This window comes from Acinetobacter sp. ANC 4216, from assembly GCF_004331195.1.
Lineage (GTDB): Bacteria > Pseudomonadota > Gammaproteobacteria > Pseudomonadales > Moraxellaceae > Acinetobacter > Acinetobacter kookii.
The window spans coordinates 57,672-167,410 of record NZ_SJOC01000010.1 but is presented as its reverse complement, the minus strand read 5'-3'; the positions used below and the strand labels follow the sequence as shown (position 1 = coordinate 167,410).

Sequence of the window (109,739 nt, the reverse complement as noted above, 5' to 3'; positions counted from 1 at the left end):
CCTGTTGAGCTCTATATCCACGTTGCCCAGTATTTCTTTTTAATTCACGGTAGATGGTTGATCGTGAACGCCCTAACTCCCGAGCAAGGGTAGCGATTGAACTTTTACTTTTCAAAGTAGCATAAATTTCGTATCTTTCATCTTGAGAAAGTTGGGTGTATTTCTTCATTGTGTGCTTTCCAATTGCGAGTTGAAAAAGTCCAATGATTCTACGAATACACCTAACTTTTTCAACTAACTACAAATGTGTCGCACTTGGGATTTGAATCTGCGATTTATTATCGAGCCTGTAAATTATTTTAATTAATTTTCTAAACCATCTATGCAATAGCAAACCATCTTGTGTGTTTTATTATTAGGTGGTTTAAGTGGAACTATCATTATGGGTTTGGCGTATATTCAGCTTAAAATTTAATGAGATTCATAGATAAAAAAAAGCCCAGATCAATTGATCTGGGCTTTTCGTATTCTGGAGCGGGAAAGGAGACTCGAACTCCCGACCCCAACCTTGGCAAGGTTATGCTCTACCAACTGAGCTATTCCCGCAATATGGAAGTGAATTATAGAGAGTTTCTTTTAACTGTCAACTCTTTATGCTTCCAAATGATTAATTAATCAGCACGACGCCAAATGGTGCCTTGACGTGTATCTTCCAGAACCACGCCTTGGTCCAGTAAAGACTGGCGAATTTCATCAGCCTTGGCAAATTCTTTGGCCTTTTTCGCATCTTTACGCTGCTGAATCAAATCTTCAATCTGTTCTTCAGATAAACCTAATGCTTCCTGACCAATATCAGACTTCAAGAAGTCATCAACATTGTGCTGAACCAGACCCAGAATATTGGTAAGGTGACGTAAAGTTGAATAATAAACCGCTGCCTGCTCCTGGTTTTCGTCTTTCACTGCACGGTTGAGTTCTTTGTTGATTTCAAACAGTACAGCAATGGCTTCTGCTGTATTGAAGTCATCACGCATAGCAGTATTAAAACGTTCAACCAATGCTTCATCCAGAGTTTCTACGGTTTTTTCACAGTAGACCTGCTGATAAGCCTTAAATGAATGGTAGAAACGAGAAAGGGCTGTTTTGGCTTCTTTTAATGCCACATCCGAGAAGTTCACCGGACTACGGTAATGTGAAGACACAATAAAGTAACGGATCACTTCAGGGTGGAATTTTTCCATCACATCACGGATGGTAAAGAAATTGCCTAAAGACTTCGACATTTTCTCGCCATCAACATTAATGAAACCGACATGCATCCAGTAATTTACATACTGTTCATCCGTAGATGCTTCAGACTGTGCAATTTCATTTTCATGGTGCGGGAACATCAGGTCTGAACCGCCACCGTGAATGTCAAAATGATTGCCTAGGCAGCAAGTTGACATTGCCGAACATTCGATATGCCAGCCTGGACGGCCATTGCCCCAAGGTGAAGCCCAAGACGGTTCATTTTCTTTGGCATGTTTCCACAGCACAAAGTCAAATGGATGTTTTTTCTCTACTTCAACATCAACGCGTTCAGAAGCACCGGCCTGCATATCTTCCAGTTTACGGCCTGAAAGACGGCCATATTTGGCAAATTTTTCCACTTCAAAATAGACATCGCCATTTGATGATGGATAAGCAGTACCTTTATTGACCAGGTTACCAATCATGCTTTGCATCTGGTCAATGTAATCTGTCGCACGTGGAGCTTCATCTGGATGTAGGCAACCCAAGTTTTCAGCATCTTCATTCATCGCTTTGATAAAACGATCCGTTAAAGCTGTAATGCTTTCCCCATTTTCATTGGCACGTTTAATAATTTTGTCGTCAATATCGGTAATGTTACGTACGTATTTTACATTCCAGCCCTGACTGCGCAGGAAACGGATAATGTAGTCAAATGCAACCATCACTCGAGCATGCCCAATATGACAGTAGTCATATACGGTCATACCGCAGACATACATGTCGATATGACCTTCTTTACGAGGTAAGAATTCTACTTTTTTACGTTGCTCTGAGTTATATAGAACAAATGGCTGCATAGGTCTTCTAAGATGCTTTTACAAAAGATGGCTCATCTTAACCTAAGCATTTTTTTTCATAAAGTTAAAACGAAAAAATGCAGAAGTTTTTTAGGGAATATAAAACTCGATATGAAAATTTAATGTCATTACTTATGGCTTAAGAAAGCTCACTGCTCATGAAAATAATCAGTGATACCTGAGAAATAACAATTGAGCAAGCAAAACGGTTGTATAGCGGGAATGTGAGTTCATACGGACCGATCTGTCCCGTTCCTCTAGAGCATTTAAGAAGAGCATTGAATAGATAGATGTAACATCCAGATTTTATAGCTCAAGTGAGCTCTCTATCTCATCAATATTTAACAGATCACGAGAAGTCTATATTCACCCGCTTCAGCAGGCGCTCTATGCACACAAGGCAAAACGGGCTGCGTTGGATGATCGACAGCCAAACGCCAAAGATGTCCCTGGCCTAAATTGATCGGTGTTGCATCCGCTTTGGGTGCATAATGCAAATCAAAGAAATATTCTTCCAGGAAATTTTCGAACTCGGCTTCTGGACCATCATGTAAGTCTTTCAGCTTTGCTCTTATTTCGGGAATCAAAATCTTTTGCTCAACCTGATCATTTGGCAAAATATCACTGGCACAACCAGCATAAGTACATAAAAAAGTATCGGTTTCTATGGGTGAGCGGTCCACGTGATAGGAATACACATCTGTTGCAATGAAATCCAGCTCTTCATCCCGTTCATAACTTTTAAGTAAGTTAAGAGATGGGGAGGCTCCGAAATCGGTTAATAGCTGGATATCTTTTAAGATCACTTCCCGAGCCAGATGACCTTGTTCTGAAAGTTGCAGCGCTAAAAGATCTTCCACAGAAACTTCTGTAATATTCTCTTTTAATTCAAGTTTACTCACGATCTCTTTAAAATCACCAGCCAGATTTCTATACCAGCACATGGCATTTATATTTCCTTGAAACTTGGAATTGACCAGTTCAGGAAAAGTGGCAACCACACCAATTTGTTTGTGATCAGAAAGCGTATTTTTCATATGAGAATTAAATAATCAACCAAGTCTAATAATATACACTCAGCTTTACATAAATGCAGAATGATTCATGACACATGACCTGAAGAAAGTAAGGATGAAGTTCGCGATAAACCTAGGTTCACTCACCATAATTTCTGCACAATTATTGAAATCTTGTAATTTAGAAACGTGACATTTGCATAGATATGATAAAATTGCGAAAATTATTTTTTGCTTGATTGAATCAACTCTGTATAGAGTAAAGGTAAACCTATTTTGAACCCACCAAATATGCCAAATCAAATAGACTTTCAAAAAGTTGCATTAGAAACTTTGCGTATAGAAGAACAAGCACTGGAAATATTGGCAACACAAATTGATGATCGTTTTAGTCGTGCCTGTGAAATCATCTTGAAGTGTCGAGGGCGTTTAGTCATTACCGGTATGGGTAAGTCAGGGCATATCGGCCGTAAAATGGCAGCAACCTTTGCTTCTACAGGTACACCGTCATTCTTTATGCATCCAGGTGAAGCGGGACATGGCGATTTAGGCATGCTGGTTCCTGGCGATGTGCTGATTGCCATTTCTAACTCGGGCAAGAGTGATGAAATCATGATGCTTATGCCATTAATCAAGCGTCTGGAAATTCCTCTAATTACCATTAGTGGCGACAACAAAGGCCCTATGCCGCAAAATGCCGATGTGGCCTTAACTTTGGGGAATATTCAGGAAGCCTGTCCACTGGGTCTGGCACCGACATCAAGCACCACGGCAACTCTGGCTTTAGGCGATGCCTTGGCAGTTGCCTTGCTGGATGCACGTGGCTTTACTGCCGATGATTTTGCGCTGTCTCATCCTGCCGGCGCCTTGGGTAAACGCTTGTTGTTGCATGTCGAACACCTCATGCACACAGGTACAGAATTGCCAAAAGTTTCTCCAGATACACCAATGAACCAGGTTTTATACGAAATTTCAAACAAACGCCTAGGTTTAACCACAATTGTCGACCAAAATGACGTTCTATTGGGTATTTTTACTGATGGTGATTTACGTCGTTTAATTGATAAACAACAAGGCTTTGATGTGAACTTGCCGGTTTCTGAGGTCATGACTAAAAGTCCATTGACCATTTCGCAAGAGGCACGTGCCGTTGAAGCCCTAGAGCGCATGCACGAAAAGAAAATCAATCAATTTGTTGTAGTAGATAGTGCAAACAAGGTTATTGGCGTGATTAGCATGCATGACCTGATTCAAGCCGGGGTAAATTAATAAATGGCATCTTATATTTTATTGGAACAGGCGCGCCATGTTGAAGCTTTGGTTCTTGATGTCGATGGAATTCTGAGTGATGGTTTTGTCACCCTGACCAATACCGGGGATGAAATCAAGTCCTTTGATATCCGTGATGGTTTAGGTATGAAACTCGTACAGAAAGCCGGTGTAAAAGTCATTATTATTACTGGACGTAAAAGCAATATTGTGGAAAAGCGCATGTCTGACTTGGGCGTAGACCTGGTTTTTCAGGGTCGTGAAGATAAAGGCACTGCATTACGCGAAGCCTGTGCCCAATTGAATGTTGCTCCAGAAGACTGTTTATATATGGGCGATGACTGGCCTGATCTTTCGGCATTTGCCATTGCCGGTATGAAAGTGACTGTTCCGAATGGTCATGTCGAAGTTCGACGCCGTGCTGACCTTGTCACTCAGGCTATGGGTGGCCGTGGTGCAGTGCGTGAAATCTGCGACATGATTCTGACGGCCAAAGGGGCTTATGAACAGCTGCTTGAAACCTATACCGCTGCCCCACATTAATTGTTAAACAATTCATTGAATTTGAGTTAAGTGCCACACTTATGGATACAAAAGTTTTATACCTGACTGCTATAGCAATTGCAGCTATAAGTGGTGGTTACTACTATTACAGTGGTAAGGGCAACAAGCTTGAGGTTGATTCAGCCAGAAGCATGACCTATTCCGCTGAAAAAATTAATCTGACTCAAACCGATGACAACGGTAATTTGTATGCCCGTGCTCAGGTCGACCGTATGGAACAGGACATGCAAAAGGAAACGGCCAAACTGGAAAACCTGAATGCCTCGCTGTATAAAAATGGCGCAGTTGATGCCACTTTTTATGCCAAAGTGGCGAACAGTTATGATGACAATCAACGGGTGGTTCTGTCGGGAAATGTCGTGGCGACCAAGTTGATGCCACAGGGCAAAATGCAGTTTCAGACCCAGGAATTAACCGGATATCCCGAAACCCGGGAAATTGAGACAGATAAACAGGTCAATGTGCAATCTCCGCAAGCTGAATTTGTAAGCCAGGGTCTGAAAGCCAATCTAAATGACGGTCAATACGAATTTTTTAATATTCGAGGAAAATATGAACCACAATCTTAAGCTTACATTGTCTAAAACTTTGCTTAAACAGGCAGCTTTAGCCGGTTTGGTTGTATTCTCGTCGGCAGCGGCGTTTGCCATTCCATCTGACCGAAATCAGCCTATTTCACTGGTTGCTGACCGTGCTACCTATAATGAAAAATCCGGGGTGACGACCTATAGCGGAAATGTCATCATCGAACAGGGCACCATGAGATTGCAAGCCAACTCTATTGTTGCCAATCTGAACAGTCAAAAACAGATCAGTAGCATTACGGCGACAGGCGGTCCGGCACGTTTTCAACAACAAACCGAGGTGAATAAGGGTTTGGCAAAAGGTCAGGCGCAGAAAATTGTTTATAATGCCCAAACTGGCATTATCACCTTGTCTGGCAATGCATTTTTACAGCAGGATGGGGCAAGTATCCGCGGTAATACTTTGAAATACAGCATGAATAAGGGTGATGTTGAGGCAACGGGCACACCAAACAGTACCGGTTCATCTTCAGGTCGCGTACAAATCGTTATTCCGCCATCTAGTTCAAAATCATTCCCGGGAGCACGTGATTAATGGATCAATCGCTAAATCAACCCCAAACCTTGTGTATTAAACATCTGGCAAAAAACTATAGTAAAAGATGGGTGGTCAAGGATGTTTCTTTCCAGATGCAGAGTGGGCAGATTGTAGGCCTACTTGGTCCAAATGGTGCAGGTAAAACCACAAGTTTCTATATGGTGGTGGGTTTGGTTCGAATGGACAAGGGCGAGATTCACTTGGATGATCTTGATTTGTCCGACTTGGCCATGCATGAGCGTGCGCGTAAGGGCATTGGTTACTTGCCGCAAGAAGCTTCCATTTTTAGAAAACTGACGATTTCTGAAAATATTATGGCGATTCTTGAAACCCGTAAGGATTTGAACAAACAGCAGCGTCAACAGCGTTTAAATGAATTGCTGGCTGACTTTAAAATCAGTCATATCAAGGATTCACTGGGGATGAGTGTGTCTGGTGGTGAACGCCGCCGTGCAGAAATTGCCCGTGCTTTGGCTGCCGATCCTAAGTTTATGCTGCTGGATGAACCTTTCGCCGGGGTCGATCCTATTTCTGTCGGGGACATCAAAGATATTATTCGTAATCTTAAAGACCGTGGAATTGGGGTGCTGATTACCGATCATAACGTCCGTGAAACTTTGGCGATTTGTGAGCATGCCTATATTGTTAGTGAAGGTGCGGTAATTGCAGAGGGTACACCGCAAGAAGTGCTTGCAAATGATACTGTGCGTAAAGTCTATTTGGGTGAAGACTTTACCGTTTAATTAAAGTTTAATCAGAATGATCTAATCTTATAAATTACAGTATCATTTAACTTACAATACTTTTTTAATTTAAAAACCTTCTTTTATAGAAGGTTTTTTTGTATCTGCAAGCCATTCAAAACAGGCTATACTGCCGTTGTGTTGTTATTTATTCCAGATTTATGCCATTTACCATTGCCTCATCCGTTACTTTTGAAGAAGACATTAAGAAAAGTCGCTTTCAGGCGATTGCTGCTCCTGTAGAAAATGAACAGGCAGTAAAAGATTTTTTAGAACTGCATAAAGATATCACCACCACACATCAGTGCTGGGCATGGAAAATTGGCCACAATGTCCGTTTTAATGATGCTGGAGAGCCGTCCGGCACAGCAGGCCGACCGATTCTGGCCACGATTGAAGGCAATGAATTGACCAATGTCATTGTTCTGGTCAACCGCTGGTATGGTGGTATTAAACTGGGAACTGGCGGTCTGGTTCGCGCCTATGGCGGTTGTGCCGGGCAGTGCCTGTTACTGGCGGAAAAAATTGAGCTGATTGAAAAGAAAAAAATCAGTTTTGCCTGCCAGTTTAATGAGTGGGCTATTTTTCAATATGAGCTGAACCAGCAACACATCGAATTTCAGGAACAATATACCGCCACAGGCGTACAGGTCGAAGCCCTATTACAAGTCCACCAGATTCAGCCTTTGGCACTGAAAATACAGGATGTGACCCGCGGGCGCGAACAACTCAAAATTATAGAAGAGCCTGAACATGACTGAGCAAGACCCGCTTTTAAAATATCGTGAACAGCATAAGCACCGTTTGAATTACATGCCTTGGCTGTACTGGTCATTAAAACCGAAAAATCGCGGCTGGGCAGAACAGTGGCAAAAAGAATATCAAGCTTATTTGATGGAAATGGAAACTGTCGAAATTGGTGAAAATTGTTTTATTTCACCGCTGGCCCATATTTTTGCCGAGCCGGGCCGGAAAATAACGATTGGCGATAATACCTTTATTGCCGCAGACTGTACCTTGCATGGCCCTTTAGAAATTGGCAATGAAGTGGCCATCAACCATCACTGCATTCTGGATGGTGGACGTATGGGCATCAAGCTGCATGACCAGGTGCGTATGGCGGCATACTGTCATTTATATGCCTTTGACCACGGCATGGAGCTTGCACAGCCCATTTACCAGCAACCGGTACGTTCTCAGGGTATCGAGATTGGGCAGGATGTGTGGCTGGGCGCGCATGTCGGTGTCAAAGATGGAGTAAAAATTGATGCTCATGCCATTGTGGGCATGAATAGCATGGTCACAAAAAATGTTGAAAAGGCGACTATTGTTGCCGGGAATCCGGCGAAGTTTATTCGTCATCGGGATTAAAAAATCCAATAAAATGAATATGAATCAGCCAGTAAGTTTAATTACATAAAAGCATGCACAGTGGTGAAGAGTTATGCTAAGTTAAAAATAACAATTAGACTTAAAGCCTGTATAGGCGAAAAGCGAGGCGAAAATGAAACGTGTAATCGCTTGTATTGATTCTTCTCCATGCGTAAATGCAGTTGCCGAAGCTGCAGCATGGGTCGCAAAGCAGACACAACGTGAATTGGTATTATTACAGGTTTTAGACTATTACCCAGCAAGTTATCATTTGGGTGAAATCAGTGGGGTGATTGGTTTTGAAAGTAATGCAATGTTACTGAAAGAACTGGCAGAACTTGAACAGAAACAAAGTGAACTGGCACTGGATTACAGCAACAATCTTTTAAATCATATTTCTGACATGATTCAGCAGAAGTATCAGATTAACGCCTCGCATCTTCAGGAAAAAGGCGATTTCCTGGAGCAAAGTTTTCATGTGCTTAAAGAAGATGACATTGCCATTATTGGCCGGGTCGGAGAGCGTTCTGCGGAACGCAACAAACCAATAGGCAGTAATGTGGAAAATTTTATCCGTGGCGCAAAATGTACCATCATGACTGTGGGGGAACAGTTTAAGCCACCCACACGATTCATTTTTGCCTATGAATATTCACCGACCTGCGTTAATCTGATGAAACGTGTCGCGCAAAGTGATTTACTCAGATTATTGCAATGTCACCTGTTATATGTAGGTGATCATCCGGAAATACTGAATGAGCCTTCACAGTATTTACGTGATGCCGGAATGGATGTGGTGACGGAATACCGTTATGGCGATGTCTCGGAAAATATACTGGAATACCAAAGCGAACACGGCATACAACTGATATTGCTCGGTGCATTTAGTCACAGTAAAATTCGCCAGTTCTTTTTGGGAAGCGTGGCAACCAGTATCTTCCGAAATTCAACCGTACCCTTACTGGTGGTGAAATAAGTTCATCCGCACCTGATCGGTATGATGAATAATTGTACATAGTTATCCGCATAACTTGTGGATAACTATATGGACAGTATTTGTAAGTTATTAATAAAAAAATAGAAAAACAAAAAGACTGTTTTTTAACCTTTGTGTCATATTATTTCACTATGGCCAGGGCAAATCCATCATGGCCTTTGCTGCCAACTGTTTGTAATGCGGTACAAGAGAGAATTCGAGGATGGTCTTGCAAGGCTGCAAACATATCGCGAATGCCCTCAATACTTGGTTTGTGATTGTCAGGATTAATGATCTCACCAGCGCGAATCACATTATCCAGCACAATAATGGTCCCTGAATGGGACAGGTTTAAGCTGAGTTCTAGATACTCTGCATAGCTTTGTTTGTCGGCATCAATAAACACAAAGTCAAAGGGCTCAAAATCGGCAGGTAATGCCTTTAATACGTCTGCAGCACGACCGACTTTAAGATCAATGGTCTGCGGAAGTTTGGCACGATCAATGTTTTCCTGACCCAAAGCCGCATGGGTATCACGACCTTCAATGGTCAGGATGTAGCCATCTTCTGGCAGGGCACGAGCCAGCCACATGGTGCTGTAGGCAGCAAAAGTACCCAGTTCAAGCACGCGCTTGCATTTGTTCATCTGAATCAGCATTTGCAGCAGCATGCCCTGATTGGGCGCGACGGCGAGGTGATCTGGAAAACCTTTATCTTCAGTGTTTTTTAATGTCTGTAGCAGAATGGGGTCTTCTGGAATTAAATGTGCATCGATGTAAGCATCAATCTCTGTCCACATTTGTTGCATAGTCTGGTCACCTGTGTTGCGATGCATGCATTTTAAACCTTTCCATTCAGAGTGCAATTTATCGTTTTGATTTATTGAAAAGAGGACAATAAAAAAGAGATCAGCAAGATCTCTTTTTTACTGCAATACACGGTTTTAAAAATTACACATCGAGCTGTGGCGTGACAGGTCTGGCCCCCAGGTACGGTAACCTTGGGTATCAATATGGATTTGACCAGAAGCATACAAGCCCAACCCCATATTCAGGCTTTGTCCGTACTGGGCCCAAAACTGGCACAATTTAAATTTGGTGTTTTCAATAAAAGCAAAATCTTCAGCTTGGGGAACTGCAGGTCCAATGCGAAAATCGATTGCCGAATTGAATAAGTGACGTGATGAATTTGCACCACCGGCACACTGGTTAAGCGGCAAATCCCGATAAACGGAGGTCACTTCAAAGTCGGTAAGCACTTTGGCGGCAACCAGATATTTAAAGACGCGTAAGGTTGCAATTTGATTGCTCCACAATTCACGATTTGGAATCATGTATTGGGCACGGCCACATTTTTGCCAGTCACGAGCAGAACGCAACAATTCGAAACTCGGAATAATATTGCCGACCCCATTGCGTTCCAGAAAACTTTCATATTCACGGACACGATGTAAATTATCGCCGATGGCAATCCATGAATTATAAACATAAGGTACTGTTTTAGGTGGAATTGGGCGCTCAAGGCTAATACGTTCTTGAGGAATGAAGATCCGTTTTCCATCGGGTATTTGCCCTTGTTTATGAGGAGATGTGCTACATCCAATCATGACAAGTGGGACTAGGCTTATGCCCAGTAAGCCCTTTAAAACATGCTTCATTATAGAAATCAAATATTTATAAATACGAGCTATTTTAATCCAATTTGAAGGATAAAATTTGAAAATATTGCAATCAAATGTTTTTTTAAGTATAAAAAAAGATCAGCATTTGCTGATCTTTTTTGCAAGTCCAAGAACAGTCTTATTTTTCCAGATACTGTAACTTGTCTGTTTTACCGTTCCATTCTTCACGATCGGCAGGCTGATCACCAATTTGAGTGATATTTGGCCATTTTTGCGACAGTTCAGCATTCAGTTCAATAAAGACTTCCTGACCTTCAGGTAACTCATCTTCCGAGAAAATAGCATTTGCCGGGCATTCAGGTTCGCATAATGCACAGTCAATACATTCATCTGGATTAATCACGAGGAAATTTGGACCTTCGTAGAAACAATCTACCGGACAAACTTCTACGCAGTCTTGGTATTTACATTTAATACAATTTTCAGTGACAACAAAGGTCATGGCGACAGCTACCTAAAAAATATGGTTCTAGTTACTCTTGCTGTATTTTAGGCAAAAATGCTGCTAACTAACAATTGCTTTTATTGATATTTATTATATATAAGGCTGTTAATTTTAATAAAAATTGAATATTTATTTAAATATATGTAGTAAATGAAAAAGACTTCTATTTAGAAGTCTTTTTCTGGCGCAGATTTAAACTAGCTTTCCAGGGCATCTTTTAAGGCATAAATCTGTTGCAAGGCTTCCCGCGGAGAAAGATTGTCCACATCCAGCGATCTTAACAGATTCAGTGCAGGCACATCTTTTTCAATTTCCACTACACGTTCTATAACTTCTACAGCCGGTTCATCGATTGCGCTAAACAGATCATTTTGTACTACCTTATTGACCTGTTGATGCTGCTGCTTTTCCAGAATCTTCAAGCGGTTTTGCGCCTCTTTGATCACGCTGGCAGGAATGCCGGCCAGTTTTGCCACCTGTAAGCCATGGCTTTGACTGGCAGGGCCATGCTGAACCTTGTGCAGCAGTATTAGATTACCGTTCAGTTCCTTGGCCGTGACATGATAGTTATCAATTCCCGATTCCTTGCCCAGTTCAGTGAGTTCAAAATAATGGGTGGCAAACAGGCACAGGCATTTAATCCGTTTGCTCAGGTCGATCACACAGGCCCAAGCCAAAGACAGGCCATCGTAAGTACTGGTTCCGCGTCCGACTTCATCCATCAGCACCAAAGACTGGTTGGTGGCATGATGCAGAATTTGTGAGGTTTCGGTCATCTCCACCATAAAGGTCGATTTACCGGTGGATAAGTCATCTGCTGAACCGATACGGGTAAACACCCGATCAATAGGCCCTAATACTGCGGACTGGGCAGGCACATAGGAACCGCAATAGGCCAGTAAACTGATCAGCGCGGTTTGGCGCATAAAGGTCGATTTACCACCCATATTCGGCCCGGTTACAATGGCCATACGGTGATTGTAATCTAAGCTGGTGTCATTCGGAGTAAAGGCGGTTTTGCTTAAGGCTTCCACCACCGGGTGCCGGCCTGCCACAATTTTGACCCCAATTTCAGGGCTGAATTCTGGACGGGACCAGTTGCGTAAACGCGCCTGATGGGCAAAATTGGCCAGCATGTCTATCTGTGCAATCGCGCTGCTCATCATTTGTAAATTGCCGATGTCCTGACGTAATTCATCCAGCAGCATTTCAAACAGCATTTTTTCACGCGCAAGGGCACGTGATTCACTCGACAAGACTTTATCTTCAAAAGATTTCAGTTCGGGCGTGATATAGCGTTCGGCATTTTTCAAGGTCTGACGACGGATGTAATGATCCGGTGCCTGCTCGGCTTGGGCGCGGGTCAGTTCAATATAGTAGCCACTGACCCGGTTATAGCCAATTTTCAGGGTTGAAATGCCGGTGTTGGCACGCTCTTGAGCTTCCAGATCAATCAGGAACTGGCCCGCATGATCGCGGATTTTACGCAGCTCATCCAGTTCACTGTCAAAGTCTTCTGCAATGACATTGCCATCACGGAGTAATACTGGTGGATTTTCGACAATCGCAGACATCAGGCGTTGATGCAGGCCATGAAAATCTCCCAGCTCATCTGTCAGTTGCTGAATCAGAACGGATTGCTTGGCTTGTACCATTGGCTGAAGGGCATGACGCAAGAAAGGAATTTGCGCACAGGCCTGACGTAGCTGTACCAGATCACGTGGACGTGCACTGCCTAAAGCGACACGACTCAGTACACGTTCAATATCACTGATCTCTTTAAGGACTAGACGAATCGGTGCTTCATGATAACCACCCAACATGGCGGCAATAGCATCCAGACGGGCATCAAGTATTTTGGTATCACGCAAGGGCTGCATCAGGGTACGGCTCAGCAGTCGAGCGCCCATGGCAGTCTGGCAGTCATTAATGAGCTGGAACAGGGAGGTTCCATGTTCGAATAAGGGTTCCACCAGTTCCAGATTACGTCGTGTGACCGGATCTAAAGCAATAAAGTCACTGCTTTGTTCCAGCTGAATGGAGCGGATATGCGGTAAAGCGGTTTTCTGGGTTTCTTTGGCATAATGGATCAGTGCCGCTGCCGCAGCCTTGGCCAGCGGTAAATGATCAATTCCAAAACCGGAAAGGGTAGCGACTGCAAACTGGTCACATAAGGTTTTTTGCGCATTATTTAAGTTGAAGTCGACATTGGGACGACGGGTCACAGGGCAGTCGAGCTGCTTTTTTATCTGCTCGATAATATTCGGATCGACAATATCTTCATCTACCACAATTTCACTTGGCATTAAGCGTGAAAGTTCAATTGCCAGTTGCTCTTGTTGAAATTCCTGTTGCTGCACCTTGAAAATACCGGCACTCAAATCCAGCAGTGCGATACCAATCTGCCCCTGATGTAAGCAAAGTGCAACCAGATTGGAAGACTGATGACTGTTCAATAACGCATCATCGGTCAGGGTGCCAGGCGTAATGATACGTACCACACCGCGTTCAACCGGACCTTTACCAGTCACTTCGCCCAGCTGCTCGCAAATGACCACGGTTTCGCCTTTTTTCACCAGGCGGGCCAAATAGCCTTCAGCGGCATGATAGGGAACGCCTGCCATGGGAATCGGTTCACCATTGGCCTTTCCGCGGTGGGTTAAGGTAATCCCCAATAATTTGGCGGCTTTATGGGCATCGTCAAAAAACAGTTCATAAAAGTCACCCATACGATAGAACATCAGGGAGTGCGGATGCTGCATTTTGACGCTCATGTACTGCTGCATCATCGGGGTTAAAGTGGAAAGATCAGCCATGATTTCCGGGTAACTCATTGAGGTAAAATCCTTAAATATTTAAATACATCGAATCTTTAAAAAACTTGGCTGTCTCACCAATTTCAAATTTATGCATGAAACGCTCATCGTAAAATCCTAGACGCTGGCTTGAGCATTATTGTTATTTTCAAGCCAAACCGAGCTATGAAAAAACGGCGTTTCAGTCGCTCAGACATCTTACCAAATTTGCATGAATTGCGAAAAATGCTTTGCAGTAAATGGATAAAAATTAGAAGAACAGTGTTATGCGGGCATAGCAGGGGCATCGGACCGGCAATGAACATGACGCTGCCGGTCGATGTGGCTGGAAAACTCAAGCGGACATTAGGGCTGATGCAGGCCCAGCCTGGTCAGATGCAGACGCAAGATACGGCGCAATTCTAAAACGGCTTCCGGTGTTTCCTGAATGGAATGCCCCCCCTTAATAATTTTTTCCGAAACGGCACCCTCCAGATGGGCACTCTTATAACGCACCACGTCATCCGTGATCACATTGATATCGCGACTATCGGTGATATTGCCAATAATGGAATGAAAGGCCAATCCTTTACGCGGGCTAATGTCTTTGCTCAGTTCAATAAACTTGGACTGATAACTTAAATCACTCGGCCCATTTTGAATCAGGCCATGATCGATCTGCTGTAACAGTTCTTTGAGGTCCAGGTCCTGAGTTTGTATGCTATCGCTAATCGCAGAGAGGAAGGCACCGGGAATACGGATGATTTTACGTGCTGCCTTGGTAAACCAGCGATCGGCATAATCGGTTCCCCGATGCGGAGTGGCCAGAAAAATCGCACGGGAGAAATTAGGAATGTCCTTGATGACCAGACGCTGCGAAATAATCGGTAATTTCTGAAACTTGTTTAACTGACGATTATTCATCATCGATAACGCTTTTTTGGTCACGTCTGCATCACTGACCAAAAGCCGGGCAATAATGCCGCCCATGCTATGTCCAACCAGCACTGCATCTTTTTTGGCCGGGGCATTGGCATCGACCTGCGCAAAGGCTTGGGTCAATAGGGCATAAATCTGGAAGCGGCTTTCCATAATCGGCATATTGGTTGAATAGAACACCTGCCAGACCTGAAAATTTTCCCGCAGTACCGTGTCACCCATAATGTCGTTCGTCAGACGAATCCATGCTTCGGGACTACTGGCCAGACCGTGGATTAAGACAATCACTTTTTTATTCGGATTATACGGTTCCAGCATATATAAATGCGGCATGGTGAGATGGTCATCTCGGTCAATCAGGGTTAAATAGGCTGCCCGGCCGAGATTGTTCTGTGCCAGCCATAAGCCATAAGGCGTAGAAAAGTTTCCAGCCAGCGGATAGGTCTTGCCTGCCATATTGACCTGATCATATTTGTACGGATCAAAGGCTTTTATTTCAAATTCTGCATTGTTTAAAATGTCTTCTACATTGCTGGCCGCTTTGGGCTGTGCGGTCAGGGTTGCAGCCAAATAGCGGGCCTGATGAATATTCGGATTGACGCCGTTTTTGTAGCTGAAATTCATCGGGTCGATAATATATTTATTTTTCCCTTCGCCGATATCATCCTTGACCTGCGGTAGAACCAGGACAAATTCTGAACCAAAACCATCACGACGGTTAATGGAGCGTAAACCTGAAAAATTCAGGTTATAACTGGAAAGCAGCTGCTCGATTTTCTGATTTTTGAGCTGTGGATAGTAATCAAAGTTGATCTGATAAATACTTTTGCCGACCTTGACCTGCGGCTCAACTACAGTAGGTTTATGCCGCAAGGCATAAGCAGTTACCAGTTTGGCCAGTGCCAGATTATAAAAATCACGTATTTGCACCTGCCGGTTGTCAAAAATCCGGTCTTTGGGCTGACGTTTGGTTTTAAACATGTAGGCATAGCTGTAGCGGATGCTTTTATCCAGCATATACAGTTGCTGATCCAGACATTTATCATAGGTCAGTTGTTGCTGTTTCTGTTTTTCTTCGGATCGGGTACTGGTTAAGGTACTGGTTTTACACTCAGAAGAATTTTCAAATTCCAAGGCTTTGGCCAGGTAGATTTCGCTGGAGGTAGAGAGCAGCTGTTCGTCCTGAATTTGCGGAATCTGTTGCAGTTCCTGAATACACTGGTCGGGTTGGTCGGAACAGATTTTAGCTTCACGACCGGTCATGGACAGTACATTTAAACTGGCTTCACTCAATTTATTGCGGGTAAGAATACTTTCACGTTCATTGGCAATCGTGACATTAATGCCTTGGCTTTTGACGCTCACAATTTGGCACCCGGTGAGCAGGTAACTACTCAGCAGCGAGGCAAATAAAACTTTATATATTTGTTTTGGCATAAAGATGGTCTACGTGAGTATTTGTTTGAGTTTTTCTTCATCATACGATATTTGTTTTAATTTTCAATTCGTGCATAAAAAATAGACCGTTTTGAACGGTCTATTTAAAAGGCTCATTAAAAAAGCAAAAATTAAGGTGCCTTGGCTGGATTAAGCACCTGCCATACATTCCAGCGACCTTGCTTTTCAATTTCGGCAATTAAACGGTCAGCAACTTCAGCTTCCTGCGGATATTTCACCTTGTAATTTTTCAAGACCTGAATCGCATTTTTCTTCTGCTCCATGGCAATGTAATTGTTTGCCGCAGATAAATACGCTTCCTGCACACCTGCCTTCATGGCTTTGTCCAAATAAGGAATGGCTTCACGTTGACCACCGCCTTCAGACAGGCCAAAACCGAACCAGAAGTTTGCCTCGGCATCTTCTTTGTTAATTTTTAAAATGCGCTGTGCGTAAGTTAAAGACTTGGTGGTATAGACTGAACCCAGGTCCAGGTTACGCGCCATAACACTGGCTTTAAATGCGCGAATCAATACATCAAAAGAAGCATTGTCTCTAGCAGCCAGGGTATCAAGCTGCTGAGTCACTTGTTTGAGCTTGGCTTCAAAGCCTTTACGTTCCTGACGTTCAGTAAAACGAGGCGGGTAATGGCGTGCCTTGCCTTCGACCAACTGCAAGAAATCATCAATTTCGGTGACATCAAATTCATTTTCACCCGCCATGACTGCATATTTTACATTACGCTGCTTGCTGTTGACGGTAGGAATAATCAGCTTGTTGACATCCAGGGTCACTTTTTTACTCGGGTCACCTGGAAGTGTAACTTCCATTTTGGTTACAGGCTGTGCAGCAGCTTTTTGTAAGGCAATTTCAAATGGAGGCGGTGCATCATAGTTAAATGGATTTAGCGCATAAAATGGAGCAGTCAATTCAGGTTCAGTGAAAACGATCGGTGCATTCGATTTTTTATCTTTTGTCGGTGTCGAGCTACACGCTGAGAGTAAAGCAACAGCAATTAATGTACATGCCAAAGGCTTAAGGGTCATAGAGATCATCCGTTCATTTAATTTTAAAATTGGGAAATAGGTATGTTCCTCAGTCTAAAAAAACTCTCAGGAACATACAAGTAAGGGCTTGTTAATATTCAGAACAGCCAATTAGGCTTTGGATTGACTGCTTTGCGCTTCGCATTCACGGCGCACATCTTCAATAATTTTAAGTTCTTCAACACTATAAGGCTGTTCTTTTTGCTGCTGTTTTTTAAAGGTCGGGTCGAGCAGGGATAAACGCTGACATAAGGTGTTCATGCGTTTTTCATTGAGCTGAATCCGGTCAAGCAGCACACGCATGCCATCCAGAATCGGGTCTGACTGGTCCTGTGTGGCTGCATACGGCTGGAAGCCAATACTTTCTGCATAATCACGACGGCGGGCTTCTTCTGCATCTTTCGGCTGGTCTTTGGTAATGAAGCGGGCCGGGTTTCCTACAGCAGTTGTATTTGGAGGCACTGCTTTGGTGACAACGGCATTGGAACCGACTTTGGCATTTTTACCGACAGTAAATGGTCCCAGAATTTTGGCACCTGCACCAACCACCACGCCATCTTCCAGGGTAGGATGACGTTTACCCTTGTTCCAGGTGGTACCGCCCAGGGTGACGCCGTGATAAAGCGTAACATCGTCTCCGATTTCAGCCGTTTCGCCAATCACCACACCCATGCCATGATCGATAAAGAAACGGCGACCGATTTTGGCACCCGGATGGATTTCAATGCCGGTTGCAAAACGGCTAAAAGAAGACAGCAGGCGGGCAGAGCCTTTACACTCTTTTTGCCAAAGTTCATGGGCAATACGGTGCATGATCAGCGCATGAATGCCGGGATAGGTGGTGAGAACTTCTAAAGTGTTTCGTGCTGCAGGATCGCGCGCGAATACAGCTTGGATGTCTTCTTTGAGCTGTTTAAGCATTAGATTGATCCTCTGAGGAACCGGTTGTTTTGTCTGTAGATTTTTTCCATGTACCATTGTTCAATGCCTGTACACGGCTAAAGATGCCACGCAGTAAATGATATTCCATACGATCTAATTGTATACGTCCAAATAAACGACGCAAGCGTAAAGGCAATAATCGTGGGTTTTTCGGGTCCATAAACTCAATTTCGGCCAGCATTTTTTCAATATGCGGGTAAAACTGTTCCATCTGTTCATGGGTGACCAAAGGCTCATCCCACTGCATGTCAATTTCATCGGTGACATGCATGGCGGCTTCCGGATCTTTCTTCTGTTCAGTCAATGCCATGGCAGCCATGCGCATTTCATAGCAAATCACCTGAATGGCTTGGGCGACATTCAGTACGCCATAATCGCTATTGACCGGAATGGTCACATGATAGTTGGCCATTGCCAGTTCTTCATTGGTCAGGCCACGATCCTCACGGCCAAAAATCACCGCAACTTCCTGCTGGTTTTGTACTACAGCCTGCAATGATTTTTCCGCAGCCGGACGGGCATCCAGTAAAGGCCAGGGAATGGTGCGGCTACGTGCACTGGTGCCAAACACCAGATGGCAATCCTTAATCGCTTCTTGCAACGTCGGTACAATTTCAATCTGTTCAATCAGATCGGTTGCACCTGCAGCCAGGGCATCAATATCCGGATGCGGATAGGTTTTAGGCTGCACCAGTACCAGCCTGGATAGGCCCATGGTTTTCATGGCGCGTAATGCACTGCCGATATTGGCAGGCAAGGTAGTATTGACCATGACAATACGCACATGAGAGAGATGTGCGGAAACCACAGCATTGTCAACTTGACTCATAAGGTGTCCGATTTGAATTTAAATATTTAAAAAATTAGGAATATTGGGTGGCTTCAGCCTGATACATGTCCATTGCTTCATCCATGCTCACATTGGCTGGCGGCGGCGGGACATTTGCAGGCATGGCCTGCTCGTAACTGACGGCCTTGGCTGCTTTGGATTTGACCTGATATTCAATGTGAATCACGTCTTTACCAAAATAGTCACGTAGTTTCGCCAGCAATTCATCCAGTGGAGCCACGTTCCAGTTTAAGCCCAGGTTGATATCGGCAGAGGCATAAGGATAATCGATGTGTAATTGCATCGGGATATGATTGCACATATCGACATTGCAGAATGGCGTTAAGATTTTGCGTAAATCCTGACTGAGTGAAGCATTCAGGTGTTCCGCGTTCAGCTTGATTTGAATGCTGTTGGCACGTTTCTGACGTATTTCATTCAGGCTAAAGGCTTTGGTCAGTCGTCCCATAGGGCGGTCAAAACCTTCACGTTCGTAAATTTCCCCTTCAATCACCACCACTTTTTCATTTTGAATGATGTCTTTAAAACGCTGGAAACGCTCGTGATTGGCTGATACTTCTATACGTGCGGTGCCGTCATCCAGAGTCACCATCATGCGGTTCGGGAAGTTGGCGACATCCACCACCAGACCGGCGAATACGGTAGTCACGCCACGGCGTGTAGGCGTGAGTTCATTAATCCGTGCAGGAATAAAAGACTTGAGTTCCGGGCGATACACATCAATCGGATGTCCGGTTAAATACAGTCCCAAGGTGTCTTTTTCACCTTTGAGGCGAACTTCATCTGACCACGGTTTGACCGGTTTGGCGGGTTTGCGCTGAACTTCCTCAACTTCACCAAACAGGTCCATCATGCCGGTTTCACGGTTAGAACGGGCCTGTTCTGCGGCTTGAACCGCTTCAGGCAGTTGTGCCATTAGGCTGGCACGTTCAATGCCCAAACAGTCCATCGCACCTGCACGGATGAGTGCTTCAAGGGTGCGTTTATTGATTTTTTTCAAATCTACACGGTGGCAGAAATCAAACAAGTCTTTATAAGGACCATCCTGTATGCGTGAATCAATTACCGACTGCATTGCAGCTTCACCTACGCCTTTAATTGCGCCTAAACCATAGACAATAGTATTTGGACTGCTGGCATGGAAGTTATATAAGGACATATTGATGGATGGGGGAAGAACTTCCAGACCATTGATACGGCAGTCATCAATCAGGAACACGATGTTGTCGGTGTTCTGCATTTCCGAGGTCATCACCGCGGACATAAACTCTGCAGGATAATGCGCTTTTAGCCATGCGGTCTGATAAGCCACCAGGGCATAGGCGGCAGCATGCGATTTGTTGAAACCATAACCGGCAAATTTTTCCATATAGTCGAAGATATGGTTGGCGGTCGCTTCATCAATATCTTTTTCAGCAGCACCTTTAATAAAGATCTGGCGCTGCTTGACCATTTCCTCAGGTTTTTTCTTACCCATGGCACGGCGCAGCAAATCCGCACCGCCCAGACTATAACCGGCACAGAACTGTGCAGCCTGCATCACCTGCTCCTGGTACACCATAATGCCGTAGGTCGGTTCCAGAACTTTTTCCAGTAAGGGATGCAGGTATTCAAATTCACCGCCATGCATACGATGAATAAAGTCAGGAATCAGGTCCATTGGACCCGGACGGTACAGGGACACGAAAGCAATAATTTCTTCAAACTTGCTTGGACGTGCCTCTTTCAGCATCTTTTTCATGCCGACGGATTCAAACTGGAATACCGCAGTGGTGTTGGCGTTGGCAAAGATTTCGTAGGCCGGTTTATCGTCCAGCGGAATATAGGAAATATTGACCGGTTCAGTGACATCCGCACGTGCGTTGATATGCTTAATCGCATCTTCAATTACGGTCAGGTTACGCAGACCCAGGAAGTCGAACTTGACCAGACCGGCCGCTTCGACATCGTCCTTATCGAACTGGGCAACACGGTTGGTCCCATCGGCATCACACATCACGGCTGAGTAGTCGGTCAGCTTGGTCGGTGCAATCACCACACCACCGGCATGCTTTCCGGTATTTCGGGTAATGCCTTCAAGTTTGAGTGCCATTTCCCAGATTTCAGCGGCATCGTCATTGTCCGGGTTGGACGGATTGGTGACAATATCCTTGAGCTGCGGCTCAGCTTCCAGCGATTCTTCCAGGCTCAAACCCAAGGGCTTGGTTGGAATCATTTTGGAAATACGGTCCGCCAGACCATAGGATTTACCTAAAACACGTGCCACGTCCCGAATTGCACCTTTGGCCGCCATGGTCCCGAAAGTGGCAATCTGCGATACCGCGTCCCGGCCATAAGTCCGTGCCACATAGTCAATTACGCGGTCACGGCCGGCAATACAGAAATCGACGTCAAAGTCGGGCATCGACACACGTTCCGGGTTCAAGAAACGTTCGAACAGCAGGTCGTAACGCAGGGGATCCAGATCGGTAATCTTCAAGCTATATGCCACCAGTGAGCCGGCACCTGAACCACGGCCTGGACCGACAGGGACGCCGTTGCCTTTGGACCACTGAATAAAGTCCATCACGATCAGGAAGTAACCCGGGAAACCCATGTCGAGAATAATCTTCACTTCGAAGGCTAAACGCTCGTCATAGGGTTTACGGATTTCCGGCCAGTCTTCACCGCGCTTTTCAGGTGGATACAGGAAGTTGAGTCGTTCTTCCAGACCTTGTTCGGATAAATGCGCAAAGTAGGTATCAATGGTATGACCTTCCGGAATCGGATAGTCCGGCAAGTCATTAAAGCCTAAACGCAGGCTGACGTTGCAGCGTTTGGCAATATGGTAGGTATTTTCAATGGCGGTCGGAATGTCTGAAAATAGTTCCGTCATTTCCACCGCAGTTTTAAAGTACTGTTCAGGACTGTAATTTTTCGGGCGACGGTCATCGCCTAGTACATAACCATCGGCAATACAGACCCGGGCTTCATGCGCTTCAAAATCATCCCGTGTAATGAAGTGCACGTCGTTATGCGCCACCACGCCTATATTGTATTTTTTCGCAAGTTTGACCGCTTCCTGAATGAAGTCTTCTTCACCTGGGCGGTTGGTACGGGTTAAGGCCAAATAAACACGGTTGCCGAATTTCTCAATCCACTCCTGCAATAGCGGTTCTGCTTTTTGCGGGTTGGAAGTCAGCAGCATTTTGCCGACATCACTGTGCTGGCCGAGTAGAACGATTAAATCTTCCTGCTGATTTAAAATCCATTCTTTTTGCACACAGGGAATATCCAGCTGTTGCCCGCTGATATAGCCTTCAGAAACCAGTTCGGTTAAGCTGCGCCATCCCTTTTTGCTCATGGCAAGCAAAGTAACTTTGTGCTCTGCATCATTCAGACGCAGGGTAGAACCAAAAATCGGTTTAATGCCTTTATCCAGACATTTTTTATAGAATTTTACCGCAGCATGCAGGTTGGACAAGTCGGTAATGGCCAATGCTGGCATTTCGTCATTTGCAGCAGCTTTAATAAGATCAGATACACGTACGATAGATTCTGTAATTGAAAATTCTGTATGTATACCAAGATGAACAAAGTGCATAAATGAGTCCCTGCAAAAACCACTGGATAGTTTAGCACGGGATTTATTGTTTCAGTTTGAAATTGAGGGGAAATGGCTAACTTTTAGGTCAAGTCTGGATTTGATTTTTTGGACTGATCATTTGGCTATAAGTGAGGAGACAGGGTCTTTTACTTTTAAAAGATGAGCCGTACTGCTGTGCAAGGCAACAAAAATCTTTTATTGGCTTGATGATAGATCCTGAAAAAACTTTAGGCACAGCGTTACAGCTGAAGGCAAGACAAGCCAACGGATGACATCCAGATGTCATTCTGTATAGCGCATGACAAGATGGATTCTATGGGAAGCTTTCTGGAAAAATCCGTAAATTTCGAATCTTTTCTTTATTCACTAAAATAAAACCCTCCGAAGAGGGTTTAAGTGTATTTTTATCTTAATCGTGACAGCCATTCGCCAAAGGTCTGAACAAATTGCACCAGCAATAACAGCACAATCACGGTCAAAATGACTACACTGGTGTCAAAACGCTGATAACCATAAGAAATGGCGAGGTCACCAATACCGCCTGCACCCACAGCACCTGCCATCGCCGTTGCACCAATCAGGCTAATGGTGGCAGTGGTCAGGTTTAAAATGAGAGAACTGCGTGCTTCAGGCAAAATAAACCTGAAAATGATTTGCATGGGCGAAGCACCCATCGCTTGTGCTGATTCAATAATGCCTTCATTCACTTCAAGCAATGAAGTCTCAATCAATCGGCCCATATACGGACCAATATAAATGGTTAGTGGCACAATTGCCGCCCATGTCCCAATCGATGTCCCTACAAGCAATTTTGTCAGGGGAATAAAGGCAATCAGCAAGATAATAAACGGCAATGAACGCAGCGCATTTACAATCGGGTTTAAGCCATGATAAATCACCCGGTTTGGCAGAATGCCCTCAGGACGGGTCACCAATAAAATGATGGCCTGGATAAAGCCCCAGATACAACCGAACAGCAGGGCAAAAAACACCATGTGGAAGGTTTCTTGCAGCGCGGTAACAAACTGGTCAATCGACAGGGAGCTTTTCCAGTAAGGTGCGGTGATTTCTGTTAGCCACTGAACAATTAAATCTCTCATGCACTGACTCCAGACTGTTCAACTTTGACGCCGTTTTGCTTGAAAAACGCAACGGTTTGCTCAATCACTGCAGGGTCACCGAGAAGCTGGACAAACATTTGTCCAATCACAGAGCCATTAATTTCAGTCATATTGGCAAACAGAATATTCAGGCTGATATCGAACTGCTTAATGGCCGCCTGTACCACAGTCTCTTGTGCAGAAGTACCCAGGAATTGCAGACTATAAATGCTGTTATGATTTTTGTTTTCCAGGCTATTTAAAATATTCACCGGTAACTGTTGTTGCAGCACGGTTTGAATAAAGCTTTTGGTGGTAGGATGCTGGGGCTGACTGAAAATTTCCAGCGTCGAACCGGTTTCGATCACTTTACCCTGTTCCATTACCGCAACATAATCACACACAGATTCAATCACGTCCATTTCATGGGTCACCATGACAATGGTAATGCCTTGTTCTTTATTAATCTTTTTAAGCAAATCTAACACAGACTTGGTGGTTTGCGGATCCAGTGCCGAGGTCGCTTCATCACAGAGTAAAATTTTAGGATGATTGGCGAGGGCACGGGCAATCCCCACACGCTGTTTTTGCCCACCAGACAGTTCATCCGGAAAAGCGTCTTTTTTATGCTTAAGATCAATAAACTCGAGCAATTCCCTCAAACGTTTTTCACGCTCGGCTTTGCTCCAGCCCAATAATTTCATTGGCATTTCGATATTGGCTGCGACAGTTTTGCTCTGCAACAAATTAAAATGCTGAAAGATCATCCCGATGTTGGCACGTTCCTGACGTAACGAGCGTGCATCCAATGCAGTAAAATCTTTTTGATGAATGATGACTTGACCATCATTTGGCCGTTCGAGCAGATTAATCAGGCGGATTAAGGTACTTTTACCTGCACCACTATAGCCAATAATGCCAAAAATACTGCCATCCGGAATCTGTAAATTAATCTGATCCAGGGCACGAATTGTTTGACCTTTAAGCTGATAGTGTTTTGAAATATTTTTAAATTCAATCATATGGTCAAAAACTATCTATAAAAAGAAAAACAGGCAAAGAGACTTTGCCTGTTTAGATGAACCAATTATATTACTATTTTGCTTCAGTGAGATAGCTAATCGGTTTATTTACGTCAACTTTAGTACCGCCAAATTTTTCCTGAACAAATTTGTTCACGGCTTCAGTGTGGTACAACGCGCCGACTTTTTTCAACACTGGGTCATTTTGGCGACCCTCGGCAACTGCAAGAATGTTGACATTCATTTTGGTGCTTTGGTCGATTGGCTCATAATAAATAGAATCTTTAAGCACATTCAAGCCGCCTTCCATTGCCAGGGTATTGCCTAGGACAATCGCATCAACTTCGTCTTTAACACGTACAGCAGTGGCCATCTGAATCGGTTTGATTACAATTTTTTTGTTGTTTTCAACAACATCGGCAGGGGTGCCTTTTACGTTGTCAAAATTAGGTTTTAATTTGAGCAGACCGGCAGATTGAAGCAGCAATAACGCACGTGATTCATTTGCGCCATCATTAGGAATGGCAATGGTCGCACCGGTTTTGAACTCATCCAGTTTCTTCACTTTACTTGAGTAAATGCCCATGGGTTCCAGGTAAGTGGTAGAAAGCGGAGCAATCTTATCTTTATTGGATTCATTGAAAGCAACCAGATAGGCATAAGACTGGAATGCATTCACATCAATTTCTTTATTCGCTACCGCTGTGTTCATGGACACATAATCGGTGAAGTTTTTCACTTCAAGTTTAATGCCGGCAGCTTTGGTTTCTGGAAGCGTGGCAATATAACGCCAGACTTCGGCATCCGAACCTGTTGAGGCCATAGTGACAGTCTGAAGACCGTTTGCGTCTTTCGTTTGAGCTGCATCATTTGCAGGCGCTTCTTGTTTACCACAGCCAGACAAGCCAACTGAAAGACCTAAAACAAGACCAAGGAGCTTTTTCATGTATATGTCCTAGTAAATCTAATTTGGCGATAAATTTACGAATATGTCATTGGAGAGATTAAATCAAGTGTGAATCAGATCAACTGATTGATGCAGATGACTTTAAAATGTCCCGCTCATCAATGCAATTAGAGATCGGTAGCATCATGAAGATGTTTTATGTTTGAATAAGGCAAATTACTGTAATCAAACAATTTTCATGATGACTTATTCCTAAAAATTGGACACATCATAACAATTTTTTTTTATACATAATAGTGATTATAAATCTGATATTTAGCTTAATTTTGCATAAGAAAGTGAGCTGTTTTTATAAATTAACTCATAAAACAATAGATTAAATTTATTGAAATGAATAAAACGGATAATTAAAAGAATTTTGTTTCTATATAAATTTTTTTAAAATACAAAGCTGAAAAAGGGATATTGATAAAAATACTCATTGTTTGGTATTGATTCATTCTCTAAAAGATAAGGTTCATTAATTAGCATAAATTCGCGTATTTGCATTTTATGGTGTTTATTGATTTCTCCGTGGGCGCGTTCGTTTATTTCTATATGCTGTAAAAATGTTGGTAAACAAGCATCCTATAGCAAGCAAAAAAACCGCACTCGGCGTAATGCTGATCAGTTAAGGAGTTTAGAAATAAACTCCTTAATTTTTTAGTGATTCATGGCGGAGGCTTACCGTTTTAAATCAAACTCTTGTAGCTCATTTGTTACTTTGGTTTCGCCCAAAGTAACCAAAGGCATTTGTCATCCGCAAAACTCGTCAGCCACTATCAACTAGCAAATTTATCGCAGAAACAATCATTTTTTAATGGAGTCCGGCCTCAAACAGTTGCGGATGACTTTCCCACATATCAAATACAGGCATGAATTTAAAAAAGAAAATGCCAGTCAATTTCTTAACTGACTGGCATTACGCACTCGTCGGGTTTTTTGCTGAATTAAATCAATCAAGCATTTTCGCGTGCAATCGCGCGGTAACCAATATCCTTACGGTATTGAACGCCGTCGAATGTCACTTTCTGGCAAAGTTCCAAAGCTTTGGTTTGTGCTTCACCAATGGTATTGCCGAGTGCAGTCACACAAAGTACACGACCGCCAGCAGTCACAATCTCGCCATTTTCATTGGCTTTTGTGCCTGCATGGAATACTTTGGTATCTGTCATTTCAGTGTCTAGGCCAGAAATTACATCACCATTGCTAGACGTTTCAGGGTAACCACGTGAAGCAAGCACGATGCCTACAGTCTTACGCTCATCCCATTCAGCTTCCGCAGGCAAGTTACCCGCAATACCCGCTTCAACTAAATCAACCAGTGATGATTTTAAACGCATCATGATCGGCTGGGTTTCAGGGTCACCAAAACGGCAGTTGAATTCGATCACTTTCGGTTGATCTTGTTCATCAATCATCAGGCCAGCATACAAGAAACCTGTATAGACATGACCATCCGCTTTCATGCCATCAACGGTAGGACGCATCACTTCTTTCATGACTTTGTCGAACACGTCAGGGGTTACCACCGGAGCAGGAGAGTAAGCACCCATACCGCCAGTGTTTGGACCTTGGTCACCTTCAAAGATACGTTTGTGATCTTGTGAAGTTGCCATTGGCAGAATGTTGTCGCCATCAATCATGCAAATGAACGATGCTTCTTCACCAGCAAGGAATTCTTCAATCACCACGCGAGAACCGGCATCACCAAATTTGTTGCCTGCAAGCATGTCATCAATGGCATCGAAAGCTTCCTGATTGGTCATCGCAACAATAACACCTTTGCCCGCAGCAAGACCGTCGGCCTTGATCACGATTGGTGCGCCATTTTTCTCAACAAAAGCTTTGGCTGCATCGACTTCAGTAAATACGTCATAGAAAGCTGTTGGAATGTTATGGCGTTTCAAGAAGTGCTTTGCAAATGCTTTAGAGCCTTCAAGCTGTGCAGCAAATTGGGTTGGACCCCAGATTTTAAGATCAGCCGCGCGACAAGCATCAACCACACCATTAACCAGTGGTGCTTCAGGACCCACCACGATCAAGTCAACTGCATTGTTTTTTGCAAACTCGATAATTGCCGCATTGTCTAAAATATTTAAGGCAACATTTTCGCATTTATTTTCTGTTGCAGTACCTGCATTACCCGGTGCTACAAATACTTTTGCGACTTTGTCATCTTGTGCGATTTTCCATGCAAGTGCATGTTCACGACCGCCATTACCCAAAACTAAAATATTCATCGGTTCATACTCCATGAATCGAAAATGACATAAAGTCCTCAGCCTAAAAATAGGAGAGGACTTTATGCAAGATTAGAAATCTATTTGTCTAAATGTAGATGACTTTGTCATTACATTAATATCCAATCACTTAGTGACGGAAGTGACGCATGCCAGTGAACACCATTGCAATACCGGCTTCATCAGCAGCAGCAATGGTTTCTTCATCGCGCATAGAACCGCCCGGCTGGATAATGCACTTGATACCCGCTTTCGCAGCGTTATCAATACCGTCACGGAATGGGAAGAATGCATCAGATGCCATGACTGCACCTTCAACCACTAAACCTGCATGTTCAGCTTTGATCGCAGCAATACGAGCAGAGTTCACGCGGCTCATTTGACCTGCACCGACACCAATGGTTTGACGGTTTTTCGCATAAACAATCGCGTTAGACTTCACATATTTCGCAACTTTCCAGGCAAAGATCATGTCGTCGATTTCCTGTTCAGTTGGAGCACGTTTAGTCACAACTTTAAGGTCATCTTTAGTGATCATGCCCAAGTCTTGATCTTGAACCAGTAAACCACCGTTTACACGTTTGTAGTCAAGCTGTGCTTTACGCTCATCAATTGCTGGCAATTCGCCACATACAAGAACACGAACGTTTTTCTTCGCGCCAGTCACTTCAAGCACGCCTTCAGCAACGCTTGGTGCAATGATTACTTCAACGAACTGACGGTCAACAATCGCTTGTGCAGTTGCAACGTCCAATTCACGGTTGAATGCAATGATGCCACCGAACGCAGATTCAGGGTCAGTTGCATAAGCAAGGTCATAAGCAGCTTTAATGCCGTCTAAAGATACTGCAACGCCACAAGGGTTGGCATGTTTTACGATGACACAAGCAGACTTCGCAAATGATTTCACACATTCAAGTGCTGCATCAGTATCTGCGATATTGTTATAAGAAAGCTCTTTACCTTGAAGCTGTTTAGCAGTTGAAACAGATGCTTCGGTTGCATCAGCTTCTACATAGAATGCAGCAGATTGATGCGGATTTTCACCGTAACGAAGGTCTTGCGCTTTGTTCAATTGCGTATTGAAGGTACGTGCAAATTTGTCTGCTTGGCCTTCTTCCTTACCTACGCGAGCGCCTAAATAAGATGCGATCATGCCGTCGTATTGTGCAGTGTGTTCAAATGCTTTAACCGCCAGGTCAAAACGTGTTGCATAAGACAAGCCGCCTTCAGCTTTAAGCTCGGCAATTACAGTGGCATAATCAGAAGCATTCACAACGATACCTACAGACGCATGGTTTTTCGCCGCAGCACGAACCATTGTCGGACCACCAATGTCAATATTTTCAATTGCATCAGCAAGTGAACAGTTCGGTTTTGCAACAGTAGCAGCAAATGGGTAAAGGTTAACCACAACCAGATCGATTGCATCGATGTTGTGTTCAGCCATGACAGCTTCGTCTAGACCACGACGAGCCAGGATACCACCATGGATTTTCGGGTGAAGTGTTTTTACACGTCCGTCCATCATCTCTGGGAAACCGGTGTGCTCTGAAACTTCAACTACAGCGATATTGTTGTCTTTTAACAACTTGTAAGTACCACCAGTAGATAAAATTTCTACCCCAAGAGCAGCAAGGTCTTTTGCAAATTCGACAATGCCAGTTTTGTCAGAAACAGAGATTAAAGCGCGTTTAATAGTCATGATGTCGTCACAGTTATCAAGAATTAAATCAAAAAGCTAAATAGCAGGCCAAAAAAAATGCCTGCGGAAACCGCAAGCATTTTATCACTTATTCACTCATTAAACCGTGAGCTTTTAACTTTTTGCGCAAAGTACCGCGGTTAAGGCCTAGAATTTCAGCAGCGCGGGTCTGGTTGCCACGAGTGTATTCTAAAACAACAGATAAAAGAGGTTTCTCCATTTCTGCCAGCACCATGTCATACACCTGAGAGGGTTGCTCGCCTTGCAATTGTGCAAAGTAGTGGCGAACTGCGCGATCTACGTGAATACGAAGAGCGACATCAGATTGTGCAGTAAAAATAGGAGACTTGCTATTCATGCGAATTAATCCGAAAAATCAAATATCACTTGGGTAAAGAGATATATAAAAGTGGTCTATAGAAATTCAATGAACCCCGTTTTAGATCCTAAAACGGAAGTTCTAAAACTTGATCATTTAGCTTGCCACAACTCGACGTTTCTGATCGAAATTTAAGCGTAACAATAGATTAATATTTGTTACCACCCAAAATCAAAACAAAAAAATCTACTCTATACGCTATATTTAATAAAGCGCATTTCAATTAGACGATTTTGTTGTAAAAATTTTCGAGGAGTTTGCAGCACTAAGCTTTTGTGGCGCGTATCATAGCATTGTCTAAGAAAAAGTGAGCAAGAAAACTGCATTTTTTTTACATTTTTTTGTATTTTTTAATAGTTTTTTTCAATATTACGGACGAATTATTTCTAAACTATAAGTGTCAAAGCTTTTGCGTGGCATAGGAATGCTAAATTTGAATTTAAAAGGACTATTCTGAGGGATTCGTTGAATTCCTTGGAGACTGGTAATCAAATATTCAGAAGGTTTAAATAAATAAGTTGATACGGTTTCCCCATTTGCTTTCAGATTTACCTTGATCATTGGAAGAGCCAGGCTTTCGGTATGATAGTTAATCAGTTCTCCAGTAAACTGGGTTTCTTGTCTGGAAATCTGTTTAACCTTTAACTTGTTGGTGGAGATCAGGCGATAATTTTCTTCCATCACCGAACAATTAAAGGCCTGACATGCCGTATTAAATAAAGCACTGAATACCGGACTGTTATTTAAAATTTTCGGGTTAAACCAAAAAAATTGCAAAATCAGCAAGCTGGCCAGACATAAGTTAATGGTTCCCCATAAAACATAATGCCGCGTACCATATGTTTTCTCTTGTTCAGCTTTTTCTGACCAGTTCAGTGCAGGGTAGTTGCCAATGGGTTCTGTACTAAAATAATTCAGGTTATTGAGATAGGTCTTTAAATCGATATTCGAGTTTTCAACTTTACGATCGAAAATCTCCAATAAATGTTGTACCGGTTTCTGTTCCGTAATCAACTGCTCTTTAACGAGTGCATTGGATACAAAAGTTTGCTGGGATGGAACTGAAGAAGAAGCCGTTTGAGCGGGAGAGAAAGTTTCTTCTTTCTCTACGACCAGATGGGTCAATGCATTAAAATTGGTTGAGCATTTTGCACAACAAACCATACCGCGAGCAACTGTAAGTTGAGCCACAGAGACTTTGTACTTGGTCAAACAGTTAGGGCAGTAGGTTTGTTTTTCGCTCATAGTCTATTCAAGATTTTTAGGGGGTAGTTTGGCGTTTACCCGAAATTCGACACCAATGTTCGTCACGTTTTTCGATTTGCAGTATATCAAAAAATTCAGAATAAACACTAGAAACATCAGCAACTTGCTCTTCTAAAATACCAGCAAGTGCGAACTTACCCTCAGATTTGACCAAAGTTGCGAATTCTGGCGCAAGTGCCATTAAAGGGCCTGCCAGAATGTTTGCGACAAATACATCGGCTTTCTGGTTTTTCAGCTCTTTATTGAACTCATCTGGTAGACCTACGTACAGATTTTCAAGCACACCATTCAGTTCAGCATTTTGTTGGGTCGCCAACACAGCTTGCGGATCAATATCCGTGGCATAAACTTTTTTTGCACCCAGCAATAAAGCGGCAACCCCTAAAATGCCTGAACCACAACCGTAGTCGATCACAATTTTATCTTTAAGATCGGTTTTGCCGAGCCATTGCAGGCAAAGGAAAGTTGAAGCATGGTTACCGGTACCAAAAGCCAGACCTGGATCAAGCTTAATATTGACCGCATCGGCTTCTGGAGCATCCATCCATTCAGGGACAATCCAATATTTATCAGCAATTTGAATAGGCTCGTAAGCATCCATCCAGGTGCGTTCCCATTCCTGGTCTTCAAGAAATTCATAACGTAATGGTGCTTCAGGCATCTGTGCAGTAATAAAGGTAATTAACGCATCTACATCAATTTCTTCTTCATCTTCCTGCGCATAGATACCGGTTACAATGACTTTATTCCACAGCGGAGTTTCACCTGGAAGCGGTTCAAGCAGATCCTGATTTTCAGCATCATCTAAAGTTACGCTTACTGCACCTAATGAATTTAAGAGTGTTTCAGTAAAATCGACTTGAGCCTGCTCGACAGTAATATGAATTTGTAACCACTTCACGGAGATAACCTAAATTTGTTTTATAAAAACGCCATTGTAACGGAACTCAGGTGGAAACCACTACATATTGATAAAAACTATCTTGAAAAAGGACGTGCAGCCCCGTCCTCTATTTATTTAAGCTGTATCAGGTGGCTATGGCTGCTGGGTGAGCGGCGAATTTATTTAAAAGCATGCCAAATAGCGCGGCAAAGATATACATAAAAATAGAATATACCGCAGCTGGCATGGCGATGGTGGAGTTAGCCATAACGGTAAGTGCAATGGTCATGGCCAAGGTGCTGTTGTGGATGCTAATTTCAAAAGCACAGGCACGCGCCTGGGCACTAGGAATACCGAGTAGCCGAGGCACGAAATAGCCGATACACAGGCTAAACATACAGAACAGTGCTGTAGCTGCTCCCACTTGAGTCAAGTACTCGGCAATATTCTGACGTTCACTCACAATTGCGCCAATAATAATCAGTATTAAAAATATAACCGCGAATATATGTAGCGGTTTATTTAACTTTTCTGTGAACTGTGGGGCATAGTGTCGAATCAGCATGCCTATGCAGACCGGGATAATAATAATGGCAAAGACTTGTAATATCTTACTGAACTGTAAGCTAATCTGTTGTCCGTCATTGATAAAATGCTGGATGGCAAAGTTGGCAATTAAAGGTAGCGTAAAAGCAGCAATGACAGAATTAATTGCGGTTAGGGTGATATTCAGTGCAATATCACCCTTGAACAGATAGCTAAACAAGTTGGCTGTGCTGCCACCAGGTGAAGCTGCAAGCAGCATTAATCCTACCGCAAGTAATGGTGGAAGCGCCAAAACCTTACAGATAACAAATGCAATACTGACCAAAACAACCAGTTGACAAAATAGCGCAATTAAAACGGCTTTAGGGTGTTTGGTGAGTCTGGCAAAGTCTTTGGGGGTTAACTCCAGACCCAGGCCCACCATAATAATAGCAAGTGCCGAAGGTAGTAAAATGGTAATGATTCCTGAATCCATTTCAAGTCTCCTACATTTATTCTTGTTGAGCTGAGTTTTTAGTGTTTTTTATCATGCAACTTTACTGGCAATATAGATGTATGAATAGACTTTTTTCAGCAGTCATTTTTTAAACAGTGAATCAATCGTGAAAATCCCTTTATCCTTTTCTTCTTTCAAAGAGAGAAGGAGCTTTTAATCCCAAGTTTATTGACACTTAATGATCACTTTGTGACTTATGCATGAGATTTTTTTTGTATAACTGCTTTTTATATAACTATTTTTGTATAAGTATGTTCTCAACAGGGCAGTTGTATCTTAGCCATTTAGCGTGCGTACCTTGTCTTTATTGAGCAGTTGTGGATTTCTGCTCAGGATATAACCAAATGCAAAGGCAAAAATATACATAAAAATAGTATAAATTCCTGCGGGAATGGCAATTGTGGTATTCGATAACACGGAAAGCGCAATAGTCAGTGCAATGCTTGTATTGTGAATGCCGACTTCAAATGTGCATGCACGAGCCTGCCGATCGGAAATTCCAGATAAATGTGGAACCAGATAACCCACTAAAAAACTGATGAAGCAAAACAGCGCGATGGCAACGCCAATCTCGGCAAAGTATTCAGTGACATTAAATCGTTCTCTATAGAGTGCGTACGAGAAAAGCGCAACTAAAAAAATCACAGAAAATAACCGCATAGGTCTGTTCAGTTGCAATGCTATTTGCGGGACAATCGAACGAATCAGCATACCTAAACCAACCGGAACCAAAATAATTAAAAACACCTGAATGATTTTTTCAACAGGCATGGTAATGCTTTGCGACTCGCCTAAAAAATAATGCATGGATAAATTGACAATAAAAGGCAGGGTAAAAGTGCAAATAATAGAATTAAGGGCTGTAAGGGTAAGGTTTAAGACCACATCTCCCTTAAAAATATAGCTAATCAAATTTGCTGTAGGGCCACCAGGAGAAGCGGCAAGCAACATTAAGCCAACCGCTAAAAGTGGAGAAGGCTTAAATAAAATGCAAATAAAAAATGCGACACCCACCAAAATGACTTGTTGTGAAAATAAAGCTAAAAAAATGGCTTTAGGATGATGACGGATACGAAGAAAATCTTTAACTGTAAGTTCAAGCCCTAAACCAATCATCATAAAAGCAAGTATAAGAGGTAAAAAAAGGGTAAAGAGTCCTGAATCCATGGAATATCCTTTATTGTTTTTATCCTTTGATATTCTTAGAGTTTAAACAAGATTTTTAAATAAGCAATATATGAAACGGGTAAAAACCAAGTATTTTACCCGTTAATTATTTGAATAAAATTAACTTTTTATGGAGATTGTTGTGGCTGCATCTCAGGTTGTGGCTGCATTTGAGGCTGAGTTTGCATTTCCGGTTGAGGCTGCTGCATGTGCATTTGATGTTGTGGCTGCATTTGATTTTGTGGTTGCATTTGTGGTTGGGATTGTTGCATTTGCATTTGTGATTGAGAAGGACGAGGAGCCATAAAACCTAAAGCACATTTACCTTTAACTTCAGTCCCGTTGATGCTTACAGATGTCGCGCCAGTATCTCCACTACATGCGCTGGTTAACTCGGGTTCATCTCCGGCAATGGATGAATTTTTTGCTGAAGGAAAGAATTGAGGTTCGCAGGTACCATTCCAGATAATGCCTCGATATGCAAAACTGACCGGTGCACCCTGACTTTTACCTTTACACACCTTTTGGTATCTTTGAGAATCATATACTTTTTCGACTTTATCATTTGCGGAAGCTGCAAATGGTGCGAAACATAAACCGCAGAGCATGGATGAGAGGAAAATATTCTTATTCATCTTTTATACCTTTGTTCGTAATGTACTCAACCTATAGCTTAAAAAGTAATCAAATTTAAACAATGCTAATCAAGTAAAAAAATTTACTTAAATGTTTAATTTCTATAGCGAGTCTGAAAAGCCGGATTACATTGCAACATTAAAACGCTGAAAATCGTTTCAATCTTCCTCATGAAATTCGACTCATTTTGTCAACTTATTTTGCTTAGTTTTGATATAATGCTCCGTCATCATTTTTTATCTCTCAAACCATTATGCATTATCCTAAAGTTTACGATGTCATTGTTATCGGTGGCGGTCACGCAGGTACCGAAGCAGCCCTTGCTGCAGCGCGTATGGGTCGACAGACTCTGCTCTTGACTCACAACATTGAGACTTTAGGGCAGATGAGCTGTAACCCGGCTATTGGTGGTATTGGGAAATCACATCTGGTCCGTGAAATTGATGCCCTGGGTGGTGCAATGGCATTGGCTGCCGATAAGGGCGGTATCCAGTTCCGTATCCTGAATTCACGTAAAGGTGCAGCAGTACGTGCAACACGTGCCCAGGCTGACCGTGTACGCTTTAAGGCAGCAATTCGTCATACCCTGGAAAACCAGGCAAATCTGGATATTTTCCAGCAGGCGGCAGACGACCTGATTGTTGAAGGTGATACCGTTAAAGGTGTAGTCACCCAGATGGGCATCCGCTTTGATGCGAAAACTGTCGTGTTGACGACCGGTACCTTCTTGGGCGGGGTGATTCACATCGGCTTGAATAATGCCTCTGGTGGTCGTGCCGGTGATCCACCTTCAATTTCACTGGCTGCGCGCCTTCGTGAACTGAAACTTCCTGTAGGTCGTTTAAAAACAGGTACACCACCGCGTATTGATGCGCGTTCAGTAGATTTTTCTGTCATGACTCCGCAGCCCGGTGATTTCCCGTCTCCGACCATGTCATTCATGGGTGATGCATCCATGCATCCGGAACAGATCAACTGCTATATCACGCATACCAATGAAAAAACTCACGACATTATCCGTGGCGGACTCGACCGTTCACCAATGTATACTGGTGTGATTGAAGGTGTGGGTCCACGTTACTGCCCGTCAATTGAAGATAAAATTCACAAATTTGCCGATAAAGATTCGCACCAGGTATTCCTTGAGCCAGAAGGTCTGGATACGCATGAGCTTTATCCAAACGGTATTTCGACTTCATTGCCTTTCGATGTGCAGTTTGAGCTGGTTCGCTCAATCCGTGGTATGGAGAATGCACACATTCTTCGTCCGGGTTATGCCATTGAATACGACTATTTCAACCCACAGGCGTTGAAATTCTCTTTAGAAACCAAGGCTATTAATAACCTGTACTTTGCAGGTCAGATTAACGGTACAACCGGTTATGAAGAAGCAGGTGCACAAGGTTTATTGGCGGGCTTGAATGCTGCCCGCCGTGCATGGGATCAGGAGCAATGGACACCGAAACGCGATGAAGCGTACATGGGTGTATTGGTGGATGACCTGATTACCCTGGGAACCAAAGAACCGTACCGCATGTTTACTTCACGTGCCGAATACCGCTTGATGCTGCGTGAAGACAATGCGGATCAGCGTTTAACTCCAATTGGCCGTGAAATGGGTCTGGTGGATGATGCGCGCTGGGCATCTTACTGTGAAAAAATGGAAGCGGTAGAAACTGAGAAAGGCCGCTTGCAACACCTCTGGGCTGCGCCAAACAATCCAATGGGCAAAAAATTCGTTGAAATGACCGGTGCAGATCTGTCTAAAGAATGTTCTGCTATTGATTTGCTCAAACGTCCTAACATCAGCTTCGCGCAAATTGCTGAACTTACGGGTTCAGAAGTTTCTGCATTTGTTGGTGAACAAATTGAAATTGCGGTGAAATACGAAGGTTATATCAACCGTCAGCAAGAAGACGTGGCGCAAATGAAGCGTCTGGAAGAAACCCGTATTCCTGCAGACTTTGATTATGATGTAGTTTCTGGTTTATCGCGTGAAATTACACTTAAACTGAAAGATGTTCGTCCTGAAACCCTTGCTCAGGCAAGCCGTATTCCGGGTGTGACACCAGCGGCAGTTCAACTGGTGATGATTACCATTCGTAAGAATAATCAGGCGAAAAAATCTGCTTAATACAATGTGAGTTAAGTTGGTAAAAAGCCCGCTAAATGCGGGCTTTTTATCGTTTAATTTTAAACCATTGCTTTTGACTATGGTTTAATCATAAATAACTACCGAAAATATAAGTTTTTGAAAATATTATTGAATTTATATTTGTAAGATTTAAAAAGTCTATTTATGTAATCTTTTACGTCTAATTCAATCGCTGTTTACTAGGCGGATGCTCAATAAACCCGACCATTGTAGTGGTATTTATTTCAACAGATTGATCTGAAAATAGTGAAGCAAATTGCTGCAGGCTAATTTGCTTACTATGGACGGAGTTCAATCATGGCACAAATACAAACAGGTAAAATGCAAAAATTCTTAACAGTGTTCTTGTGTTTTTGGGTCGCATTTTTTGAGGGTTTTGATCTCCAAGCCCCGGGTATTGCAGCAAAAGGAATTGCTGAAACATTTGCTCTCGACCAGGTGCAAATGGGCTATGTATTTAGTTTGGGTGTTTTTGGGATGTTGTTTGGTGCGTTCTTTGGGGGACGTGTTGCCGACTATTTGGGACAGAAGAAAGTTTTAATGCTTTCAATTGCAATTTTCGGCCTATTTATGTCGCTTACCGCAATCGCACCGAGCGTTGAAATTTTATACGCAGCACGTTTCTTTACCGGCTTAGGTCTGGGTGCGGCAATGCCAACTATGATTTCCGTGGTGGGAGATGAGGCGACAGAAGCCAACCGCGGCAAGCTGAACAGCTTGATGTATTGCGGATTACCGGTAGGGGCTATCTTTGTTGCAGGCTTGGCCATCTTATTTAAAGATATTTCTTGGCATACCTTGTTTTTAATTGGTGGTTTAACCCCTTTGGTTCTGTTGCCATTTATGGCGATTATTCTTAAAGACAAGCCTAAGAAAATCGCTGTTGAGCAAGTTGCAACTGAAGCTGTTCCATCTATGGTGCAGGTATTATTTAAGCATCAGCAATATAAATATACGATGCCGCTTTGGGTGGGTTTCTTCTTTACCCTGATGATCAATTATATTCTGATTAGCTGGTTACCTAATCTGCTGATGGAACAAGGCTTGGAAAAGCCACAGGCTTTCATGGTGATGCTGGTATTCCAGGTAGGCGCTGTCATTGGTACGCTGGCTTTGGGTTATTTGCTGGACCGTTTAAAATTGTGGCAGATGGCGGCAATTATCTATACTGGTTTATTTATTGCCCTTGTATTGTTATTTACCTCTACCTCTATTCCAGTACTTATTCTGGCAGGGTTTATGGGCGGGATTTTCTCGACAGGCGGACAATCAATTCTATATGGCATTTCCCCAATTTTCTATTCGGGTACAGGTAAAGTCACAGGCGTAGGCAGTGCGATTTCTTTGGGCCGATTAGGTGCAATGACAGGACCATTATTGACAGGAAAAATCTTGGCCATCGGTTTGGGAACCACGGGGATTTTAATGGCAAGTTTACCTGCCGTGGCTATCTCGGCAGTAGCAGTAACTGCACTCTCGCGTTATAAAGCCGCACATAAATAAAAGCATAACGCTTTAAAAAAGGGGGAATCTTGAGGATTCCCTTTTTTGTTGATTATTTTTAAGGATTCACTTTTGAGTTTGTTAATATAGTCGGATAGAAGACTGAATTTATAATGTTATGAGCTATCAACTGATCGAACTCGATATTCAAGCCACAGATAATATCCAATGTCCACATTGTCAGCAGCACGTGATCAATTGGGCAGAAGAACAATATATACAACCCTGCGAGCATGTATTGTTTATTGCTATGGATATTGGCTTTGAATATATGACTGATGAATTTGAGCAGACTATGCCGCGTTCTGTGGATGATCTGCATGCCCATGATGATCAGGTGAATATGTTTGCCGAAATTGTCAAATCAACTTATCCCGATTATTTGATTTTTAAATCTGATCTGGGGATTGAGGGATATTTCCGCTATGTAGGTTTTACCGCATAAGTATATTGACCCCTTGAAAACCCAATAATGAAAAAGCGCCCTGAGGCGCTTTTTTATGGACAGAAAAGTTTAGCTTTCTATTTCTTCTTCTACATCATCATCGGCAGTATCCATGCCTAGTTCTTTCAGTTTGCGCGTCAGGGTGTTGCGTCCCCAGCCGAGCAATTCCGCAGCATGGCGTTTACGCCCGCGGGTTTGCTGTAAAGCTGCGGTAATTAAAGTGCGTTCGAACATTGGTGTGGCAATGTCCAAAATCTTCATCTCACCATTTTTCAGTTTCTGGATGGCCCATTGACCCAATAACTCATCCCAGTGATGCAGTGAAATGCGGTCAAAGGTATTGTGTGACTGTGCATCTTCACCTGAACGCTGAATTGGAATCTGTTTTAGTTCCGAAGGCAGGTCTTCTGGATAAACTTCACGGCCGGTAATCATCACCGTAAGCCAGCGGCAGGTATTTTCGAGCTGACGCACGTTGCCTTGCCACGGTAGCTGTTGCATGTATTCCTGGGTTTCTGGACGCAAGATTTTAGGATTTACGCCCAGTTCTTTACCCGCACGGGCCAAGAAGTGCTGCGCCAGCATAGGGATGTCTTCACTGCGATGGGCTAGTTTGGGAATATGGATACGGATCACATTCAGGCGATGATACAAGTCTTCGCGGAAGCGTCCGTCATGTACCAGTTTTTCCAGATCCTGATGCGTTGCCGCGACAATACGCACATCGACCTTAACTGGGATATGTCCACCAACACGATAAAACTCGCCATCTGCCAGAACACGCAGTAAACGGGTCTGGGTTTCAAAGGGCATGTCACCAATTTCATCTAGAAATAACGTGCCGCCATTGGCCTGTTCAAAACGGCCTTGACGCTGCGAGTTGGCACCGGTGAATGCACCTTTTTCATGACCGAAAAGTTCGGTTTCAATCAGGTCTTTCGGAATGGCTGCCATATTCAGGGCAATAAAAGGTTTGCTGCTGCGTGGCGAATGACGGTGCAGCGCATGTGCCACCAGCTCTTTACCTGTGCCCGATTCACCGTTGATCAGGACCGTAATGTGCGACTGCGATAAACGGCCAATGGCACGGAATACTTCCTGCATGGCAGGCGATTCGCCAATAATTTCAGTCGACTGAATGGCCGGGGTGACTTTGGCAGATTCCTGCTGCTGCAATTTGGCAATATGCAGGATGGCGCGGTTGACCAGTGCCAGGGCTTCATCAATATCAAACGGTTTAGGTAAATATTCAAAAGCACCGGTTTGATAGCTGGAAACAGCAGATTCCAGATCTGAATGCGCAGTCATGATAATGACCGGTAAATCAGGATGCGTGCCTTTGACTTTGCCCAGGAAAGTCAGACCATCGATGCCTGGCATGCGAATGTCGGTGAGAATCACATCGGGGGCATCTATGCTGAGCTGATCCAGTGCAGACTGTGCCTCTTCAAAGCTGGTTACGTCAAAGCCTTCTTCTTTGAAGGTTTTTTCCAAAACCCAGCGCATGGCACGATCATCATCAATGACCCATATTTTATTTCGCGACATGGTTAGACTCCCAAGGTAAATATAAGCTAAATACTGTTTTTCCCGGAACGGATTGGCATTCAATCATTCCGCTATGTTGATGCATGATGTTTTGTGCAATGCTCAAACCGAGCCCGGTGCCTTTAGCACGTCCTGTGACTAATGGATAAAATACCGATTCCAGGATTTCTTCAGGCACACCCGGACCATTGTCTTCAATATCAATACGAACTGCCGAACGCTTTAACACCCCATTAATGGTGACAAGGCGCTGAATCCGGGTTCTTAAAATCAGTTCCGGCTGATGATCAACAAAGAATTCCTTATTTTCCATCATGGCTTGTACGGCATTGACACTGATATTGAGCATGACTTGAATGAGCTGGTCACGATCCGCTAAGACTTCGGGCAAGGACAGATCATAATCCCGGGTAATTTTGATTTTCTTTTTGGTCTGATTGGTAATCAGTGAACGCACACGTTCTAAAGGTTCATGCACATTGACCAGTTCATAACTTGGTAGCTGGCGGGAACCCAGCATGGTGTCGGCCAGATTACGTAAACGGTCTACTTCACTGATAATAATGTCGGTAAATTCTTCATATTGCGGATCATTCAGGCTGCGTGCCAAGAGCTGGGTGGCGCCGCGGATGCCGCCTAAAGGGTTTTTAATTTCATGGGCGACGCCACGAATCAGCTGCCTGGCGACCTGATGCTGCTGAATCAGGTTTTCTTCTTTGGATATTTTCAGCATCCGGTCAATCTGGTTCAATTCAATCAAGAGCAGCGGATGATAGGGTTTCTGTGAATTAATCAGAGATACGGTGTAATCGACATGAATATCTTTAAAGTTGACGCTAATGGCTGCTTCACGACGCGTATAAGGTTGTCCGGTTTTAAAGGTATTGAGTAAGGCTTCTTCTGTATTAAACTCATCATCTGGCATATGCAGCAAATTTAACACCGGCTGCCCCGCCGCACGCAGTAAACTGATGTCGAACAAAGATTCACAAGAAGAATTCAAATAAAAAATGTTCAGATGACTGTCGACCAATAAAATCGCAGTGGTTAAATTATCCACTAAAAGGCGGTAGTCGATAGCGACGGGTTGATCCATTTGCGAAAGCATCCTGTGTTAAAATAGCGCAATGGCATCTGCACTTCTTGTCATTTCTCCCTGTTATGGGACATTCAACGAGTTAAACGTTGTCGAAATAAAGCAAAATGCACGCCAACTTTGAGCATGGGTAAAAATATAAATTCTGTCGCTATAAAAGTGTGCTTTTTTGTTTTTGATAACAGAATTTCAATTCCATAGTAATAGAAATGGAATTATTAGTGAACCAAAATGGTGCGTTTGAATTATTTGCTAAAAATATAGCCGTATTTTGGTGCGCAATGTAAAGAGTCCGGATTCCACCTGTTTTTATGATTCGAAAAGACATACAATACGCGCATTATAGTGGAGCGCAGATTCATGAAATCCCCCAAAGTCGGTTTTGTTTCTTTAGGTTGTCCTAAGGCATTGGTAGATTCCGAACGAATTTTAACTCAGTTAAAGACTGAAGGTTATGATGTGGCATCGGATTATGACGGTGCCGATTTAGTTGTTGTGAATACCTGTGGTTTTATTGAATCTGCAGTACAAGAATCTTTAGATGCGATTGGCGAAGCCATGAGCGCAAACGGTCGTGTGATTGTGACTGGCTGTTTGGGTAAAGATGAAGACAAAATTCGCCAGATGCACCCGAATGTCCTCAAAGTGACGGGTGCTGCAGCATATCAGGAAGTGATGGAAGCTGTACACCAGTACGTGCCTGAACCACCAAAGCATAATCCGTTTATTGATCTTGTGCCTGAACAGGGTATCCGCTTAACCCCAAAACATTATGCCTATTTAAAGATATCCGAAGGCTGCAACCATCGTTGTACTTTCTGTATTATTCCAAGCATGCGGGGTGACCTGGTTTCGCGTCCTGTGGGTTCGGTGTTGAATGAAGCCCAAGCGCTGAAAAAAGCCGGGGTAAAAGAAGTACTGGTTATTTCACAAGATACCTCTGCTTATGGTGTAGATACCAAATACAAGCTGGATTTCTGGAACGGCCAACCGGTAAAAACCAAATTCTATGACATGTGTGAAGCATTGGGTCAGTTAGGCATTTGGGTGCGTCTGCACTATGTTTATCCTTATCCGCATGTGGATGCCGTAATTGATTTGATGGCACAAGGTAAAATCCTGCCTTACCTGGATATTCCATTCCAGCATGCCAGCCCTAAAATTTTGAAACTGATGAAACGTCCGGCGCACAGTGAAAATACACTGGAACGCCTTAAACTTTGGCGTGAAAAATGTCCGGATCTGGTGATTCGTTCAACCTTCGTGGTGGGTTTCCCGGGGGAAACCGAAGAAGATTTCCAAATTTTGTTGGAGTGGCTCAAAGAAGCCCAGCTTGATCGCGTCGGCTGCTTTACTTATTCACCAGTTGAGGGCGCGACAGCAAATGACTTGCCGGATCATGTGCCGGAAGAAATCAAGCAAGACCGCTATGAACGTTTCATGCAGGTTCAGCAGGAAATTTCTGCAGCCAAACTGCAAAAACGCATTGGCCAAACCATGACTGTACTGGTGGATGATCTGGAAGAAGAATTCCCGGTAGCCGTTGCACGTTCTTATGCCGATGCGCCTGAAATTGATGGCAATGTCTTTGTTGAAGATATTGATAAAAGTCAGATTAAAGCAGGTGATTTGCTTGAAGTCGAAATTACCGATGCAGATGAATATGATTTATATGCAAAGTTAATTCGGATTAAATCAGCCTGATTTTTAATTTAACGACACGAATAAAATTTTAGATATTGAAAGATTCGGAGATTTCCTGATGTTGGACTCAAAAAAGCCCCGTTATGCACGTATTTTATTGAAACTTTCTGGTGAAGCATTGGCTGGAAATAAAGATATGGGCATTGACGCAACCGTGCTTGATCAAATGTCCCTGGCGATTGCGCACTTGGTCGGTTTGGGTGTGCAGGTGGGTATTGTGGTAGGTGGCGGTAACTTGTACCGCGGTAGCCAATTGCAAAAAGATGGTCTGGTTGGCCGTGTAACCGGTGACCAGATGGGTATGCTGGCTACAGTAATGAATGGTCTGGCATTACGCGATGCTTTGGTGCGCCGTAACATTAAAACCCGTTTAATGTCAGCATTACCGATTGGTGCTGTGGTTGAGTCTTATTCTAGCCGTGATGCGATTCGTCATCTGACTCAAGGTGAAGTCTGCGTATTCGTTGCGGGTACAGGTAATCCGTTCTTTACCACAGATACGGCAGCCTGCTTGCGTGGTATTGAAATTGAAGCCAACCTGATCTTGAAAGCAACCAAAGTGGACGGTGTTTATAATAAAGACCCAAGCAAATACGATGATGCAGTGAAATATGAAACCCTGACTTTCGATCAGGTGCTTGATGAAAAATTAGGTGTGATGGACTTGACTGCAATCTGTCTGTGCCGTGACCATAATGTGCCACTTCAAGTTTTCGACATGAACAAAGCAGGTTCATTGCTTTCAGTCGTGATGGGTGAAAAAGAAGGGACTCACGTTACGAATTAATGTACGTGAGCCTGAAAGCTCTTTATACTACACGCTATTTAGTTATTACATCTCTTAGAATTAAGTAAGGAAGATCACATGATTAACGATCTTAAAAAAGACGCTGAAGACCGTATGAACAAGACGCTTGAGTCTTTGGAGCATGGTTTTGCCAAGGTTCGTACAGGACGCGCGCATCCATCAATCTTAAACGGTGTTATGGTTCCTTACTATGGCTCGGATGTGCCATTAAACCAGGTGGCGAACGTGGGTGTTGAAGATTCACGTACCTTGTTGGTTCAACCTTTTGAACGTAACATGGTCTCTGCAATTGATAAAGCGATCCGTGAATCGGACTTGGGTCTTAACCCGATTACCGCTGACGCGATTCGTGTACCGATGGCGGCACTGACTGAAGAAACACGTCGTGACATGCAGAAAGTGGCACGTAATGAAGCGGAAAATGCCAAAGTCGCCATTCGTAACATTCGTCGTGATGTATTGGGTGACATCAAGGCATTGTTGAAAGAAAAAGAAATTTCTGAAGATGATGAGCGCCGTGCAGGTGATGACATCCAAAAAATCACGGATAAATTTGTTGCTGAAGTTGAAAAGCGCCTGGCTGCTAAAGAAGCTGAATTGATGAAGGTCTAAGATTTAATGACCGTATCAGAAGACAGTATGCTTCTTCCAAAACATGTTGCCATCATCATGGATGGCAACAATCGTTTTGCAAAAAAAAAGCAAATGCAAAAAGGTGCAGGGCATCGTGAAGGGAAGAATGTCCTGGATCCGATTGTTGAGCACTGTAGAAAAAATCACATTCAAGCATTAACCGTTTTTGCATTTTCCAGTGAAAACTGGAATCGTCCTCAGTTTGAGGTCGATTTACTCATGGCATTGTTGGAAGAAACCATACATGAGCAATTGCCACGGATGGAAAAATTCAATATCGCCTTGCGTTTTATTGGCGACCGTTCACGTTTGTCTGACCGTTTACGCGAGTTAATGTTGCAAGCTGAACAAAGGACTGCTAAGTTCGACAGCATGACTTTAACCATTGCCATCAGTTATGGTGGTATGTGGGATATGGCTCAGGCTGCAAAACAGATTGCGGCAGACGTGCTGGCGAAAAAAGTTGCGCTTGAAGATATTGATGCTGAACTGTTTGGGCAGCATGTCTGCATGGCCGATTTACCTGCTGTGGATTTACTGATCCGTACAGGGGGTGATTATCGCTTGTCGAATTTCTTGCTGTGGCAAGCGGCATATGCTGAACTATATTTTACCCCAACCTTGTGGCCTGAATTTACCGTAGAAGAATTAGATGATGCATTCGCGGTCTTTGCTGGGCGTGAACGTCGTTTTGGTAAAACTTCAGAGCAAATCCAACAAGAGAAACTTGAGAATTAATAAATGTTAGAGCGGATTATAACCGCATTGGTATTGGTAGCAGTCGTACTGAGTTGTATGTTTGCTACACAGTCTCAGTATCCAATGTTTATGCTGATGATTGTTGCAGCAGGGGTTGCAGGGTATGAGTGGTTTAAGCTTATGCCAAGAAAAAATAAAAATCTTGTTAAACCGCTAGCGTGGGTTTATGGACTTGCCACTGCTGCTTTAGCAACTTTAGCATTGTATTTTAATGATATCGCTCTGCTGCTTTGGGCTGCTTCCATTCTTTGCTGGATCTGCAGTATCTTTTGGGTTAAATCATATCCAGACTATGATGGGTGGTACAATCCTAGCTTAAAGATTATTGGATTTATTCTGGTTTCTGCTGCAGTCACTGCAATTTTCTCTGTATGGCATAGCTCGCCATGGTGGCTCATGTACCTGTTTTTACTGGTATGGGGGGCAGACAGCGGTGCCTATTTTGTTGGGCGTAAACTGGGCAGGAAAAAACTTGCTCCGGATGTCAGTCCCAATAAATCGGTAGAAGGTTTGTACGGGGGTATTTTTACCGCCATGCTGATTGTTGTGGCAGTAGAAATCCTATATTTGGATTTAACCCTGGCACAACATATTTTATTTTTAATTTTATCTGTGATTACGGTATTCAGTTCGGTTCTGGGCGACCTGTTCGAATCCATGATCAAACGTCGTGCTGGAATTAAAGATTCAGGTCGCATTCTGCCAGGGCATGGTGGGGTGCTTGACCGTATTGATTCATTGCTTGCTGCTGCTCCAATTTTTGCCGCAGGCATGTATATTTTAAAATTTATTGGTGTAGATCTATAGATGTCACAATCTGTTTGTATATTAGGTGTAACGGGTTCAATTGGTCAAAGTACCTTAAAAGTTCTGCAACAGCATCCTGAAAAGTATTCTGTTTTTGCAGTCACGGCGCATAGCCGAATTTTAGAGCTTGTTGAAATATGCAAACAGTACCGACCAAAAGTCGTGGTTGTTCCTTCCAGTCGGGTTAAGGAATTACAGCAATATTTTCATGATCAGTGCTTAACTGATATTGAAATTTTAACCGATGAAGCTGGCTTGATTGCTGTTGCCGAACATGCAGATGTGGATGTGGTGATGGCGGCAATCGTCGGTGCTGCGGGCTTATTGCCGACCTTGGCTGCGGTTAAAGCCGGTAAGCGTGTCTTGCTGGCCAATAAAGAAGCCCTGGTAATGTCGGGTGACATCATGATGCAGGCAGCACATGATTATCAGGCTGAATTGTTACCTGTTGACTCTGAACACAATGCTATTTTCCAGTGCTTGCCTGCGGGTTATTTTCAGGCAGAGCGCAATGGACAGCCGAAACAGGGTGTGTCGCGCATTCTGCTGACTGCATCTGGCGGACCATTTTTAAACCATAGTCTGGAGCAACTGCAAAGCGTGACGCCTGCACAGGCCTGCAAGCATCCGAACTGGTCTATGGGGCAGAAAATTTCTGTTGATTCAGCAACTTTAATGAATAAAGGCTTGGAGCTGATTGAAGCCTGTCATCTTTTTGCAATTTCAGAACAGTTTGTAACAGTGGTGGTACATCCACAGAGTATTATTCATTCTATGGTTCAATATGTGGATGGGTCGACTTTGGCACAAATGGGCAATCCTGATATGTGTACGCCAATTGCGCATGCACTTGCATGGCCAGAGCGTATTCAAACCCAAGTGCCCGCACTCAACCTGTTTGCCAATCAGCAACTGGATTTTCAGGAACCTGATACACTGCGTTTTCCGGCATTAAAGCTTGCGCGTCAAGCCATGCAAACGGGTGGCTTGGCTCCTGCAATTCTAAATGCTGCCAATGAGATTGCTGTAGCTGCCTTTTTGAAAAATGACATTGGCTTTACAGAAATTTCTCAAGTGGTGGAACAGACTCTAAATCAGGTTGAAGGTGGCGCTGCAGAATCGATTGAACGTATTTTACAGGTCGATCAAATGGCCCGTTCTGCTGCCCAGCAAATTGTCATCAATAAAGGAAGCTAAAATATGAGTGCCTTGTTTATTATTGTGGCAGCAATTTTACTTCTTGGACCGCTCATTGCGATTCATGAGTTTGGACATTATATTGTTGCCCGTAAACTGGGTGTTAAAGTTTTAGTTTATTCCATTGGCTTTGGTCCTACATTACTCAAGTGGACCTCAAAAAAATCGGGCATTCAATATCAGCTTTCAGCCTTGCCATTAGGTGGCTATGTAAAAATGCTGGATGAACGGGAAGGTCAGGTTGCCGAGGAAGATTTACCTAAAGCATTTAACCGTCAGCATCCCTGGAAACGGATTGCGATTGTTGCTGCAGGGCCGTTAATCAATCTGGTTTTTGCAGTGTTATTGTTCTGGGTTTTGTTTATTCCATCGCAAGAACAATTGAATACCCGTGTAGGTAAAGTGTTACCAGATACACCGGCTGCGACAGTTCAAATGCAGGTTGGTGACAAAATTACAACAGTTGACGGAACGCCAGTCACAACCTGGGAAAAGTTAAATTTTGCCTTGGTGGACCGTGTTGGTGAAACCGGTTCGATTGAGATTCAGGCAGACCGTCATGGTCAGTTGCAAACCTTTCACTTGCCTATCCAGAACTTCCTCAAAAATCAGAACCAGTCTGCATTAGATAGTTTAGGCTTCTTGCCATACCGTCCATATATTGCTCCCGTGGTCAGCCAGCTGAGTGAAGATGGCGCGGCCATTCGTCAAGGAATGAAAGAAGGCGATAAAATTGTGGCCATTGATGGCGTGAAAATGAATGACTGGTTCGATGTGGTGAATGTTGTCCAGGCTTCTCCAGAAAAATTATTAAAAATAGATGTATTACGTCAAAATCAACTGGTACATTTAGAGGTGATGCCACAAGCCAAACGTGACAGCATGGGTAATGTTTCAGGCATGTTAGGTGTACAAAATACCCCTGGAAAAATAACCATTCCGGAAGAATATAAGCAAACCATTCAATACAGCCCGACTGAAGCACTGGTGATGGCTGTTGATAAAACGGGTCAAATTTCAGGTATGATCTTGAATTCGATCGTCAAAATGGTACGTGGTTTAATTGGGCTGGACAATTTATCTGGACCAATCACTATTGCTAAAGTCGCAGGGCAAAGTGCAGAAATGGGTTGGCAAACCTTTATCTCATTTATGGCTTTAATGAGCGTAAGTTTGGGTATCTTAAATTTATTGCCTATACCAATGCTGGATGGTGGACATTTAGTTTACTATGTAATTGAGTTAATTCGTGGTAAACCTGTTTCTGAACAAATACAATTGGTTGGTTTAAAAATTGGTATGGTACTGCTCGGTAGCATGATGCTCCTTGCATTATTCAATGACTTCATGCGTTTATAACAACGTAGATATGTAATAAATTAACATCGGAAAAGACTGGCATGCAGCACACACATTTATTTATGCCTTTGGCACTCGTTAGTGCAATGGCAGCAGTACAACAAGTATATGCAGCAGATGAATTCATTGTCCGCGATATCAAAATTGACGGACTTGTTCGCTTAACGCCAGAAAATGTTTATGGGATGTTGCCTGTCAATGCTGGCGATCGTGTCAATGATGCGACCATTGCAAATGCCATTCGTGCTTTGTATGCCACAGGCCTGTTTGATGATATCAAGGCATCACAACAAGCAGATACGCTTGTTTTTACCGTGGTAGAACGTCCGGTTATTTCCAAGGTCGAGTTTAAGGGAAATAAACTTATTCCTAAAGAAGCCCTGGAAGAAGGGCTTAAAAAGATGGGGATTGCAGAAGGGGAGGTTTTGAAAAAATCTGCTTTGCAAACCATCGAAACTGAACTTGAACAGCAGTATATGCAGCAAGGTCGTTACGATGCCGATGTTAAGGTAATCACGACTGCCAGACCGAATAATCGTGTTGTTTTAACCATTGATTTTGTTGAAGGTAAGGCAGCCAAAGTTGTTGATATCAACATTATTGGCAATACTGTTTTTAAAGAAAGCGAAATCAAGCAGGCTTTTGCGGTTAAAGAAAGCGGCTGGAGTTCAATTGTTACCCGAAATGACCGTTATGCGCGTGAAAAGATGGCGGCCAGCCTTGAAGCTTTGCGTGCCTTATATTTAAACAAGGGTTATATCAATTTCAATATCACCAACTCAAGTTTGAACTTGAGTGAAGATAAAAAGAATATCTTTGTTGAAGTGTCTGTAGATGAAGGCGAGCAATTCAAATTTGGCCAAAGCAAGTTCCTGGGTGATGCACTTTACCAGCCTGAAGAATTAAAAACGCTGCAAATTTATAAAGATGGCGAGATTTATTCGCAAGAAAAAGTCAATGCAGTCAAACAACTATTACTGCGCAAGTATGGTAATGCCGGTTATTACTATGCTGAAGTCAATATTGTTCCTGAAATTAATAAAGAAACTAAACTGGTTGATTTGAATTATTATATTAATCCGGGTCAACAAGTTACGGTGCGTCGTATCAATTTTACCGGTAATACCAAAACTGCCGATGAAGTATTGCGTCGTGAAATGCGCCAGATGGAAGGTGCATTGGCCAGCAACGAAAAAATTGATTTGTCTAAAGTCCGTCTGGAGCGTACAGGTTTCTTTAAAACGGTTGATATTAAACCGGCACGTATTCCGAATGTCCCTGATCAGGTAGATCTCAACGTCAATGTTGAAGAGCAGCATTCAGGTACCAGTACACTGGCAGTCGGTTTCTCGCAAAGTGGTGGTGTAACCTTCCAGGCGGGCTTAAGTCAAACCAACTTCCTGGGTACGGGTAATAGCGTTTCGATTGATTTATCCCGTTCAGAAACACAAGACTATTATAATTTAAGTGTAACCGATCCGTACTTCACCATCGATGGTGTGCGTCGCGGTTACAACATGTATTACCGTAAAACCAAACTGGATGACGACTATAACGTTAACAACTACGTGACGGACAGTTTTGGTGGCGGTATTAACTTTGGTTACCCAATTGATGAAAACCAGAGTGTGAGTGCAGGTTTAAATATCGATCAGACAGAAGTGACGACTGGTCCATACGTTTCGACTTACGTCCGCGATTATTTGTTAGCGAATGGCGGTAAAGCGACTGGTACAGGTACTGGATGTAGTGTTGCTCTAGTTCAAGATCCGGCAACAGGGCTATTTTCTTGTCCTGCAGGATCAGAACTTCCATTTGATAACAAGTTCAATGGTGATTTCTTAACCTATAATCTCAATTTAGGTTGGTCTTACAATACTTTAAACCGACCTGTCTTCCCGACATCAGGTATGTCACATCGTGTGAATGGTGAAATTGCATTGCCAGGCAGTGATGTGGAATATCAAAAAATAACTTATGATGCCCAAGCCTTCCAGCCTTTAGGCAAGGGCTTTGTACTCCGCGGTTATGGTAAGCTGGGCTATGGTAATGACCTGCCATTCTATAAAAACTTCTATGCCGGCGGTTTTGGCTCGGTTCGTGGTTATGACAACAGTACATTAGGTCCTAAATATCCTGGCGTGACCTTTAATGAAACTCAAACCCAAGATTATGATCCTGAAGAAGTGGGCGGTAATGCTCTAGTTCAATTTGGTGCCGAGCTTGCACTCCCTTTACCATTTAAAGGGGATTGGACACGTCAGGTTCGTCCAGTGCTGTTTGCTGAAGGTGCACAGGTATTTGATACTCAGTGTGATATTCCAAAAGGAAACTTATACCTGAATTCGAGTAATACTCAAGTCAATGCGAAACAGTATTGTGAAGATAACTTCGGCTTTGATGCAGGCAATATGCGTTATAGCGTAGGTGCAGGTTTTACCTGGATTACCATGATTGGGCCATTATCTCTCAGCTATGCTTATCCGTTAAATGAAAAAGACGGCGATAATACTAAAAATATCCAGTTTGAGATTGGTCGTACTTTCTAAGTGCGACCTTCAATGGGTTTAAAAAAGGATATTTGCATGAAAAAAATATTAATGAGCCTGGTTTTTGCTGGTTTGGCAAGTACCTCAGTGGTACATGCCGCTGGTTATGGTGTGGTTGATCTGGAAAGAGTGGTCGAAAACAGCACCTATTTAAAACAGCAGAACGTTTCTTTGCAGCAAAAGGTCAAGCCGCAAACCACCAAGCTGGAACAGTTGGCAAAAGAACTGGAAGCTCTACAGCAACGTGCTCAGCAAACGCCTAATTTATCCGATGCTGAAAAGCAAAAAATGTCTGCACAATTTCAGACGCAGCTAAAAGAGTTTAATACGCTGCAGCAAAGTGTACAGACAACCGTTCAATCAACAATTCAGCTGATGAACAAGACTTTGGGAGCTCGAGTCAAGCAGGTGGCAGAACAATTGCGTAAAGAAAACAACTTGGATATTGTTTTGAATAAAAATTCCGCGCTTGCGTATGACCCTAAATATGATTTAACTGATAAAATGATTCAAAAGGTTAACGTTATTAAGTAATCAATGAATCCTAAACAATTTCGCTTAGAAGATCTCGCCCGTTTAGTACAAGGCGAGCACGTAGGTCAATCTGATTTAATTTTGGAAGGATTGGCCAGCTTAGATGCGGCTCAAGCGAAACATATTGCATTTGTAAACGCTGATAAATATCTGGATCAGGCACGTGCTTCAAAAGCGGGTGCCTTGATTGTTACTCCAACTCTAAAAAATCAGTTAGATACGCACAATAATTTTATTGTAGTGGATAATCCTTATCTTGCTTTTGCCATCCTGACCCATGTATTTGAAAAGAAAAATCAGCATCAGGGAATAGAAAGCACAGCGCAAATTCATCCTTCAGCCATAATCGCCGATAGTGCCTATATCGGGCATTATGTTGTTATTGGTGAGCATTGCGTAGTGGGTGATCACACCATTATTCAGTCACACGTTAAAATTGATGATGTTGTTGAAATAGGTCAGCACTGCTTTATTGATTCACATGTCACTGTAACCGGTGATACAAAAATCGGTGACCGTGTCCGTATTCATGCCAATACCGTGATTGGCGGAGAAGGCTTTGGTTTTGCGCCTTACCAAGGTAAATGGCATCGTATTGCACAATTGGGTTCAGTTAAAATCGGTAATGATGTCCGAATTGGGTCAAATTGCAGCATAGACCGCGGTGCACTCGATGACACCATTCTGGAAGATGGGGTTATTATTGATAATCTTGTGCAAATTGCCCACAACGTAAAAATTGGTGCAAATACAGCGCTGGCTGCAAAATGTGGTATTGCTGGAAGTACCACAATTGGCAAAAACTGTGTATTGGCTGGAGCCGTTGGGGTAGTAGGCCATATTAATATCGCTGATAACGTGACGATTACCGGGATGTCAATGGTCACAAAAAGTATTTCTGAGGCGGGAAGCTATTCTTCAGGTACACCAATGCTGGAAAGTTTGCACTGGAAACGGGCTGCGGTACGCTTTAAACAATTAGCAGATGTGCCATTGACCCAATTACTCAAACGGCTTGATCATATACAGGCTCAAATCGAGTCCCTTGAATCAACTTTTAAGCGTAAATAGATTATGATGACTGAGTCGAATACTGCTGCATTTACGAAGCCTGAATTGCCAATGTACATTCAACAAATTCGTGAATATTTACCTCACCGCTATCCTTTCTTATTGGTCGACCGTATTGTTGAAGTGACTGATAATGGCATTGTGGGCTATAAGAATGTTTCAATCAACGAAGAGTTTTTACAGGGACATTTTCCGGATTATCCGATTATGCCAGGTGTTTTGATTGTTGAAGCATTAGCTCAAGTCTCTGGTATACTTGGCTTTATCATGAATAATGAAAAACCGGGTCCAGGTTCATTGTTTCTTTTTGCGGGCGCAGAAAAAGTCCGTTTTAAAAAACAGGTCGTTGCTGGTGACCAATTGGTATTAAAAGCAGAATTGGTTATGCACAAACGTGGCATTTACAAATATAATTGTATAGCCACAGTGGATGGCGTTGTAGCAACAACCGCGGAAATTATGGTTTCGCATCAGAAAATAGAGCAGGCATGAGTAATAACGATTTAATTCACCCAACCGCCATTATTGACTCATCTGCAGTCATTGCTGCAGATGTACAAATTGGTCCTTATTGTATTATTGGGCCACAAGTCACCATTGGTGAGGGCACCAAGCTGCATTCACATGTAGTGGTTGGTGGCTATACTCGTATTGGGAAGAACAACGAAATATTCCAGTTTGCGAGTGTGGGTGAAGTTTGTCAGGATTTAAAATATGCTGGCGAAGAAACCTGGCTTGAAATCGGCGATCATAACTCAATTCGCGAGCATAGCAGCTTGCATCGTGGTACTGTTCAAGATCAAGGACTTACCAAAATTGGTAGCCATAATTTATTGATGGTCAATACTCACATTGCACATGACTGTATGGTGGGCGATCATAATATTTTTGCCAATAATGTCGGTATTGCTGGACATGTACATATCGGCGATTATGTGGTGGTTGGTGGAAACTCGGGTATTCATCAATTCTGCAAAATCGATTCTTATAGCATGATTGGTGGTGCTTCGTTAATTTTAAAAGATGTGCCTGCTTATGTCATGGTATCTGGTAATCCAGCGCATGCTTTTGCAATGAATGTTGAAGGCATGCGTCGTAAAGGCTGGTCAAAAAATGTGATCCAGGCATTACGTCAAGCCTTTAAATTGATTTATAAAGAAGGGTTAACCACTGAACAGGCAATTCAGCAGATTCGTGAAGATATTTTGCCAGAAGCGCCAGAAGCACAGCTGTTGATTGATTCTTTAGAACAATCCAAACGCGGTATTGTTCGTTAATCGAATCTATTGCTATAAAAAGACACCTGTTAAGGTGTCTTTTTTTATTGTTTTAAATATCCCACCTCTTCAGATTTGGGATAATTTTTTTGCAGTTTGGTTTTAAGCTGGTTGGCAAGTATTTTATTGTGATCGACATCTTTGGCTATATTGTAGAGTTGATATAAAGAGCGTGATGCCTTTGCAGAATTGGGATATTGATTGACCACAATATTGTAGTTCTTTTTCGCTTCTGCATAATTGGTCGGTTCAATGGCCAGATTAAATTCAGCGAGCCAGAAATAGGCATTACTAATGTAGATACTATTGGGATTGTTCTTGATAAAGTTTTGCATTGGAGCAATGGCTTTTTTGGCACCACCTTGTTTATAAGCATCCAGCGCTACAGTATAGGCGGCTTTATCCAGTTCAGCTGAAGAGGGTTGAGCACTGGTAGGAGCGGCCTGTTTTGCGGGGACAGAAGCCGCTTGCTTGACGGTTGTATTAGAGGCTACTGGGGCTGGGCTGTTTGTGCTGCTGGGAGAAGTATCCTGTTGGTTATCCTCCTCTGGAGCTGCACTTTCCGGATCCACTTTCTGTTGCAGCAGTTCGAGTCGCTGATCCAGATCGGTATAGCGATTGGTCAGCTCGTGTTTCAGCTGTTCAATTTCGTTGTCCTGTTCTTCAATTTTTCCTCGCAATGTGCGAAGGTCATTTTCTAATTGCTGGTTTTTCTGCATGAGTTGCCAATTCAGATTGGTGGGTACATTGGCAACTGCTGCACCTGAATTGATGGCGACATTATTGGCGCTGAGGTCAATGCTGTTGTTTTGACTCAAGCCGCGTGATTCAATCGGGACATTGGCATAAAGTGAAGCGGAACCCAACAGGGTGAGTACACATAAAGCATGCTGTTTGAGCATCATAAAAACATCCATTTTGTATTTTTCGGTACTTTCTAAACGCAAGATTTTAGAGTGTGACCATTTAAAAGACATGACGACATTAAAAACGTCCGGCCCATGAAATGCAATATGTGTTTACAATCTTGTCATAGTTTTAAAGTAATTGATTGTGCAGATAAAAAACATCCAAAAATGCTGTTTTTAATCAAGATTGTTTTTTTAATAATCAAATAAAAGCAATGTTGCTGGAAAACAGCTTGGGGTACTTGCAAGTTAACTAAAAATCTCTATACTCTGTTCTTGCAATGGTAGCCCTGCCGGTTACTTCGCAATTGTACTCTACGAACCCCGCCAGGACCGGAAGGTAGCAACGGTAGTAGAACTATGATGTGCCGAAGCTTTGCTGGTAGGGTTGCCACCATATTTATAATTAAAAAAATAATTTAACCTGCCTTCCTTTTGTCTAATCTATCATTCTATATATTTTAAAATTACACATCGAATTTTCTATGTGATGACTTTGCTTGTCTCTATCTTAATAAGATTGTTATTTATTAAATTTCAATTACTTAAGATTGAAATCTTCATTGTATTACTGTGCAGTGTAATTTGCCGTCTATCTTCCGTTTATATCATTCATTTATGGCGTTATAGAATTCTTTGAGATGATCAACATTTAACGGTTCGTGGCTTAAAAACAATAATCATTGACTTGGCGAAAATTGACGCAATTGATGAACGCATGGTGAATGGATTTAGTCACATCAATCTTTATTTAAAAAGACAGAACAGTCCTAAAATCAGACTTTATGAATATTTGGCGCAATATGATGAGCTTCGTTGTTATTTTCTAGCGAACTATTCATCTCGTGAGCGGGATTGACCAAAATTTCGAATTTTACGAATGCAGAGGATTAATCCTCAGCTTTGCGGCTAATCGCTTGCATAATTGCATCCATTTCAAACCCGCGATACATCAAAAAGCGTATTTGTTTGGCTTTCAGTTTTGGCTCTTTTTCAACCTCCAGACCAAACTTTTTCACTTTCAGTTGATAGGCTTGTTCATTCCAGTCAGTTTCTTTCAATTCGTCCTGAATCAGACTACTATCAATTTTTTTTGATTTTAATGCCATCTTGATGCGGTTTGGACCTTTGCCTTTACGTTTCTGGCTCGACAGCAGCGTTTCAGCGACACGCTGGTCACTCTGATAATTTTCTTTTGCCAGTTCATCCACCAGTTTTATCACTTCATCGCGATCTAGGGCATAAAGTGCAAGTTTTTCGATCAAATCTGCCTTCGAGTATTCCTTACGGGTCAATACGGCAAAAGCGTAGGAGCGTAAGCGCGTGCCAGTCAGGCCTTGGAGTTTGGGCTGGGTTTCAGTTTCAAAGTGCAAAGCATCTGAGTCTTGAGATGGATTCGAACAGACGGGCAATTCGCCAGGCGACTCATCAAATTGTTGCTTGAGTGCTACGTAATCCAGCATGTTGGGGAATTTGGAATTGCTCATAAGGTGGTCTATCGCATCAAATGTAAAACGCCCCGTAGGGCGTTTTACAGTTTAACTTTAATTATGCTGGAAATTAAGCATCTAAAAAGTCTGGTTCAGCTTCGTCATGGTCTTCTGCCAGTGCTGTACCGGTAGTGAGGAGCTGTTCACGGATCAGTTTTTCAACTTCCATTGCAATTTGTGGATTTTCTTCCAGATGGCGAATGACGTTGTTTTTACCTTGGCCGATTTTATCGCCCTGATAAGAATACCATGCACCCGCTTTCTGGATGATCTCTTGCTGTACTGCCAGGTCGATCAATTCGCCTAAATGGTTCACGCCTTTACCATACAAAATCTGGAACACGGCTTCTTTAAATGGAGGAGCCATCTTGTTCTTCACGACTTTTACGCGGGTTTCGGAACCGATGATTTCATCACCTTCTTTCACCTGGCCAATACGGCGAATATCCAGACGTACAGAAGCATAGAATTTAAGTGCATTACCACCCGTTGTGGTTTCAGGGCTACCAAACATCACACCAATCTTCATACGGATCTGGTTAATGAAGATCACCATGCAGTTAGAACGTTTTGCATTACCGGTGATTTTACGCAGTGCCTGGCTCATTAAACGGGCTTGCAGACCCATGTGAGAGTCGCCCATTTCACCTTCAATTTCTGCGCGTGGGGTTAGGGCTGCAACGGAGTCGACTACGATCAGGTCAATCGCGCCAGAGCGTACCAGCATGTCGGCAATTTCCAGGGCCTGTTCACCATTGTCAGGCTGTGATACCAACAGATTGTCGATATCTACCCCTAACTTGCGGGCATATTGCGGATCAAGCGCATGTTCGGCATCGATGAAGGCACATGTACCGCCCGCTTTTTGACATTCTGCAATCGCCTGTAACGTCATGGTGGTTTTACCTGAAGATTCAGGGCCGTAGATCTCAACGATACGGCCTTTAGGCAGACCACCGATACCCAGTGCGATATCCAGGGTTAAAGAACCTGTAGAGACCGCTTCAACGGCTTGTACAGTGTTGTCACCAAGGCGCATTACTGTATTTTTACCAAACTGTTTTTCAATCTGGCTTAGGGCAGCATTCAGTGCCTTGCTTTTATTATCATCCATCTCACAACCTCAAAACGATGTCACCAAAATATTCACTTAAGTGGATGTGTTGCTTTCAAACGTGTTCCACCTAAGTATAGTGACAGATTCATTCCTTATGTACTATATCAATTCAGTCGAATGCGACAGAATGTGACGCTTAAATATCAACAGCTTCTAATCATGATATGACCAGTGCTGATCGAACTGCTGATCATTATCTTGTTTGAATTTACTGATTTGTCTTCGATCTTTTTTGCTCGGCCGATGTTCAGGTCGCGCTAGATTATGCAACTTTCTTTGGGTGGCAATCAACTCTCGTCTTGCAACGCTCACTTCGGTTTCTTCGTAAAGCTGCTGGGCAATCGGTGCGGCACCGCGAACTGCAGATAAGGCCTTGATGACGACGGTTTTACGGTCAAAACCCTGCTGAATGGTGAGTTCCATCCCAACCCGCACATCTTTGGAGACTTTAACCCGTTCGCCATTATGATGCACCTTGCCGCCTTCAATGGCAGCTTTGGATATTGAACGTGTTTTAAAAAAACGTGCTGCCCATAGCCATTTGTCAACACGCATACTTTCAACATGGTTCTGTTGAGAAGAATTAGGCATATTTTTTCAGATCCTCAGCTTGTTTTAAGATCACCATTAAATCGGTCAGCTCTTGTAAAATAGGATAGGAACTTTCAGTCCTTATTTCTTTTTGAGATGAGGGCTGGGCAATGGTAATTAAATGCTGGATACCAAATTTTTCTGCACCTTTGAGTACTTTTTCAGTGTCATCAATAAAATAGGTGTGTTCGACCTGAAAGGGGTGCAGTGAATGGAGTTTTTGCCAGAATTCGACGCACTCTTTGGCATAACCGATGGTTTCACTGCTGATAATGACATCAAAGTAATGTGCAATCCGGGTCTGTTCGAGTTTGAATTTTAAACCTTCACAATCGGCATTGGTCGCTATCCAGCAGGCATAGCCGTGGGCTTTAAGATATTCCAGCAGTTCAATACACCCTGGACGTAAAGCCACCTTGTGCTTAAATTCCTGTTGCAGCGCCAATGTATCCACCCCTACCTTTGCACTCCAGAAGCGTGTGGAATACCAATTTAAGGTATGATTGTGTTGCTGGTAAAACTGAAATAACGCTTGGGTACTCTGTTCGAGTGTAGAGTTATGCTGTTCTGCATAGCGAATAGGAAGCTGATGATTCCAGATAAAATCATCGTAAGCAAGATCAAGAAGGGTACCATCCATATCAAAGATGATGGTGGGTTTTTCTGAATAATTCGGCATATGAAGGTAATCTATGTTTAAAGCGACCACGGCACCGCAAGATGCCTTGATTTTACAGTTGGTTCCCATTGTGACACAGGCATGTGAAATTTTGCGAGCAGAATATCAGGCCTACTGTGCGGGTAAAAATTTTGATGTGGAGCATAAGCAGGACCAGTCTCCAGTCACCCAAGCGGATTATCGGGTCAATGAATTTATCACCCATGCATTAAAACAGACTTTTCCGCTCATCCCTTTATTGTCGGAAGAAGGCGACAATAGTCAACGCAAGCAATGGCAGAACTTCTGGTTGCTCGATCCCCTGGATGGCACCAAAGAATTTCTGCATAAGCGTCCTGAATTTACCATCAACCTGAGCCTGGTAGAGGGTGCCAATACCACCTTTGCGCTATTGGCTATACCGGGTGAGCAAAGCATATATTTTTGTCCCAAGCAGGGCGTACCTTTAAAATTTGAAATCCAAACCCGGCAATGGCTGCACTATGTCGATGATTTGCCGTCTAAAACTGTTCAGGTGGGTTTAAGTCAAAGTAGCCAGAACAAGCCCAGATATGCCGAATATCTGGACATCCTGAAACAGCAGGTCGATATTGTAGAGTTTAGGGCGGGAAGCGCCTATAAGTTTTGCATGATGCTGGAGGGGAAAGTCGATATGTATCCGCGTTTCCATCCGACCAGCGAGTGGGATACCAGTGCAGGGCAGTGTCTGATTGAGCGTATCGGGGGCGGTCTGGTCGATTTTAAGGGCAGACCCTTTGTATATAATCAACGGGAGAGTTTGCTGAACGGTGGTTTTATCGCATTTCGTAATGTCGAGATGAAAAAATTGGCATTCCAGACCCTAGGACTTATGGCGAACATACATTGAGCTGATGCATTAACATGCTATAGTGTGCTATGTACCCATGTTTAATTTTGGCTGCTTCATGGCGTTAAATCTACTCCCTACAAGTATGCTGAAGGCACTCGATTTGCTGCCTGATGCCAAAACCCCTGTTACCCTGTTTACCCGTCATTCTATTCGTGAGGTCGTTACAGGGCAGGGTCTGGCTGGCTATGATTTGCAGTTAACCGAACAAGGCCGTGACTTGGCACAGGCGTGGGGAAGCTATTTAATTGATAATACGGACCGTAGCATCCAGCACTGCATTTCAAGTCCGATCCAGCGCTGTGTCGATACTGCTGCTTTAATGATTCAGGGTGCCGATACGAGTACGCTGGCACAAAATACCCATCATATTGAAATTGTCCAGCAAGGCTTGCTGGTCGAGCCGGGAAGTTTTGTGCTGGATATTAAACAGGCGGGGCCTTATTTTCAGAAACAGGGTGCTTTGGGCTTTATTAACAGTTTTGTCAATAATGCCTTGCCTGGAATGAAACATCCGATTACCGGTGTGGTCGATGTGCTGGAGCTGATTTATAATACCCATCCGCAAGATCATTTTGGTTTAAGTCTGGCCGTGAGTCACGATACTATTTTGGCAGCCATTATTGCGGTGATTTCCGGTCGTAATACTGTTAGCCGGGAAGACTGGCCAAAAATGATGGAAGGCCTGTTTGTCTGGTTTGAAGGTGATGTATTTCTAGAATCCAAACTGAAATGGATTTGGCGTGGCCAAGTGAATGAGCTGTCGATTCGGGAGTTCCAGAACCTGGAAAAAATAAAATAAAACAGCATTGGCTTTAAAGAAATGCCATCTGGATTCTCTTCCTGAATAAAGTAAGGCTAAAAAACAGTTTTTAATAAGGGTTTTGAAGCACTTTATATTTTTATCACTCGCTATTTTTAGACTGAATAACTTTTTATAGGCGTAAAAAAAGCCCTAAACGGGCTTTTTTCAATGCAACAACTTAGTTAGCTAAAGCTTTAACTTGTGCATTCAAACGGCTCTTATGACGAGCAGCTTTGTTTTTATGGATGATACCTTTATCAGCCATACGGTCAATTACAGGAACCGCAGTTTTGTACGCTTCTGTAGCAGCAGCATAATCACCAGCAGCGATTGCAGCTACTGTGCGTTTAAGATAAGTACGAACCATAGAACGTAAGCTTGCGTTGTGTTTACGTGCTTTAACGTTTTGACGAGCACGTTTTTTAGCTTGAGCAGAGTTTGCCACTCGTGCACTCCTTGAATTAGATTGGTCTGGGCGGGCTGAAATTGCAACTGAAAACCTTCATCAGAAGAATTATCACCAGCCCGTAAACAAGTGCCATATTGTGATTAAACTATGGCGTTAAGTCAAGTCTTGACTTGATTCGGCAACATTTTAGATGCATAAAAAGTATAAAGAAACCGTTACATTAGTAATAACCTAAAGAGATTGCTTAAAAAATGACTAAATCGATTAAAAGTGCAATTGTGATTGGTGCAACAGGTTTGGTTGGTCGGGAACTTTTGCAGCAGCTTAACCAGATACAAGACTGTGAAAAAATTACCGCTGTGGTTCGGCATGAAGATTCAAAGCTTAACAGCCTGAAAAAAGTACAGCAGTTTATACTGGAAGATTTTCTGTTACTGAACGATGAAGATGTAAATGGCTATAGCCATGCCTTTAGCTGTTTAGGCACGACGCTAAAAAAGGCCGGTTCAAAACAGAATTTTTATACTATTGATTATGAAATCAATGCACATTTTGCCGATTTATTTGAATCGACCCAGACCCACTTTTTATTGATTAGTGCGCTAGGTGCAAATGCAAAATCCAGAATTTTTTACAATAAAGTCAAAGGTGAGCTGGAACAGCATATCCAGGGTTTAAATCTGGAATATGTGTCCATTCTGCGCCCGTCATTATTACTGGGTGAACGACCAGAACGACGTACGTTAGAAGATATGACGCAAAAGTTGTATCAAAAATTCTCGCATTGGGCTCCTGATGCATTTAAATATAAGCCAGTGACAGCAGCGCAAGTGGCTCATACTATGGTCGAGGCTGCACAAACTCAAACTGAAAAGTTTGAAATTTATGATAATTTACGCATACAAAATTCCAAACGAGGGAAATAAAAAGTGTCTAATCCAGCATTCGTAACCTGTGATTTACTTGATGACAATCCAGAAAAAGAAATTCAGGTGGTCACCCCATCAATGGATGGAAAATTCTTTAAAAGTTATGGCGCACGTAAAAGCTTTGGTGGTCAGGCAGTCACCGTAAAATGTTTTGAAGATAATTCACGTGTCAAAGAACTGCTCGCAACCGATGGTACGGGTAAAGTGCTTGTGGTGGACGGTGGAGCATCCATGCGCTGTGCCTTGATGGGCGATATGATTGCTGAATCAGCGGTTAAGAATCACTGGAATGGGGTAATTATTTACGGCTGTGTACGTGATGTGGATGCCATTGCTGAACTGGATCTGGGGGTGCATGCATTGGCTGCAATTCCACAAAAAAGCAATCGCAAAGGCATAGGCGAAGTGGATTTAACTTTGTATTTTGGTGGTGTAAGCATCAGTTCTGGCGATTACATCTATGCTGACAACAACGGCATTGTGGTGGCAAAAGAAAAATTAGTCGATTTATAAAGACAGAGATACAAGGATAAAAAATGGTGAATCATCAAATTAAAGTGATACAGGCTTTAGCTTCATCTTTGACTGAAGGTGGACGAGGCGTGAGTGGTACTGCTTTTCCCAAGCAGCCTGAAAAATTGCTGAAACTTTATGAGTTTGAAGGTTCGCCATTTTGCCGTCGTGTGCGTGAAGTCTTAACCTTGTTAAATCTGGATTATGAGGTTTATCCTTGCCCGAAGGGTGGACAGAAATACCGGAAAATTGTCAAAGAAAAAGGTGGCAAAAACCGGTTTCCATTTTTAATTGATGAAAATACCGGTACAGAAATATATGAATCACAAGCCATTATTAATCATTTATTTAAGCATTATGGCCGAACGGGAACCACACCGAAAAAATTTGCCCATTATCCTAAAATTCCTGTCGTAGCTTTAGCTGGAACTATTATTAATGGTGCACGCGGCGTCTGGATTAACCGAAAAATTAAAGATCGTGCAGCACCTGAGCAATTGTTGGAGTTATGGGGCTTTGAAGCCAGTCCCTTTACCCGTGTGGTACGAGCGCTATTAACCGAGCTCGAGCTGCCGTATGTTTACCATAATGTGGCTAAAGAGCGCTGGCAGGATATGGGACCGGCAGTACTGCGTTTAAAACCTGGAAAATATCAACCCTTAGCCGGTGGTAAACGTGAAAAGACCGTTGAAATTATGGGGCGAGATATTCAGGTTCCTTATTTGATTGATCCGAATACCGGGGTGAAAATGTTTGAGTCGGCACAAATTGTGAAATACTTAAACCAGCAATATGGTCACTAATCCAGTCCTAAATAATAAACCGCTCAAGCAGCGGTTTATTTTTGCCCTACAGCTGATTAAGTTAAGCTAAATTTATAAGTTATACCCTGTAACATAGTCAGAATATTGAATGGATCAATCATCGATTGAAACTTTAAAGTTTTTATTTTATGGTGTTTATTAAACTGCTAGACAGCAGCATCGTAAATAAAATTGATGAATTATTAATATAAAAGTCATTAAATTACCTAGTTTTAGGGATATCGCTGAGATTGTTTTTTTCGTTATAGTAAGCGGTTATAACAGGGGGGTGGTGTGTGTCAGAATTAGAAACGATTTTACCCGTTCCAGTTTTAATTGTTGAAGATGAAGGACTGATTCAAGAACGGTTAAAAAATATATTGACAGAATTGGGCTATAGCAAAGAGATGCTCATTTTTGCCAAAAACTTGCAGCAGGCGTTTACCGAAATAGAGCAGCAACCTGTTTCCCTGGCTTTGGTAGATCTGGGGCTTCCTGACGGCAATGGCATAGAGCTGATTGAAAAGCTGCGTGCACTGGATAGCAATGCCATGATTTTGGTGATATCGGCCTGGAGTACTCAGGAAAGCTTATTTTCAGCAATCAAGGCAGGTGCGACAGGTTATGTCCTGAAAGAACGTGATGATGCAGAAGTACTGTTGTCTATTCGCAGCATTTTACGCGGCGGTGCGCCAATTGACCCTTTTATTGCCCAAGAAATTTTAAAACAGATATCGGCTGCGATCATACCCCCAGCGGATGATCATAAAATCATAGATGCCGATATGGAACTGTTAACCGGCCGGGAAACGGAGATTTTGAATCTGGTGGCTCAAGGCATGAGTAACCGGGAAATTGCCGAACAGCTCTTTGTTTCTAAATATACGGTTGAAAGTCATATCAAGCATATTTACCGGAAATTGTCGGTGAGCAAAAGAACAAAGGCCGTCAGTGCAGCACGATCCTTAGGGATTTTATGAAGCGGTTGATTGTGCATTATTTTTTAATTTTTGTTCTTAGCCTGCTGAGTCAAGTCAGTTATGCGGAAAGAACTGAAAATATCAATGCACAATGTGCAGTGCACATTCATTCTATTGATACTGTTAAAACCAGTTCAGTCACAATTTTACCCCAGCAAGGCTGGAAGTCTGTGGATTTACCCGATCAATGGAATAAGCGGTGGCCAAATTATAATGGCGGAGTCTGGTATAAGATTCAATGGAGCTGGTCATGTCAGAATCAGGCCAGACTTGCCGAGCCGATTGCTTTTTTAATTCATTATATTAATTCTGCGGGTGCAGTTTATTTAAACGGCGATTTACTCTGGAAAGATAAGCATTTACAGGAACCGCTGTCAAAAAGCTGGAATATGCCGCGTTACTGGATTTTACCGATATCGGCATTAAACAGCGGTGAAAATGAAATTTTAATTTATGTGAATGGCTTGGCTTTTCAGTCTCCGGGTATTGGCCAGATTTCTTTTAATAATGTACAAAACATTTATGAGTCATATCAAAGTCAGGTATGGAATCGCCGAACTTTATTTTTAATTAATCTCATTTTATCCATTACCTTTGGTGTGATCTGTTTTGTTATTTGGCTCTTGCGTCGAAAAGAAAGCACTTTTGGGTGGTTTGCCTTAAGTTCTTTTTTATGGGTGCTCTTTATTTCCAATATACTGAGCACAGAAACATTTCCCTATCCCAATGTATTAATTGCAGCACAGGCCAATTTGGCTTTTTTTATTCTTTATGTCTTAAGTTTCTGTATTTATTTATTCAGGTTTATCCAGAAGCACTTTATTAAAGTTGAGACATTTTTTGGAGGAATGACGGGACTGATTATTGCAGGTATTTTCCTCACCCCGCAGCAGTCCGTTTACTGGGTTTTTGGACTGATATTTTTAATCTATGTCGGCGTATTTCTGGGCGGTTATTTATATGTCTGTTACCAAGCCATTCAATCAAAAAGAACAGATTATATCTTTTTGGCCATTTGCCTAAGCGCTATTGTCATTTTTATGATTTTTGACCTTTTATTATTATCCGGTGAGATTGTAACGGATATTCGACCATTATCTCCCTATACTGGACCGGTGATTACCTTTTTTATGGTGATTATATTAGGCTCAAGATTGGCACGTAACGTTAAAAAAATTGAAACATTTAATGCCCAGCTAGAAATGAAAGTTCAGCAGGTCAGTAATGATTTAAGCTCCAGTTTAAATGAAAAACATCAACTCGAGCTTAAAAATGTCAAGCTGCAAGAAAGAATCAATTTATCCCATGATTTGCATGATGGTTTGGGTGCATCATTGGTTCGCTCGATGATTTTAGTGGATCAAAGCGCGCATAATATTTCTAACAAGCAATTTTTATCGATGCTTAAATTATTAAGGGATGACCTCAGGCAAATTATTGATAGTGGTTCATCTGCAGACAATAAAATTCCAGTCAATCCCATACTGTGGGTGGCACCCGTTAGGCATCGTTTTAGTCAGCTTATGGATGAGCTGGACATTCGTTCTAAATGGATTTTCCCGCAGGAATGGCAAGCAGTGCCGAGTGCTTTGCAGTGCCTTACCTTGATACGGGTCATGGAAGAAAGCCTGACCAATATCATTAAACATAGTCAGGCCAGGCAGGTAAAGATAACGATGGTCTATGTCACAGAACGTCAGTTTATTTTAACTATAGAAGATGACGGTGTCGGTTTTGATGCAGATAGTGTAGCGCAACAGGGATTAAGTATTGGCATGCGCAGTATGAAAATGCGTTTGGAGCGCATAGGGGCGGAATTGAAGTTATCTTCTGAGCCGGGTTGCACCATCATTCAGGCGATTGTTCAGCTGAAATAAGCAATTCAATTTCCCTTGATTTTTAGATAGCATTCGCTATGCCATCATTTTATAAAATCGGCAAAAAATTAGAATTTTTTCAGCGCTTTTACTTTTGATTTTTCCCAAATTAAATTAAAAAACGGGAATATGAATAATGATTTTTCTTTTGGGAACGGTGAGAAATTTTAATCTGTATATCTGAAATGCTGCAATATAAAATAAGGGGGGAAATGAATTTCCCCCCTTATGTGCTGTTTACTCTTCTTCTGCGGCAGGTAACAGCATCAGAATGGATTCATTGAGCAAATTCACAATGTCTTCCAGCATGTCTGGATCATACAGATTTTCATCCAGCAATACTGAACCGCCATCCGCCAACTGTTTTAAAATTGGGGAAAAAGCTTCAGAAATACAAATGCCTTCACCATTGGCCCAGAACAGCAGTTCACCTTCAGCTTCAGTATAGAGCAGGCGAGATGCCGGCTCGAGCATGAGTGAATAGCCCTGATCCAACGCTTCTTCCAGGTCACCTGTACCAATGGCTTCCGCCTCTGGAATATTTTCAGGATATTTTGGTTCTGACATCAGGCTCATCAGGGCATCTTCAAGCACGGCCGGATTTTGCAATTGCGCCAAAAGTTCAGTTTTTAAGTACTCAAGTTCATTCTGTGTGATTTGACCAATCGGGCTGATTTTGTCACGCAGAATGTCTTTTAACGGGTTCTTGAGCAATTGATCAGCAGCAAATTTATCACTGACACGATCCATCATTTCTGCCACGTTCGGCATGCGGAAACCGAAAGAGAAGGTCAGGCAGTCATCTTCCGCTACGCCGTAGTGCGATAAACCCGGTGGTACGTATAGCAAATCACCCGGGGCAAGCACCTCATCAAAATTGACGTCCATGTCCGGGAGTAACTTTAAAGGTTGCCCTTCAACGAATTCAGTTTCGGCATCACACATTTGTCCCAGTTGCCAACGACGGTGGCCGTAACCCTGTACAAGGAACACATCATAAAAATCGAAGTGTTTACCGACAGAACCTCCTTTTTGTGCATATGACACCATGATGTCATCGCGACGCCACTGCGGGATAAAAGGAAATTTCTTCCACAGTTCTGCCAGATCAAATGAATAATGATCTACCGCCTGAACCAGTAGGGTCCAGAGTTTTGGCATCTTCTGGAAGTCTGCCTTAATCAAAGGTGAAGATTTGACTGACCATTGGTTTGGATCTTTATCTTTTTGCTTGATGAGGCGTGCGGTAATGTTTTCATCTAACGCCAGTTCCATGACATCGTCAGGGACTAAAATATTTTCAATTTCAGGAAGTGCGTTACGAACAAGGAGAGGTTTTTTTTGCCAATATTCGGCAAGGAATTGTTCGGCAGTGATGCCGCCGAGTACGTCTAGAGGCTGGGACATAAGATAAAAGCACCTATAAATTTATGCTTATTGTCTATGGAGTTGCAGGTGAGAGCAAGTTGTAAATCAGTTGGCAAGACTTCTTGTACTGTGTTACGGGAGTGAAATCATGGGAGAAGTTTTTATTGATAATAGCGCAATGCTAGGCATGAATCCTGGGCAGAAAAAGTTTGAACAAGGAGGGTGGAACCCTCAAATAAGCCAACCTTTCAAGTCATGGAAAGATTGGCCTAAGCAAAATTAGGGTTAAGGCACCAGCACATTCAACTGACGCAGGATATGACATAGCTGAATCATCGGCATACCCATCAAAGTGGTTTGATCTTGCCCGGTCATCTGTTCGAACAGACTAATGCCGAGGCTTTCACACTTAAAACTGCCTGCGCACATTAAAGGTTGATCGACTTCAATATAACGTTCAATTTCAGCATGACCGAGTTTACGGAACTTAACCTTGTAGTGTTCAACCAGCGTTTTTTCAAAGCCAGTGGACTGCTGTTGCACACTTAATGCGGTACTGAAATAAACGATTTTGTCCGAATTGGCCTGTAACTGCTTGATCGCTTTTTCCACGGTCAACGGTTTGCCAATAAAGATATCGGGTGCACCTTCACGCCAGGCCACCTGATCGGAACCAATCACGATTGCTTCGGGATATTGTTCGGCAATAATGTTGGCCTTTTCAAAAGCCAGTCGTTTCGCCAGTTCATCTGCATGGTCTTCACCACGAGGGGATTCATCGATATCTGGCACCATACATTGATAATCAATACGAAGACGATTCATCAAGTCTTTACGGGTTTGACTGCTTGAAGCCAAAATAATTTTGGGAGTACTCATTACACTGCATATTCCATAAGCACATCAAGCGGAACATATGAGAGCACAGCCTGATGGCAAGCTTGTATTTTAATAGGCGGAGCAATACCAGCCTGATATGCTTCAACCCAACGGGTCACACAAATGCACCAGAAATCACCTGGTTCTAGACCTGGAAAATCAACCTCCGGAAGAGGGGTGATCAGGTCATTCCCTACTTTTTGCGAAAAATTCAGAAACTCAGCGGTCATTTGTGCACACATTGTATGCTGACCGAGATCTGTGGTGGCCGTATGACAAAAGCCGTTACGAAAATAGCCGGTAATAGGAGAGTAGCAACAGCTTGCCAAGGGTTCGCCTAACACATTCAGGCGATTGATATTTGGATCTGGGTGAATAGACATAAGTTCTAAATCATTATGTGGCTTTTGACTATGATAATCAAAACTTTGTCTTTCGACAGCTTTTCTGCAAAAGATGCTAACCTTTTTCTACATAATCATTTAAAATCGGGGCGTTTTTTATATCTATAAAGTGAGCTATACATGAACTTTCAGCGTATGACTGACCTGGATTTGGCAGGTAAGCGTGTACTAATTCGTGAAGATTTAAACGTTCCTGTTAAAAACGGTGTAATTAGCAGTGATGCACGTTTACGCGCAGCATTACCAACCATTAAAGCGGCCGTGGAAAAAGGTGCAGCAGTGATGGTTTATTCACACCTTGGTCGTCCAGTTGAAGGTGAGCCAAAACCTGAACAATCTTTGGCGCCAGTTGCAGCGTACTTAACCGAAGCTTTGGGCCAGGAAGTCAAACTTTTCACTGATTATTTAGATGGTGTTGAAGTTGCAGCAGGTCAAGTGGTATTGCTTGAAAACTGCCGTTTCAATGTAGGTGAAAAGAAAAACAACCCTGAACTTGCACAAAAATATGCAGCACTTTGCGATGTATTTGTGATGGATGCCTTCGGTACTGCACACCGTGCAGAAGCTTCAACTGAAGGCGTGGCACGTTTTGCAAAAGTCGCAGCAGCGGGTCCTTTACTTGCAGCAGAACTGGATGCTTTAGGCCGTGCACTTAAAACCCCTGAAAAACCAATGGTTGCTATTGTTGCGGGTTCTAAAGTGTCAACTAAGCTTGACGTACTCACTTCACTTTCAGACATTTGCGATCAAATTATCGTAGGTGGCGGTATTGCCAATACTTTCCTGGCTGCGGCTGGTTATAACGTGGGTAAATCACTGTGCGAAAATGATTTGATTGATACTGCAAAAGCCATTGCAGCAAAAGTATCTATCCCGCTTCCAACTGACGTTGTGGTTGCAGATGCTTCTGAAATCAACTTCGACGACTTCCTGGGTTCATTGGCTGCGGCTAAAGCTGTTGTGAAAAAAGTTGAAGATGTTGCAGACAACGACATGATTTTAGACGTGGGTCCGGAAACTGCAAAAGCATTTGCTGAAATTCTGAAAACCTCTAAAACGATTCTCTGGAATGGTCCTGTTGGCGTATTTGAAGTAGATCAGTTTGGTGAAGGCACTAAGGCACTCTCTTTAGCAATTGCAGAATCTGACGGTTTCTCAATTGCAGGTGGTGGCGATACTTTAGCGGCAATTGATAAATACAACGTTGCAGACCAGATTGGCTATATCTCTACTGGTGGTGGTGCATTCCTTGAATTTGTTGAAGGTAAAACACTTCCGGCGGTTGCTGTGCTTTTAGAACGTGCTTAATACATTCTTTTAAAAATAGAAAAGGTTGGCTTCGGTCAGCCTTTTTTCATTCCTCTTTCACTTCAGTGATTCATTTTTTAGTCATAAAAATGCAATATAACTGCAATAAAATTCCGTTCATTAAATCTCCTGTGGTAGGAAAATCTGATGAATTTAAAATTAACACTTGCAGCACTTGTGATTTTACCTTTGGCTTTGACTGCCTGTGCCAAAAAAGATGAAGCACCTAAAACTGAAACTGCCGCTTCTGCAGCAGCGGATGAGCAAATCACACCAGAACAGCAAAAAGCGATTGATGCACTGGATAAGCCTGTCCTGGATGAAAAAAATACCGATGTACCTGCTGAAGTGGCAAATGCACCAGCAGATGAAGCGACTGCCGCTACCGATGAAGCTGCTTCTACAGCAACTGCACAGTAAGTTTGTGTTTTTTGATCTAAAAGTCCCTGCATAAGCAGGGATTTTTTTTGAAATAGTGTGTTTAGTTGCTGAATTGAAACCTGAGTCCATGTAGAATATGGCGCATTACCTGGGAGGATATTATGGCTCTAATCTCAATGCGCCAGCTCTTGGATCACGCTGCAGAACACAACTACGGCGTACCAGCGTTCAACGTAAACAATTTAGAACAAATGCGTGCAATTATGTTGGCCGCAGACGAAACAAATTCACCTGTCATTGTGCAAGCATCCGCGGGTGCCCGTAAATATGCAGGTGCTCCATTCTTGCGTCACCTGATTTTAGCTGCGATTGAAGAATGGCCACACATTCCAGTGGTAATGCATCAAGACCACGGTACAAGTCCTGACGTATGCCAACGTTCTATCCAATTGGGCTTCTCATCTGTCATGATGGACGGTTCTTTGGGTGAAGATGGCAAAACCCCAACTTCATACGAATACAACGTAGATGTGACTCGCCGTACTGTTCAAATGGCGCACGCTTGTGGCGTTTCGGTTGAAGGTGAAATTGGCTGCCTGGGTAGCCTTGAAACCGGTATGGCGGGTGAAGAAGATGGCGTAGGCGCAGAAGGCGTACTTGACCATTCTCAACTGCTGACTTCTGTAGAAGAAGCACGTTCGTTTGTTGCTGATACCGATGTAGATGCGTTGGCGATTGCGGTAGGTACTTCACACGGTGCTTACAAATTCACGCGTCCACCTACAGGCGACATCCTGGCGATTGACCGTATTAAAGAAATTCATGCGGCATTACCAAATACCCACCTTGTCATGCACGGTTCAAGCTCTGTGCCACAAGAATGGTTGGCTGTAATCAATCAATTTGGCGGCGACATCAAAGAAACTTATGGTGTGCCTGTTGAACAACTGGTTGAAGCAATCAAACACGGTGTTCGTAAAATCAATATCGACACGGACTTGCGTTTGGCATCGACGGGTGCAATGCGCCGTATGATGGCTGAAAAACCAAGCGAATTCGATCCACGTAAATTCTTTGCAGAAACTATTGTTGCAATGAAACAAATCTGTGTAGATCGTTATACAGCGTTCGGTACTGCAGGTCATGCAGACAAGATTCGTCCAATTTCTTTAGAGAAAATGGTCAGTCGTTATAAATAATCTTCAAGATTATCTATAATCAAAAGCCCACAATGATTGTGGGCTTTTTTGTATCTAATTCTTGATCCATTATAAATAAGGAAAATATCCAAAAGATGGAACTTATATTGGCTGCAGCGTGCTGTAGTGTCGTCATCTCTATTCTTTTAAAACTATGCAAAGCCAAAGGTTTTGATGCCTTGCAGATGATTGTCTGGAATTATGCTTCCGCGAGTCTGTTGTGTTATCTGTGGTTTAAGCCGGATTTACAGCATATCTCAGTTATAGATACGCCGTGGTGGCTGATTGTAGCGCTGGGTGTGTTACTGCCGAGTATTTTCTTGTGTCTGGCGAAATCCTTGCAATATGCTGGTATTGTAAAAACTGAAATCGCCCAGCGTTTATCTGTAGTCTTGTCGCTGTTGGCAGCATTTTTTATTTTTCAGGAACAGTTTAATACCCTGAAAATGGTCGGTATCGGTTTAGGTATTGCAGCAGTGTTGAGTATTCTATTTTCACATCATCAGGCAGAGTCGGGTCAATCCGTTGCCACCAGGCAAGGCATGTTTTATTTGGCATTGGTCTGGTGTGGATATGCCTTGATTGATGTGTTATTGAAATACACCACTGGGTTGGGTGTACAGTTTGCCGTGGCACTAAACTTGATGTTTATCTGTGCCTTTATTCTGTCATTGGCTTATATTGCCATGACCACGAAAACAGCAGGCAGTAGTCAAAATATTCTGGCTGGATTGGGGCTGGGAATCTTAAATTTTGCCAATATAGCCCTGTATGTCAAGGCACACATGTTATTAAAAGACACGCCTGCAATTGTGTTTGCAGGCATGAATATTCTGGTAGTGATCTTGGGTGCTTTCAGTGGCTTAATGCTATTTAAAGAAAAATTGAAACTTGCAACAGCATTCGGTCTGGCTTTAGGTTTGGTAAGTGTTATTTGCTTAGCTTATGCCATGTCTGTCTGATATAACTCGATACAAAAATGAAAGGATGCTGCAGAAAATCTTGCTTTTCTGCCAGACCCAATAATAAGCCATTTTGATGACAGACAGGGCAGGCAGGATAGTGATGATTTTCTTGCTGATAAAGCTGAAGATAATATTGCTGGCAATGAGGACACTCAAATTTCATTGGCATGGAGATAAATAAAGACATGCGGAACCTCTTAAAAATTTTAATCGTTATAAATAGGTTTAAAGCAAAAAGCAGACCATAAAATCGTCAGCGAAATAATGAAAATCAAAATATACAGCGCATTTCAATGCGTCGTATATTCAGGATTTTAATATTTATAAAATAAGGACATAAAATCAATCACAAGCGTTGAAAGCGCTGTAAGGTATCTTTCCAATAGTAGTTGACCAGAACAACAGGATGTTTGAATAGATCTTGCATTTCAATTGTGCCCTGCAGTTGACCGGGTTGCTGACAATCAGGGCAGGTAGGATAAGAGGTCAAAATAGCATCTGGGCTGTATTTGTGCATGTAAACCGTTTGGCAAGAAGGACATTCAAATTTTATCGGCATTTTAATAGATGGAGGCATGATCGGGGACTACCGTTTATTTTTTTGCCAATATACCTGAGTCCTGTTGCAAAAATAAGTCCCGAAATGACATGGAAGGGGCTCATAAGCCCCTTTTATTGTAATTTTTTTAATCACAGCTTGGTGAAAATTTCTTCACGGCTCAGACGTGACTTGGGTAATTGAGCGTTGAAATCATTTTCACTACGGTAGCCCAGGGTCATAATCACCGACGGAATTAAACCTTTTTCATCTAATTCCAGTTCCTGGCGGATGATCTGTTCATCAAATCCGCCAATAGGCGTGGCATCAACTCCTTCAATACCTGCGGCCAGCAGTAGTTGACCTAACGCAATAAAGGTCTGATTTTCTGCCCAGCGCTGAATATCACCTTTTTCATTACGGTAATAATCCACATATCCGCTGCGGCTGTCTTTCTGACCCTGTTTGGCTTTTTCATCTTTAAAACGGCCACTGACATCATCCTGAGTAAGCAGGGTATCTAAATGCTGTTCACTGATATCTGCTTTGGTACAGAACAGAATGGTGTGAGAAGAATCTAAGACTTTAGGGGCATTGTAAGCATATTTACCCACTAAAGCCTTGGCAATGCGCTCTTTGGCAGCTTGATGATCGGCAATAAAAAAATGCCAGGGTTGAATATTGATGGAGGATGGCGTGAGACGCAGGATTTCCAGTAAACGTTCAAATTGTTCCTGGGGAATTTTTTTGGAAGCATCATATGCTTTGGTGGTGTAACGTGTTTTTGAAATGTTTAATAAATCCATGAGTGACATTTCCACTATTAAATTTTTAATGATTTTACCTGATTCCTGGCTGAAATGGCTTGGAAGAATTTTTAGATAATTTATATCCTGAGATAAAGTATCCTAAGATAAAGAATGCCGGTATTGATGGTGGCATAGAATAAAAACTTAATAAAATGAATTATTAATAGCTATATACAATGATAAAATACGAAATCTATATTGGTACTTTTTGTTAAATCACGTTTAATCGAATAATTACATCGCCTGTAGACCGAGTCAGACAATGATAGATGATACAAACCATTTTAAAAGAAGATTAAAAACCCAACAGCAGATTGGCTTATGGGTGGGTTTGGCAGATGCTTATGGAACTGAAATTGCGGCCAATGCGGGCTATGACTGGTTGCTGATTGACGGTGAACATGCACCGAGCGATTTAAGAACCACACTCTCTCAATTGCAAAGTATTGCGGCTTATCCTTCACAAGCCGTGGTGCGTCCACCCATTGGCAGCGTACAGCTGATTAAGCAGCTTTTGGATATTGGGGCACAAACTTTATTGATTCCCATGGTGGAAACGGTTGAGCAGGCGGAGCTAATGGTGAAAGCGGTACGTTATCCGCCAGAGGGGATTCGTGGCGTGGGAGCGGCACTGGCACGTGCGACGCGCTGGAACAGCATTCCTGACTATTATGCCAAAGCGCATGAAAATATTTGCCTGCTGATTCAGATTGAATCAGTAACAGGTCTGGAAAATCTGGACGAGATTTTAAAAGTGGATGGCATTGATGGCGTGTTTATTGGCGCTGTAGATTTGTCTGCGACCATGGGTTATCAGGGTAATCCGAATCATCCGGAAGTACAAAAAGCCGTAATAGATGCCATTCAACGCATTCGGGCATCAGGTAAAGCAGCGGGAATTCTATCGACTGCGCATGAAGTGACGCAAAAATATATTGATTTGGGTACCGAGTTTGTTGCGGTGGGTGTAGATACCAGTGTCTTGATGAACTCTCTGCGTGAACTTTTAGCCAAATACAAAGATGGTACTGAAGTGGTTAAATCTGAAGGTGGGTATTAATTTTTAATATTTTATATCGCTTCAAATTGTACCTGATGGACTCCTACCAGCTGTAATTGTAAGGTCAGGAGTTCTGTGGGTGCTTTTTTGGTTTTGCCTTGAAAAGTATGGCCTCATGAAACCCAAAGCCTTTGTCATTTACAAAGCTGGTTTTACTTTTGGTCAGCTAAATTTTCTCATCGCAGAAACATTAGCTCTTAGTTCTGGACAGGTTGTGAATGACATAGTCGAGGGATAACAGCTGATTATGGAAATTTATATCTAATAAGCCCAGGTCTTTAATTCTAATTTTACATTTTTTTGTTCAGGATTAATTTCTAGAATCTGTGCCGAATGTTCGCGCCAGTCCCCCAGCACAATCCTTTTTTTAGCCTGAACATCATGTATCGCAGGGCGATGTGTATGACCATGAATTAATACGTCAACATGTTCTAAGGCAACTTTCACCGCGAATTGATTTACATCCATAATGTCATAAGATTTGACTTGCTTGGTTTCAGCACTTTTTTTACGGAAACCATTGGCCAGTTTTTGCCGAAAACTTAAAGGCATGCGTTTTAAAAAACCTAAAAGCAATGGATTGCGAATGATCTTGCGGAATTTTTGGTAGGACACATCATCGGTGCAGAGTAGGTCGCCATGTTCTAAACGGTATGTGGTGTCGGATATTTTTAAAATGGCGGGTTCAGACAGCAATCTGCCATGAAATTGTTTTAAGAATTTTTTGCCGAGTGCGAAATCACGGTTGCCAGCCTGAAAATATACCTGATTGCCGGCCTGATGAAACTTTTGCAGGGCATGTACAATGTCATCGAGCCAGGGGGCTGTATAGTCATCGCCAATCCAGGCATTAAACCAGTCACCCAAAATATAGAGCTGGGTATTTTTGTCTTTATAACTGTCTAATAAATCCAAAAACCCCCGAACGAGTCGAGGGTGTTCAGGTGACAAATGTAAATCAGAGATAAACAGATAGGTCACGTATATTCCTTTTTTAAATCTCCCTTGCGGAGCAATGCTCCTCACCCATCTTTGATAAAGAGGGACTTTCTATCTTTATAAAGAGATAGAAGTTCTTCTCTTTCTTGCGCTTCGTTTTAAAAGCAGTGCTTTAAAACTCGCTCAGGGAAGTTAGGAGGGATTTTTATTCAGCAATGATTTTTGCAGATTCAATCACAACGTTCTCAAGAGGAACGTCAGCGTGGTAGCCACGGTTACCTGTGCGAACGCCTTTGATTTCGTTTACGACATCCATACCTTCAACTACTTTACCAAATACGGCATAACCCCAGCCTTGAGCTGTTTTACCTGTGTGGTTAAGGAAAGCGTTGTTTTTCACGTTAATGAAGAACTGCGCAGAAGCAGAGTGAGGTGCTTGGGTACGCGCCATAGCGATTGTACCTTCGTCATTGCTTAGACCGTTGTCTGCTTCGTTTTCAATTGAATCACGCGTTGCTTTTTCTTTGAAATTTTCATCCATGCCACCGCCCTGGATCATGAAACCGTCAATAACACGGTGGAAAATTACGCCATCATAAAAACCATCACGAACATATTCCAAAAAGTTAGCAACAGTTTTAGGTGCTTTTTCTGAGTTAAGTTCAAGAACAATACGTCCTTTATTGGTGTTTAATTCGACTTGAGGAAAACTCATTCTATAATCTCCTGATCATGGACAAAAAAGCCATGGGTTTTTGGTTGAGAGAAGCATAAGCAAACTGTAAACTACAAGGCAAGCAAAAACGTTATTTTCTTTGTTAAAAATGGAGAAAAGCGTTTTAATTATCCTATTTTATCTTATAGAAGTGATTTATCAACTATGAAGCCGAATGATGTTGTTTCATCCCTGCCAAATAACCCGACAACAAGTACTCAACCTGTCGATGCTGCGCAGCAAGAACAACAGCCTGGCTTAGATTTTGTACGCCAGGTCATTACTGACGATTTGGCAGCAGGCCGTACCCAGCAAGTGATCACGCGTTTCCCACCGGAACCGAATGGTTATCTGCATATTGGTCATGTGAAAGCGATTTGTTTGAACTTCGGTATTGCGCAAGAATTTGACGGTTTATGTAACTTGCGTTTTGACGATACCAACCCGGACGCAGAAGAACAAGAATATGTGGATGGTATTGCCAACGATGTAAAATGGCTCGGTTTTAACTGGAATGGTGAACCTCGCTATGCATCAAGCTATTTCGATCAACTGTACACATGGGCAGTGCAACTGATTGAACAGGGCGATGCCTATGTAGATTTGCAAACACCTGAAGAAATCAAGTTAAACCGCGGTTCATTTGTAGAACCGGGCAAAAACTCTCCATTCCGTGACGCGACTGTAGAAGAAAACCTGGCGCGTTTTGAACAAATGCGTAATGGCGAACTGGGCGAAGGTCAGGCAGTACTGCGTGCCAAAATTGATATGGCTTCTCCAAACGTGCATATGCGTGATCCAATCATGTACCGGGTATTGCACTCTGAACATCATCAGACGGGTGATAAATGGAAAATGTACCCGATGTATGACTATGCGCATCCATTATCCGATGCCATTGAAGGTGTGACTCACTCTTTATGTACCCTGGAATTCCAGGATCACCGTCCATTCTATGACTGGATTGTGGAGAAGGTGAAATCTCCAGCCGTTCCGCACCAGTACGAATCGAGCCGTTTAAATGTCGATTACACCATTACCTCGAAGCGTAAGCTGCGTAAACTGGTAGAAGGCGGCTTTGTACAAGGTTGGGACGATCCACGTATGCCAACGGTTGTGGGTATGCGCCGCCGCGGTTTCACGCCTGAAGGTCTGCGTGATTTCTGTAAACGTGTGGGTGTGTCGAAGTCTGACGGTATTGTCGATGTGGCAATGCTGGAATACTGCATCCGTCAGTCTTTGGAAAATACCGCTGCACGCGGCATGGCTGTGTTGAATCCACTGAAAGTGACTTTAACCAACTTGCCTGAAGATATGGATTTGACTCATGCACGTCATCCGAACGTCGACATGGGTGACCGTATCATTCCGTTAAGCTCTGAAATTTACATTGACCGTAAAGACTTTGAAGAAGTACCGCCGAAAGGCTTTAAACGCTTGATTCCAGATGGTGAAGTACGTTTACGTCATGCTTACGTGATCAAATGCGATGAAGTGATTAAGGATGAAAACGGTGAAGTGGTTGAACTGAAATGTTCAATTGATCCGGAAACTTTAGGCAAGAACCCGGAAGGCCGTAAGGTGAAAGGCGTAATTCACTGGGTTTCTGCAACCAAGGGTGTGCCTGCTGAGGTCCGTATCTACGACCGTTTATTCACTGAATCTGACCCGGAAGTGGGCGATGACTTTCTTGCCAACTTGAATCCTGACTCATTACAGACAGTTCAAGCGGTGATTGAACCTGCACTGGCTGAAGCCAAGCCTGAAGACCGTTTCCAGTTTGAACGCGAAGGTTATTTCGTGGCAGATCAATATGATCACACAGCAGCAAAACCAGTGTTTAACCGCATTCTGGACTTAAAAGACAGCTTTAAGCCTAAGTAAGGATAAGTTACACCCTTTCATCTTGCGCCAGATAAGGCGCATTTGCCCGGCCGCAAGAGATGAAACTGTGAGTAATAAGCTAGCCGTGAAACAGCTAAAAATGAATTGAAATAAATATGCTAAAAGCTCAACTTCGGTTGGGCTTTTTCGTAAGCATAAAATGACCAGTGCTGACGGTAGCCAGTTTATTGTGTGATCTTATTAACGAGGACTGTTTATTCTGCGAAAAATAATATTCAATAAGAACGTAAGCACAGCGATCACTAAAACAACAGGCTGAGGGGAATAAAAATGAGCGTTGTCATAGAAACCCAAATGTTAATTCGTAAACCGGTTGCAGAGGTGTTTAATGCCTTTGTTGATCCCGAAATCACCAGCAAGTTCTGGTTTACTTCATCTACAGGCCCCTTGATTGAAAACACAACAGTAGACTGGTATTGGGAAAAATATGAAGTGACCAGCAGTGTGTATGTCGAACAGTTGATTAACAATGAACTGATCCAGATGATCTGGGGAGAGCCCAAGAGTACGGTAGACTTTATTTTTGAGAAATTAACCGCACAAGAAACTTATCTTCGGATTCGCAATTATGATATCTCTTTAGAAGGCTCAGACTTAATTGCTTTTGTGATTGAGCAAACAGGCGGTTTAACCACTGTGCTGGATGGCTGTAAGGCTTATCTGGAATATGGAGCGCAGTTAAATCTGGTCAATGACAAGTTTCCGCCATTTGTTGAAATGGGGGTGATCTAAACCTAAGGATCAACTGTTATTGATTGGTGGTTCGTTGCTATGCATATGGGGTATATGGAGAAGTCATCTCCTTGAAGTTGAAACTGGCTAAAAGATCTGGATGTCTATGGGCAATTTAAATTTTATCCTGCAATGAGAAACGAGCCGGTGCAATCACTGCTTGGGATTCTGTTCTTTTAGCCAGAGATAATGCGGAATCCGTTTTTTTGCCTTATCACGTAACTTTTTCTTGATGTACAACACCAATGCAAAACAGGTGGTGGTGAGGGTCAGCAGCATGCTGTTCATAAAACTCATGAGAGAGCTGACATAACCAATGGTGGTTAGACGGTTCATCATGCGGATGACTTGAGGGCTGCTTTCTACACCGGTAATGGCCCAGGTACACAAGTGTTCGCAATTGTTAATAATCAGATGATACTGGTTTTCATTCATGCGTGAACGCATACGCCGTACCACTTTACGGCCACGAAATTTAGGATTGTTATATTGCTGGATAATAATGGTTTTACCAAAACTGAATTTTTCCAGTGAGGTGATTTCAATGGGGCGTTTCTTAAATAAATGGGCAAAACCGGAATAGTGAATAACCCGGCCACGACCTGCATAAATGCCGTGATGAGAATATCCAAAGTGTTTAACGATAAGATGTGCCCCTAAAGGAAATCGTATTTTCTGCTGTTGCATGTTGACGTTTAGCCAATAAAGTTACAAATATGTTTTGTTGATGTAGTTTACTGCTTCTTTATAAAAGAATCGACTATTTCACTAAGTTGACAGGCTTTTATATATCAATTACATCGCAGTATATAATGTCTGGACTCAGCATAACTCATGAGCCACAACAACATGAAGAAAGTATTGTTAATAAAATGTGCAGTTATCGCTTTACTCAGTTTTACTAACCTCACTTATGCCGACCTCCATATCCAGCGCTGGCAAAATGAAGGGGTAGATGTTGATGTGGTCAAAATAGATCAGCCACAAAACTTGCGCCTGTTTTTAAATGATAACCAAACCCATCAACCGCTAGCTAAATTCAAGGCTTTGGCAAAGCAGCTGAAACCATGTGAAAAGCTGCTTTTTGCCATGAACGCCGGGATGTATCATGCGGACTATTCTCCGGTCGGCTTATATATTGAAGCATCTCGGCAACAGCAAAAACTCAACATGGTAAAACAGGCTTATGGAAATTTTCATCTGCAACCTAATGGGGTATTGGCCTGGAATCGGCATCACAGCCTGATTGCCAAGACCGAAGATTATCAAAAGCTCAATTTTAATGCCGAATACGCGACTCAATCGGGACCGATGCTGGTGATTGACGGGCAGATAAATCTCAATTTTCTAAAAGATTCAGACTCGTTGAAAATCCGTAATGCTGTCGGGATTAAAGATCAAAGCTTATATTTTGTGATCAGTCGCAATGCAGTCAGTTTTTATCAATTTGCACAATTTTTTCAACAACAGCTTAAGGTGCAAAATGCCTTGTATTTGGACGGTTCAATCTCAAGTGCCTATATTCCGCAGTTAAAGCGTTCCGACTCATTGTTTAATTTAGGGCCGATGGTGGCCTATATCGAGCAACAGAACTGTTCTACTGAATAATGAAATTCGCCAGCCATTAAAAAAGGGCAAATAAAAAGGCATTCAGTGAACTAAATGCCTTTATTTAGAGGGTTTAGACTCTATTGTTGAAGTGGTAGATGCTGTAATTCATTTAACTCTTTACGGCTATAACCTCTTGAAATTAAGACTTTCTTAATTCCAATGATGACTTTTTCATCTGTTGCTTTCGTTAAAGCTTCGATCAATTGTTCATTCGATTTACAAGAGCAATCATTTTCGACACAGGAAATCTGATTCTTGTGTTCGTTGTGCTGTTGATTAGCAGAAAACAGCTTTTGCCAAAAACTCATAGAGCCTTCATATGCAACCTAACATAGATCGAAATATATCCAGTTTTTTGAGGAATACAAGCCTATAACAGTGATAAAAGCAGCAATTAGACACAAATTTTTCCGATTCTGACACAATAATTTAACGGGATTATGACAGTTACTGCCAGATGAAGGTTTGTAAACATTTAATTTTCAATATCATAAAAAATGAAGCTCAGTTGAGCTTCATTTGTATATAAAACTAAAAATGAAATAAATTGTTTAAATCTTTTCCAGCAACACACCCGACTCGACGTGATGGGTGTAGGGGAACTGGTCAAACATCGCAAATTTGGTCACTTTATGCGTATGTGATAAGGTCTTTAAATTGTCCTCTAAAGTATCCGGATTACATGAGATATAAATGATCCGTTCAAAACGCTGCAGCAGTTTTAATGTTTCATCGTCAATGCCGGCACGTGGCGGATCAACAAATACCGTATCGAAGTCATAGCTGGTAATGTCGATTTCCGCTTCCTGCAAGCGGCGGAATTCACGTTCTCCATTATAGGCCTCGGTAAATTCTTCAGCCGACAAACGGGCTACCTGAATATTGTCAATCTGGTTGTGTTCAATATTCCACTGTGCCGCATAGACCGATGATTTGGCCAGTTCGGTTGCCAGTACGCGCTTGAACCTGGTGGATAGTGGCAGGGTGAAATTACCGTTACCGCAGTACAATTCCAGTAGGTCTTTATCTGACTGTTCAGCAGCATTACATGCCCATTCCAGCATTTTTTGGCAGACTTGTGCATTCGGCTGGGTAAAGCTGCTTTCGATCTGCTTGTATTGATAAGTACGCTCAAATACCTGAAGTTCTTCTACGACAAACTCATCACTTAAGACCACTTTTTGACCGCGGCTACGGCCAATAATTTTGATTTTCAGTTTTTCAGCCAGCTGTTTTGCCAAGCTTTCCCATTCGGCATCCAGCGGACAGCGATAAACCAATGAAACCAGCATTTCCCCTTTTAATGTCGCCAAAAAGTGAACTTCAAACAAGCGTTTAGACAATACCGCATTGCTTTTGAGTTCTTGCAGCAAAATTGGCATCAGCTGATTAATGCTTTTATCCGCAATCGGGAATTCGTCAATGCGAATGACCTGTTTTTGCTGATCTTCACTGCGTTCAAACATCGCATAGAACATATCGTCATCAGTATGCCAAATACGGAATTCTGCGCGCATACGGAAGTTTTGTTCAGGCGACGGAAATACTTCTAAAGAAGGAGGATTAAACTCGGCAAATTGAGCAGAAATACGTGCAATCTTGGCATCAAGTTGTAACTGATAAGCTGAAGTCATATGCAGTAAAAATCACAAACACATTGAAAACAGGGATGGTAACAAAGTTTGCATCAGATGACTAAACTTATTCCCCAATAAGCAGCAGAAATATACAGTTTGAACTTAAATTCAAATATGTTTTTTGATCTTGCGTATGAACAAGGCGGAGGTTGATTAAAAGACAAAAATCAGCAGTGTTAGAACGGTTTCGGAATCAAAAAGAAACCAAGTCAACCAGACCAGGGAGAAGTTGACTTGGCAAAGAGGAAACGACAGCTGGATCTCTTGTCCAGCGCTAAAGCTATTTAAATTTAAGTTGAAGTAGAGCTTTTAATTTAAACTTTTAATTTAAGGTCATCAGGCTGGCATTGCCTCCTGCAGCTGCGGTATTGATGCTGATCGCGCGCTCAATCACCAATCGTTCTAAAGGAATATCGTGATCCAGCGGTTTTAAATGCGTGACGCCGATAATTGCCCCGGAACGGCCAGCAATTTGAGTTTGTAAATGTTGCAGTTGGGCTTGGGTGCCGTGATGCAGTACCGCATCAAAATCGCCGCTTTCGATGTTCCGGATTACGGCAAAACGCTGTGCAATTTCTTTGGGCATTTTAGAAAGATATTTGAGTACAAAAGTATTTTCAGCCAGCACCACTGGTTGACTGCCAACCGCAAAAATTGCCGCCAGTTGCTGAATCTGATCCTGTTCCTGCTCTGCCAGAGACAGCACGCGTTTTCTTGGCAACACCACATATTGATTGCTTTCACCGGTCGGGCCTTGCAATTCATAATGATGGCCAGAACAGAATGCAGGGCACGGTTGCAATTGATATTGCGGGAAGGTTTTTTCTGCCCAGGTGTAAAACACGTCATATAAAGGCTGATGTGCTGGCTGTGTAACCTGTGTCTGAGTCGCAAATGGTTGTGCCAGTTTTTTCGCAGAGCAGTGCTGCATCAAACGATACAGGTAAATTGGGCCGCCGGCTTTAGGACCCGTACCGGACAAGCCTTCACCGCCAAAAGGCTGAACACCGACCACCGCACCGACAATATTGCGGTTGATGTATAAATTGCCGACTTCTGCATGTGCAATCACGGTCTGAATGGTTTCATCAATACGGGTATGCAGTCCCATGGTCAGGCCATAGCCTTTGGCATTGATCTGCTCAAGCAGCTGTTCTAATTGACCATATTTGTAGCGGATGATATGTAAAACCGGGCCAAATACTTCACGCTGCAAATCGTCCAGGTTCGGCAATTCAATCAGGGTGGGCGGAATGAAAGTCCCTTGTGTCAGAGCTTGATCCTGTCCAGGATTCAACATCAGCTGATGTACGGCATGACCTTTACTCTGCATTTGATCAATATGTTTCTGAATATTGCTTTGTGCCTCAAGATCGATCACCGGTCCGATATCGGTTTTTAATAGCAACGGATTGCCTACGCGCAGTTGCTGCATCGCGCCTTTCAGCATCTGAATGATACTATCGGCATTGTCTTCCTGCACGCAGAGCACACGCAGGGCTGAACAGCGCTGACCGGCACTGTCATAAGCCGAGCTGACCACATCCAGAATCACTTGTTCGGTCAATGCGGACGAGTCCACAATCATGGCATTTTGACCGCCTGTTTCCGCAATTAAAGGAATAGGCTGGCCCGAAGTACTGAGTCGTTGAGCCAGGGTCTTTTGTAAAATTTTGGCAACCTCGGTAGAACCGGTAAACATGATGCCTTGAATACGTGAATCTGAACTTAACTGTGCACCGACGGTTTCACCCTGACCCGGAAGAAGTTGCAGCACATCTTGAGGAATGCCGGCTTGCCACAAAATTTGAACCGCTTGTGCGGCAATCAGTGGGGTTTGCTCGGCAGGCTTGGCAATCACGGTATTTCCGGCAACCAGTGCCGCTGAAATTTGCCCGGTGAAAATCGCCAAAGGGAAATTCCACGGACTGATGCATAACACCGTGCCCAGGGGCTGAATCACGGCGTCATCATCCAGATCGATGATTTGAGCGGCGTAATAACGCAGGAAGTCGATTGCTTCGCGAACCTCTGCAATGGCATTGGCATAGGTTTTACCACTTTCACGGCAGAGTAAAATCATCAATTCCTGCAAACGCGATTGCATGATATCCGCTGCACGCTGTAAGCAAGCAGCACGCGTGTCTTTCGGTGTATTGCTCCATTCAGCTTGTGCATTCACGGCATGATCCAGGGCCTGATTGACCTGATCAGCGCTTGCTTCCTGTACATGACCCACGAGATCTAGATGATCGGCAGGATTCACAATAAGGAGTGACTGTGGGCTTGTATCAGTTGAGCCATTTTCAAGACCGAGGTTTTTCCCCAAGGCTTTTGCCTGCCATTGATGCTGACTCAGGTTGTGTGCAGTCTGGTTAAGGTCGGTCAGGTCATGATCATTGGCTAAATCCAGACCCGCCGAGTTTGGACGGTTATCGCCGTATAAATCAGGGGCCAGGGGAATAGCAGGGTGCTTCTGACCCACCTGTGATTCTTTGGTTGCATTTTTCAAAATTTCTGTATGCGGATTTTCAATCAGATCTTCAATTTTTAGGCTTTTGTCGGCAATGCGATTCACGAAAGAGGTATTGGCGCCATTTTCCAGTAAACGTCGCACCAGATAAGCCAGTAAGGTTTCATGATTGCCTACAGGGGCATAGATACGGCACGGCACACCCAGTTTGTTATCCGTTTTATTGCCCACCACCTGTTCATACAGCGGTTCGCCCATGCCATGCAGGCACTGGAATTCATATTGACCGTTGTAATATTGGTCCGGATTGGCCAGATGGTAAATGGTTGCAAGAGTCTGGGCATTATGCGTCGCAAACTGCGGGTAAATCTGCTCTGGGGCAGCCAACAGTTTTTTCGCACAGGCAATATAGGAAAGATCGGTATGCACTTTACGGGTAAATACCGGATAATCGGTCATGCCCTCAATTTGGGCCTTCTTGATTTCACTATCCCAGTAAGCGCCTTTGACCAGGCGGATCATCAGGCGTTTTTGACTGCGTTTTGCTAAGTCCACCACATAGTCCACTACGTAGAAGCAGCGTTTCTGATAGGCCTGAATCACAAAGCCAATGCCTTTCCAGTCGGCAAGGCCAGGCTCAAAACACAGTCGCTCGAGTAATTCTAAAGAAATTTCCAGACGTTCAGATTCTTCGGCATCAATGTTCAGGCCAATATTGTAGCGTTTTGCCAGTTCTGCCAATTGCAGTACTTTAGGATACAGCTCGTCATGCACACGGTCTATCTGCGCGCGCTGATAACGTGGATGCAGGGCGGAAAGCTTGATGGAAATGCCCGGACCATCATAAACATCTTTGTCTTTGGAAGCCTGACCAATGGCATGAATGGCATTGCTATAATCCTGAAAATAACGTTCAGCATCATGTTCGGTCAGCGCGGCTTCACCGAGCATGTCATAGGAATAGCGGAAACCTTTATCTTCTAAAGGTTCTGCATGTTCTAGCGCTTCCTGAATGGTTTCACCGGTAACAAACTGCTCGCCCATCATACGCATGGCGACATCCACAGCCTTGCGGATAATCCCGCGGCCACTACGTGCCAAAAGACCGGTCAGGATGCCAGATAAACTTTTTTGTTTAGGCGTTTCCATCAGTTTGCCGGTCAGCATGAGGCCCCAGGCAGCCGCATTGACAAACATCAGGCTGCTTTGCCCCACATGCTCTTTCCAGTTACCCTGATTGATTTTGTCACGAATCAGCAAGTCACGAGTGGCACTGTCCGGAATTCGCAGCAAGGCTTCCGCCAGACACATCAGGGCAATGCCTTCCTGAGAGGAAAGTGAAAACTCCTGCAATAATCCCTGTACGATCCCGGCTTTACCATTCGAGCTTTTGCGTTCGCGCAGGGTGTGGGCAAGGTCGAATGCCAGATCATAAATGCGCTGGTTCAGCTGTTCAGAAATCTGGCTATGTTCGAGCAAATGTTCAACACAGTCAGGTTCAGCACGGCGCCAGGCAGTATTTAACTCAACTTCATAATCATTTTTTTCTTTGAATTCGGTAATATATCCAAAGTGAGGTTTTGCCTGGTCAAAGCGGGTTTCAGTGTCCATCATATTCATGCCAACATCCTGTGACTGCCAAATTTTTGTTGAGTAAAATGCTTTATATAATTTATGATTACAGAAAGAATGCCGAATAATTCACTATAATTTTGGTTTATTTTAGAGAATAATGCTGATGCGCAGCCCGATTTTTACCCTGGACCGAACAGATATCAAAATTTTAGATATTCTGCAAAATGATGGCCGGATTTCGAATATCAAACTGGCCGAAGCGGTGAATTTGTCCCCGACTGCGGCCTTGGCCAGGGTGCAGAAACTGGCCAAAGATGGGTTTATTCTGGGCTATGAAGCCAAACTGAATCCTGACATGCTGAATGCCAGTTTTGTGGTTTTTGTCGAGATTTTACTGGACAAAACCACCCCCAATGTTTTGGAAGAATTTTCTGATGCGATCATGCAATATCCTGAAATTGTGGAATGTCACATGATCAGTGGCGGATTCGACTTTGTGGTGAAAATCCGCTGTGCCAATATGGAAGAATTTCGGAAAATTTCAGGGCAGGTGCTGTGGCAGCTTCCCGGAATTAAGGAAACACGAAGCTATCCGGTGATGGAAGTGATTAAGGAAAGTTCTAAAATTTATTTGAAAACCAAAGGATAAAAAATAAAACAAAGGGGCTTAATGCCCCTTGACGTTTATCTGGTGAAAGAAATTATCCTGCAATACTTATCTAGCATTCTCGGATTGGGCAGGCAGTTCATTTTGCAATTCTGCCATTTCTTTCTTGTACAGTTCGTCGGCCTGTTCAAAACGCTGAACCACTTCTTGCGAAGGTGCTTTTTCTAATAAGCTGACCACGACAATGCTTGCAAATGAGAGAATAAAACCGGGAATAATTTCATACAAACCGGTGCTGGCCATGGTGTTTTTCCAGACAATCACGGTAATTGCACCGACAATAATCCCCATAATCGCGCCGTTTAAGGTCATGCGTTTCCAGAACAAGGACAGGATAATCAGCGGGCCAAATGCAGCACCGAAACCGGCCCAGGCATAGGCAACCAGTCCTAATACCTTACTGTTTGGATTGCTTGCCAGAATAATGGCAAGGACTGCAATCGCCAGTACCATCAGGCGTCCAACCCAAACCAGTTCCTTTTGCGAAGCATTTTTGCGCAGGAATGCCTTATACAAATCTTCCGTCAGGGTGCTGGAGCAGACTAGAAGCTGACAGCTCAGTGTACTCATCACCGCAGCTAGAATGGCGGCCAAAATCACGCCTGCAATCCAGGGATTAAACAGGATTTTGGTCAGTTCCATAAAGATGGTTTCAGGATTCTGGGAAACCGCACCGGCAAGTTCTGCATGATGCTGGAAGTAGGCAATGCCAATAAAACCGGCACCGACTGCACCTCCTAAACATAGAATCATCCAGCTCATGCCAATACGACGTGCCGCCGGAATGGTCTTGACCGAATCCGCTGCCATAAAACGCACCAGAATATGCGGCTGTCCAAAATAGCCTAAGCCCCACGCCAAAGATGATAAAATGGCGACCGTACTTAAGCCTGAAAGCATATTGGTGGCATGCGGGCGAGCTGTTTCAATCATTGTGGCAAACTGCTGGCTATGATCACCGATGGCCATATAGGCCATGATCGGCGTAAGCAGCAGCGCGAAAATCATCAGTCCTGCCTGAAAGGTATCGGTCCAGCTAATCGCTAAAAAACCGCCAATGCATACATAGCTGATGGTGGCGATTGCACTGATCCAGAGTGCCGTCGTGTAAGACATGCCAAAAATACTTTCGAATAGTCGTGCACCAGCCACCATGCCTGACGCGCAGTAAATGGAGAAAAACACCAGAATCACCAGAGCCGAGATCATCCGTAATATACGCTTGCGATCCCCAAAACGACTGGTGAAATAGTCCGGCAGGGTTAAGGCTTTGTTCTGTACTTCGGTATGCACCCGTAAGCGGCCGGCGACCAGCAGCCAGTTCAGCCATGCGCCAATAATCAGGCCAATTGCAATCCAGGCTTCCGACAAGCCTGAAAGATAGATTGCACCGGGTAAGCCCATGAGCAGCCATCCACTCATATCGGAAGCGCCTGCGGAAAGGGCGGTGACCACGCTGCCCAGACTGCGTCCGCCCAGAATGTAATCTGAAAAGTCGGAGGTGGCTTTATAGGCATACAGTCCTATACCGACCATGGCAATAATATAAAAAATAAATGTGATGAGGGTGGGGTTCAGTTGACTCATGGGCGCATCCTTATGTCCTTATGAATACCATCTTTCCGAGATGAATTTTTGTGCAGGTTCAGTCAGGCGCTGATTCAAACATAAAATTGAAATTACCTTCTGTAACATTTCTAAGGGATTTCATGACGTGTTATGTAGCGGAATGTATTTTTAGATACAATTGATAAAAATTTAAGAAAATAAATAATTTATAAGCATGGTACTTAATGTCATTCATCTTGTTCAGATAATTGTCTACTGTGAATTGAAAATGACGCTGAAAGATTTTTATGCCTGATTTTTTAATGATGCAAATTGGAACCGCTAAGCTAGTTTCATGCGATAGTTACAAGTGCTTACACTCGCTACAGAGTCGATGTATTTGGTTAAAGAGCATTGCCAAATAAATATCTTTTTACAATATTTAAAATAAGGCAAAGCCTTAATACTTTTTCAATTGCACAATTCTGGTGCATACATGTGAGTATATTTAAAGTGACAACAGTTCAACCCGACAATACAAGAATAGAACGTGATTTGCTGGGAGCAAAGGAAGTTCCGGCCGCATCTTATTACGGTATTCATACTTTACGTGCTCTGGAGAATTTTCAGATCTCGAATCAAAAAGTGGGAAGTCAGTCCCATTTTATTCGGGCCCTGGCTCAAGTCAAAAAAGCCTCAGCACAAACCAATCTTAAATTTAATAAAATTTCAGAACAGGTCAGTCTGGCTATTCAGCATGCCTGCAATAGCTTAATTGCAGAACCTGAAAAATGGAGTCAGGCTTTTCCCTTAGATGTCTATCAGGGCGGAGCAGGCACTTCCATCAATATGAACACCAATGAAGTCCTGGCCAACATTGCCCTGGAACATTTAGGTTTTCATAAGGGGCAATATGAACATGTCCATCCCAACGATCATGTCAATAAGTCGCAATCCACCAATGATGTCTATCCTACGGCTTTACGTTTAGCCACATATTATAGTCTGGATGATTTATTGCTTCCGATCCAGAAACTGGTGGATAGCCTGCATATCAAGGCCGCCGAATTTCAATTTGTGTTAAAAATGGGACGTACCCAGCTGCAGGATGCGGTTCCGATGACTTTGGGACAAGAGTTTCGTGCATTTGCTACCTTATTAAAGGAAGATATACGTCTGATTCAGCGTACCCGTGAGCTTTTGCTGGAAGTGAATCTGGGGGCAACAGCCATTGGCACTGGCGTGAATACCCCCCAAGGCTATGCCCATGCTGCAATTCAGTCTTTAAATAAAATTACCGGGCTGAATTTAACGGGTGCAGAAGACTATGTCGAAGCCACCAGCGATTGCGGCGTATTCATTATTTTATCCAGCACCCTGAAACGGCTGGCAGTCAAGCTTTCAAAAATCTGTAACGATTTACGCCTCTTAAGTTCGGGACCGCGTACCGGTCTGGTCGAAATTCGCTTACCTGAATTACAGGCGGGTTCGTCCATTATGCCGGCCAAAATCAATCCAGTGATTCCCGAAGTGGTGAACCAGATTGCCTTTAAGGTCATTGGCAACGATTTAACCGTGACCATGGCAGCAGAAGCGGGACAATTGCAACTCAATGTCATGGAGCCGGTAATTGCGGTTGCAATTAATGAGTCGATTGAACTGCTCACCCAAGCGGTTGTCAGCCTTGACCGTAAATGTATTCAAGGTATTCAGGCCAATGAGCAGGTGTGTTACGACGCTGTAATGCGTAGTGTCGGCATTGTCACTTTACTGGATCCGATTTTGGGACACGCCAAATGCGATGAAATTGGGAAACAGTGCATTGCCGAAAATAAAACCATTCAGCAGGTGGTTTTAGAGCAGAAATTACTGACTCAAGAACAACTGGATGAAATTTTTGCTTTTAGCAATCTGGTTTCAGAAGTCACTTTACAGCATGAAGCTTTGGCACAGGTCGGCTAATTGCTAGCTACAAAAATTTAATCATGACAGCAACAGAAAAGGGAGCTGTTTAAACAGCTCCCTTTTTATATGAAAAATAGTCGTGAATATGCTGCAGCACAGGGTTAAAATATTCAGGATTTTTTTCGATGTGTCATGCCCATGCTGAACAAACTTGCCGGACTATTTACAGGTTCAGGACTGCTTAAAAGTTCAAAACCTTCTCCTGAACAGCTGTATCTTCAAGAAAACAATATCCTGTTTGATCCGGAGCAGGGTTATATTGTGGACGGAATTGTGGTCAATCAGCTGTCTGAGCGTTTGGCTTATTTTTCCAATCGTAAACTGAACAACTTTGATGATTTAAAAACTTTATATTTTACTGCCATCCTGATTAATGAAAAAATTGACCTGGAAATTGCCAGTCAGCGTTTTGTTGCACGTTTGGGCAACACCGAAGAAAACCTGTTACAGTTCAAGCAGATCATTCAGAAACTGAATGACTATTATCGCAATTTTCTGCGTGAAAAATAATCGCATCAACAGCTGCATATTCGGCATCTAAAAGGATTTAGATGCACTCCTGTGCTGTATATAAAAATAACCCAACCAAGAAAAAACCCATGTTAATATACGGTCCATGTCATTTAGACCAAAAGCTATATACATGTTCCAACAAGAAATTTCCCAATTAAATCTGCAACAGTTTAAGGCAGGCGAAAAACGCTGGGTCGGCAATTTGCAAGGCTCTTCGGCCGCTTTATTGTTCAAAGAAATTGCCACACAAAGTAAGCAATTGTTCATTGTTGTTGCCAGAAATAATCAGCATTTGGGACAGTTGGAAAGTGAACTGGAATTTTACGGGATTAAACCCACCATTTTCCCCGATTGGGAAATTCTGCCTTATGACCGTTTATCTCCGCATCAGGATATCGTGTCTGAACGGCTTTCCATTTTATCCAATATGCCGAAGCAGGGGGTGCTGCTTGTATCTGCGTCCACTTTAGTACAGCGTGTCGCACCGACTTCATGGCTGCTGGGTGAACATTTTGATATTCAGGTGGGACAGAAATTTGAACTGGAACAGCAGAAACTGCGTTTGGTTCAGGCCGGTTATCATCTGGTCGATACCGTTTATGATCATGGTGAATTTGCCATGCGTGGCAGCATTATGGATATTTACGCGTCTGGTCAAAGCGCGCCCATCCGTATCGATTTATTTGATGATGAAATTGAAAGCTTAAAATTTTTTGATCCTGAAACCCAAAGAACCACTCAAAACTTACCACAGTTTTCTGTATTGCCCGCCAAGGAATTTCCGCTTAAAGAAGGACGGGCAACCTTCCGTGACCGCTATGCTGAAAGTTTTCCTCATGCAAATCCCAAAAAGAATCCGCTTTATCAAGATGTACTCGATGGCATTGCATCGCCGGGACTGGAGTTTTATTTCCCTTTATTCTTCAGCAAAGAAGCGATGCAAACCCAAAGCACGCTCATGGCGTACTTACCCAAGAATGGCATTGTCATTACAGACAAGCATCTGGATGAAGGTTTAAGCAATTTTTGGAATGATGTACTGCGCCGTTATGAAGATCGTCGTCATAATGTCGACCACCCCATTTTACCGCCGGAAGACCTTTTCCTGATGCCCAATCAGGTATTGGAACAGCTGAATCACTTTGCACGAATAATCGCTTCATCTGAAGAGTTTGTCGAAAAAGCCGGGGTGATTAATCTTAATACCGAAGCACCTCCTCGTTTACCGGTTGAGCCTAAACAGGAAAAGCCTTTTTCTGCTGTCAAAAAGTATATTGAGGCTGCCAATCATCCAGTCCTGCTGGTCGCTGAAAGTGCAGGTCGGCGTGAAACCTTAAAAGATGCTTTACGTCCAGCTTTGGGTGATATTCCGAATATAGAAAATTTTGCAGAGTTTAGAAAATCCTTATATGTAATCGCGATTACCAGTGCACCACTTGATCGTGGTCTGGTGATTCCCGGTCATCTCAGCGTCATTTCGGAAAACCAGCTTTATGAACATCGTGTGGTACAGCGCCGCCGCAAGCGTCAGCAGGAAGTTTCAGAAGAGTTCCTGATCCGTAGCCTTACTGAACTCAGTATTGGTGCGCCGGTGGTCCATATCGATTACGGTGTGGGGCGTTATGCTGGTCTGATTACCCTGAATATTGATGATCAGGAACATGAGTTTTTACAGCTGGATTATGCCGACGCTGCCAAGGTCTATGTTCCGGTCACCAACTTGCATCTGATCAGCCGTTATAGTGGTGGTGATCCTGATCTGGCGCCATTACATAAATTGGGCACCGATGCCTGGAACAAGGCCAAACGTAAAGCGCTGGAACAGATTCATGATGTGGCAGCAGAACTGTTGCATATTCAGGCGCGTCGCCAGTCTAAACCGGGCTTTAGCTTTGAACTGGAACAAAGTCCTTATATGCAGTTTGCCAGCGGCTTTGCCTATGAAGAAACCCTGGATCAGGCCAATGCCATTGAAGCGACTTTGCACGACATGCAAATGGCAAAACCCATGGATCGTCTGGTGTGTGGCGATGTCGGTTTTGGTAAGACTGAGGTTGCGATGCGCGCGGCATTCGTGGCGGTACAGAACAATAAACAGGTGGCGGTTCTTGTTCCGACCACACTGTTGGCACAGCAGCACTATGAATCATTTAAAGACCGTTTTGCTGACTGGCCTGTGCGCATAGAAGTGTTGTCACGTTTTGGTTCGAGTAAATCACACACGAAAACCATTGAAGATCTGGCAGAAGGTAAAGTGGATATTGTGATTGGTACCCATAAAATTTTGCAGGAAAATGTCCAGTTTAAAAATTTGGGGCTGATGATTGTCGATGAAGAACACCGTTTTGGCGTGCGTGACAAGGAGCGGATTAAGGCCATGCGTGCAGATGTCGATATGCTCACCCTGACCGCGACCCCTATTCCCCGAACCCTGAATATGGCCTTTAGCGGGATGCGCGATTTATCGATTATTGCCACACCGCCTGCACGCCGTCTGGCCGTGAAAACCTTTGTTCAGGAGCAGACTGGCGAATCGATTAAAGAAGCCATTTTGCGTGAATTGCTGCGTGGTGGGCAGGTGTATTTCCTGCATAATGAAGTGGATACCATTGAACGCACCGCAGAAAATATCCGTGAACTGGTGCCAGAAGCACGTGTTGCAGTGGCACATGGACAAATGCGGGAGCGTGAACTGGAACAGGTCATGCAGCAATTCTATCACAAAGAATACAATGTGCTGGTCTGTTCCACCATCATTGAAACCGGGATTGACGTTCCCAATGCCAATACCATTCTGATTGAGCGTGCAGACAAGTTGGGTCTGGCACAGTTGCATCAGTTGCGTGGGCGTGTTGGTCGGTCACATCATCAAGCCTATGCCTATTTACTGGTACCTTCCATTAAAGGTCTAAAAGGGGATGCGGAAAAACGTCTGGATGCGATTCAGCGCGCATCCAATTTAGGCGCAGGTTTCATGTTGGCAACCGAAGATCTGGAAATCCGTGGAGCGGGTGAGTTGCTGGGCGAACAGCAAAGTGGTTCGATGCAGGCGATTGGTTATAGCCTGTATATGGAAATGCTGGAAAAAGCCACCAAAGCCATTCAAAAAGGCAAAACCCCGAATTTCGATGCACCATTGTCCCTCATTGCAGAAATCAACCTGCATATGCCAGCCCTGATACCAGATGAATATCTCGGGGACGTACATCAGCGTTTATTGTTCTATAAACGCATCAGTAATACCGATACCCAGGAAAAACTCGACAATATCCGTATGGAGCTGATTGACCGGTTTGGCGTGCCACCGCAGCCAGTGAAGCAGCTGTTTGCTGTGCATCAAATCCGTTTAAAAGCGGAGCAGCTGGGCATCACCAAGATTGATATTGGTTCTCATGGTGGACATATCGAATTTTCACCCGAAACACCGGTACAAGCCATCAGTATTATTCAAATGATGCAAAAACATCCCACCTTTTTCCGTATGGATGGCGGGCAACGCCTGAAAATCATGGTTATGCTGGAAGATTACCAAAAACGTATCCAGTTTATTGTCGATTTAATGGACAGTTTGTTAAAAGAAATTCATTGATTTGACAGGGAGTGCATAATATTTACGCATTCCCTTTGCAATTTGATCGGATTTTAAAAAATAGTGCGATGAAGCGCTTGATTTTTTAAAGAAATTTATTAAATTCGTGAATGTTCACGTATTCGCTGTAAATAGTGGTTTATTTGTAATGAAACACATTGCATAGAATATTCACGTCCCATTGTATGTGATAGTATTAGCCATCATTCTAATTTTGCATAATTTATAAAGATATGTTTAGTTTGCATCCACAACTTGCTCAAGATACTTTTTTTGTAGGCGACTTTCCACTGTCAACATGTCGTTTAATGAATGATATGCAATTTCCGTGGCTCATATTAATTCCACGCGTACCAGGCGTGAGCGAGTTATATGAATTAAGTCAGGCTGACCAGGAACAGTTCCTACGTGAATCTAGCTGGTTATCGAGTCAGCTTTCACGCGTATTCCGCGCAGACAAAATGAACGTGGCAGCCCTTGGAAATATGGTTCCACAATTGCATTTTCATCATGTCGTGCGTTACCAGAATGACGTGGCTTGGCCAAAACCGGTCTGGGGTACACCAGCAGTTCCTTATACCAATGAAGTTCTTGCACATATGCGTCAAACCTTGATGTTGGCACTACGTGGTCAGGGTGATATGCCATTTGACTGGCGTATGGATTAATACCTGCCTATTGAAAAGCCATAGTATGGAATTTATGGTGTAAAGACTCGGATCAGGAGTGATTGAGTGTCATTAGACGACTGGATTAGAAAAGAACCCAGACAATTTGAATATTTCCATCGCTTGATGGGATATATGATGTTGTCTTTACTTGTGATTGTCTACCATTACACGGCTTCTGACACCCAATATCAGATTTATATTCCTTTTTTCCTGCTGCTGGTTTTTCTGGTTACACCGAGATTATCGAACTGGCTCCAGTATCGCTTTAATTCCAATATAAAACGCAGTGTGTTGTTTATTACCGATGTGGTTGTTATTTCGGTTATTTTATCTGCCATTCATTTAAACCTGGTTCTGACTTTTATTTCAATATTTGTCATTTTATATACCGCAATCACCAACAAGATTTCTTTTTTGGCGGTTTCATTGGCAAGCCTGATTGGAATCGCAAATTTTTATCTGTGTAATATTCTGATTTTTGGTTTTGGTGAGTATTTTGAACAAACCACCGGTGAGTTAACCGTATTAGGTTTTATCTGTTTAATCACCTTTTTTGGTGTGGGCAGTTTTTACCAAAGCAGCCAGATACAACATATCAGTAATCGCCGGACCTATTATTACGATCAAATGAATCGTTATATGGAATTCGCAAATCAGCTGAGCCGATATGCACCTGTGCAGTTGTGGCAGTCAATCATGAAAGGGGAATCGGAAGCCAAAATTGAATACAAACGTAAGAAAATGACCATTTTCTTTTCAGATATTCAAGGTTTTACCGAGCTTTCAGAAACCTTGATTCCAGACGATTTAGCCTTCCTGCTGAATGACTATTTAAGTCATATGACTGAAATTGCCAGGCAGTATGAAGCGACTGTCGACAAGTTTATGGGGGATGCCATTCTGATTTTCTTTGGTGACCCAATCTCGCAAGGTGTAGAGCAAGATGCAAAAACCTGTCTGGACATGGCGATTGATATGCGTCAGCAAATGAAACTGCTGCGTGAGCGCTGGATCAAGATGGGTTATCCGGCCCTACATATCCGTATGGGGATCAGTACGGGATATTGTCACGTAGGGAACTATGGGGCAGCACATCGTATGGCATATACCATTGTGGGGCGTGATGCCAATTTGGCCGCACGTCTGCAAAGTGCCGCAGCAGTCGATGAAATCCTGATTTCTGATGAGACCTATAATTTAATTAAAAATGATTATTTATGTGCGCCTAAAGCACCGATTCGGCTTAAAGGCATTCAAGGTCCGGTGAAGACCTGGCAAGTCATGGAAAAATATACTTCGCGCAAATCGGATTATCAGCGCTGGTTTGATTATGAGTACAAGGGTTTCCATTTATTGCTGAATCTGGATGAAGTTCAAAACTATGAATATCCGGAATTGATTCAAGTGCTGGAGAAGATGATCAAGCGTATTGAAAAACAGCAAAAAATGACCAATTCAGAAGGTATAGTCCGGCTAAATCTGGAAGATGTAGTTGAAGATGAGAAAGACGAGCAGTATCACTAAAAACGTAATTTAAATGCAGCCTAAAGATGAAAAAACCACGCGATTGCGTGGTTTTTTATGGCTAAAAATCTTAATGATTTTCTGAAGCATGGTTAATGGTATATTTTGGAATTTCCACTTCCAGATCTTCATCCACGACTTTAACTTGGCATGAAAGACGTGAATCCGGTTCCAAGCCCCAGGCACGATCCAGTAAATCTGCTTCAACATCAGACATTTCTTCAAGGCTGTCAAAACCTTTTCGAACTACGACATGACACGTGGTGCATGCGCAGGACATATCGCATGCATGTTCAATCTTAATGCCGTTTTTTAACAGGCTTTCGCACAGGTTGGCATTCTGTTCGACTTCAAACTCGGCACCATTCGGGCAAATTTGCGCATGTGGAAGAACTTTAATACGTGGCATAATTTTTTCCTGTTCAGTTGTCCGAGTTTGACCAGTCATCAAGTTTAGTGCCTTTCAGGGCTGCATCAATATGTTGATTCATACGTGCAGCAGCAAAAGCATCACTGTGTATTTTAAGCTGTTCTAGAGCCTGTTCAATCGCTTTGATATCGGTGGTTTCGAGTTGAGCCTCAAGTTGAGCCTTGGCTTGATTCAAGGAGGCTAACTGTTCAGCAGTTAATAGCTGGGCATCCACTTTTAGGGCTTGTTCCAATGCTTCCAGTTCACGTTTTGCTTCAACCTTGGTTTCTTGCAAATGACGAAGATGTTTATCTTCTTCAGCATATTTGAAACCATCAATCAGTAAACGTTCGGTATCGGCATCAGATAAACCATAAGAAGGTTTAATGTCGATTTGCGCATGTACACCAGACGTGGTTTCTTTGGCCGAAACAGTCAACAAGCCATCGGCATCAACCTGGAAAGTGACCTCAATACGTGCCTGACCAGCCGTCATTGGTGGAATGCCATGCAAGACAAAGCGACCCAAGCTACGGCAATGTTCCACCAGATCACGTTCACCTTGTACCACATGAATCAACATGGCGGTCTGGCCATCCTGATAAGTGGTAAATTCCTGGCGACGCGCCACAGGAATGGCCGTGTTGCGTGAGATTAAACGTTCAACCAGACCGCCCATGGTTTCCAGACCAAGAGAGAGTGGAGTAACGTCCAATAACAAGGAACCATCTTTGGAATTGCCAATCAACTGGTTTGCAGTGATGGATGCACCGATGGCGACGACTTCATCCGGATTAATGGTGCACAATGGTTCCTGATTGAAGACATCACGCACGGCTTTTTGCACCGCATAAGAACGGGTAGACCCGCCCACAAGCACGACATTTTTAATATCATCCAGCTCAAGTTTGGCATCACGCATCACACGCTTACATACGCTGATGGTTTTATCCAAAGCCAATTTAATGATGTCTTCAAATGTAGCACGGTCTAAAGTCAAAACCTGATCTAAAACTTTCAGCTCAACCGATTCGGCATCTGACAGGGCTTCTTTGGCTTTTCGTGCAGAAACAATAAAATGTGCATATTCGGCATCATCTAAAGTTTCAATATTCAGTTGTTTTTTAGCCCATTTCACAATCAGGCGATCCAGGTCATCACCACCTAAAGCAGTATGTCCACCAGTCGCTAAAACTTCAAAAACACCTTGCGAGAAACGCAGGATTGATACATCAAAGGTACCACCGCCCAGGTCATAGATCACATAGTTTTGATCGTGAGCGAGGTTGGTTTCCTGATCCAGACCATAAGCTACAGCCGCAGCAGTTGGCTCATTGAGCAGACGTAAAACATTCAGACCCGCCAGTTGTGCAGCATCCCGTGTTGCCTGACGTTGTGCCTCATCAAAATAGGCTGGAACCGTAATCACGGCACCATTCACTTCATTTTTTAAACTTTCTTCTGCACGGTCTTTCAGCTGTTTTAAAATTTCTGCTGAAATCTCCACAGGTGTTTTACGGCCTTGTGCAGTTTCAAAAGCAGGCATCTGGTTGTCTTCACCCACCAAAGTATAAGGGTGCTGGAATTTAATGTCCGCTTTGGAACGACCCATAAAACGTTTTACTGAAACAATGGTATTTTTGGGATCTGTGGTAATAAAAGGCTTGGCTTCATCACCATAATGCGTGTTGTTATGGCTATAGTGAACAATGGACGGAAGTAACACGCGACCTTGTTCGTCGTTGAGGACTTTGGCTTGACCTGAAAGTACCGTGGCAACCAATGAATGCGTCGTACCCAGGTCGATACCAATGGCAATGCGGTGTTCATGCGGTGCACTTGATTGACCAGGTTCTGCAATTTGCAAGAGAGCCATTGTGTTACATCCTTAGAACTAAAATTAAAAATAAAATCAAAGCAAATTAAAAATCATCATCTAAATCAAAGCTGTCGTCATCCAGGAAACGATCTTCAGCTTTGTCGATGTCAGACATGACCTTAACAAAGAAACGCAATTTACGCACGGTATCACGGGCTTCGCCCCAGTCTTCATCGTTATAGTCGATTTTGAATTCACGGACTAAACCGTCAATCCATTGCTGGACTTCAACTTTTAAAGATTGCAGGTCATCGGCAGATGCAGCATCGTCGAGCTGTTCACGAATTTCCAGTGCATCCTGAAGAAACTCAAAATCACTGATCGACTGATCCAGGTGATAATCCTGTTTTTTCAGACTCAAGAGATAGGCAGCGCGGCTATCAACATTAGATAAAGCTTTGAATGCCTGATTGATCTCGCTCGATTTAATCAGGGCCTGATCTTTGTCTTCGGCTTTATCTGGATGATATTGTTGCTGCAACTTCAAAAATTCAGTTTTTAAGGCTGCTAAATCAATATCGAGTGCTACAGGGAGGTTGAACAGCTCAAAATGATTCATGGGAGATAGGATCCACGATAGATATGCAAAAGTGACTGCTATAAATGCAATTAAAACAGTGCATTTTACACTGTTTTAATCACCAAAAGAGAGACAATGGAGTGTTTAAACGGTGAAAGATTCACCACAGCCACATTCGCCTTTTTTATTGGGGTTGTTAAATTCGAAGCCTTCATTGAGACCGTTTTTCACGTAGTCCATCTCCATACCTTCAAGATAAACCAGGCTTTTCGGGTCAACGAAAACCTTAACACCAAACTGCTCAAACATCTGGTCATGTGTATCGACTTCATCCACGAATTCGAGTACATAAGCCAAGCCAGAGCAGCCTGAAGTTTTCACACCAACGCGAATGCCTTCACCCTTACCACGATTTTTTAGGTAATTGCTGATATGAGTTGCAGCATTTTCAGTTAAATGGATCATGAAAACTCCGTTAATTTTCCATCAAAAACTTGAAACACTTAAGCTTTTGTTTTTTTGCTGCGGTAATCTTCAACAGCAGCTTTAATTGCATCTTCAGCCAGCACAGAGCAGTGTACTTTTACTGGAGGGAGAGCCAGTTCGTTCGCGATGTCGATATTCTTGATCGCTTGAGCTTCGTCCAAGGTTTTACCTTTTAGCCATTCAGTCACAAGCGAGCTAGAGGCAATCGCGGAACCACAACCATAAGTTTTAAAACGTGCTTCTTCAATCACACCTTCATCATTCACTTGAATTTGAAGACGCATTACATCACCACAAGCCGGTGCACCGACCATACCTGTACCAACATTTTCAGCATTTTTGTCTAAAACGCCAACATTACGAGGGTTTTCGTAATGATCAATTACTTTTTCGCTATAAGCCATGATGCTTCTCCAAACCTCGGGGTCAGCCTTAAGATTAATATGGGGGTGAAATTACGTTTATCAACGAGATAGCTTTAAATTTTAAAGCTATCTCCAGGACATGAATCAGTGTTCAGCCCATTCAACTGTTGAAAGGTCGATACCTTCTTTATACATATCCCAAAGCGGAGAAAGTTCACGCAATTTCTCAACAGCAGCTTTAGTGATTTCAAGAACATGATCGATATCTTCTTCAGTGGTGTATTTACCGAAGCTGAAACGGATTGAACTGTGGGCAAGTTCGTCTGAAAGACCTAATGCACGAAGTACATAAGAGGGTTCAAGGGTTGCAGAAGTACATGCTGAACCAGAAGATACAGCTGCATCTTTCAGGGCCATCATCAATGATTCGCCTTCAACGAAGTTAAAGCTGACATTGAGATAGTTTGCAACGTTTTGAGTTGGATGGCCGTTTAAGAACACTTGTTCTAAACCTTGTAGACCATTCCATAATTTGTCACGCAGTACACGTAGCCGCTTTTGTTCGGCTTCAAGGTTTTTGCCTGCAAGTTCAAACGCTTCGCCCATACCTACAATTTGGTGAGTTGCAAGTGTACCTGAGCGCATGCCGCGTTCATGACCGCCACCATGCATTTGCGCTTTAAGACGGACACGTGGTGAACGGCGAACAAATAATGCGCCGATACCTTTAGGGCCATAAATCTTGTGCGCAGAGAAACTCATTAAATCAACTTTTAAAGTTGAAAGATCAATCTCTACCTTGCCTGCAGCCTGAGCCGCATCCACGTGGAAGAAAATTTTCTTGGCACGGGTAATTTCACCGATCGCTGCAACGTCAGTGATGGTACCGATCTCGTTGTTCACCATCATCAGCGACACCAGAATGGTATCTGGGCGAATCGCTGCTTCAACCATTTCCGGGGTAATTAAACCTGTTTGAGGCAGTGGTTCAAGATAAGTAATTTCGAAACCTTCTGCTTCTAATTCACGGCAAGTATCTAAAATTGCTTTATGTTCAATTTTACTTGTAATGATGTGTTTGCCTTTAGAGGCATAAAATTGAGCCACACCTTTCAGTGCCAGGTTATCAGATTCCGTAGCACCTGAAGTCCACACGATCTCGCGTGGATCTGCTTTGACCAAGTTCGCAACTTGTTCACGTGCATATTCTACTTTTTCTTCAGCCTGCCAACCGTAAGCATGAGAACGAGATGCAGCATTACCGAAAGTACCGTCGAAAGTTAAGCACTCCATCATGCGTTCTGCAACTTGAGGGTCTACAGGAGTGGTTGCTGCATAATCAAGATAAATCGGACGTTTCATGTCAAATACCTGTAACCGATAAAAGGGCTGAATCAAATGATGCTGTATTTTGGCGAATTGCAACGGTTTGAACGTTGTCGCGTGCTACCAGGTCAGCAAGGGTGATTTTTGCTAAATAATCGGCAATGTGGTGGGAGAGTTCTTGCCATAAATCATGAGTCAAGCACATTGCACCATTTTGGCAGTTACCTTTATGGTCACAACGCGTTGCGTCAACTGTTTCATTTACAGCTTCAATAATTTCTAATACTGTGATTTCTTCTGCGTTACGTGCCAGATGATAACCACCGTTGGCTCCACGCACACTAGAAACTAAGCCGTGGCGCTTTAATTTCGCAAATAACTGCTCAAGATAAGCCACAGAAATAGTTTGACGAGCTGCAATTTCAGCAAGCGTAATCGTTTGTTCAGTTGGCTGCAAAGCTAAATCAAGTAGAGCAGTCACTGCGTAACGACCGCGAGTAGTAAGACGCATGATTCGATACACATATTAAGACTAGATGTGTCGATTTTATGAATCCTGACTAAAATAGTCAAGTTTTTTTGTGGGGGTTTAAATTATTTTGTTTTATAGGAAAATTATATATTTATACAATCCACCAAGTATACACTAATAACGCAACTAATAGCACGATAGTTAGACTAAAAACGATATTCATTCTTTTTTGTTTTTGCTGCATACGACGAATACGATTCTTGTATTGTTTAACTTCTACCTCTAAGGTATTGATCTTGGAACGTTGTTGATCAATTTTTTCTAATAGGGGAGCAATACGTTTTTTGGAAGCAATAATCTCCTGTTCATCCGCAGGTTCGCTAAGCCACTGTTTCCAGTCAGATAAAACTTTTGGAAAGCTGAACAGCAAGGCTAAATCGCGAAACTCATCCTTTAAGGTACTGTCACCATCAATACGCATTTTTTTAATGCTGCGTCGATTGCCAAAGACAAATACTTTGATTAAATCCATAAGCGTGGTGCGAATATCCAAATCGACTACTTTCGCTGGTGCCTTGGTGTCAAAGAGTATGCCGTGTTCAGTAAAAACCACATAAAAATCAAAATAAGGTAAATAGCTATTAATTTTAATGGTTATTTTTTGATCTATAAATTTTTTAGCCTGCAAGCCAACGACCCGATCATGTTTTAAGATGAAGGTAAAGATTGTCTCTAAAACAATCATGGTCATTGTGAGCAACAAATGCGGTTGTTTTTGACCTTGTTGCGATTCACTCATAAAACTTAATCCTTACCTGAAAGGAGCATCCCATGCTCGAAAATGTGTTTCAGGACTTATCAACAAATATATTAATCTTGCTTTGTAGAACAGTTTAGCAAATCGATCAAGTATTTAATTTGTTATTATAGCTGTATTTTTTGAGTAATTATATTTAAGTTGTATGGAAAATAAGCAGGAGATTGGCTGAATGGATAAATCAATAAAAGATCAAGAGATTGATCAACTAAAAAATGAAAATACTGATAAAACAAAGAATAAATCACGTTCAGGTCGTAAATCGGGTCTGGATTTTCGTAAATATACTCAGCAGATATGGCTTGCTGGCCTGGGGGCTTTTTCGCGTGCGGAAGAGGAAGGCAACAAACTCTTTGACTCTTTAGTCAAGGTCGGTGAAGAACTGGAATCCAAGACGTCTGAAATTGCCGATCAAACCGTAGAAAAAGTTTCGGTAAAAGCCAAAGAATCGGTGAGCGATACCAAAGACAAGGTCGAAAAACTCATTGACCATAGTGTTAACCACTCTTTAAACAGAATTGGTCTGGTTACCATAAAAGATATTCAACATTTAGAAAGTCTCATATTACAACTCCATAATAAAGTCGATTTTTTGATTGAAGAAAATAAGCAGTTAAAGGCACAAATGTTACAAAAATGAAACTTTTTTAGTTTTTCTGCATTTTTCAACAATTTTTTTCGCAATTATTTTATAGAAAAGCTGATTGAGAGTATTGCGTTTTGCCCCAAAGCATTGATATAAAGGTGTTATGGAATCCTTAGACCTTAAATAAACGATATTAAGAGGACGTAATCTTCATGAATAAATCAGAATTAATCGATGCAATTGCAGAGAAAGGGGGATTGTCTAAGACTGATGCAGGTAAAGCCTTAGATGCAACAATTGCTTCAATTACTGAAGCACTTAAATCTGGTGATACTGTTACACTTGTTGGTTTTGGTACATTCAACGTTAAAGAACGTGCGGCACGTACAGGTCGTAACCCGCAAACTGGCGCAGCTTTAGAAATTAAAGCAAGCAAAGTACCAAGCTTTAAAGCAGGTAAAGGTTTAAAAGATTCTGTAGCTTAATCTTTCTTAAAGCCGATAAACGCGCCCTATAGGCGCGTTTTTTATTAATAATGCCGATTTACAGTGTGAACACATTCATTCAGCTGAGGTTTTCGGGTAAAATCCCCCAGAAATAAAATATTGGAATACTTATGGAATCTTTTCGTAAAGTTATTAAGGGCTGGTTGGGCAAAGTGTTGCTCATTTTGTTTTTGACCCCTTTAGCACTTGTAGGTATTGAAGGATATTTTAGTGGCGGTAAGTCAGAAGACACGGCAAAACTGGTGAATGGCCAAGAAATTTCTAAAAAAGAATTAGAATCGCTGACTCAAACATTTAAAGAACAATATTTGGCTTATGCCAATGGCGACGAAACTTTACTGAACCAATCTTTCATTGAAAACAAGGCGATGGATAGCCTGGTCGCTCGAACCTTGTTGTTACAGCAAGCAGAAGAGCTGGGCATTTCATTAAGTGATGCACAAATTGAACAGATGGTTGCCCAGCAACCAAGCTTCCAGGAAAATGGTAAATTTTCTGAAGCCTTGTACTCAAATTATTTGCGTTCAGTGGGCATGACCAGTCAGGCTTTGATTGCCAACTTGCGTAAAGACCATGCCTTGAAAATGTTGACTTCAACATTTATGGACTATGCATTGGTGAGCAAGCTTGATATTCAGCAAATTGCCAACTTGCAAACTGAACAACGCACCTTGCATCTTGCCAGCATTAAACTGGATGAATACAAGAAAAATATCAAAGTCACACCGCAAGAAATAGCAGCTTATTACAACAAGCATCAAAATGCGTTTAAGCAGGTTGCAAGTGTAGATGTGGACTATGTTGTGCTTACGCCTGCTGATGTTGCACCTGCCAATACTCAAGTGACAGATGCTGAATTGCAGCAAGCTTATAATGCATTTGTTGATGCGCAAAAGCAGAATGTTAAGCCATTGGTCAAGCATATTTTAATTACGGCAGACACCCGTTCAGACGCTGATGCGAAAAAATTAGCTGAGGAAGTTGCTGCGAAAATTAAAGCAGGTATGTCTTTTGCTCAAGCTGCAGCGCAATATTCGGATGATACTGAATCGAAGGCTAAAGGTGGTGTGGTAGAGGCTTATGCAAAAGGCGTGTTTGGTGATGCATTTGATCAAAGCGTTGCTTCTTTAAAATCAGCCCAAGTTTCAGCACCGGTTAAAACCCAGTATGGTTATCATTTAATTGAAACCGAAGCCGCTGCAGTGAAATTGCCTTCATTTGAAGCTGAAAAACCGCGCTTGTTGGCTGAGCTGCAAAAGAATAAAACTGCAAACTCATTCTCGGATGCTGTTAATAGTCTGAATGAGCTGGTTGTAGGGAGCGATGCGCTAGATGTGGTTGCTCAGGAAGTTAAAGGTGTAACGGTTCAGTCTGTGAAAGGTATGACCCTGGCTACACAACATCCTGTACTGAGTGATGCCAATGTTAAGGTCAAGCTGTTTAATGATGATATAAAAAATGGCGATCGCAATGCATCTAGCAGCATTCAAATGGCAAATGGTAATACTGTTTGGGTAAAAGTACGTAATTATCATGCGGCTGGTGTGCAGACTTTGGCTGAAGCAACACCACGTGTAAAAGCAAAACTCATCGAACAGAAAGCAAGTGATGCAGCGAAAGTGAAAATCCAGACAGCATTGAATAACTTTAAATCACAACCAGCTGCTAGCGTTGTGGCACAAAGTCAGATTACTTTTGAAAATGCTGGTGTATTTACGCGTTCACAAGGTTTGAAACGTGAAATTGAGCGTGCGGCATTCAGTGTTCCGGCACCGAAAGCAGGCATGTGGTCAGTTACAACTGCTTCTTTGCCTAATGAATTGGTAGTGGTTGCTGTATCAAATGTGAACAAGACGACTTCGAATGCCTTAACCAATGAACAGTTGGGTGAATTGTCTAAGTTGTATCAACAGCTTCGCGGTCAGCAGGAACTGGATGATTACACGCAATATCTAAAGTCACATGCGAAGATTAAGTAATCTTAAGTGAAATAAAAAAAACCTGCGTTAACGCAGGTTTTTTTATGGCTGAATTGAAGCTTATTCAGCACGTATTTTCAGTTCATAGCCTGAATATTTGCGGATATTAATGACACCGGTATCCAAGATTAGATATTGTCCTTTAATACCCAGTAATTTGCCACGAATAATCGGTGTTTTATCCAGATTGTGTGACTTGATTTTTTCGGGATATTGCTCGACCGGATAAACAAACTCGCGTGGCAGCTCATTTTCCATGACTTCAATTGTTTCGTTAAATTCGAGGTTCTGGCTAAATTCATCCCGAATGGTTTGAATTTTCGGTGCAAATTCTTCTATCAGCTGTTCACGCACTTCTATTAAATTGAGCGGTTCAGCTTCGCCTTTCAGTAGTTTGCGCCAATCCGTCTTGTCTGCAACCTGAGTGCCAAACATAATTTCCAGTTGGCCTGAGAGACGACGGGAACCTACTTTCATAATCGGCAAAGCCTGGGTTGCACCCTGGTCCAGCCAGCGCGTTGGCATTTGTCCAAGACGGGTGATGCCGACTTTTAATGCACTTGAGTTGGCCAGATAAACAATATGCGGCTGGAAGCACACCTCATGAGCAAAGCTATCTTCACGGCAAGTCCCGAGATGATAATGACAGGTTTCCGGTTTCATAATGCACATGTCACAGGATGCTTTGGTTTTGAAACATTTAAAGCAGTGACCCTGTGAAAAGGATTTACTGGTTTTGCTACCACAGGATACACAGTAGATATTGCCGGTCCATTCGATTTCAATTTCCTGGCCTAAATTGAATGGCAGGTCAACTTCTGAACGATCTAGAATAAATTTATATTCAACATTTGCCTTGTGTGTATGTTGATCAGTTACACTAAGGTCCTTAAGACCTGCATGCATTTTATGGCAAATGCCTTGTAGTTCCATACAGAATACTCTCTTCAATAATAAGGATGCAGTTATGGCTGAACAAAATGTCATTACTTCAATGCTAGACGATTTATCTCAGGAACAGCCTATCCAAACTGCATTATGTATTGGTCAAAATCTTGCACAATACGACAATAATCAATCAATTCAATGGCACTATTTTAACGTAACTGAGTTTTTAAATCTGCCTTTTACCCAGCGATATGATCTGGGTTTTGTGGTGATGGATGCACAAGAGCTGGTGCTACTTTCTGATGCGCAGAAGTCTCAGCTGTTAGTGAGATTGCGTGACCTGATGGCAAAACGAATTGTTGTGGTGAGCCGGTTACAGGATGAAAAATTGTTGCGTGCATTGGGTTTTACCCAGCTGATTGATAAAACCCGTCATGACAGTGATTTTACACTGTGGCAATTCAATATTTTAACCTATAAACATGTGCCTGACTGGTTTAACTCCAAATTCTGGGCAAACCCTGAAAACTGGAATAAATTTCGCTGGTAATGTGCTGAATTTTATAATTGCAAATTTTAACAATAGCGATTTATTTATTACGTTCAAAGCATCGTATTCTTTTATTAGGCTCATAAAAGGATAATGCGATGACGAATCTTAGTAATATTGTTGAAATGCTGGCTAAACAGGCTTTAGGTGGCAATCAGCAACAATCACGGCAGGGTGGTTTAGGAGATATTTTAGCTTCGGTATTTGGCCAGATGAGTGCGAATGATACTCAGCAAAGTCAACAACAAAACCAGCAGAACCAGCAAAGACAACAAGGTGGGTTGGGCGGAATTTTGGGATCAGTGCTGGGACATTTGAGTGGTCAACAAAATCAGCAACCTCAGTACAACCAACAGCGAAGTAATGTAGGTGCTAATGCGACCAAGACCTTATTGATTGCGGTGCTTCCTTTGGTGCTTGCCTGGATTCAGAAGCAAGGCGGTTTGCAGGGTGCGCTGGATAAACTAAAAGGTATGGGACTCAGTCGCCAGGTGGATGATTGGGTTTCTACAGGTCCAGGTGAAAATGTCAGTGTGGACCAGCAGCAGGTACAGGGTCTGTTTGATGATCAGGAAGTCGAGCAGGTCGCACAGGAAACCCATGTACCCAAACAGGATATTTACGCTGCGATTTCAAAAGTCTTGCCGCAAATTATTGATTCACTGACCCCACAAGGCGAACAAACCAATAAGCAGGAAGCCAATGCTGATATTCAGCAGGTGATGAACCTGGTGTCCGGCTTTTTGAAACGTTAAGATTTTAACCGGCTGAGTGGCTGTCTCAGCTGGGTTTGAGGCATTTAAAATAAAATAGCCTATGCTAAATGAATGCTATTGATGATTTTCCATGTTAAATAAATTGTTGGACTTGGAAATTTTTTTAGCAATATAGTGGGACTTTTTTAGACGAATCAAAATAATCTGCGATTGAAATTCCAGTTCACCAAATTCAGGCTCAACCTGTACATAATGTAATTGTCCAAAACTGTCCCGTACCCGTGCCTGTGCGGAAAATCCCGGACGGGCATTGCCACTGGAAATGGTCGCCAAACGTCCCAGTAGACTGACCTGTTGCTTGGTCAGTGTCGGCTTGATGACCTGGTCAAGGCAATGAATCATAAATACAGTGAAAAACACCGCAATGATCAGCGCCGGGATCATCAGATAATAAGCAGGCAAAAATGCTTTCTGCTGTGCAAATACGCAAAGTTGCAGAAAATAGCCTGCAAAACTGAAGTTCATCAGTAAAAACACCACAATCAGTGTTTTGGAGAATTTGACGTTGAGCAGGGGTGAGTCGGTAAGTTTCTTTGGTGAAAGCGTTTTTAGAAACTCGGTCGGGCGAATGTTAAAATAATAGCCAA

General features: G+C 42.9%; 100 protein-coding genes, 1 tRNA gene, 1 other RNA gene and 1 pseudogene (1 of these 103 only partly in view). 50 read left to right on the top strand and 53 right to left on the bottom strand.

The features are described from left to right. The 4 genes from E0H88_RS10075 to E0H88_RS10060 form a co-directional block, all read right to left on the bottom strand. A partial coding sequence (locus E0H88_RS10075; protein WP_131274066.1) for a helix-turn-helix domain-containing protein occupies positions 1-169 on the bottom strand: 169 nt, incomplete at its 3' end. 301 nt (positions 170-470) lie between these two features. Next, positions 471-546: transfer RNA gene (locus E0H88_RS10070), tRNA-Gly, on the bottom strand. Positions 547-611: 65 nt separating this feature from the next. Further along, the gene (cysS, locus tag E0H88_RS10065; RefSeq protein WP_131274065.1) at positions 612-2,033 is read right to left on the bottom strand and encodes a cysteine--tRNA ligase; all 1,422 of its coding nucleotides are present in this window, start codon (positions 2,031-2,033) and stop codon (positions 612-614) included. A gap of 341 nt (positions 2,034-2,374) precedes the next feature. Continuing rightward, the gene (locus E0H88_RS10060; RefSeq protein WP_131274064.1) at positions 2,375-3,070 is read right to left on the bottom strand and encodes a DUF1826 domain-containing protein; all 696 of its coding nucleotides are present in this window, start codon (positions 3,068-3,070) and stop codon (positions 2,375-2,377) included. 270 nt (positions 3,071-3,340) lie between these two features. Here E0H88_RS10060 and E0H88_RS10055 point away from each other — a divergent pair, with 270 nt between their 5' ends. The 8 genes from E0H88_RS10055 to E0H88_RS10020 all read left to right on the top strand — a co-directional run bounded on the left by E0H88_RS10055 (position 3,341) and on the right by E0H88_RS10020 (position 9,094). Then, positions 3,341-4,318, top strand: a complete 978-nt coding sequence (locus E0H88_RS10055) for a KpsF/GutQ family sugar-phosphate isomerase (protein ID WP_131274063.1) — start codon at positions 3,341-3,343, stop codon at positions 4,316-4,318. A 3-nt stretch (positions 4,319-4,321) separates the two neighbouring features. Further along, positions 4,322-4,861, top strand: coding sequence for a KdsC family phosphatase (locus E0H88_RS10050; RefSeq protein ID WP_092819354.1), 540 nt, complete (start codon positions 4,322-4,324; stop codon positions 4,859-4,861). 41 nt (positions 4,862-4,902) lie between these two features. After that, positions 4,903-5,451, top strand: a complete 549-nt coding sequence (gene lptC / locus E0H88_RS10045; RefSeq protein WP_092819355.1) for an LPS export ABC transporter periplasmic protein LptC — start codon at positions 4,903-4,905, stop codon at positions 5,449-5,451. Further along, the gene (lptA, locus tag E0H88_RS10040; RefSeq protein ID WP_092819356.1) at positions 5,435-6,001 is read left to right on the top strand and encodes a lipopolysaccharide transport periplasmic protein LptA; all 567 of its coding nucleotides are present in this window, start codon (positions 5,435-5,437) and stop codon (positions 5,999-6,001) included. The genes lptC and lptA overlap by 17 nt, the downstream gene beginning before the upstream one ends. Further along, entirely contained in the window at positions 6,001-6,747 is a 747-nt protein-coding gene (gene lptB / locus E0H88_RS10035) for an LPS export ABC transporter ATP-binding protein (RefSeq protein ID WP_131274062.1), read from the top strand. The genes lptA and lptB overlap by 1 nt, the downstream gene beginning before the upstream one ends. A gap of 161 nt (positions 6,748-6,908) precedes the next feature. Continuing rightward, positions 6,909-7,508 carry an IMPACT family protein gene (locus E0H88_RS10030; protein ID WP_131274061.1) on the top strand — a complete coding sequence of 200 codons (600 nt, stop codon included), beginning with the start codon at positions 6,909-6,911 and terminating at the stop codon, positions 7,506-7,508. Next, on the top strand, positions 7,501-8,118 hold the full coding sequence (locus E0H88_RS10025) for an acyltransferase (protein ID WP_131274060.1): 618 nt from the start codon (positions 7,501-7,503) through the stop codon (positions 8,116-8,118). The genes E0H88_RS10030 and E0H88_RS10025 overlap by 8 nt, the downstream gene beginning before the upstream one ends. 133 nt (positions 8,119-8,251) lie before the next feature. Beyond that, a complete protein-coding gene (locus E0H88_RS10020; protein ID WP_131274059.1) occupies positions 8,252-9,094 on the top strand; it encodes a universal stress protein in 843 nt (280 codons plus the stop codon). Between the two features lie 142 nt (positions 9,095-9,236). Here the strand turns inward: E0H88_RS10020 and E0H88_RS10015 are convergent, their stop codons facing one another. The 20 genes and pseudogenes from E0H88_RS10015 to E0H88_RS09920 all read right to left on the bottom strand — a co-directional run. After that, the gene (locus tag E0H88_RS10015) at positions 9,237-9,902 is read right to left on the bottom strand and encodes an O-methyltransferase (RefSeq protein ID WP_131274073.1); all 666 of its coding nucleotides are present in this window, start codon (positions 9,900-9,902) and stop codon (positions 9,237-9,239) included. Positions 9,903-10,037: 135 nt separating this feature from the next. Beyond that, positions 10,038-10,751, bottom strand: a complete 714-nt coding sequence (locus E0H88_RS10010; RefSeq protein ID WP_131274058.1) for a D-Ala-D-Ala carboxypeptidase family metallohydrolase — start codon at positions 10,749-10,751, stop codon at positions 10,038-10,040. A gap of 142 nt (positions 10,752-10,893) precedes the next feature. Beyond that, the gene (fdxA, locus tag E0H88_RS10005; protein ID WP_067729501.1) at positions 10,894-11,217 is read right to left on the bottom strand and encodes a ferredoxin FdxA; all 324 of its coding nucleotides are present in this window, start codon (positions 11,215-11,217) and stop codon (positions 10,894-10,896) included. Positions 11,218-11,417: 200 nt separating this feature from the next. Then, positions 11,418-14,054 (bottom strand): DNA mismatch repair protein MutS, encoded by a 2,637-nt coding sequence (mutS, locus tag E0H88_RS10000; RefSeq protein ID WP_131274057.1) that lies wholly within the window; start codon positions 14,052-14,054, stop codon positions 11,418-11,420. Between the two features lie 327 nt (positions 14,055-14,381). Further along, positions 14,382-16,391 carry an esterase/lipase family protein gene (locus E0H88_RS09995; RefSeq protein ID WP_092819363.1) on the bottom strand — a complete coding sequence of 670 codons (2,010 nt, stop codon included), beginning with the start codon at positions 16,389-16,391 and terminating at the stop codon, positions 14,382-14,384. A 131-nt stretch (positions 16,392-16,522) separates the two neighbouring features. Beyond that, positions 16,523-17,437 (bottom strand): ABUW_2363 family tetratricopeptide repeat lipoprotein, encoded by a 915-nt coding sequence (locus E0H88_RS09990; RefSeq protein WP_131274056.1) that lies wholly within the window; start codon positions 17,435-17,437, stop codon positions 16,523-16,525. A 111-nt stretch (positions 17,438-17,548) separates the two neighbouring features. Continuing rightward, positions 17,549-18,358 carry a serine O-acetyltransferase gene (gene cysE / locus E0H88_RS09985; RefSeq protein ID WP_092819365.1) on the bottom strand — a complete coding sequence of 270 codons (810 nt, stop codon included), beginning with the start codon at positions 18,356-18,358 and terminating at the stop codon, positions 17,549-17,551. Then, positions 18,351-19,208 (bottom strand): RNA methyltransferase, encoded by an 858-nt coding sequence (locus E0H88_RS09980; RefSeq protein ID WP_092819366.1) that lies wholly within the window; start codon positions 19,206-19,208, stop codon positions 18,351-18,353. The genes cysE and E0H88_RS09980 overlap by 8 nt, the downstream gene beginning before the upstream one ends. A gap of 34 nt (positions 19,209-19,242) precedes the next feature. Continuing rightward, entirely contained in the window at positions 19,243-22,812 is a 3,570-nt protein-coding gene (gene dnaE / locus E0H88_RS09975; RefSeq protein WP_131274055.1) for a DNA polymerase III subunit alpha, read from the bottom strand. 407 nt (positions 22,813-23,219) lie between these two features. After that, the gene (locus E0H88_RS09970; protein WP_131274054.1) at positions 23,220-23,915 is read right to left on the bottom strand and encodes a methionine ABC transporter permease; all 696 of its coding nucleotides are present in this window, start codon (positions 23,913-23,915) and stop codon (positions 23,220-23,222) included. After that, positions 23,912-24,937, bottom strand: a complete 1,026-nt coding sequence (locus E0H88_RS09965) for a methionine ABC transporter ATP-binding protein (RefSeq protein WP_131274053.1) — start codon at positions 24,935-24,937, stop codon at positions 23,912-23,914. Before E0H88_RS09965 ends, E0H88_RS09970 begins: the two co-directional genes overlap by 4 nt. 73 nt (positions 24,938-25,010) lie before the next feature. Then, positions 25,011-25,883: a MetQ/NlpA family ABC transporter substrate-binding protein gene (locus tag E0H88_RS09960; RefSeq protein ID WP_092819370.1), complete on the bottom strand. Its 873-nt coding sequence runs from the start codon at positions 25,881-25,883 to the stop codon at positions 25,011-25,013. A 959-nt stretch (positions 25,884-26,842) separates the two neighbouring features. After that, on the bottom strand, positions 26,843-28,126 hold the full coding sequence (gene purD, locus E0H88_RS09955; protein WP_131274052.1) for a phosphoribosylamine--glycine ligase: 1,284 nt from the start codon (positions 28,124-28,126) through the stop codon (positions 26,843-26,845). 130 nt (positions 28,127-28,256) lie between these two features. After that, positions 28,257-29,831 (bottom strand): bifunctional phosphoribosylaminoimidazolecarboxamide formyltransferase/IMP cyclohydrolase, encoded by a 1,575-nt coding sequence (purH, locus tag E0H88_RS09950; protein WP_131274051.1) that lies wholly within the window; start codon positions 29,829-29,831, stop codon positions 28,257-28,259. Positions 29,832-29,919: 88 nt separating this feature from the next. Continuing rightward, the gene (gene fis / locus E0H88_RS09945) at positions 29,920-30,189 is read right to left on the bottom strand and encodes a DNA-binding transcriptional regulator Fis (protein ID WP_001086304.1); all 270 of its coding nucleotides are present in this window, start codon (positions 30,187-30,189) and stop codon (positions 29,920-29,922) included. A gap of 390 nt (positions 30,190-30,579) precedes the next feature. Beyond that, positions 30,580-31,455 carry a DUF3426 domain-containing protein gene (locus E0H88_RS09940; RefSeq protein WP_131274050.1) on the bottom strand — a complete coding sequence of 292 codons (876 nt, stop codon included), beginning with the start codon at positions 31,453-31,455 and terminating at the stop codon, positions 30,580-30,582. Positions 31,456-31,471: 16 nt separating this feature from the next. Next, positions 31,472-32,377, bottom strand: coding sequence for a 50S ribosomal protein L11 methyltransferase (gene prmA, locus E0H88_RS09935; RefSeq protein ID WP_131274049.1), 906 nt, complete (start codon positions 32,375-32,377; stop codon positions 31,472-31,474). A gap of 127 nt (positions 32,378-32,504) precedes the next feature. Further along, positions 32,505-33,380: a bile acid:sodium symporter family protein gene (locus E0H88_RS09930; protein WP_131274048.1), complete on the bottom strand. Its 876-nt coding sequence runs from the start codon at positions 33,378-33,380 to the stop codon at positions 32,505-32,507. 297 nt (positions 33,381-33,677) lie between these two features. Next, positions 33,678-34,568 (bottom strand): bile acid:sodium symporter family protein, encoded by an 891-nt coding sequence (locus E0H88_RS09925; protein WP_131274047.1) that lies wholly within the window; start codon positions 34,566-34,568, stop codon positions 33,678-33,680. 290 nt (positions 34,569-34,858) lie between these two features. Beyond that, positions 34,859-35,203 (bottom strand): annotated as a pseudogene (locus E0H88_RS09920) (hypothetical protein); the annotation flags it as partial. A 254-nt stretch (positions 35,204-35,457) separates the two neighbouring features. Between E0H88_RS09920 and mnmG the strand changes: the two are divergent. The 3 genes from mnmG to E0H88_RS09905 all read left to right on the top strand — a co-directional run bounded on the left by mnmG (position 35,458) and on the right by E0H88_RS09905 (position 39,307). Beyond that, complete coding sequence (gene mnmG, locus E0H88_RS09915; RefSeq protein WP_092819378.1) at positions 35,458-37,338, top strand: tRNA uridine-5-carboxymethylaminomethyl(34) synthesis enzyme MnmG; 1,881 nt, start codon at positions 35,458-35,460, stop codon at positions 37,336-37,338. Positions 37,339-37,656: 318 nt separating this feature from the next. After that, on the top strand, positions 37,657-38,862 hold the full coding sequence (gene mhpT, locus E0H88_RS09910) for a 3-(3-hydroxy-phenyl)propionate transporter MhpT (protein ID WP_131274045.1): 1,206 nt from the start codon (positions 37,657-37,659) through the stop codon (positions 38,860-38,862). A gap of 118 nt (positions 38,863-38,980) precedes the next feature. Continuing rightward, the gene (locus E0H88_RS09905; protein ID WP_131274044.1) at positions 38,981-39,307 is read left to right on the top strand and encodes a hypothetical protein; all 327 of its coding nucleotides are present in this window, start codon (positions 38,981-38,983) and stop codon (positions 39,305-39,307) included. 69 nt (positions 39,308-39,376) lie between these two features. Here E0H88_RS09905 and glnG read toward each other — a convergent pair whose 3' ends face one another. Together glnG and glnL are read right to left on the bottom strand one after the other, a co-directional pair. Beyond that, complete coding sequence (gene glnG, locus E0H88_RS09900) at positions 39,377-40,855, bottom strand: nitrogen regulation protein NR(I) (RefSeq protein ID WP_131274043.1); 1,479 nt, start codon at positions 40,853-40,855, stop codon at positions 39,377-39,379. Then, positions 40,842-41,951: a nitrogen regulation protein NR(II) gene (gene glnL / locus E0H88_RS09895; RefSeq protein ID WP_131274042.1), complete on the bottom strand. Its 1,110-nt coding sequence runs from the start codon at positions 41,949-41,951 to the stop codon at positions 40,842-40,844. The genes glnG and glnL overlap by 14 nt, the downstream gene beginning before the upstream one ends. 360 nt (positions 41,952-42,311) lie before the next feature. Here glnL and rimO point away from each other — a divergent pair, with 360 nt between their 5' ends. The 12 genes from rimO to lpxA all read left to right on the top strand — a co-directional run bounded on the left by rimO (position 42,312) and on the right by lpxA (position 54,649). Beyond that, positions 42,312-43,655: a 30S ribosomal protein S12 methylthiotransferase RimO gene (gene rimO / locus E0H88_RS09890; protein ID WP_131274041.1), complete on the top strand. Its 1,344-nt coding sequence runs from the start codon at positions 42,312-42,314 to the stop codon at positions 43,653-43,655. Between the two features lie 58 nt (positions 43,656-43,713). Continuing rightward, positions 43,714-44,442: a UMP kinase gene (gene pyrH / locus E0H88_RS09885; RefSeq protein WP_092819385.1), complete on the top strand. Its 729-nt coding sequence runs from the start codon at positions 43,714-43,716 to the stop codon at positions 44,440-44,442. A 78-nt stretch (positions 44,443-44,520) separates the two neighbouring features. After that, positions 44,521-45,075: a ribosome recycling factor gene (gene frr / locus E0H88_RS09880; protein ID WP_131274040.1), complete on the top strand. Its 555-nt coding sequence runs from the start codon at positions 44,521-44,523 to the stop codon at positions 45,073-45,075. Positions 45,076-45,081: 6 nt separating this feature from the next. Further along, positions 45,082-45,834, top strand: a complete 753-nt coding sequence (uppS, locus tag E0H88_RS09875) for a polyprenyl diphosphate synthase (RefSeq protein WP_131274039.1) — start codon at positions 45,082-45,084, stop codon at positions 45,832-45,834. A 3-nt stretch (positions 45,835-45,837) separates the two neighbouring features. Continuing rightward, entirely contained in the window at positions 45,838-46,662 is an 825-nt protein-coding gene (locus E0H88_RS09870; RefSeq protein WP_092819388.1) for a phosphatidate cytidylyltransferase, read from the top strand. Then, complete coding sequence (ispC, locus tag E0H88_RS09865) at positions 46,663-47,859, top strand: 1-deoxy-D-xylulose-5-phosphate reductoisomerase (RefSeq protein ID WP_131274038.1); 1,197 nt, start codon at positions 46,663-46,665, stop codon at positions 47,857-47,859. A gap of 3 nt (positions 47,860-47,862) precedes the next feature. Next, positions 47,863-49,218, top strand: coding sequence for an RIP metalloprotease RseP (rseP, locus tag E0H88_RS09860; RefSeq protein WP_131274037.1), 1,356 nt, complete (start codon positions 47,863-47,865; stop codon positions 49,216-49,218). Positions 49,219-49,259: 41 nt separating this feature from the next. Further along, positions 49,260-51,767, top strand: a complete 2,508-nt coding sequence (bamA, locus tag E0H88_RS09855) for an outer membrane protein assembly factor BamA (protein ID WP_131274036.1) — start codon at positions 49,260-49,262, stop codon at positions 51,765-51,767. A 36-nt stretch (positions 51,768-51,803) separates the two neighbouring features. Beyond that, entirely contained in the window at positions 51,804-52,301 is a 498-nt protein-coding gene (locus tag E0H88_RS09850) for an OmpH/Skp family outer membrane protein (RefSeq protein WP_131274035.1), read from the top strand. Positions 52,302-52,304: 3 nt separating this feature from the next. Next, entirely contained in the window at positions 52,305-53,372 is a 1,068-nt protein-coding gene (gene lpxD / locus E0H88_RS09845; protein WP_131274034.1) for a UDP-3-O-(3-hydroxymyristoyl)glucosamine N-acyltransferase, read from the top strand. 6 nt (positions 53,373-53,378) lie between these two features. After that, positions 53,379-53,864, top strand: a complete 486-nt coding sequence (fabZ, locus tag E0H88_RS09840; protein WP_171259679.1) for a 3-hydroxyacyl-ACP dehydratase FabZ — start codon at positions 53,379-53,381, stop codon at positions 53,862-53,864. Further along, positions 53,861-54,649: an acyl-ACP--UDP-N-acetylglucosamine O-acyltransferase gene (gene lpxA / locus E0H88_RS09835; RefSeq protein ID WP_131274033.1), complete on the top strand. Its 789-nt coding sequence runs from the start codon at positions 53,861-53,863 to the stop codon at positions 54,647-54,649. Before fabZ ends, lpxA begins: the two co-directional genes overlap by 4 nt. Positions 54,650-54,693: 44 nt before the next feature. Here the strand turns inward: lpxA and E0H88_RS09830 are convergent, their stop codons facing one another. Next, positions 54,694-55,554 carry a YbgF trimerization domain-containing protein gene (locus E0H88_RS09830; protein WP_131274032.1) on the bottom strand — a complete coding sequence of 287 codons (861 nt, stop codon included), beginning with the start codon at positions 55,552-55,554 and terminating at the stop codon, positions 54,694-54,696. 294 nt (positions 55,555-55,848) lie between these two features. On the opposite strand from E0H88_RS09830, the gene ffs reads away from it, so the two are divergent. Continuing rightward, positions 55,849-55,945: signal recognition particle sRNA small type (gene ffs, locus E0H88_RS09825), an RNA gene on the top strand. Positions 55,946-56,447: 502 nt separating this feature from the next. Here the strand turns inward: ffs and E0H88_RS09820 are convergent. The 4 genes from E0H88_RS09820 to E0H88_RS09805 form a co-directional block, all read right to left on the bottom strand. Continuing rightward, positions 56,448-57,044: a regulatory protein RecX gene (locus E0H88_RS09820; protein ID WP_131274031.1), complete on the bottom strand. Its 597-nt coding sequence runs from the start codon at positions 57,042-57,044 to the stop codon at positions 56,448-56,450. A 73-nt stretch (positions 57,045-57,117) separates the two neighbouring features. Beyond that, positions 57,118-58,161 (bottom strand): recombinase RecA, encoded by a 1,044-nt coding sequence (gene recA / locus E0H88_RS09815; RefSeq protein ID WP_131274030.1) that lies wholly within the window; start codon positions 58,159-58,161, stop codon positions 57,118-57,120. A gap of 156 nt (positions 58,162-58,317) precedes the next feature. Beyond that, positions 58,318-58,755 carry an RNA-binding S4 domain-containing protein gene (locus tag E0H88_RS09810; protein WP_092819398.1) on the bottom strand — a complete coding sequence of 146 codons (438 nt, stop codon included), beginning with the start codon at positions 58,753-58,755 and terminating at the stop codon, positions 58,318-58,320. Continuing rightward, positions 58,748-59,434, bottom strand: a complete 687-nt coding sequence (locus E0H88_RS09805; RefSeq protein WP_131274029.1) for an HAD-IA family hydrolase — start codon at positions 59,432-59,434, stop codon at positions 58,748-58,750. Before E0H88_RS09805 ends, E0H88_RS09810 begins: the two co-directional genes overlap by 8 nt. Positions 59,435-59,447: 13 nt before the next feature. Here E0H88_RS09805 and E0H88_RS09800 point away from each other — a divergent pair, with 13 nt between their 5' ends. After that, positions 59,448-60,302: a 3'(2'),5'-bisphosphate nucleotidase CysQ family protein gene (locus E0H88_RS09800; protein WP_092819400.1), complete on the top strand. Its 855-nt coding sequence runs from the start codon at positions 59,448-59,450 to the stop codon at positions 60,300-60,302. 58 nt (positions 60,303-60,360) lie between these two features. Further along, positions 60,361-61,104 (top strand): histidine phosphatase family protein, encoded by a 744-nt coding sequence (locus tag E0H88_RS09795; protein ID WP_131274028.1) that lies wholly within the window; start codon positions 60,361-60,363, stop codon positions 61,102-61,104. Positions 61,105-61,285: 181 nt separating this feature from the next. Here the strand turns inward: E0H88_RS09795 and rpsT are convergent, their stop codons facing one another. After that, positions 61,286-61,552 (bottom strand): 30S ribosomal protein S20, encoded by a 267-nt coding sequence (gene rpsT, locus E0H88_RS09790; protein WP_039622003.1) that lies wholly within the window; start codon positions 61,550-61,552, stop codon positions 61,286-61,288. Positions 61,553-61,767: 215 nt separating this feature from the next. Between rpsT and E0H88_RS09785 the strand changes: the two genes are divergently transcribed. The 5 genes from E0H88_RS09785 (at position 61,768) to E0H88_RS09765 (ending at position 66,618) form a co-directional block, all read left to right on the top strand. After that, complete coding sequence (locus E0H88_RS09785) at positions 61,768-62,442, top strand: NAD(P)H-binding protein (protein WP_131274027.1); 675 nt, start codon at positions 61,768-61,770, stop codon at positions 62,440-62,442. Between the two features lie 3 nt (positions 62,443-62,445). Further along, entirely contained in the window at positions 62,446-62,958 is a 513-nt protein-coding gene (rraA, locus tag E0H88_RS09780; RefSeq protein ID WP_131274026.1) for a ribonuclease E activity regulator RraA, read from the top strand. A 23-nt stretch (positions 62,959-62,981) separates the two neighbouring features. Then, positions 62,982-63,761 (top strand): glutathione S-transferase N-terminal domain-containing protein, encoded by a 780-nt coding sequence (locus tag E0H88_RS09775; RefSeq protein WP_131274025.1) that lies wholly within the window; start codon positions 62,982-62,984, stop codon positions 63,759-63,761. A gap of 296 nt (positions 63,762-64,057) precedes the next feature. Then, positions 64,058-64,741: a response regulator gene (locus tag E0H88_RS09770; protein WP_131274024.1), complete on the top strand. Its 684-nt coding sequence runs from the start codon at positions 64,058-64,060 to the stop codon at positions 64,739-64,741. Next, positions 64,738-66,618, top strand: a complete 1,881-nt coding sequence (locus tag E0H88_RS09765; protein WP_131274023.1) for a sensor histidine kinase — start codon at positions 64,738-64,740, stop codon at positions 66,616-66,618. Before E0H88_RS09770 ends, E0H88_RS09765 begins: the two co-directional genes overlap by 4 nt. A 237-nt stretch (positions 66,619-66,855) precedes the next feature. Here E0H88_RS09765 and E0H88_RS09760 read toward each other — a convergent pair whose 3' ends face one another. The 3 genes from E0H88_RS09760 to E0H88_RS09750 all read right to left on the bottom strand — a co-directional run bounded on the left by E0H88_RS09760 (position 66,856) and on the right by E0H88_RS09750 (position 69,248). Continuing rightward, positions 66,856-68,025, bottom strand: a complete 1,170-nt coding sequence (locus E0H88_RS09760) for a ribosomal protein uL16 3-hydroxylase (RefSeq protein WP_092819407.1) — start codon at positions 68,023-68,025, stop codon at positions 66,856-66,858. Positions 68,026-68,271: 246 nt separating this feature from the next. Further along, positions 68,272-68,865 carry a Maf family protein gene (locus tag E0H88_RS09755; RefSeq protein WP_131274022.1) on the bottom strand — a complete coding sequence of 198 codons (594 nt, stop codon included), beginning with the start codon at positions 68,863-68,865 and terminating at the stop codon, positions 68,272-68,274. Beyond that, the gene (locus E0H88_RS09750) at positions 68,865-69,248 is read right to left on the bottom strand and encodes a DUF2237 family protein (RefSeq protein WP_086196374.1); all 384 of its coding nucleotides are present in this window, start codon (positions 69,246-69,248) and stop codon (positions 68,865-68,867) included. The genes E0H88_RS09755 and E0H88_RS09750 overlap by 1 nt, the downstream gene beginning before the upstream one ends. 141 nt (positions 69,249-69,389) lie before the next feature. Here E0H88_RS09750 and E0H88_RS09745 point away from each other — a divergent pair, with 141 nt between their 5' ends. The 4 genes from E0H88_RS09745 (at position 69,390) to E0H88_RS09730 (ending at position 73,119) form a co-directional block, all read left to right on the top strand. After that, complete coding sequence (locus E0H88_RS09745) at positions 69,390-70,577, top strand: phosphoglycerate kinase (RefSeq protein WP_131274021.1); 1,188 nt, start codon at positions 69,390-69,392, stop codon at positions 70,575-70,577. Positions 70,578-70,724: 147 nt separating this feature from the next. Further along, a complete protein-coding gene (locus E0H88_RS09740; RefSeq protein ID WP_131274020.1) occupies positions 70,725-70,997 on the top strand; it encodes a hypothetical protein in 273 nt (90 codons plus the stop codon). 122 nt (positions 70,998-71,119) lie between these two features. Next, entirely contained in the window at positions 71,120-72,157 is a 1,038-nt protein-coding gene (fba, locus tag E0H88_RS09735; RefSeq protein ID WP_131274019.1) for a class II fructose-bisphosphate aldolase, read from the top strand. 95 nt (positions 72,158-72,252) lie between these two features. After that, on the top strand, positions 72,253-73,119 hold the full coding sequence (locus tag E0H88_RS09730; RefSeq protein WP_131274018.1) for an EamA family transporter: 867 nt from the start codon (positions 72,253-72,255) through the stop codon (positions 73,117-73,119). 693 nt (positions 73,120-73,812) lie between these two features. Here E0H88_RS09730 and nfsB read toward each other — a convergent pair. Then, complete coding sequence (gene nfsB, locus E0H88_RS09715) at positions 73,813-74,466, bottom strand: oxygen-insensitive NAD(P)H nitroreductase (protein ID WP_131274015.1); 654 nt, start codon at positions 74,464-74,466, stop codon at positions 73,813-73,815. Between the two features lie 265 nt (positions 74,467-74,731). Between nfsB and hpaI the strand changes: the two genes are divergently transcribed. Continuing rightward, on the top strand, positions 74,732-75,529 hold the full coding sequence (gene hpaI, locus E0H88_RS09710; RefSeq protein ID WP_165493309.1) for a 4-hydroxy-2-oxoheptanedioate aldolase: 798 nt from the start codon (positions 74,732-74,734) through the stop codon (positions 75,527-75,529). 261 nt (positions 75,530-75,790) lie between these two features. Here hpaI and E0H88_RS09705 read toward each other — a convergent pair whose 3' ends face one another. Together E0H88_RS09705 and E0H88_RS09700 are read right to left on the bottom strand one after the other, a co-directional pair. After that, positions 75,791-76,510, bottom strand: coding sequence for a UDP-2,3-diacylglucosamine diphosphatase (locus E0H88_RS09705; RefSeq protein WP_131274014.1), 720 nt, complete (start codon positions 76,508-76,510; stop codon positions 75,791-75,793). A 163-nt stretch (positions 76,511-76,673) separates the two neighbouring features. Continuing rightward, entirely contained in the window at positions 76,674-77,183 is a 510-nt protein-coding gene (locus E0H88_RS09700; protein ID WP_092819418.1) for a peptidylprolyl isomerase, read from the bottom strand. 165 nt (positions 77,184-77,348) lie between these two features. Here E0H88_RS09700 and E0H88_RS09695 point away from each other — a divergent pair, with 165 nt between their 5' ends. Next, positions 77,349-79,067: a glutamine--tRNA ligase/YqeY domain fusion protein gene (locus tag E0H88_RS09695; protein WP_131274013.1), complete on the top strand. Its 1,719-nt coding sequence runs from the start codon at positions 77,349-77,351 to the stop codon at positions 79,065-79,067. Positions 79,068-79,358: 291 nt separating this feature from the next. Beyond that, complete coding sequence (locus E0H88_RS09690; protein WP_131274012.1) at positions 79,359-79,820, top strand: SRPBCC domain-containing protein; 462 nt, start codon at positions 79,359-79,361, stop codon at positions 79,818-79,820. 153 nt (positions 79,821-79,973) lie between these two features. Here the strand turns inward: E0H88_RS09690 and E0H88_RS09685 are convergent, their stop codons facing one another. Then, a complete protein-coding gene (locus E0H88_RS09685; RefSeq protein WP_092819421.1) occupies positions 79,974-80,507 on the bottom strand; it encodes a lecithin retinol acyltransferase family protein in 534 nt (177 codons plus the stop codon). Positions 80,508-80,654: 147 nt separating this feature from the next. On the opposite strand from E0H88_RS09685, the gene E0H88_RS09680 reads away from it, so the two are divergent. Then, positions 80,655-81,428 carry a phosphodiester glycosidase family protein gene (locus E0H88_RS09680; protein ID WP_131274011.1) on the top strand — a complete coding sequence of 258 codons (774 nt, stop codon included), beginning with the start codon at positions 80,655-80,657 and terminating at the stop codon, positions 81,426-81,428. Positions 81,429-81,508: 80 nt separating this feature from the next. Here the strand turns inward: E0H88_RS09680 and E0H88_RS09675 are convergent, their stop codons facing one another. The 3 genes from E0H88_RS09675 to putA form a co-directional block, all read right to left on the bottom strand. Beyond that, the gene (locus E0H88_RS09675) at positions 81,509-81,739 is read right to left on the bottom strand and encodes a hypothetical protein (protein ID WP_092819423.1); all 231 of its coding nucleotides are present in this window, start codon (positions 81,737-81,739) and stop codon (positions 81,509-81,511) included. 243 nt (positions 81,740-81,982) lie between these two features. After that, complete coding sequence (gene trmA / locus E0H88_RS09670) at positions 81,983-83,065, bottom strand: tRNA (uridine(54)-C5)-methyltransferase TrmA (RefSeq protein ID WP_131274010.1); 1,083 nt, start codon at positions 83,063-83,065, stop codon at positions 81,983-81,985. A gap of 325 nt (positions 83,066-83,390) precedes the next feature. Then, the gene (gene putA / locus E0H88_RS09665; protein WP_131274009.1) at positions 83,391-87,161 is read right to left on the bottom strand and encodes a trifunctional transcriptional regulator/proline dehydrogenase/L-glutamate gamma-semialdehyde dehydrogenase; all 3,771 of its coding nucleotides are present in this window, start codon (positions 87,159-87,161) and stop codon (positions 83,391-83,393) included. A gap of 118 nt (positions 87,162-87,279) precedes the next feature. Between putA and E0H88_RS09660 the strand changes: the two genes are divergently transcribed. Next, positions 87,280-87,765, top strand: a complete 486-nt coding sequence (locus E0H88_RS09660) for an Lrp/AsnC ligand binding domain-containing protein (RefSeq protein ID WP_092819505.1) — start codon at positions 87,280-87,282, stop codon at positions 87,763-87,765. A 66-nt stretch (positions 87,766-87,831) separates the two neighbouring features. Here the strand turns inward: E0H88_RS09660 and putP are convergent, their stop codons facing one another. After that, a complete protein-coding gene (gene putP, locus E0H88_RS09655) occupies positions 87,832-89,370 on the bottom strand; it encodes a sodium/proline symporter PutP (protein ID WP_131274008.1) in 1,539 nt (512 codons plus the stop codon). Between the two features lie 474 nt (positions 89,371-89,844). Here putP and aspA point away from each other — a divergent pair, with 474 nt between their 5' ends. The 5 genes from aspA (at position 89,845) to E0H88_RS09630 (ending at position 97,593) form a co-directional block, all read left to right on the top strand. Continuing rightward, the gene (aspA, locus tag E0H88_RS09650) at positions 89,845-91,293 is read left to right on the top strand and encodes an aspartate ammonia-lyase (protein WP_131274071.1); all 1,449 of its coding nucleotides are present in this window, start codon (positions 89,845-89,847) and stop codon (positions 91,291-91,293) included. Positions 91,294-91,434: 141 nt separating this feature from the next. Further along, positions 91,435-91,806, top strand: a complete 372-nt coding sequence (locus E0H88_RS09645) for a hypothetical protein (RefSeq protein ID WP_131274007.1) — start codon at positions 91,435-91,437, stop codon at positions 91,804-91,806. A 133-nt stretch (positions 91,807-91,939) separates the two neighbouring features. After that, positions 91,940-95,398: a transcription-repair coupling factor gene (gene mfd, locus E0H88_RS09640; protein WP_131274006.1), complete on the top strand. Its 3,459-nt coding sequence runs from the start codon at positions 91,940-91,942 to the stop codon at positions 95,396-95,398. A gap of 233 nt (positions 95,399-95,631) precedes the next feature. Further along, positions 95,632-96,066 carry an HIT domain-containing protein gene (locus E0H88_RS09635; RefSeq protein WP_092819429.1) on the top strand — a complete coding sequence of 145 codons (435 nt, stop codon included), beginning with the start codon at positions 95,632-95,634 and terminating at the stop codon, positions 96,064-96,066. 66 nt (positions 96,067-96,132) lie between these two features. Beyond that, positions 96,133-97,593, top strand: a complete 1,461-nt coding sequence (locus E0H88_RS09630) for an adenylate/guanylate cyclase domain-containing protein (protein ID WP_131274005.1) — start codon at positions 96,133-96,135, stop codon at positions 97,591-97,593. A gap of 70 nt (positions 97,594-97,663) precedes the next feature. Here E0H88_RS09630 and fdx read toward each other — a convergent pair whose 3' ends face one another. From fdx to E0H88_RS09590, 8 genes are all read right to left on the bottom strand, one after another. Further along, complete coding sequence (gene fdx, locus E0H88_RS09625) at positions 97,664-98,002, bottom strand: ISC system 2Fe-2S type ferredoxin (protein WP_131274070.1); 339 nt, start codon at positions 98,000-98,002, stop codon at positions 97,664-97,666. A gap of 13 nt (positions 98,003-98,015) precedes the next feature. Continuing rightward, entirely contained in the window at positions 98,016-99,878 is a 1,863-nt protein-coding gene (hscA, locus tag E0H88_RS09620) for a Fe-S protein assembly chaperone HscA (RefSeq protein ID WP_131274004.1), read from the bottom strand. 46 nt (positions 99,879-99,924) lie between these two features. Further along, positions 99,925-100,440, bottom strand: coding sequence for a Fe-S protein assembly co-chaperone HscB (hscB, locus tag E0H88_RS09615; protein ID WP_131274003.1), 516 nt, complete (start codon positions 100,438-100,440; stop codon positions 99,925-99,927). Positions 100,441-100,545: 105 nt separating this feature from the next. Continuing rightward, the gene (gene iscA / locus E0H88_RS09610) at positions 100,546-100,866 is read right to left on the bottom strand and encodes an iron-sulfur cluster assembly protein IscA (protein WP_086196349.1); all 321 of its coding nucleotides are present in this window, start codon (positions 100,864-100,866) and stop codon (positions 100,546-100,548) included. 38 nt (positions 100,867-100,904) lie between these two features. Beyond that, the gene (iscU, locus tag E0H88_RS09605) at positions 100,905-101,291 is read right to left on the bottom strand and encodes a Fe-S cluster assembly scaffold IscU (protein ID WP_092819434.1); all 387 of its coding nucleotides are present in this window, start codon (positions 101,289-101,291) and stop codon (positions 100,905-100,907) included. 105 nt (positions 101,292-101,396) lie between these two features. Beyond that, positions 101,397-102,614 (bottom strand): IscS subfamily cysteine desulfurase, encoded by a 1,218-nt coding sequence (locus E0H88_RS09600; protein ID WP_092819435.1) that lies wholly within the window; start codon positions 102,612-102,614, stop codon positions 101,397-101,399. 1 nt (position 102,615) lies between these two features. Beyond that, positions 102,616-103,089, bottom strand: a complete 474-nt coding sequence (locus tag E0H88_RS09595) for an Rrf2 family transcriptional regulator (RefSeq protein WP_086197843.1) — start codon at positions 103,087-103,089, stop codon at positions 102,616-102,618. A 112-nt stretch (positions 103,090-103,201) separates the two neighbouring features. After that, entirely contained in the window at positions 103,202-103,849 is a 648-nt protein-coding gene (locus E0H88_RS09590) for a hypothetical protein (RefSeq protein WP_131274002.1), read from the bottom strand. A 190-nt stretch (positions 103,850-104,039) separates the two neighbouring features. On the opposite strand from E0H88_RS09590, the gene E0H88_RS09585 reads away from it, so the two are divergent. From E0H88_RS09585 to E0H88_RS09575, 3 genes are all read left to right on the top strand, one after another. After that, the gene (locus E0H88_RS09585; RefSeq protein ID WP_131274001.1) at positions 104,040-104,507 is read left to right on the top strand and encodes a phasin family protein; all 468 of its coding nucleotides are present in this window, start codon (positions 104,040-104,042) and stop codon (positions 104,505-104,507) included. Positions 104,508-104,665: 158 nt separating this feature from the next. After that, entirely contained in the window at positions 104,666-104,938 is a 273-nt protein-coding gene (gene hbs / locus E0H88_RS09580; RefSeq protein ID WP_004651791.1) for a non-specific DNA-binding protein Hbs, read from the top strand. A gap of 131 nt (positions 104,939-105,069) precedes the next feature. Then, positions 105,070-106,938 (top strand): SurA N-terminal domain-containing protein, encoded by a 1,869-nt coding sequence (locus tag E0H88_RS09575; protein WP_131274000.1) that lies wholly within the window; start codon positions 105,070-105,072, stop codon positions 106,936-106,938. Positions 106,939-106,998: 60 nt separating this feature from the next. Here E0H88_RS09575 and E0H88_RS09570 read toward each other — a convergent pair whose 3' ends face one another. Further along, the gene (locus E0H88_RS09570; protein WP_131273999.1) at positions 106,999-107,871 is read right to left on the bottom strand and encodes a DUF2797 domain-containing protein; all 873 of its coding nucleotides are present in this window, start codon (positions 107,869-107,871) and stop codon (positions 106,999-107,001) included. A gap of 34 nt (positions 107,872-107,905) precedes the next feature. Here E0H88_RS09570 and E0H88_RS09565 point away from each other — a divergent pair, with 34 nt between their 5' ends. Together E0H88_RS09565 and E0H88_RS09560 are read left to right on the top strand one after the other, a co-directional pair. Then, positions 107,906-108,376 (top strand): DUF6231 family protein, encoded by a 471-nt coding sequence (locus E0H88_RS09565; protein WP_131273998.1) that lies wholly within the window; start codon positions 107,906-107,908, stop codon positions 108,374-108,376. A 98-nt stretch (positions 108,377-108,474) separates the two neighbouring features. Continuing rightward, positions 108,475-109,131: a YidB family protein gene (locus E0H88_RS09560; protein ID WP_131273997.1), complete on the top strand. Its 657-nt coding sequence runs from the start codon at positions 108,475-108,477 to the stop codon at positions 109,129-109,131. 75 nt (positions 109,132-109,206) lie between these two features. On the opposite strand, the gene E0H88_RS09555 is transcribed toward E0H88_RS09560, so the two are convergent. Further along, positions 109,207-109,739: the 3' portion of an OB-fold-containig protein gene (locus E0H88_RS09555; RefSeq protein ID WP_092819507.1), read on the bottom strand. The gene runs 85 nt beyond the window's last position; only the last 533 of its 618 coding nucleotides appear in the window; its start codon lies off the right edge, out of view; it ends in the stop codon at positions 109,207-109,209.

What these genes read in the sequence shown, in the direction of transcription:
- cysS (WP_131274065.1), bottom strand. Translation starts at nt 2,033, where the DNA reads ATGCAGCCATTTGTTCTATATAACTCAGAGCAACGTAAAAAAGTAGAA.
- E0H88_RS10060 (WP_131274064.1), bottom strand. Translation starts at nt 3,070, where the DNA reads ATGAAAAATACGCTTTCTGATCACAAACAAATTGGTGTGGTTGCCACT.
- E0H88_RS10055 (WP_131274063.1), top strand. Translation starts at nt 3,341, where the DNA reads ATGCCAAATCAAATAGACTTTCAAAAAGTTGCATTAGAAACTTTGCGT.
- E0H88_RS10050 (WP_092819354.1), top strand. Translation starts at nt 4,322, where the DNA reads ATGGCATCTTATATTTTATTGGAACAGGCGCGCCATGTTGAAGCTTTG.
- lptC (WP_092819355.1), top strand. Translation starts at nt 4,903, where the DNA reads ATGGATACAAAAGTTTTATACCTGACTGCTATAGCAATTGCAGCTATA.
- lptA (WP_092819356.1), top strand. Translation starts at nt 5,435, where the DNA reads ATGAACCACAATCTTAAGCTTACATTGTCTAAAACTTTGCTTAAACAG.
- lptB (WP_131274062.1), top strand. Translation starts at nt 6,001, where the DNA reads ATGGATCAATCGCTAAATCAACCCCAAACCTTGTGTATTAAACATCTG.
- E0H88_RS10030 (WP_131274061.1), top strand. Translation starts at nt 6,909, where the DNA reads ATGCCATTTACCATTGCCTCATCCGTTACTTTTGAAGAAGACATTAAG.
- E0H88_RS10025 (WP_131274060.1), top strand. Translation starts at nt 7,501, where the DNA reads ATGACTGAGCAAGACCCGCTTTTAAAATATCGTGAACAGCATAAGCAC.
- E0H88_RS10020 (WP_131274059.1), top strand. Translation starts at nt 8,252, where the DNA reads ATGAAACGTGTAATCGCTTGTATTGATTCTTCTCCATGCGTAAATGCA.
- E0H88_RS10015 (WP_131274073.1), bottom strand. Translation starts at nt 9,902, where the DNA reads ATGCAACAAATGTGGACAGAGATTGATGCTTACATCGATGCACATTTA.
- E0H88_RS10010 (WP_131274058.1), bottom strand. Translation starts at nt 10,751, where the DNA reads ATGAAGCATGTTTTAAAGGGCTTACTGGGCATAAGCCTAGTCCCACTT.
- fdxA (WP_067729501.1), bottom strand. Translation starts at nt 11,217, where the DNA reads ATGACCTTTGTTGTCACTGAAAATTGTATTAAATGTAAATACCAAGAC.
- mutS (WP_131274057.1), bottom strand. Translation starts at nt 14,054, where the DNA reads ATGAGTTACCCGGAAATCATGGCTGATCTTTCCACTTTAACCCCGATG.
- E0H88_RS09995 (WP_092819363.1), bottom strand. Translation starts at nt 16,391, where the DNA reads ATGCCAAAACAAATATATAAAGTTTTATTTGCCTCGCTGCTGAGTAGT.
- E0H88_RS09990 (WP_131274056.1), bottom strand. Translation starts at nt 17,437, where the DNA reads ATGACCCTTAAGCCTTTGGCATGTACATTAATTGCTGTTGCTTTACTC.
- cysE (WP_092819365.1), bottom strand. Translation starts at nt 18,358, where the DNA reads ATGCTTAAACAGCTCAAAGAAGACATCCAAGCTGTATTCGCGCGCGAT.
- E0H88_RS09980 (WP_092819366.1), bottom strand. Translation starts at nt 19,208, where the DNA reads ATGAGTCAAGTTGACAATGCTGTGGTTTCCGCACATCTCTCTCATGTG.
- dnaE (WP_131274055.1), bottom strand. Translation starts at nt 22,812, where the DNA reads ATGCACTTTGTTCATCTTGGTATACATACAGAATTTTCAATTACAGAA.
- E0H88_RS09970 (WP_131274054.1), bottom strand. Translation starts at nt 23,915, where the DNA reads ATGAGAGATTTAATTGTTCAGTGGCTAACAGAAATCACCGCACCTTAC.
- E0H88_RS09965 (WP_131274053.1), bottom strand. Translation starts at nt 24,937, where the DNA reads ATGATTGAATTTAAAAATATTTCAAAACACTATCAGCTTAAAGGTCAA.
- E0H88_RS09960 (WP_092819370.1), bottom strand. Translation starts at nt 25,883, where the DNA reads ATGAAAAAGCTCCTTGGTCTTGTTTTAGGTCTTTCAGTTGGCTTGTCT.
- purD (WP_131274052.1), bottom strand. Translation starts at nt 28,126, where the DNA reads ATGAATATTTTAGTTTTGGGTAATGGCGGTCGTGAACATGCACTTGCA.
- purH (WP_131274051.1), bottom strand. Translation starts at nt 29,831, where the DNA reads ATGACTATTAAACGCGCTTTAATCTCTGTTTCTGACAAAACTGGCATT.
- fis (WP_001086304.1), bottom strand. Translation starts at nt 30,189, where the DNA reads ATGAATAGCAAGTCTCCTATTTTTACTGCACAATCTGATGTCGCTCTT.
- E0H88_RS09940 (WP_131274050.1), bottom strand. Translation starts at nt 31,455, where the DNA reads ATGAGCGAAAAACAAACCTACTGCCCTAACTGTTTGACCAAGTACAAA.
- E0H88_RS09930 (WP_131274048.1), bottom strand. Translation starts at nt 33,380, where the DNA reads ATGGATTCAGGAATCATTACCATTTTACTACCTTCGGCACTTGCTATT.
- E0H88_RS09925 (WP_131274047.1), bottom strand. Translation starts at nt 34,568, where the DNA reads ATGGATTCAGGACTCTTTACCCTTTTTTTACCTCTTATACTTGCTTTT.
- mnmG (WP_092819378.1), top strand. Translation starts at nt 35,458, where the DNA reads ATGCATTATCCTAAAGTTTACGATGTCATTGTTATCGGTGGCGGTCAC.
- mhpT (WP_131274045.1), top strand. Translation starts at nt 37,657, where the DNA reads ATGGCACAAATACAAACAGGTAAAATGCAAAAATTCTTAACAGTGTTC.
- E0H88_RS09905 (WP_131274044.1), top strand. Translation starts at nt 38,981, where the DNA reads ATGAGCTATCAACTGATCGAACTCGATATTCAAGCCACAGATAATATC.
- glnG (WP_131274043.1), bottom strand. Translation starts at nt 40,855, where the DNA reads ATGTCGCGAAATAAAATATGGGTCATTGATGATGATCGTGCCATGCGC.
- glnL (WP_131274042.1), bottom strand. Translation starts at nt 41,951, where the DNA reads ATGGATCAACCCGTCGCTATCGACTACCGCCTTTTAGTGGATAATTTA.
- rimO (WP_131274041.1), top strand. Translation starts at nt 42,312, where the DNA reads ATGAAATCCCCCAAAGTCGGTTTTGTTTCTTTAGGTTGTCCTAAGGCA.
- pyrH (WP_092819385.1), top strand. Translation starts at nt 43,714, where the DNA reads ATGTTGGACTCAAAAAAGCCCCGTTATGCACGTATTTTATTGAAACTT.
- frr (WP_131274040.1), top strand. Translation starts at nt 44,521, where the DNA reads ATGATTAACGATCTTAAAAAAGACGCTGAAGACCGTATGAACAAGACG.
- uppS (WP_131274039.1), top strand. Translation starts at nt 45,082, where the DNA reads ATGACCGTATCAGAAGACAGTATGCTTCTTCCAAAACATGTTGCCATC.
- E0H88_RS09870 (WP_092819388.1), top strand. Translation starts at nt 45,838, where the DNA reads ATGTTAGAGCGGATTATAACCGCATTGGTATTGGTAGCAGTCGTACTG.
- ispC (WP_131274038.1), top strand. Translation starts at nt 46,663, where the DNA reads ATGTCACAATCTGTTTGTATATTAGGTGTAACGGGTTCAATTGGTCAA.
- rseP (WP_131274037.1), top strand. Translation starts at nt 47,863, where the DNA reads ATGAGTGCCTTGTTTATTATTGTGGCAGCAATTTTACTTCTTGGACCG.
- bamA (WP_131274036.1), top strand. Translation starts at nt 49,260, where the DNA reads ATGCAGCACACACATTTATTTATGCCTTTGGCACTCGTTAGTGCAATG.
- E0H88_RS09850 (WP_131274035.1), top strand. Translation starts at nt 51,804, where the DNA reads ATGAAAAAAATATTAATGAGCCTGGTTTTTGCTGGTTTGGCAAGTACC.
- lpxD (WP_131274034.1), top strand. Translation starts at nt 52,305, where the DNA reads ATGAATCCTAAACAATTTCGCTTAGAAGATCTCGCCCGTTTAGTACAA.
- fabZ (WP_171259679.1), top strand. Translation starts at nt 53,379, where the DNA reads ATGACTGAGTCGAATACTGCTGCATTTACGAAGCCTGAATTGCCAATG.
- lpxA (WP_131274033.1), top strand. Translation starts at nt 53,861, where the DNA reads ATGAGTAATAACGATTTAATTCACCCAACCGCCATTATTGACTCATCT.
- E0H88_RS09830 (WP_131274032.1), bottom strand. Translation starts at nt 55,554, where the DNA reads ATGATGCTCAAACAGCATGCTTTATGTGTACTCACCCTGTTGGGTTCC.
- E0H88_RS09820 (WP_131274031.1), bottom strand. Translation starts at nt 57,044, where the DNA reads ATGAGCAATTCCAAATTCCCCAACATGCTGGATTACGTAGCACTCAAG.
- recA (WP_131274030.1), bottom strand. Translation starts at nt 58,161, where the DNA reads ATGGATGATAATAAAAGCAAGGCACTGAATGCTGCCCTAAGCCAGATT.
- E0H88_RS09810 (WP_092819398.1), bottom strand. Translation starts at nt 58,755, where the DNA reads ATGCCTAATTCTTCTCAACAGAACCATGTTGAAAGTATGCGTGTTGAC.
- E0H88_RS09805 (WP_131274029.1), bottom strand. Translation starts at nt 59,434, where the DNA reads ATGCCGAATTATTCAGAAAAACCCACCATCATCTTTGATATGGATGGT.
- E0H88_RS09800 (WP_092819400.1), top strand. Translation starts at nt 59,448, where the DNA reads ATGTTTAAAGCGACCACGGCACCGCAAGATGCCTTGATTTTACAGTTG.
- E0H88_RS09795 (WP_131274028.1), top strand. Translation starts at nt 60,361, where the DNA reads ATGGCGTTAAATCTACTCCCTACAAGTATGCTGAAGGCACTCGATTTG.
- E0H88_RS09785 (WP_131274027.1), top strand. Translation starts at nt 61,768, where the DNA reads ATGACTAAATCGATTAAAAGTGCAATTGTGATTGGTGCAACAGGTTTG.
- E0H88_RS09775 (WP_131274025.1), top strand. Translation starts at nt 62,982, where the DNA reads ATGGTGAATCATCAAATTAAAGTGATACAGGCTTTAGCTTCATCTTTG.
- E0H88_RS09765 (WP_131274023.1), top strand. Translation starts at nt 64,738, where the DNA reads ATGAAGCGGTTGATTGTGCATTATTTTTTAATTTTTGTTCTTAGCCTG.
- E0H88_RS09760 (WP_092819407.1), bottom strand. Translation starts at nt 68,025, where the DNA reads ATGTCCCAGCCTCTAGACGTACTCGGCGGCATCACTGCCGAACAATTC.
- E0H88_RS09755 (WP_131274022.1), bottom strand. Translation starts at nt 68,865, where the DNA reads ATGAGTACTCCCAAAATTATTTTGGCTTCAAGCAGTCAAACCCGTAAA.
- E0H88_RS09750 (WP_086196374.1), bottom strand. Translation starts at nt 69,248, where the DNA reads ATGTCTATTCACCCAGATCCAAATATCAATCGCCTGAATGTGTTAGGC.
- E0H88_RS09745 (WP_131274021.1), top strand. Translation starts at nt 69,390, where the DNA reads ATGAACTTTCAGCGTATGACTGACCTGGATTTGGCAGGTAAGCGTGTA.
- E0H88_RS09740 (WP_131274020.1), top strand. Translation starts at nt 70,725, where the DNA reads ATGAATTTAAAATTAACACTTGCAGCACTTGTGATTTTACCTTTGGCT.
- fba (WP_131274019.1), top strand. Translation starts at nt 71,120, where the DNA reads ATGGCTCTAATCTCAATGCGCCAGCTCTTGGATCACGCTGCAGAACAC.
- E0H88_RS09730 (WP_131274018.1), top strand. Translation starts at nt 72,253, where the DNA reads ATGGAACTTATATTGGCTGCAGCGTGCTGTAGTGTCGTCATCTCTATT.
- nfsB (WP_131274015.1), bottom strand. Translation starts at nt 74,466, where the DNA reads ATGGATTTATTAAACATTTCAAAAACACGTTACACCACCAAAGCATAT.
- hpaI (WP_165493309.1), top strand. Translation starts at nt 74,732, where the DNA reads ATGATAGATGATACAAACCATTTTAAAAGAAGATTAAAAACCCAACAG.
- E0H88_RS09700 (WP_092819418.1), bottom strand. Translation starts at nt 77,183, where the DNA reads ATGAGTTTTCCTCAAGTCGAATTAAACACCAATAAAGGACGTATTGTT.
- E0H88_RS09695 (WP_131274013.1), top strand. Translation starts at nt 77,349, where the DNA reads ATGAAGCCGAATGATGTTGTTTCATCCCTGCCAAATAACCCGACAACA.
- E0H88_RS09690 (WP_131274012.1), top strand. Translation starts at nt 79,359, where the DNA reads ATGAGCGTTGTCATAGAAACCCAAATGTTAATTCGTAAACCGGTTGCA.
- E0H88_RS09685 (WP_092819421.1), bottom strand. Translation starts at nt 80,507, where the DNA reads ATGCAACAGCAGAAAATACGATTTCCTTTAGGGGCACATCTTATCGTT.
- E0H88_RS09680 (WP_131274011.1), top strand. Translation starts at nt 80,655, where the DNA reads ATGAGCCACAACAACATGAAGAAAGTATTGTTAATAAAATGTGCAGTT.
- E0H88_RS09675 (WP_092819423.1), bottom strand. Translation starts at nt 81,739, where the DNA reads ATGAGTTTTTGGCAAAAGCTGTTTTCTGCTAATCAACAGCACAACGAA.
- trmA (WP_131274010.1), bottom strand. Translation starts at nt 83,065, where the DNA reads ATGACTTCAGCTTATCAGTTACAACTTGATGCCAAGATTGCACGTATT.
- putA (WP_131274009.1), bottom strand. Translation starts at nt 87,161, where the DNA reads ATGAATATGATGGACACTGAAACCCGCTTTGACCAGGCAAAACCTCAC.
- E0H88_RS09660 (WP_092819505.1), top strand. Translation starts at nt 87,280, where the DNA reads ATGCGCAGCCCGATTTTTACCCTGGACCGAACAGATATCAAAATTTTA.
- putP (WP_131274008.1), bottom strand. Translation starts at nt 89,370, where the DNA reads ATGAGTCAACTGAACCCCACCCTCATCACATTTATTTTTTATATTATT.
- E0H88_RS09645 (WP_131274007.1), top strand. Translation starts at nt 91,435, where the DNA reads ATGCTGAACAAACTTGCCGGACTATTTACAGGTTCAGGACTGCTTAAA.
- mfd (WP_131274006.1), top strand. Translation starts at nt 91,940, where the DNA reads ATGTTCCAACAAGAAATTTCCCAATTAAATCTGCAACAGTTTAAGGCA.
- E0H88_RS09635 (WP_092819429.1), top strand. Translation starts at nt 95,632, where the DNA reads ATGTTTAGTTTGCATCCACAACTTGCTCAAGATACTTTTTTTGTAGGC.
- fdx (WP_131274070.1), bottom strand. Translation starts at nt 98,002, where the DNA reads ATGCCACGTATTAAAGTTCTTCCACATGCGCAAATTTGCCCGAATGGT.
- hscA (WP_131274004.1), bottom strand. Translation starts at nt 99,878, where the DNA reads ATGGCTCTCTTGCAAATTGCAGAACCTGGTCAATCAAGTGCACCGCAT.
- hscB (WP_131274003.1), bottom strand. Translation starts at nt 100,440, where the DNA reads ATGAATCATTTTGAGCTGTTCAACCTCCCTGTAGCACTCGATATTGAT.
- iscA (WP_086196349.1), bottom strand. Translation starts at nt 100,866, where the DNA reads ATGATCCATTTAACTGAAAATGCTGCAACTCATATCAGCAATTACCTA.
- iscU (WP_092819434.1), bottom strand. Translation starts at nt 101,291, where the DNA reads ATGGCTTATAGCGAAAAAGTAATTGATCATTACGAAAACCCTCGTAAT.
- E0H88_RS09600 (WP_092819435.1), bottom strand. Translation starts at nt 102,614, where the DNA reads ATGAAACGTCCGATTTATCTTGATTATGCAGCAACCACTCCTGTAGAC.
- E0H88_RS09595 (WP_086197843.1), bottom strand. Translation starts at nt 103,089, where the DNA reads ATGCGTCTTACTACTCGCGGTCGTTACGCAGTGACTGCTCTACTTGAT.
- E0H88_RS09590 (WP_131274002.1), bottom strand. Translation starts at nt 103,849, where the DNA reads ATGAGTGAATCGCAACAAGGTCAAAAACAACCGCATTTGTTGCTCACA.
- E0H88_RS09585 (WP_131274001.1), top strand. Translation starts at nt 104,040, where the DNA reads ATGGATAAATCAATAAAAGATCAAGAGATTGATCAACTAAAAAATGAA.
- hbs (WP_004651791.1), top strand. Translation starts at nt 104,666, where the DNA reads ATGAATAAATCAGAATTAATCGATGCAATTGCAGAGAAAGGGGGATTG.
- E0H88_RS09575 (WP_131274000.1), top strand. Translation starts at nt 105,070, where the DNA reads ATGGAATCTTTTCGTAAAGTTATTAAGGGCTGGTTGGGCAAAGTGTTG.
- E0H88_RS09570 (WP_131273999.1), bottom strand. Translation starts at nt 107,871, where the DNA reads ATGGAACTACAAGGCATTTGCCATAAAATGCATGCAGGTCTTAAGGAC.
- E0H88_RS09565 (WP_131273998.1), top strand. Translation starts at nt 107,906, where the DNA reads ATGGCTGAACAAAATGTCATTACTTCAATGCTAGACGATTTATCTCAG.
- E0H88_RS09560 (WP_131273997.1), top strand. Translation starts at nt 108,475, where the DNA reads ATGACGAATCTTAGTAATATTGTTGAAATGCTGGCTAAACAGGCTTTA.